Here is a 115,343-nt window from a genome sequence, read left to right on the forward strand (position 1 = left end):
GCGTTTCCACGTGCACATCCTGATCGGGATGCTGCTCTTCGCGATGGTGCCGTTCACCCGGTTGGTTCACATCTTCACCGCGCCCGTGCACTACCTGTTCCGTCCCTACATCGTGTACCGGAGTCGTGACCAGAGGTCGATGCCCGGCAATCAGCCGTACCGCCCCGGATGGGCGCCCGTCGGAGTGAAGGATCGTGATCGATGACCACCGAGACCACCGCCACGCCGCCCTCCGTCGCCGCCGGGCAGACCAAGAACCTGGTCCTGGCGACCGTGGCCTTCGCGATCAGCTTCTGGGCCTGGAACCTCATCGGCCCGCTGGGGGTCGTCTACACCGACCAGCTCGACCTGAGCGCCACCCAGAAGTCGATCCTCGTCGCCATCCCGATCCTGGTGGGCTCGCTGGGCCGGATACTCACCGGCGCACTCACCGACCGGTTCGGCGGACGCCTGATGTTCACCGTGCTGCTCGTCGTCACGATCCCCTTCGTCCTGCTGGTCGCCGCCGCCGGACACTTCGCCAGTTATGCCCTGCTCCTCGTGGCGGGGTTCTTCCTCGGCATCGGCGGGACGACCTTCGCGGTCGGCATCCCGTTCGTGAACGCCTGGTACGACAAGTCACGGCGCGGGTTCGCGACCGGCGTCTTCGGTGCGGGCATGGGCGGAACGGCGTTGTCGGCCTTCTTCACTCCGCGTTTCGTGTCGTGGTTCGGGTACGTCGCGACGCACATCATCATCGCCGTCGCGCTCGCGGTGGTCGCCGTGATCTGCTGGTTGTTCATGCGTGACTCACCCAGGTGGGCCGCGTCCCACGACTCGGTGGTCCCCAAACTGATCGGTGCGGCCAAACTGCCGATCACCTGGCAGCTCGGATTCCTCTACGCAGCCGCATTCGGCGGCTTCGTCGCGTTCAGCACCTATCTGCCGACGTACCTGAAAGATGTGTACGACTTCGACCTGCAGGCAGCGGGTACTCGGACAGCCGGGTTCGCGATCGCCGCGGTCATCGCTCGCCCGGTCGGCGGCATCCTGTCCGATCGCTTCGGACCACGCATCATCACGGTGATCTCGTGCGGCGGCGCAGCGGTACTCGCCGTCTGGATGATCACCAAACCACCCGTCGAGATACCGGCGGGCATCGACTTCGTGCTCATGGCCGTCTGCATGGGGCTCGGTTCGGGCTCGGTCTTCAGCTGGGTCGCCCAGGCCGCTCCCGCCGAACGAGTCGGGTCGGTCACGGGAATCGTGGGCGCACTCGGTGGACTCGGCGGGTTCTTCCCCCCGATGCTCATGGGCGCGACGTACGACGCGGCCACTCACAGCTACACCATCGGACTCGCACTGCTGGTCGTCTTCGCCACGTGCGCCGCACTGTTCACCGTGTTCGGCATCCGGCAGCGCGCCGACACCTGACCGGAGTTCGTCGGAGACCATGGCGCTCGACCCGTAGAAGCCAATGCGTTGGAGGTCGGACGCCAGACCTCACGCGCGCTCGGCCTGCGCGCGCTGAGCCTGCGGGTCGATGGTCATCGGGGCGGGCAGCGTCTCGGTTCGGGTCGTTCGGCCGTGGAGCACAGTGGCGAACAGCAGGACTGCGAGGCCCAGGATGGTCACGCCCGCACCCGCCCAGATCGGTGATGTGTAGCCGAGACCGGCAGCGATGGTGATTCCGCCGATCCAGGCACCGAGGGCGTTGCCGATGTTGAACGCGGCGATGTTCGCACCTGATGCCAGAGTGGGCGCGGTGGCAGCGTGATTCATGATGCGGGTCTGCAGCGCCGGCACTGTCGCAAAGCCGAATGCGCCCATCAGCAGCAGCGACACGACGCTCATGATCTGGCTCGACGCGGTTGCCGCGAAGACGATGAGCACGACCGTCAGGATGGCCAATGTCGCTGTGAGCGAGGTCGTCAACGCACGATCCGCAAGCTTGCCGCCGACATGGTTCCCGATGAACAGGCCCACCCCGAACATCACGAGAAGCCAAGGGACAGTGGATGACGCAAACCCGGATACGTCGGTGAGGGTGTAGGCGATGTAGGTGAATGCGCCGAACATCCCGCCGTAACCCAGGATCGTGATGGCGATGGAGAGCCATACCTGGGTGGATCGGAATGCGCCGAGTTCGGCGCGGAGGCTGGTCGGCGCCGCGTGGCCCTCGGTGGTGTCGGGCACCAGCGTGAGGATTCCCACCAGCGCGACGATGCCGATGGCGGTGATGGCCCAAAAGGTGGAACGCCATCCCAGTTGCTGTCCCAGGAATGTCCCGAAGGGCACACCGAGCACGTTGGCGACGGTCAGTCCGGCGAACATCATGGCGACGGCACCCGCGCGTTTGGCCGGGCCGACCATGCTCGATGCGACGACCGCACCGATTCCGAAGAACGCACCGTGGCACAGGGCCGCCAGGATTCTGCCGGCCAGCATCGCATAGTAGGTGGGCGCGACGGCGGAGAGAAGGTTGCCGCCGATGAACAAGATCATCAGCGCCATCAGCACTCGTTTCCGATCGAACCGGATGACGGCCGCGGTCAGCGCGACGCCGCCGACTGCCACGGCAAGGGCGTAGCCCGAGATGAGGTAGCCGGCAACCGCTTCCGTGACGCCGAACTCCGCGGCGACCCCCGGGAGAAGGCCCATGATCACGAACTCGGTGAGTCCGATCCCGAATCCACCGACCGCGAGCGCGAGAAGTCCGATGGGCATGCTCGCCCCTTCCAGTTTGTTGTGAACACCGATAGCAAGCGTGTGCACTAGTTGCATACGCGCCATAGATAGTTGCACGCGCCGCCTATCGGTGCAAGCTGCTAATCTGGACGAGCGCTCGACGACGGGTGCTGGCGACACAGAGGACACCATGGGGATTGCAGACGACGCAGTGGAGATCCGCTCGCAGGGCTGGCGGACCCTGGCCGCGCTCTACGGCACGTTGGACACCGAACTCGAGCGCGCGCTGCAGCGTGAACATGCGCTGTCGGTGGTGGAGTACACCGTCCTCGACGCCCTCAGTCGACAGGACGGGTGGCACATGCGGATGGCGCAGCTGGCTCGCGCCGCCGCCCTCAGCTCGAGTGCCACCACCCGGTTGGTCAACCGCCTCGAAGATCGAAACCTGTTGCGACGCATCATCTGCGCCGACGACCGGCGCGGAATCTACACCGAGTTGACAGACAGCGGACGCGAATTGTTGCGGGCCGCCCGGCCGGTGCACGACTCCACCCTGCGCACCGCACTGGACGACGCCCGCCGAATCCCGGAGCTGGCACCGTTGGTGGAGGCCCTGCATCGGCTACCCGCAGCGCCGGCGCCCAGCAGAGCAGGCTGAGCCCTGGCGTCGGGGCCCGGGTCGGCGCCGTCCGGGAATTGTCGGGACCCCGTGGTGTCATGATCGCACCCGTCGAACAAAGGAGCGATCCATGTCAGACCACGCTGCCGCGATCCGAGGTCTGCCCAGGTGGCATCCCAACCCCGTCATCCGATCGACCATCGAGACCATTCGGCGCTGCGGTTGGCAGGTGACCTCGGTCGGCGAACCGGAGCCCGAGTTCGACGCACGCATTGCCCCGACCCTCTCCGACCGACTCCAGCCCGAGTGCGGTTACTCCTATACCGCCGGTCTGTCCCTGCATTCGATACCCGAGCTCTCGATCTACGGCGTCGATCCGCTCACCGCGACCCACGTCCTGAACGAACTCGGCAGCCTGCTCCACCGCGAGGACTGGCGCGATCTTGTCGCCGCGCAGACCGACATCCCCCTGCAGACGGTCGCCGTGACCGTACGCCTCATCGAACAACTCGACCACGACGAGCTGCTCCTGGCGAACCTGCTGTTCCCGGATCATCCGAAATTGCAGGTGATCTGGCCCGACGAGCACGGTCACCTCCCCTGGGAAGACGGTTACACCCTGCTGCCCATGCATCAGCCGGTGAAGGGGATGCCGCAGCTCCTCGATCCCCCGCTCGGGGAACCGCGCCTTCTCACAACCGAATACGGGCCCGAGCGGACCCGCCCGCGGAAAGGCAGGCGCATCTCAGGTCACTGACCTGCGGTGCAGAGGTCCGGCGTGGTCCGGGGCAAGGCATGTCCGTGTTGCCCCGGACAAACGGACTGTCGAGGTGCCACCATGGGTACTCGGGGGCTGGAACGGACCACGGGGGCAGGTGGAAAGGCAGGTCGGCGTGGCGCACCTCCCCGTCGTGGTCGCTGTCCTCCTCGCCCTGGTTCCCGCGGCCGCCTTCGTCGCCGTCGTCTACCGGCGTCCGCAGCGCGGCCTGCTGATCCTGGCGGCCCTCACCCCGCTCGACGGCCTTCTCGACATCGCTCCGGTGCCCGGCGTCGCCTCGGCGTGGAAAGAAGGCGTTCTCGCACTCACGCTGATCTGCGCGGCCAATCGTCGCCTCCGCCCCGTGGACCGCACGGGCCCGCCGCTGCACATGCCGTGGTGGCCGGCCGCGGCGGTGTTGGTCGCGTTCGGGGTGGTGTCGGCGCTCTACGTCTACGGCCCCATCGGGCTGTACGGCGTCAAGGTGACCTTCTTCTACCTGTTCGTCGTCCTCGCGCTCTGGCTGACACCGTTCGACGCACTCGACCGCGACCGCCTGGTCTCGATCATCATGGCGCTCGGTGTCCTCACCACCGTCGTGGGGATCGGGCAGCAGATCCTCGGCCCGGCCCGACTGGTCGAACTCGGTTACACCTTCGGCGAGCAGGTCCGGACGAGCGGTCCGCTGTTCCGCACCTTCAGCACGTTCAACCAGCCCTTCGGGTTCGGGCTCTTCGTCATGCTCGCGCTGCTGGTCGGCGGGGCGGTCGCGTTGTCGGACACCGGACGCCGACGCAACCAGTTGTTCCTCGTCTGCTGGCCGGTCATGGCCGTCACCATGGCCACGTCGGTGGTGCGGGCGGCGATCCTCGGCCTCGTCGTCGGCGTGATCTGGCTTGCCGCTCTTCGCTTCCGTCGCCTCATCGCCCCACTCATCGCGCTCGGCGTCGTCGCCGTCGTCGCGTTGCCGTTTCTGCCCTCGAGCATCACCAAGGTGTTCTTCAACTCGAGCAGTCTGAGTCAGCGCGGCTCCGGGTGGGGTGAGATCTTCGCGAGCATCTGGGTACACCCGCTGGGGACCGGACTCGCGTCGAGCGGATCGGCCGCCGACGCGCTGTCGGCAGCCCGGGGCGACACGACGACGACGATCACCGCGGGCGCCGGCGGTACCGTGCAGCAATTGTCCAAGAACTATCAGCCGGACAACTACTACGTGAAGCTGCTCCTCGAACTCGGACCGATCGGATTGTGGTTGTTCCTCGCGCTGATCGTGACCGCGGTGATCTGGTGCGTGCAGTACTCGCGCCGAATGCCCGACCCGGATGGAGCCTTCGTCCTGGGTGTGAGTGCGTCGATGGTCGCGGCGATGGTGGCCTGCCTGGTGGCCACCTACTTCGAGATCTTCCCGCTCGACTTCTTCTTCTGGTTACTGTTGGGAGCTGCTGGATGCGCGACGGCACAACACGAATCACGTACGGTGCGCTTGCACTTCGTCCCGGAGGGAGCGGAGTCCAGACCTACATCCGCGAACTCCTGAGGGCGCTGCCGGCGCACCTGACCGGCACCCCGCTGTCGGCAGTGGTCCAGACCGACGCGGTCGACGAACTGCCGCCGACGATCAGCCCGGTCGGACGCCCGGTCGCCGACGGTGTCCGGCGCGCGGTGTTCGGCGTCCTGCCCGTGCGTTCGGCGGATGTCTTCCACGGCCTCGACGTCGATCTCCCGATCGCCGGGCCGACCACGACGGTCGCGACGGTCCATGACCTGTCCGTGCTCGACATGCCGTCCGCATCGAGCAGGTTCCGCGCCGCTGGCGAATCCGTACTCGTCCGCACGTCGCTTCGACGCGCCGACGTGCTGATCGCCGTGTCCGAGTTCACCGCCGAACGGATCCGCGAGACGTGCGGCCGTGACGCATATGTCACCGAACTCGCGCCCGCGGAGTGGGCCCGTCCACCGTCGGACGCCGACATCGAGCGGGTCCGGGCGAAATACGATTTGCCCGAACGCTTCGTGATGCAGATCGGTACCGTCGAACCCCGCAAGAACGTGGAACTGGTGGCCGCGGTCGCGCGGCGTCTCGACATCCCGTGTGTGCTCGGTGGCGCCGGCTCGACGGGACCCGATGCGCCGTCCTCGGCGGTGGGTCTCGGTTACGTCGACGTCGAGGACCTGCCGTCGCTCTACGCCGCAGCGACCGTGACCGCCTACGCCTCCTTCTACGAGGGTTACGGCCTGCCGCCCGTCGAGGCGATGGCCTGTGGGGGCGCCGTCGTCGCGAGCGCGGTGGGCGCGCTCCCCCAGGTGGTCGGGAACGGCGCCACCCTCGTCGGAGGCCATGACGAGGACGATTGGGTCCGCGCCCTCGAACCGCTCGTGCGCGACGATGCCGCACGAAGCGAGCTCGTCGCCGCCGGTACCGCCGTCGCGTCGGCGCTGAGCTGGGACACCACCGCCCGGCGCACGGTCGAGGCCTACCGCGCATCCGGTGTCGACATACCCGCCCGGGAGCGCCGTGAGCCCTGACGTCACCGGGCCGCTGCCGTCCGACGTACTGGTCGAACAGCAGGCCGACGCCGAGCTGGAGACCCGGGCCGGCGGGCCGAAAACGACCGGCGCCGGGAGCGTAGCGAGCGGGCCGAGAATCACCGACGAACCCGGCCCGCACCCCGCCTCGGACGCGCGGGCCGCCACGCGGGCGACGATCGCGATGCTGGTAAGTCGTCTGGTGATCGCGGCTCTGGGCTGGGCCGGAAGCGTTCTCATCGCGCGGACCCTCTCCCCGGAGGACTGGGGTACCTATTCTTTCGTGTTCGCCCTCCTCGGGTTGACCGCGATCTTCACCGACCTCGGGGTGGGCCGCGCCGTGATGGCCCGGCTCATCTCCGGCGATCCCGACGACGTCGCCAAGACGTCCTCGGCGTTCATCGCGCTGCGGCTGGTACTCGGCCTCCTCGGCTACCTGATCGCCGTCGTCTACGTGATCGTGCTGCAGTATCCCGGCGACGTCGTCCGCGCGACCGCCGTCGCGGGTCTCGTCGTCGTGTTCGCCACGCCCGCACAGGCTCTCACGGTCATCTTCCAGAGTCGGCACCGCCTGCTGCTCACCGCCATCGCCGAGAGCCTGGGACAGGTACTACAGCTGGCCCTGACGATCGCCGCCGTGCTGGTCGCGCCGGCGCTCCTGGTGTTCGTGCTCGCCCCGGTCGCGAACGAGATCTTGTCACTGGTCATCAAGGTCGTCGGGATCATGCGCAGGTCGTCGGGGCTGCGCCCGTCGCGGATCGTCGAGTGGTCGCGCTGGCGACCGATGCTCTCCGATGCCCTTCCGCTCGCACTCGGCCTGGCCCTGACCATCGCGCTGCAGAAGGGCGACGTCCTGCTGCTGAGCCTGCTCGACTCACTCGACGCGGTCGGCATCTACAGCATCGGCTACAAGTTCTCCGACATCATGGACACCCTGATCCTCGCCGCGATCGGCCCCATCAGCACCCTGCTGGTCGCCGCCTGGCCGGACCAGGCGGGGGTTCTGCGTCAGCGATGCCGAAGTGCCGCCGCCGTCTTCGCCGCGAGTGGCGCCGTGGCCGTGGCCGCGTTCTGGCCGAGCGCCGGACCCATCATCGGACTTCTGTACGGGGATCGATTCGTCGTCGGCGCCGACGCCGCCCGACTGCTCGTCCTGGGCGCCGCGATCACCGCCTTCATCGTGCTCGGCATCTTCCTGCTCGCATCGACCGGTCACGCGAAGCGGTACCCGTGGATCGCGATCGGCGGTCTGGCGCTCAACGTCGGACTCAACGTGATCCTCATCCCGCGGTACTCCTATGACGGGGCCGCGATCTCCACCGTCGTCACGTTCGCCGTCGCGGCGGTGGCGCTGTGGGTGGTGATCGGCCGGACCCTGCCGATCACCGGACTCCTCCCACTCGGCACGCTCATCACACTGGTCTCGCTGACCGCCGGCGCGTGCGCGCTCGGGGTCTTGGTCGCGCATTCCGTGCCCTGGCCGGTCGTCTCGGCCGGGGCGGCGCTGATCGTCGCCGCTCCCGCTGTTCTGCTGATCCGGGCGGTGACCGCGCCTCCCGGCCGACACACGAAGGTGGCCCGATGAGCCGTCCCGCGTCCGAGCACACGATCGTCTTCGTCGCCCACACCGGTCAGGTCTCCGGCGCCGAGAAGGTGATGCTCGATCTCATCGACGTCGCGGTCGGCCGAGGCCACCGGGTACGAGTCGTCAGTCCCGACGGCCCGCTTCCCGGGCGACTCCCGGCCGGGGTGGATCACGTGGCCATTCCCCCACTCGGCCTCAGCGGCGAGCGCGGTGTGGCGCGTCTGGCGGGCGCAGGCCGACTGGTCGTCGACTGGATCCGGGCCGGACGCATCCTGCGCCGGGTGTCGCGGACTACCGGCGCCTCGACGATCGTCAACTCGTTGTTCGCGCTCCCCGCGGCACGCATCGCCCGTCCCACGGGCCGCGTCTCGTGGCTCGTCCACGACACCCTGTCGTCGGGCCGGCAGCGCGCGGTCCTGCGCGTCAGCGCACCCGTGATCCGGCGCGCGGTGTCGGTGTCGGAGGCGACAGCGGTCCCCCTCGCCGAACTCGGTCTGCCGGTCGTGGTCGCCCACAACGGGGTGACCTGGCCGGTCGACGCCCTGCCGGCCGATCTGCACGACCCGCCGGTGGTCGGGATGCTGGCCCTGCTGACCCCGTGGAAGGGACATGCCGTGGCGCTCGACGCTGTCGCCGCACTGCCGGACGTCGACCTCGAGTTCGCCGGCGGATCGTTTCCCGGGGACGCCGATCATGTTGCCGCGCTACGGGATCGGGCCGGGGAACCCGACCTCGCCGGACGCGTCCGGTTCCTCGGTCATACCGACCTACGGGCCGCGCTCCAACGGTGGGATGTCGTGCTCTCGGCGAGCGTGACACCGGAGGCCGGGCCGCTGTCGGTCCTCGAGGCGATGGCCTACGGAAAACCCGTCATCGGCACCGATCACGGCGGCACCACCGAGTTCCTGCGTGACGGTGCCGGGGTCCTCGTCCCACCGTCGGATCCCGCCGCGCTGGCCGCCGCGATCAACCGCGTCCTCGGGGACGCCGACCTGCGCCGTTCGCTGACCGCGGAGGCTCGTCGTCGAATCGCCGACGGTCACGACAAGTCGGCGACCTTACCGCGTATGCTCGACGAGTTGTTGTCCGGCCGAGGAGAAGTCCGCGGCCGGGCCCTGTGACGCCCGAGGCGCGTCTCGTCAGATAGGCACCATCCATGACACCGTCCCTGTACGGTCGGGCCACCCGGTCGGCACTCGCGTACGTGTGCATCCTCATCGCAACCCTCGCCGCCATCGTGTGGGTGCGCAGCGATGCCCATTCGGCACCGGCCGCGTGTTCACTCGCAGGAGGGGATCGCCAGGTCGCCGCCTCCCCGGGCGCCTCCTTGCTCGGCGCGTCGGATGCGGACCTCAATCGAGAGCTGTCGGTCGCCAAGGATCTCGGTATGTGGGCGGTGCGCCTCGACGTGGACTGGTCGGTCGTCGAACCGCGGCGCGGACAACGCAACTGGGCCCCGATCGACCGGGTCGTCAACGCCGTCGTCGCGCACGGCATGTGCCCGCTGGGCCTGGTGACCTACACCCCGTTGTGGGCGGCGCGCGCGTCCGACTTCCCCCGCAACAGCCACTACCGTCCCGCCGACCCCGCCGTCTTCGCCTCCTTCGCCGCGGCCGCGGCGCAGCGGTACGCCGACTCGATAGCCGTCTGGGAGATCTGGAACGAGCCGAACCTGGCGAGCTACTGGCTCCCGCGCGCGAACGCCGGGGAGTACGGCCGTCTGCTCACCGCGTCGTACGCCGCCATCAAGAGCGCGGTCCCGGGCGCCGCGGTGATTTCCGGCGGCCTCGCGCCCGGCACCGACAACGGCCGCGACATCGCGCCGCTGACGTTCGTGCGCTCGCTGTATCAGGGCGGGTACAACCAGTCCCTGGACGCGCTGAGCGTGCATCCGTACACGTACCCGGCGCTGCCCAACGACCCGGCTGCCGCGTCGTGGAGCACCGCGGCGCGGATGTGGGACATGCGCGATGTGATGGTCGCGGCGGGTGACGGCGGCAAGAAGATCTGGATGACCGAGTTCGGCGCGCCGACCGGTACCGGCACCAACGCCGTCACCGAAGAGGTTCAGGCGCAGAGCATTGCGATCGCCATCGGCGCCCAGACCGACGCGCCCTGGCTCGGTCCGCTGTTCGCGTATTCGCTTCGGGACGCCGGCACCGATCCGAACAACCTCGAACACAACTTCGGGGTGGTCCGTCGCGACTGGTCCCCGAAGCAGGCGTACACGATGCTCGCGGGCCGGTGACGCGCGAGATCGTCTCTCGCACACGCGCCACGCCCGCCCGCGTCGACCACCGTCGCCGACATCGTTGGTTATGGTGAACTGACAGCTGATCGAGCACTGCATTGTCCGGGGATGGTCGGGGGGCATCCGACACCACAGGAGATACGCGCGTGACCTCCAGCTTCGATGCCGCCGGGCGACGCGATGCGCCGCCCTCGGTAGACCTGTTCGGACACTTCCGTGATCTCGCCCGTGTCGCCCTCCCGGCGATCCTGATCGGCATCATCGTCGGTGCGTCGGTGTTCGCGCTGCGGACCGCGCTGGTCCCGAAGGAGTATTCGGCCACGGTCGTCGCCGAGATCACTCCGGCCGGCACGATCATCCCCGGCGACGCCTTCGTCGAGCAGCTACGCGCGCCGTTCGTGGCGCTGTCCACCGACGAGAACGTCCTTCAGCAGGTGCTGACGCAGGTGGATACGGGTTGGACCACCGGCGAGTTGAGTTCGCACGTCGCCACGACACCGGGAACGGCACCCACGCTGATGGATGTCACCGCCACGGCGCCGACGAGCCGGCAGGCCGAGGACGTGGCCCGCGCGATGGTCACCGCCATCTCCGCGGCGTCCCTGTCCACCCACGCACGCGACATCACCCGGCAGATCGACCAGTTGCGCGCGCAGGTGACCGCCGAGCGGGTCCGCAACCGCGCACTGCCCGACCGCAGTGACGCCAAGGTCGAATCCGACGCCACGCTCGCCGATCTCGACTCGCAGCTCACCCGCCTGCAGAACTCGTCGTCGGACACGCTCACGATCCTCGCGGCGCCATCGGTGAGCGAGGTCCCCGTCAGCCCCAAGCCCGCTCAGGAGGCTGCGGTCGCCGGGATCGCCGCGACGATCGTCGCGGCCGAACTGCTCGTACTGTTCCGCGGGCGGGTCGGTCGCAGGCCGAATCCGATCTGGGCCCGCCGCGCCGCCCATCGGTACGGCGCGCACCTCACCTACGGACGGCGCGGTGAACCGGCGTTGCCGTCGACTCTGCTGCCCGCGTTCGCGCAACGCCATCGCCGTGCACAGACCGCGGTGATCCTCACGGGTGAGCATGTCGACGCCGATCGCCTGATCACCGATCTCGTCCCACCCACGGACGACACGGCGACCGGACATCGTCTGCGCGTCGACCGGCACCCCCTCACCGGGGCCTGGTGGCAGCACGTCGACCCGGGCGATCTCGCGCTCGCGGTCGTCGTCGTGTCGACGTCGGGGCGCGATCGCAAGGCCGCCGAACAGGCCCTGTCGCAGCTCACGACCATCGGGTCGACCCGGCATCTGATCGTGCAGCGCATGGGAAAGCAGCCTCCCTCGCCTGCCCTGTCCACCTCCGCAGACGTGATCCCCGTCGAGAGTGCCGGGGACACGACCGCCACCAGAACCGAGGCCGCCGAACCCATGACACCTGCTGTACCGCACGATGATCGCGACATCAGCCCGCCCGATCCGGACCGGTTCCGGGCCGCGCCGGGAGACGTGGGCAGCAATGCCCGCTGACCGCATCGCCGTCGTTCACGAACGACTCACGGAGATAGCCGGATCCGAGCACGTCGTCGAACAACTGGCCGCCACGTGGCCGCGCGTCGAGGTGCATGCGCCGATCGCCCGGGCCTCCGGAATCCCGGCCGGGCTGGCCGACCCGCCGATCACCTCGTCGCTGAATCATGCGTATCGCCTGCTCGGTGAGCGCAGCTACGCGCCGCTGCTCCCGTTGATGCCGTTGGCATTCCGGCGGATGCCGCTGCGGGATGCCGACGCGGTCGTCACCAGTCATCATGCCTTCGCCACCCAGGCCGTGCACGCGACGAAGGCCCCCGTCATCGCCTATGTGCACAGCCCGGCCCGCTGGGCGTGGGACCCGACGCTGCGCGCCGGAGAAGGAGGTGGCGCCGCCGGAGCCGCGATCCTGTCGGCTCTGTCGGTGGTCGCCCGGCGCTGCGAGGTCGGCGCCGCTCCCCACCTCCACACGGTCGTCGCGAACTCCTCGGCGGTCGCCGAACGCATTCGCGAGCAGTGGGGCCGCGACTCGGTCGTCGTGCACCCGCCGGTCGACCTCGACGGCTTCACCCCCGATCCGGCGGTGCCGCGCGAGGACTTCTATCTCCTGGCCGGTCGGCTGGTCCCGTACAAGCGGCCCGACCTCGCCATCGCGGCCGCCGCCCGCGCCGACGTCCGGCTCGTCGTCGCCGGGGACGGCCGGGCAATGGACCAGTGCCGTGGACTCGCCGGGCCGAAGACGACTTTCCTCGGCCGGGTCCCGCACGACACCCTGCTGAACCTGCATCGCAGCGCACGGGCCGTCCTGATGCCGGGTATCGAGGACTTCGGCATCGTGCCCGTCGAGGCGATGGCCACCGGTACCCCCGTCATCGCACTCGGGGAGGGCGGCGCGCTCGACACCGTCGTACCCGGATCGACCGGCGTGCTCATCGAGCCGGGTACCGACGACGAGATCGTCGAACGACTGGCGGCCTCGTTACGCGACTTCGCCGTCGACGACTTCGACCGCTCCGAGATCCGGTCCTGGGCCGAACGATTCCGGCGCGAACGGTTCCGCGACGAGATGCGTGAGGTCGTTGATGCTGCGCTCTAGGGAATCCCGGCCAGCCGGAGTACAGCGCGCATCCGTCCTGGACCGTGCGCTGGCCACCTCCCGCACGATCTCGGTGACCGGTCCGATGGCACCGCTGGACCTCGAGGTCGTCCGTACGCGACTGACCCGGGCGTGGACGCCTGCGTCGCGACTCACCCTCGTCCCCGACCCGGCGTCGGCGAGCTGGAGGCACGACGTCGAGACCCGTCCCGAGGTCGTCGAGCGTCTCGACCTCGCCGATCTGCCGGTCGGCGACCTCATGACACGCCTGCGCAACCGCCCCGAACCGCTTCCCCGGCTCGAGGTGCTGGTGTGCGGACAGTGGCTGGTCATCGACCACACCCACGGGATGGGTGACGGCCGACTCGGCGTCGAGCAGATCGCCGGCGTCGCCAGCCGTCACGACTTCCCGATGACCGAACGATTTGAACGGTCGTTGCCGTCCGACGCGGCGTGGCGGGCCCTGCGGCGGCATGTGCTGCGGCATCCGCGCCGTCTCCGCGAGATCGCGCGTCTGCGCGCCGACAACGCGGCATCGACCACCGAGGCGCCGAGGCGCACGATCGACGACTGGCACTCCACCCGCTGCGCCGTCACGGCCGCGATGCGTCCGGGTCAGACGGCCGAACTCAAGCGCGCGATCGCCGACACGGGCGTCCGGATGTCGTCGGCGGCCGTGACCGTCGCACTGTGGCGCGCCGCGCTGTCCGCCCAGGGGGTCTCGCTCGACGACCGCACCCAGATCCTGTTCGACTGCCGTCGTTATCTCGACGCCGAGCATGCCGAGGACCACGGGAACTTCGCAGTGGGCATCCCGCTGCGTTTCCCGCCCGACGCGACGCCGACCGAGGTCGGGGATCGGATTCGCGCGGTCGCCGAGTCGGGTTGGCCCGCAGCGATCTTGGCCGCCGGTGAATTGCGGGCGCGGTTACGCCCGTCGACGTCGGGCGCGAAGTCGGCGCCGCCATCCCGCACCGATGTGCCCGACCGGTTACGACTGTCGGTCAGCGATCTGGGTCGGATCGGGATCTTCGGCGACCTGCCGTGGGAACCCGCGTCGGCGTCGCACCACCTCTTCGCCTACGTCGAACCCGACGGTCCTGATGCGGCGAGCATGCTCGTCAGCGAGATCGACGGATCCCGCAGCTTCACCACGACGTTCTGCAGCGACTTCGTCGGGCGTCCGGTGATCGAGGCGGCCCTCGACCATCTCTGTGAGGATCCGGTGTCCCTGCTGGATCAGCTGCTCACGCGGTCATGAGGGTGACGTCGCGGCGCGCCGGGCGCTTGTCCACTCCCGCGCTCGTGGCCCTCCTCCTCGTCACCGTCCTGCTCGCCGCCGCCTGCTCATCGCCCTCCGGGCCCGGGTCCTCCGACGGCACGTCGCCGGACTTCGCGGCTCCCCCCGGGGCGTCGGCAGGCGACCTCGTGGGCGACCCCATGCCGACCGACGCCTACATCGCGCTGCGGCGCATCGTCGATCGCACCGTGCGGTTCCGCTATTTGTCCACCGATCCGGCCGGCAACGAGCTGGTTCCGGTCTCGGCGGCCGTGTTCGTGCCGCGCGGACGGGCACCGGCGGGCGGGTGGCAGATCCTGGCGGTCGGTCACCCGACGACCGGAACCGCGGGCAACTGCGCGCCGTCGCTCTACGGCAACCTGCTGGGCACCGTCGAGCTCGTCGCGTCGTTGCTCGAGCAGGGGTTCGTCGTCGTGCAGACCGATTACCAAGGACTGGGCACGCCAGGACCCCACCGTTATCTCGACCCGGCGCCGGCGGCGAACAACATCATCGATTCGGTCCGGGCGACCCGGGCGGTCGTCGACGGCACCAGCGACCGATGGTGGGGCTTCGGGGTCTCGCAGGGCGGGCACGCGATCTTCCACGCCAACGAGATCGCCGACACCTACGGACGTGGCCTGCGCCTGATGGGGACGGTGACCATGAGTCCCGCGCTCGACGTCGCGCCCCTGGCCGACGCGATGGCCGCCGGGACCCTCACGCCCGAACAGATCGCCTTCCTGCCGCTGGTGCTGACCGGATTGAAGGCGAAGCATCCCGAACTCGTCATCGACGACTATGTGCACGGGCCCCTGCTCGAGGCCTTCGGGGTGTTCCTCGAGTGCAACGACGACGCGATCGTGCAGAAGCAGGCCGTTGTCGAAGAAACTCGACCCGAGGACTATCGGCCCGTCGACGACGCGGCCACCGACCGGTTGCGACGCTGGCTACGGGACGTGAGTCTCCCTACCGGCCGGGCCTCGGCTCCGATGCTGGTGGCCTACAGTGATTCGGACGACGTCATCCCCGCCCCGTGGACAGCGGCGGCCATCGACCGAGGGTGCCGCCTGGGTGATGTGATCACTGCGATCAGGGTCCGCAATCAGCCGCACGGCATACTCGACATCGGCTCGGCGGCGACCGACTGGGTCAAGGCCGTGCGATCAGGACGACGACCGCCGAACACCTGCGCGTGAGTCGTGAGCGTGTGCCCGGCCGGCCCAGGCAGCGAGAGGAGCGAGGATGAGTGTGAGCCCCGAAGACGGTGAGAACACGGTGAGCCCCGTCGACGCCCCCGCTCCCGAGTCCGCGACGGCCCCGGATGCCGAACAACTGGCCGCACTCTTCGACACTTCACCCGAGGCCGGACTGCTCGCCGTACTCGAGGCGGTCCGCGGACGCAATCCCGAGATGGCGAGATCTCTGCGCGCCATCCTGGCCGATCCCGAGCGCATGCGCGCCCTCAAGGACAGCGGGCTCCTCGACGACCCACCCACCCACGATCTCGACGAGACGATCAGGCTCACGATCGACGCCGTGGGGGTTCCGCACGTCGCGGTCAATCTCATCACCCCGGAGGAGCAGGCGACCGCAGCCATCGCGTTCCGCTCAGGAGACCCCGATGGGCCCAGCACCCGAACGCTGGTCAACTCCCTGTGTGTCCTGCCGGTCGTGAGCGGTTCACCGCTGATCATCGACGACATCGCCGACCATGCGCTGCTCGCCGATCATCCGACCGCCGTCAGCGGTGAGGTCACCTCCTACCTGGGCATCCCGCTCGCCGACGAGGACGGACATGTCATCGGCACGTTCTGCGCCTGGGATTCCGAACCGCACCACTGGTCCTCGTCCGAGGTCCAGCTCATGTCCGATCTCTCGATCCTGGTCCAGGAACTCATCTTCGGACGCTGACCCCGGCTGGGCAGCCCCGTGACCTGGTAGTGAGCATTCGGTGCTCGACACGTGCCCGGTAGGCCCACACGAGCCCCTCGGGTGCACCTACAATCTTCGGGAGCGGGGGGCTGTTCTTCGGATGGAGTGGACTTGTCGACCCGTGTATCGCAGGCCGAGATCCCGCAGACGACGACGCGTGCCCCGGTGTCCGCGCCGCCCAGCGGCCGGCGCACCTTCCACGAGCTGATCCGCGACGATCCCCTGAGCACGATTGTGACCGTGTCGATCGACGTGGTCTCCGCGACGATCGCACTGGCCATGGGGATCTGGTGGGTGAACAGCGGCAGCGGCGCGAACCCGCCGCTCTGGACGCTGGCACTCTTCGTGCCGATCCTGGTGGTCATCTTCACGGTGCGCGGGGTGTACCGGCGCGGCCTGAACCGACGCTTCCTCGACGAGGTAGGCCGGGTCATGACCGGATGCACGATCGCCGCGATGATCCTGCTGTGCTCGCTACTTCTCTCCTACTCCGACGACAGACCCGGCGCCGCGGTCACCAAGGTGTGGGTGTCGGCGCTGTTCTGGGTTCCGTTCGGTCGTCTGATCCGCGACATCATCCAGCGGAACCTGCGCAAGAACGGCCACCTGCTGTCCCCGACGCTGATCATCGGCGACGGGCCGATCACCGCACAGGTCGTGGGCCGCATGGTGTCTGCACCGGAGCACGGACTCCGGCCGGTGGGCATCCTGGCCGCCAGCGCGCCACCCCGCGCCGATCGGGACGAGGGTCCCACCAACCAGATCGCGCAACTCGGCGGGGTGGACGAACTCGACGAGGCGATCCGGGCCACGAAGGCCGAGGTCCTGGTGGTGGCGTTCGCGGTCACCAATGTCGAGCGGCTCACGGCCGCCGTCCGCATCGCCCACCGGCACGGCGTCAAGGTGTGGATCGTCCCGCGGATGTTCGACGTCGTCGGCCGCCGCAGCCGGGTCGACCACATCGGCGGACTCCCCCTGATGTCGGTTCCGCACACCAACCCGCGCGGGTGGCAGTTCCGCACCAAACACATCGGGGACCGCGTAGTCGGAGCCCTGATCCTGGCGGCGATCTCGCCGCTGTTCCTCACACTCATGCTGTTGGTCCGGTTGAGCTCCCCCGGGCCGATCTTCTTCGCGCAACCGCGGGTGGGGCGCAACGCGCGGGTGTTCGACTGCCTGAAGTTCAGGTCGATGCGACCCGAGGACCCCGACGCGGAGAAGTTCCGGCCCACCGAGGGCAGTGCGCCCGGCGGCGTCGAGGGCGTCGACCGCCGCACCAAGATCGGCAAGATCATGCGGTCGACGTCGATGGACGAATTGCCCCAGTTGCTCAACGTGATACGCGGGGACATGAGCCTCGTCGGTCCACGACCCGAGCGTCCGGAATACGTCTCGCTGTTCGACGTGCAGATCCGACGGTACGGCGAACGTCACCGCGTGAAAGCCGGTGTCACCGGGTGGGCGCAGGTGCACGGCCTCCGCGGTCAGACCTCCATCGCCGACCGCGCCGAGTGGGACAACTACTACATCGAGAACTGGTCGCTGTGGCTCGACGTCAAGATCCTCCTCCTGACCGTGCTCGCGGTGCTCAAGAAGGCGGAGTGAGTCGAGCCCGCACCCTCAGGGTGACGGGCGCCGCGTGTCATACGCTGCGCGATACGGGACGCGACCCCGGTCGTCCCGGACGGTGACGATGAGTGTGCGGACGACGACGGCGAGCAGGATGATACCGCTGACGATCGCGAGTAGTAGTGCGGTCATGTCGACCTCCTGACGCTGAAATTCGCTGTGTGGGCTGACCTTTAGTCGATCACGTGTGGTGGATGCCGGCTGGGCATCGGTGGACGCGATGGCCCGCTCATGGTGGCGTGAGGGCGCCTCTCGGCGCCACTGATTTTCCGCAACGCGGCTCGCCCATCCCCGGATCGAGCGACAACCGGATGTCCGACCCCGCGGGCCGCGAGCCGGTACGGGCACCGATTCGGTAGGCCCGCATGGACATCCATCGCGCCTGAAACTACTCTTGTTAGGTCCGTTCAGGCAGCGTGGAGAGGTGGGACATGGCACGGCCGTCCAAGCCGTTGATCAGCCGCAAGGCAGCCGTGATGGCGTCCATCGAGATCATCGACTCCGAGGGACTCGAGGCGTTCAGCCTGCCGCGGCTCGCGAAACACCTCGGAGTCCGCGCGCCGTCGCTCTATCACCATTTCGACGACAAGAACGAGATTCTCACCGAGGTCGCCCGCTACATCGCGGGCACCGCCGTCCGGCGACCACGGATGAACCCCGGACCCGACTGGCCCGAGTTCTTCGTGGCACTGGCGCTGAACTTCCGGCAGTCGATCCTACGCCATCGCAACGCCGCCCCGGTCCTGCTGCAGCATCTCCCGCGTGACCTCTTCACGTCGACCTACGAGGACACCGCGCAGTTCCTGCTGGATTCCGGCGTTCCGGTGGATCTGCACGTCCGCATCCTCGACGGGATGGAGACCCTGTCGATCGGCGCGGTCCTGATGGAAGCCATGCGCCCGCCGCGCCCCAAGTCGGCGATCTTCCCGAATGTCTCCGCGGAGTCGCAGCCTCTTCTCGCTCAGGCACTCTCGAGCAACGATCTCACCCAGCGCCAGCTCTTCGAGGGGATCGTGCGCAGCTTTCTGCACGGGATCATCCGTGATCACGATCTGCCTGCACCGGATGCGGAGCCCGCCGCCGCGGGATGACCGGAGTCGAGGGGCGCCGTGACACCCGCCCCTCGCCCAGCACCGATCGACGATCACAGATCGAGTACGAGCCTCGGTGTGCAGCTCCGGGACACGCACACCATCATGCAGTCGTTCGCAGCCTGCTCGTCCTCGGACAGCACCGAGTCGCGATGGTCCGGCACGCCGTCGAGCACAACCTGTTCACAGGTGCCGCAGGTGCCTTCCCGGCAGGAGAAGTCGACATCGATACCGTCGTCGAGCAGCGCGTCGAGCACCGACTTGTCGGCCGGCACCGTGACGCTCCGCCCGCTCTGCTCGAGTACCACCTCGAACGCCTCGGCGGTTGATTCACCATCCTGCGCAACTACTTTGGGGGCGAATCGCTCGACGTGGAGTTCGATGTCCGACCGGCTGCGGCAGACCTCCTCGATTGCGACGAGAAGCGGTTCCGGTCCGCAGCAGTAGACGGCAGTTCCGGCCGGGACCTCGGCGACGGCCCGAGCGAGATCCAGGAGTCCGTATTCGTCCTGGGGTCGTAGCGCGACATGCTCGGGATGTTGTTGCGCCAGCGCCTCGCCGAAAGCCATCCCGGCCGCGGTACGGCCGCCGTAGAGCAACGTCCAGTCCGCACCCCGCGCGTGCACCTCGTCGATCATCGGCTTCAGTGGGGTGATCCCGATCCCACCCGCGACGAAGAGATAGGCCGGCGCATCCACGAGCGGAAAGTTGTTGCGCGGCCCCTTGACCGCGATCAGCTCTCCCACGGTGAGTTCGTCGTGGACCCGCGACGATCCACCGCGGCCGGCAGGCTCACGCAGCACCGCGACGCGCAGCCGGTCCCGATCGGTCACCTCGCCGCACAACGAATACTGACGGATCAGATCGGGTCCCAGGATGAGATCCAGGTGCGCGCCGGGTTCCCATGCGGGAAGCGGATTCCCGTCCGGGTCGACGAGAGTGAGCGACACGACCCCATCGGCCTCCACCTGTTTGTCGGCGATCTGCAACTTGGCATCGTCGAGGAACTCGGTGGCGGTCACAGGCTCACTCATTCGGATTTCCCATTCTCACAACGATTGTCACCAGGCGCGGCCGCGTTCATCGGAACGCCGGCGGCGGGCTCGTACTTGTTCCGACCTGGTAGCAGGAGTGCACGTCCTCCTGCTCGAAGGCGAGCAGGCGGCACATGCGCACCGCACCGGCATCGTCCGGATCGATCCGCAACTGGGAGACCTGGATCCCGGCATCGCGTTGCCGCGCCAGCGCCGCCGTCAGCAGCGTCGCCCCGAGTCCGAGACCGCGTGCCTTCTCGGACAGCACAAGCGCATGGACGAGTGCGGTCCGCAGCTCGAGATGCATCCGGTGTTCGGTGGTGTACCAGACGAATCCGAGGACGACGCCGTTCTCGTCGCGCGCGTCGATGACGGTCCCGCCACCACGGCGGAGGTCCGCGGTCACCCGGTCGTGATGTCGTTCAGGGAGGTCCGCGGCCGCCACAACCTGTGCGATGGCGGGGTCGTCGGCGACGTGGTCGTGCGGGTCACCGAGGGTGACCCCGTCCGCGACCTCGGTCTCGTCGAGAGGCAGTGCGAACGGACCGGCCAGGTGCCGGGCCAGGGTCCACTGCCTGCTCACCGCGGGGATGCCGAATCGTCGCGTCAGTCTGCCCGACGCCGGATGGGTGGCGTACGCCCAGCAGCGAAGTGCGTTGGCTCCGGTGCGTTCCCAGCCGCCCTCACCGACCACGTCGAGGCCGACCTCTTCCACCAGCAGGGTCGTGATCCCGCGCGAACGGTAGTCGGGATGGACGACGTACGACACCGTGCCCACCCCATCGGCGGCGACCGACAGATGAAGGTAGGCCACGATCACCAACGGGACGTCGTCGAGCGGGCTGAGATCGCGCCGGGCCTTGATCGGCAGATGCGCAACGGTCCCGGTGGCGCCACCGACTTCTCGGACGGTGTCGGCGTCGATGGACGAGAATCCGGCCTCTTCGTCGTATTCCGCTGCGTCCTGGACGAGTTGGAGGACTTCGTCGAGTTCGGCACCGGTCAGCTCCGGGCGCCATTCGTAGGTGATCACTGTGCACTCCTGTCAAGCGGGCTGGAGGACCCCGTCGTCGACGAGTCGGCTGTACTCGTCATCGGTGAGTCCCAGGACCCCGACCGCGATCTCGTGGGTGTCGGCACCGGGCAGCGGGGCCGGACGCAACGGCGCGTCGGGTATCGATCCGAAACGGGCGACCCGCACCGCGGTCGGCAGCGACGCCGGCAACATCGGGTGCTCCAACTGGGTGTACGCATCGCGATCGAGAAGGTGTGGGTCGGTGAGCAGTTCGGGGAGGCGGAGCATTGCGCCGGCGGGTACGCCCGCTTCCTGGAGGAGTGTCATCGCCTCGGTCGGCGTACGTTCGGCGAGCCATGCGGCGAGCACCTTGTCCGCCTCGGCGCGGTTCTCGATGCGGTCGGCGCGCCGCCCGAATCGGGGATCGTCGGCGAGGTCGTCGCGTCCGATGACGGCGGCCAGGCCTCGCCACTCGTGGTCGTCGCGGACCGACACCGCCACCCACTCGTCATCGCCCGCACAGGGGTACACGCCCGACGGCGCCGCGAAGGAATCGGTGTTGCCCTCGGCCCGTACGGATCCGGGCGACAGCGATTCGCGTGCCAGCTGACCACCGAGGGCGACCAGCGCGGCATCGGCCTGGGCGATCTCGATGTCGGTGCCGCGCCCGTGCGATCCCCGGGCGATCAGCGCCGCGAGAACGGTCACAGCGCTGACCTGCGCGCCGATGTGGTCGGGATAGACGGTGGACCCGTCACACAGACCGGGATCGTCGTCGGAGTAACGCCAGAGCGACGACACCCCGCACGCCGCGCGGACCAGCGGGCCATACCCGAGCCTGGTGTTCCATGGACCGACGCTGCCGAAAGCGCTTCCCTCGGCGACGATGATCCGCGGATTCACCTCGCGGAGTTCGTCATACCCGATGCCCATCGCACTGAGGGTGCCGGGCTTGAAATTGGCGAGGACCACGTCGGCCTCTGACGCGAGCCGGAGGAAGAGGTCCTTGCCCCCATCGGTCCGCAGGTTCAGTCCCAGCGATCGGCGGTTCCGGTGGCCCCAGGCGACCGACGGCGACAGGGTGTTCGGGCGCTTCGACTGTCGCAGACCGTCGGGGAATTCGCGATTCTCGACCTTGATGACGTCCGCGCCGTGGTCGGCGAACTGCCTGCCGAGCTCGGCCCCGAAGACGACGACGCCGAGATCGAGAACGCGGAGGCCGGCGAACGGGTGGCTACCGGGCGGCTCGCAATCCGTCGACGTCTGCCGCGGCTCCGTACGCGGTGACCAGGCAGGCACCTGCGTGGCGTCGACGCCGGGAACACGATGACGGAATCCGGCTCGCTGCCCGCCGATCCGCGCGTATCCGGAGGGAATCCGCGCACGGACACCCGGGCCGATCTCGGCGTCGACGAGGGTCCCCGCCGCGTCGAAATGGTCGTTGTCGAGGACCTCACCGATGCGAAGGACGCCGCCGATCGGGATGCCCCGGGCCGCCCCTTCGGCGACCAGTTCGTCGCGGGTCCGATCGGCGAACAGCTGCTCGATCAACGGATGCAGCCGGTCTGCCGCGGCGAACCGGGCCGGGATGGTGTCGAAGGCCGGATCGGCGAACTCGTCGGGTTCGCCGAGCCACGCGAACATCGCACGCCACTGACGCTTGGCCAGCAGGCAGATCCGCACCTGCCCGTCCGCGCATCGAAGGACGGGGTAGAAGTTCGCGGCATCGGGGCGCCCACGCGGGAAGTCGTCGCGCCGACCCGCCGCCGCGGACCCCTGGACGCCGAAGCCGGGGTCGAAGCCGTGGACCACCGACTCGAACGCCGAGATCTCGACCAGTTGCCCGGCTCCGGTGCGGATCCGGTCGAAGTAGGCGAGGAGCGCCGACCACGCGGCATGCACCCCGACCGACTGTTCGACGAGTCCGGGCGGCGGGAGCAGCGGCTCGCGGCCGGGCTCGCCGGAGCGCGACAGCACACCACTCATCGCATAGATCACCGACTCGGTGGCAGTCCAGTTCCGGTACGGGCCGGTTCGACCGAATCCGCTCACGGTGAGGACGACGAGTGCCGGGTGCGCGGCGGCGAGATCGGCCGGGTCGAGACCCGCGCTGCCGGTGGACGACTCGACGACGATGTCGGCCCCGGCGACCAGCTCACCGAATCGGTGCCGTCCGGAGTCGGTGTCGAGGTCGAGGACGACGACATTCTTGTTCGCGTTGTTGAGGGCGAACGGAATGCTCAGGCCGGCCTCGATCGGCTCGGAGCGTCGCGACCGCGATCCGCCCGGACGCTCGACGCGCACCACCTCGGCACCCAGGTCCGCGAGGAACCGGCCGCACGACTCGCCGAGTCCGTCGGTTGCGTCGACGACACGGACGCCGGACAGTGGCAGATCGCTCATGTCACTCCTGTCGGGATTCTCTGCTGGTGATCATCTGTGGTCGCATCGGAGACGACGGTCACCGAGTGGCGAAATAGACCGACTTGGCGGAGACGTACGGCGCCATGCCCTCGGGGCCGAGTTCTCGTCCGAGACCCGACGCCTTGACCCCTCCGAACGGTGCTGCGAGATCGAGTGCGTAGTGGTTGACACCCACTGTGCCGGTATGGATTCGGTCGGCGATGGCGAGGCCCCGGGCCTCGTCGGTCGTCCACACCGTGCCGCCGAGCCCGTACTCGGAGTCGTTGGCGATGCGGATCGCGTCGTCCTCATCGAGGTACTCGGTGATGGTGAGGACGGGGCCGAAGATCTCCTCCTGGGCGATCGACGCAGAGTTCTCCACGCCGGCGAACACGGTCGGTTCGACGAACCAACCCTGCGCCTGATCGGCCGGGACGCCGCCGCCGGTCGTGATCCGATGTCCCGCGGCCCGGCCGGCTTCGACATACCCGAGCACCCGGTCGCGTTGCGCGGCGCTGACGAGCGGCCCGATCGCGGTCGCCTTGTCCAGCGGATCGCCGACCCGTAGTGCCCGGACGGTCTCGGTGACCGCTTCCACGACGTCGTCGAATCGAGCTCGCGGGGCGAGGATTCGGGTGCTGGCGTGGCAGGTCTGGCCGTTGTTCACCAGCGAGACGTCGAGCAAGTGCCGCGCGAACTCGTCCAGATCGGCGTCATGCGCCACGATCGCCGCGGATTTGCCGCCGAGTTCGAGGGTCACCGGACGGAGGAGAGCACCGCAGACCTCACCGATGGCTCGGCCCGCGGCGGTCGATCCCGTGAATGCGACCTTGTCGACCCCGGGGTGCCGGACCAGGTAGGCGCCTGCCTCACGTTCGGCAGGAACGATGTTCAGGACGCCCTCGGGAAGTCCGGCCTCCTGCGCGGCGTCGGCGAACACGAACGCATCCAGTGCCGTCTCCGGTGCGGGCTTGAGCACGATCGTGCATCCCGCGGCGAGCGCCGGCGCGATCTTCATCGCGGCCAGCGGCTGAGGGTAGTTCCACGGCGTGATCGCCGCGACGACACCGACCGGCTCACGACGGACGACGGTGCGTCCACCGAACGCGCTCGGACGCACGTCCTCGGTGTCGGAGGCGCGGATCAGGTTCGCGTAGTACGACAGCATCGCCGCCGGGCCGTATCCGTTGACCGACTTCGACAATGCGATCGGCATACCGTTCTCGCGACTGACCAGCTGGGCGGTGTCACGGGCACGTGCGGTCAGTGCGGCGGCCAACCGGTCGAGGACATCGGCCCGCTCGCGCGGCCCCGTCGACCGCCAGGGTCCCGCCAACGCCGACCGCGCGGCGGCGACCGCACGATCGATGTCGGCCGGGCCGCCCAGTGCGCTTCTGCCCAGCGGCTTCTCGGTGGCCGCCTCGATGACGTCGTACCCGGTGCCCGACTCCGCTGGTGTCCACTGTCCACCGATGAACAGATCGTTTCGCTCGAACATGTCTTCTCCCTGCCCTTGTGGTGTCGGGGTCCTGGTGGTCGTGGCTAGACGGTCTCGGCGTGGCCGAACAGCACCGAACTGACGAGCGGCGCCATCGGGCCGCCGATGAACAGCGACGTCCGCACGTCGGCAACCTGATTGGTCGACGTGCCGCGAACCTGACGGACCGCTTCCACGGCCAGATTCAGTCCGTTGATGAACGAATCCGCCAGATTGCCGCCGCTGGTGTTCACCGGCAGCTTCCCGTGGGGTGCGGTCAGATTGTCGACGGTCATCACGGTGCCCGCCGCCTCGCCGGGCGGGCACAACCGGTGATCGATCAGCGCGGCAACCGCCGGACCGCTGAAGTTCTCGTATACCTGGACCACATCGACGTCGTCCGGTCCCAAGCCGGCCGACGCCCAGAGACGCTCGGCTACACCGGGTTTTCCGTTGTTCGCCGGACCGAACCCGGCCGTCGAATACTGTGCGTCGTTGTCGACCCGCTCGCAGAACCCACCCGGCGCTCCCTGTGCGCCGGCGAGCACGAACGCCGGGTCCCGACGGAGATCGCGCGCGCGGTCGGAACCGACGAGCACCAGCGCGACCGCGCCGTCGCTCTCCCGTGAGCAGTCGTAGAGATGGAAGGGCTCGGCGATCATCCGCGAGGACTCGTAGGTCTCCTCGTCCAGCGGCTTGCCGTGGCCCTGCGCCGTCGGATTCTGCTGCGCGTGCTGGTAAGCCGCCAACACCAGTGAACGCATCGCCGAGCGGGGCACGCCGTCGTGTTCGAGCATGCGCTGAGTTCGCATGGCACAGATCTGGGCTGGCGAACCCACGCCATGCGCGAGGAAGTGAGATCCGTAGTGGTACTTGGCATACCCCAGGCGACCGGTGTCGGCCTGGGACATCGCGCGGTACACGACGACGCATTGCGCCTGACCCGACGTGATGGCGACGGCCGCATTGGTGATCGCGGCCGCCACGCTCCCGCCACCGCCGCCCCACATCATGTTCGACCAGCGCAGTTCGTCGATCATCAGTGCGGCCCCGAGGATCGGCCCGTCGTTGGAACCGCCTGCGTAGGAGACGAATCCGTCGACCTCACGAGGCGACACCCCAGCGTCGGAGCACGCGTCGAGGATTGCCCGGATCGTCATCTGCTGCTCGGTGAGCGGTGACTGCCCGCGCTTGTAATGCATCTCGGAGACGCCGACCACGGCAGCGCCACCACGAATCCCGTTGCTCATCTGCGTTCTCCGTCGTTCGTTTCGGCCCGCTGCCAACGGAGAAGCGGCCACGGTTCACCGTCGCGCTCCTCGAAGACGCCGACGACGCGATCGCCGATCTTCGGGGTGCTTTCGGGATCGTCGGTCAGGATGCCCAGCACCCGCCGGCCACCTGCATTCTCCAGTTCCACGAGCACGCTGACATAAGGGAGCCGGTCGGCCAGTTCTTCGATGTACGGATACCAGCTGCGGCTCCAGCTGTAGATCGTGCCGACGGGTTCGACTGTCTCCCAGCCGAGATCGAGCGAGTGGCAGTTCCCGCACACCGACTGGGGGCTCCAGGTCCAGGTCGAGCAACTGCGGCAGCGCTGGAGGCGCAGCTCCCTCTCGGCCAGCCCATCCCAGTACGGCTGGTCCAGCCCGTCGGCGGCGGGCCCCCAGGGGATGTCGGCAGTCGTCATCGCACCGACTCGGGCGCGAAGTTCTCCAGGGCCCCGGCGAGCCACTCGCCGTCCCGGCGCTCCCAGATGGAACGTAGCCCGATCTCGCGACCCTCGGTCGTGTAGACGGTCTCTCCGACCATCCGATCACCGTCGGCCCGGACGCCGACGATCCGGTGCGCGTCCACCGCGCCGCGCGGGACGTCGACGCCGTCGAAGACCGCCGGGATGTTCTCCTGGATCATCTCGGCCACCGCGGCCTTCATGTCTCCCGCAACCACGTGCCCGACATGATGCTCGTAGCGCACCCGGAAGTCATCCAGTTCGCTCATCGTTGCTCCTCCTCACCACCGGGCCGTGCCCGACGTCGTTGCGTAAACCTTACGGCTTTAGTTATAAGGCGTCAATCGAGATGTGCGGAGCCGTCGGTGGCCACACGCACCCGTCGCCCCTGAGCCTCGGTGGTCGCGAGTTCGTCCAGGTCGCTGCTGTCGGTGATCACCGCCAGGGTGCGGCCGCCGCCGTGAACGCGACCGGCGACGAATGCCCGCTCAGGGACTCCCGTGCGGTCGTAGGCCACCGTCCAGGTCTCGAGTTCGGCGACACCCTCGTGGGATTCGACCACCTCGACCGTCGGCTCGGCACCCGTCCATGCCCGGTGCACCGTTTCGGTGACATCGTCCCGGCGAAAGCCCGCCGCGGGCGGCTCGGTCGAGTACACGCCGAAGGCGTGCTTCGTCAGGTACCCACTGTTCGCGGTCACCAGGCCGAAGGTGCCGGGCGACCCGCGCAACCGGGTGGCCACCGTGGCGATCGCATGCGTGCTGTAGTTGTTCCACGGACCGCCCGCGAAGGTGAGCCCGCCGGTGCAGGTCAGCGGACGTTCCGGATCGTCTGCGGGAACGCCGATCTCGCGCGCCGCCACCTGCACGGCCGAGGGAAAGCAGGAGTAGATGTCGAGGTGAGCGACGTCGTCGGTCGCGATCCCCGCGAGTTCGAGCGCACGGGCGGCGCCGATCCGGATCGGTGCCGAACCGTTCAGGGCGGGACGCGCCGCGACGGCGTCGGTGTCCTTGGATTCGGTTCCGCTGTGTGGGAACACCCACGACGAGGTGGGGATTCCCAGGCGTCGTGCGGTCTCGACCGAGCACATCACCAGTGCCGCACCCTGGTCGACCATGTTGTTCGAGTTCAGCAGCTTCGGGTAAGGAGACGAGATGAGGCGATTGCCATCGGTCGGAGTCGTGATCTCCCCCGGGGCATACGTACGCCTGGTCCAGGCGTAGGGATTATCCGCGGCAACCTCGCTGAACGACGACCACAGTTCCCCGAGCAACTTCTCGTGGTCGGCGATACTCCGACCCGCTCCGACGCGGAGAGCCTGCTCGAACAACGGGTAGACGAAGGACGGTCTGTCGAGTCCGATCCGCCGCTCGCTCTCCGCCTCCATCGGAACGTCCGGGACGATGATCGGCGCGGACGGCACAGTTTCGTCCTGTCGGGTCCAGTCGGGCCGTTCCCCCTGTGCGCGGAGTTTCATCCGCGTGCGCCAGGCTTCTGCACCCCCGATGAGAACGACGTCGGCGCGGCCCGTGGCAATGTCTTCGGCGGCACCGTTGACCAGCACCTGCGGCGTGCTGCCGCCGTTCCCGGTGTAGCCGGTGTGTCGCGGATCTGCCCCGATCCGTTCGGCCACCAACGCACCGGGGTCGCGGTAGCGCCATGACAACAGGCCGACCACGCGGATGGAGTCGATCAGTTCGAGGAGGCGCGACGTCCCGGCTTCGGCAGCCGCATCGTGTGCCGCGCGCGCGATGAGATCGACCGGCTCGACGCCACCGTCGTGAGCGGTGATCTGTCCGCCGCCGACGAGGACGGGCGTGCGGGGATCGATGGTCATGGTGGCCTGCCTTCAGTTCGACGAGACGGCGGTGACCGTCCCCTCAAATCTAATCTCGATAGGTAATAGGCCGCAATCCGCCCCTCGTGGATTGCGGCCTGGCCCCGCGTCAGACGCGCGGGAGTACCTCCGTGGGAGCGTCCTGCCAGATCCGGTCGTCGCGTCGGCGATCCGCGATGTCGGCGGCATGCGCGCGGTTCTCGCCGCGGATCTGGTCTTCCTGCTCCTGGCTGCGGCGGATCGCCTCCTGGGCGTTCTGCGGCAGGTCGGGAAGCATCTGATGGACGCGCTCGCGGTGACGGGCGATCGCCTTGCGCTCGGGCATACCGGGATTGGGCTGCACCTGCGGGATGATCTCGGTGAAGTCCTCCTTGGTACCACCACCGGAGATACCCGCAGCCGCCATCGCCGCCTCCTGGGCGACGAGGGCCTCGTCCTTCTCCTCCGACATGCCGATCGGACCGAACCGGTCACCGGAGAGGAACTGCTTGACCACCGGCTGCTCCGAGGTCAGCAACTGCTCACGCGGACCGAACATCACCAACTCCTTGCGGAACAACATGCCGATGTTGTCCGGGATCGTCCGCGCGATGTTGATGTTGTGCGTCACGATCAGGATCGTCGCATCGATCTGGGCGTTGATGTCGATCAACAACTGGCTGATGTAGGCCGTACGCACCGGATCCAGACCAGAGTCCGGCTCGTCACACAGAATGATCTGCGGATCCAGCACCAGCGCCCGCGCCAGACCGGCACGCTTGCGCATACCACCGGAGATCTCACCCGGGAGTTTGTCCTCGGCACCGGTCAGACCGACGAGGTCGATCTTCTCCATCACGATGTCGCGGACCTCGTTCTCCTTCTTCTTCGTGTGCTCACGAAGCGGGAACGCGATGTTGTCGAACAAACTCATCGACCCGAACAACGCACCGTCCTGGAACAGCACACCGAACAGCTTGCGGATCTCATACAGTTCCTTGGCCGAACACTGCGTGATGTCGGTGCCATCGATGATCACCGACCCCTGCTCGGGATGCAGCAGACCGATCAAGGTCTTCAGGAACACCGACTTACCGGTACCCGACGGACCCAGAAGCGCGGAGACCTCCCCCTCCGGCAGAGTCAGCGAGACATCACGCCAAATGTTCTGCGAACCAAACGACTTCGTCAGGTTCTCCACACTGACCTCAACACCCATCTCGTCCTCCAGCTCTCGTGGTCGTCGTCAGTTGCCCGGAACGGGCGGATCGGCGGGGGCGGGTTGCTCGGCGGGCGGATTGCCGGGAATCGGTTGTTCGCCGGCCGGTGCACCGTTGCCGGGACTGTCGGCATCGAGATTCGATCCCGTGCTGCTGATCGCTGTGATCAGCCAGTTCTGGCTCTTGTCGAGGGTCACCCGGTAGGTTGCCGTCGACTCGATCCCCGAGGGCGCCTGCACGTTCTTCGTCTGCACGTTGACGAAAGCGACGACCTGGTAGGTGTTGCCGTCGACCGATTCGACCTTGGCCGCGATCGGCTGCGCGGTCGACGACCACTGCAGCGGCCGGAGCAGTTGTTCCATCTGGGTCGACGCCCGTCGGAGCCGTTCGGAGAGCTCCGGTGATGTGCCCTTGGTGAGCAGGGTCCGCCACTCATCGGGGTTCTCGAAGCTCATGTCGGCGGCACCGGTGGCGTAGTCGAGCGCCACCTTCTCGGCCGCAGCATCGTCGGCGGCGGCCGCGTTCAACCGGTCGACCTCGCTGGAGGCGCTGGACCACTGCCACCCCAGCAATGCCATCGCTCCGACGACGAGCACAGCGACGGCGCCGATCAGGATTGATCGCAACGACACCGAGGCGGTGCTCAGTCGCCCGCGCTTCGTGGGTTCAGCGCGGTCCGCCGCCGAGTCGCCCGATGCTGCCGTTGCCGTTTCGGTATCCGCCGAGGCCGAGTTCTCGTCGGCGTCGGTCTCGGTGTCCGTGGTGATGGTCTTCGTCATCGCCGGTCTCCTGTCTGTGTCTGCTGGTCGATCTGTGCCGGAGCGCTCGGTGCGCTCGCTGCGGAATCCCGCGTCGTGCGGGTGTCGGTCACCGTCACCCCCCGGCCGGGATGCGGATCTCCACAGCCCCGGAATCGGTTGCGTTGATCAAGTTGTCCAAAACCCGGCCGACATCGACGGTCCGCAGCGACGCCGCACCCGAGCGGGTGGCCGGCAGCAGGTTCTCACCGATGATCTTGAGGTCCGCGCCGCTGTCGTCGAGGAATTTCTGCAGAGCCGCGACCAGCGGCGTCGCCCCCTGAGTGATACCGGTGTACATCGGCCCACTCCAGTCGATGGCGTCCTTGACGCCCGACTCGAGTTCGGCGAATCCCACTCCGAAACCGGCTATGTGCGGAGTCGTCGCCCGCAGCAGCCCGGGTATCGGCTGCGACCGCATGAGCAGCGGTTGCATGGTCACCAGCAGAGTGGTGAGTTCGTCTGCGCGCGCGGTGAACTCCGCAGCCAGCAACCGTCCGGCTTTGTTGAGGTCCTCGATGACCTCGATGCCGTCGGGCAGCCCCATGTCGAGTTCGGCGAACACACGCTGGACCTTGTCGGGGTCGGTCTGTCCGAGCACCTCGGTCACCTGTTCGGACAGATCCTTGAACGTGGCGGCGTTGGAGACGTTCTCGCCGTCGATGTAGGCGTTGTCGGACAGGTACGGGCCCCCTGCGGTGGTGGGCATCACCGCGACATAGGCCTCGCCGAGCGCCGACAGGTTGTCGACGCGGAAGTTGCTCTCGACCGGAATGTTCTCCGTGTCGTCGTAGTTCCAGGTGATCTCGGCGCCGCGTGAGGATTGCGAGATCTCGGTCACGTGACCGATCTCGATGCCGCGGAGCAGAACTCGGGAACCGACGAGGATGCCGTTCGTGTCCGCCACCGTGATGGTCGCGTGCCTGGCCGACGGCGAGTTCACGTGTAGTCCGACGCTCAGGATGTAGGCGATGGACAACCCGGCGATGGCGAGCATCGCCACCACCGAAACTCGTGTCTTGGTGATCACTTGATCGCTCCCAACATCCGCAGCAGCATCTTCGTGTCGCCGAGCAACTCCGTCTTGCCTGCCGCCTGAACCGACGGGGCAGCAACCGAGGCGATGTTCACCGATGGCCTCTTCGCGAACGGAATCAGCGTGTCCTCCAAGAACTCGGCCATGGCGGCGCCGGTCGCAGGAGCCTGGTCCCACATCCCACGCCCGGCCTCGGCGGCGTCAGCCGCCGAGTTCAGCAGGGGCACGAGGAACAGACCGCCGGTGAACACCGACCCGACGGAGGGCAGCAGCGTGCTGATGTGGGCCACCAACGATTTCGACACGGTCTTCCAGTAGTGCTCGCCCTGCTCGGAGAACACGTGCTCGATCTGCTGCCGGCTGTCGGAGAACGACCCCGACACCGCGTTCAGGCTGTTGAGCATGCGGTCGAGTTGCGCGGTGTTGCGGGACAGGTCGTCGAGATCCTTCGAGACCGTGGTCGCGATCGACCGCACATTCTTGATCGGCGGCATGGTGCGATTCAGTGTCGCCATCGTGTCCTGGACCTTCTGAATGCTGCCGCCGTTGATGAAATAGGCGAGAACGGCGATGGTGTCCTCGAGGGGCGGCGGAGACGTCGTACGGTCAAGCGGGATCACGCTGCCGTCCCGCAGCAACTCACCACCGCCTTCGGTCGGCGGCTCGAGCGCCAGGTAGGTGTCGCCGAGTGGCGTGTTCTGCCGGATGATCGCCGAGGAGTCCGCGGGGACCGGGCGATCGTCGGTCAGTCCGACCACCACGTCGACACCTTCGTCGGTGGTCTCGGTGTGGTTCACGCGGCCGACCTGGAGCCCGTTCATCATCACATCGGCGCCGTCCGGCAGGTTGAGCACGCTCGCGAACTGCAGTGTGACCTCATAGTCGAGCGGGACACTGCTCTTCACCGACGGCAGCCGGTTCGGACTCAACGCCGAGCACCCGGTGAGTCCGATCACCGCTACGAGCACCGCGGCCACGCCCAGTGCGGTTCGTCTTCCGATCATTTCTGGAGACCCGCCTTCTGCAACAGGATGGACAGTGCATTGACCGGCGCCGACTGTCCGCCGCCCACATCGATCTTCGGCGCGACATACGGAATCGAGAGCGCACCGGAGGACGATTCCTGCTGGCGCATGGCAGCGGCGACGGACGGCGTCATGGACACGAGTTGGCCGAGTTCGGGTGCACGCTGGGCGCCGTAGGCGATGATGTCTTCGACCGGACCGTGTAGCAGCGGCCACAGGATGTCCTCCCCGTAGTTCCGCTGGATGTCGTACATCAGCGCGATCGTCCAGCCGATTCCCCGGCAGAACCTCGCGACGTCGTAGAACAGGGTCGTCCCGAGCTGCGTGACCGAGGGCATCTGGTTCATGATCGACATGATCCGATCCCAGTTCTTCACCGCGTCGTCGGTCAGCGGCGCCATGTCGCGGATCGACGAACCGATGTCGGCGACGAACGCGTCCGGATTCTGCGCCGCGCGGGCGGCGTTCTCGAACATCCGCGACGCCTGCGGACCGGTCCCGGCGAACGCCCGGTCCGCACCGTCGAGGGCGGTCTCCAGGTCGTCGCCGCCGTTGTCGGACAATGACTTCAAGAAGTCCGCCGCAGAAGCGGCGACCTCCGAGATGCTCTTCGGGGTGAAGGAGTTCTCCACGCCGATGCATCGCCCTTCCGCCAGGGCAGGGCCGCCTGCATAGTTGCCCACCAACTCCAGACTGCGGTCGGCCAGTAGCGACTTGGATCTGGTCACAGCCTTGACGTCGGCGGGATAGCTGCGCCCAGGGTCCAGCGAGAAAGTGACCCGTACGTGGTCACCTCGACTCTCGATCCGGTCGATCGCTCCGACGCGAATACCCATCTGGGTGACCGGGTTTCCCTCATACAGGCCGATCGTGTCGGTGACATCGACGCAGAATCCGTCGCCGCCGGGCGCGCCGTCGTCGACGCCGGTGGCGCCTGCCGACGTCAATCCGATCGTGGTGATCACGCCGAGCAACACCACCACGGTCCCCAACGCGATGGCCAGGCGCCGTTTCGAGGAGCCAACGATCTCTCGCATCAGCAGTTCCTTCCGGGAATGGGGATGCACACGTCCTCGGTCCACAGGGTGCCGCCGCCGACCTGACGCATCCCTTCGGGAGTGATCCACTGCGCCAGCTTCTTCCGAGTGGCGACCAGCCCGTCGATGGCCGGGCCGAGCTGCTGCTGCAGCCGGATGATGGTGTTTTTCATCTGGTTCACGTGACTGGAGACCAGTTCGCTGTGGTTGAGGTAGAACCGCATGAACGGAGCCAACTTCATGAGGACGTTCGCGAACAGCTTGTAGGCGTAGTTGAAGCCCGCGGAGTTGACGTGGTAGGTGCTCACCACGATGTCGATCTTGCGGATCAGCTCGAAGACGAACTCACGGTTCCCGTTGAACGTCTGCAGGTACTCCGCGGCGAGCGAGGCGATGTCGTGAACCTGGCCGCGTTGCCTGTCGAACACAGCGGTGACCGACTCGAGACCGTTCACGATGGAGCGCAGCGAGGTGTCGTTCCCATCGAGTGCGCCGGCGACCTGGTCGAGGTTGGCATTGACCTCTCGGGTGTCGACCGTGTCGGTGGTACTCGGCACGGCCTGGATCACATCGCCGATCGAGTAGGGAACGGTCACCCGGCCGGCCGGGATCGGGCCGCTGAGCTCCTCACGCCCGAGCGGGATCATCGTGATCGCGTATCCGCCCACCGGCGTGAGCATCCGGACTTCCATCTTCGTCTGGTCACCGACGAACGTCTCGGCATCGATGCGCGCGGTCACCTTCACCCGATCGGGTTGGAGTGCGACGTCGGACACCTTGCCGATGCTGATGCCCGCGACGCGCACGTCCTGTCCGGACTCGATCGCCGAGGCGTCGGTGACCTCGAAGGTGATCGTCTTCTGGCCCGGCGGACGCAGATAGATGATCGCGAGAGTGCCGAGGAGGGCCGCCACCACGACCAGGACGATCACGCCGAGCACGCCGTCGTGGGAGGTGAATCTGCGTATCCCCTTCTGGTTCATCGATTGCACAGGACCACCTCGCTACCGGTCATCAGGATTCGCACGTCGGAGGGAATGTGCGCGCGACCTTTCGCGCACTGCTTGCTGAACGAGGCATGCGTGTCGATGCCTCGCAGACCTGCAAGCGCATTGGGCATCAGCTGGAAGGACTTCAGCGCTTCCTGCATGGACGAGAACGTGGTCTTGAGGAATACGTCGACATCGAATTCCTCGTTCACACCGAGCGCCACCAGAAGCCTCTCGATCGGTTCGAAGAGTGCGGGTCCGGCGCTGGCGGTGACCGCGAACTCATCCAGAACCGTCATGGCGTTGCTGATCGGCAGATCGACCGCTTCCAGAAAACCCATGACCTGTGGCGACCGACCGCCCATCGTGTCGGCGATACGAGCCAGATTCGACGTCAGGGTGGAGATGAGCTGCTGCCGATTCTCGGCAAACCTCGCCAGCTTCTGGGTGCTGTCCAGCATCGGGCCGAGGCCGCTGCCGTCACCCTGGAGCAGGGCGATGGCGTTCTCGCTGAACTGATTGACCTCGTCGGCGTTCATCGTCGTCAGAACCGGTTGGAGTCCGTTGAACAGTGACGTGATGTCGAAGGACGGAACCGTCTGTGCGGTCGTCGCGTGACTCACCATGGTCCCGGGCGTCTTGCCGGGTTGCAGGTCGAGATACCGCACTCCGGTCAGATTCTGGTACTTGATCGCCAGGGTCGACGTCGACGTCAGCTTCTGGCTGTCGTCCATGGTGAACTCGACCCGCGCATAGGGGGATCCGTCGTCGTTGCGTTCGAGGTCGACCGACACGATCTTGCCGATCCGCTTCCCACGGAATCGGACGTCGCCGTTGTCGTGGAGACCCGACGCATCGGTGAAGTCGGCGCGGTAGGTCACCACGCTGGCGTCGACCGGGTTCCGCATGGCGTTCACGACGAGCACGAACAACATGACGGTCACCGCCGCGACCACCGCGACCTTGGCCCCGGCGACAACTGTGCTGCGAGATGCCATCTCAGTTCCCTCCCGCGCGTCGACCGTCGATGGACTTCATACGTTCCAGCGGACCCGAGACGGCCGGCACGCTGTCGAGGAGGAGGCGCAGCTGCAGCGTCTTGCTTGCATCGTCGCCCGTGAAACTGTTGCGCAACTGCTCGATTGCCTTTCGTGTCTTCGCCATCGACGCACCCCCGCCGATCATCTGCGGTACCGGGTCGATCAGATATTTGAACGAGGTGACCAGGGGCGTCAGGTCGGCCGAGTGGGAAGCCAGCAGCGTTCCCGCCGCACCGAACAATCCGCCGGAGGCGACTTCCAGCGATCGGTTCATGAGATCGTGGTACGCCTCGTCCACTCCTCGCGAACCGTCGGGCATCTTGTTGAAGACGCTGCCGGTGATCGCGTCGAGAGCCTTCATCGCCTCACGGTTGAATCCCGGGAATGCCTCGGCAAGGTCGTTCATCTCGCGCAGCAGCGTGCTGGGCAGGTGGCGTTGGGTGCGCGCCACCTTGTCGGTGAAGATGATCGCGGTCTCGATCAACGGGGAGAGTCCGTCGGCGTAGCGCATCACCTCGTCGAGGCTCTCGATCATGTCCCGCGTCAGGGTGCCGTCCACGACGATCGAACTCCGCTCGATCATCGTCGACATGGTGAAGTCGGGGGCCGCGGAACGCCGGAGCGTCTGTCCGTCGGACAGTTCCGACCCACCCGGCATCGCGATCAGGTTGACCGCGGTGACGCCGAAGTAGTTCTGCGGCCGGTAGTCGACCTCGAACGAATCGGTGAGACTGTCGGCGGCCTGCGGATCGAGCACCACGTCGACGTGCACGACTTCGGGGTCGGTGGAGTCGATGGCGGTTACCTCGCCGACCTCCGCGCCGCGCAACAGGATTCGGCTCCCGGTGTCCACCCCCGGGCCGAGAGCCGGCAGCACCAGATGGAGATCGGTGCCCTTGGGCGCGGTGGCCCGCGGATAGACCACGGCGAAGACCGTGACCACGACGGCGAGTACCGCCACCGCGATGACGCCGGCGCGGACCAGTGTCCGCGTCTGGCCGCGGGCATCCCCGCGGAGGAAGTCCTGACTGCTGTATGACGACACGTCAACCCCTGAACGGAAGGACCGGATTGAGGCCCCAGATGGCCACGGTCATGAGGAAATTGAGGACAACGATGGCCACCAGGCTCGCACGGATCGCCCGCCCGGATGCGGCACCGACACCGGCCGGCCCGCCGGACGCGAAATACCCGTAGTAGCAGTGGATGATGGTGATCACCGCACAGAAGATGAGTGCCTTCGCCACCGACGCCAGCAAGTCCGGTATCGAGACGAACTGGGCGAAATAGTGATCGTAGGTCCCCTCGGGTTGGTCGTGGAACAGCTTCACGATCAGCCCGCCTGTCAGGAAGCTGACGACCAGGGCCATGAGGTAGCTCGGCAGGACCACGAGCATGCCGCCGATCAAGCGTGTCCCGACCACGAACGGGATCGCGCGAAGACCCATGGTCTCGGTGGCGTCGATCTCCTCGGAGATCCGCATGGCACCGATCTCGGCGGTCATCCGGCAGCCTGCTTGAGCCGCGAATCCGATCCCGGTGATGATCGGCGCGACGACACGGATGTTGCCGAACGAGTTGATGATCCCGGTCAGCGCGCCGAAACCGAGGAGGTCGAACGCCATGAAGGCCATGATCGCCACCACCGATCCCACGGCGATCCCGAGGAAGAACATCAGGCTCACCACACCGCCGTCGACGATGATCGAGCCGCTGCCCCAGGCCATGTCGTTCATGGTCTTCATCGTCTGCTTGCGGTAATGCCGGATTGTCGTGGGCAGCAGAACGAATGTCTTGCCCACGAACACGACGATCTGACCGAAGGTGGCGAACGCGTTGGTGAAGCTCTCGCCCACCGAACGTCCCAGCCGGCCCAGTGCGCCGGTACGAGGAGCTGCGTGTGTTGTCATGTCGTCACGCCAATCGGGCCGGGAAGAACATGGCCTGCAGCTGGCTGACCGCCATGTTCGTCATGAAGATGCAGAGGACGCTCAGGACCACCGACGCGTTGACCGCGTTGGCGACACCCTTGGGCCCGCCCTTGGCCTCCAGCCCTCGCAGGCTCGCGATCACCACGACGATGAACGCGAACAGGACCGCCTTGAGGACCGAGAACATCAAGTCCGTCGGTGTCGCGAAGGTGCCGAAGGACTGCCAGAAGCTGGCCGGTACCACGTCGTTGACGTTCGCCGAGATCGCAAGTCCGGCTGCGACTCCCGAAGCGATGATCATGACGCAGAGCGCCGGCGCGATCGCCAGCATGGCCAGGAACCGGGGCACGATGAGCCGCTGAACCGGATTCACGCCGATGACCCGCATCGCCTCGATCTCCTCGCGGATCGATCGTGCGCCGAGATCCGAGGCGATGGCCGACGCCGCGGCGCCGCTCATCAGCAGGCCGGCCGCCATCGGGGCTCCCTGGTTGACCACGCCCAGGCCGCTCGCGGCGCCGGCGAGTGAGTTCGCACCGACCTGATCCATGACACCGCCGACCTGAACCGACACCTCGGCGCCGATGGGCACCGCCATGAGAAGCGCCGGGAGCGCGGTGACCTTGAACAGCTTCCACATCTGATCGATCACCTCGGCACCGGCCAGGCGCAACGAGAGCGCGTCGGTGATCGCGAAGCGGATCATCTCCATCGCCAGACGCGCCGAGCGGCCGATGGTCGCCAGACTGCGTGTGATCCGGTCGATCACGCCGCCACCCACCCTGCGGAGCGCGTCAACCGACCTCACTCCTGGACTGCGCTCTCCCAGAGCACTGACGGTCATTGGTGATCCTCTCGAATTGTCGCGGAGCCATCCGCGTCGGTCGTACTCCGGGTGACGTTCCACCCCTGGCTGTCTGGGACGTTTGACCACCCGGTGGCGCACGCTTGCGGCCACTTCCACCAGACGTGCCTGTGGCCTAAAACCTTTAGTTGAACTACTGTGACCCCCGACACTTTGACCGCTCCTGAGCCTAGCAGTCATGAGACGTAATCTGTCAAGTGTCAGCAGCTCGGGATCGAAGGAATCGCCACCGAACCGGGCCAACCGGACACCGAGAGACGCCGCCGGCGACCTTTCGGACACGTCCGGCCGCCGGACGCGCTCTCGGCGCAGTCCGGTCAACCGACATCGGCGGCATCCCCCGGGCGGCTCAGCCCATCAGCCGCCGCAGCACCTTCTCCATCGCACGGCTGTATGGCGGGTAGGTCGCCGCCAGGTCCGGGCGAGCAGGTTTGCTCAAGACCGCCTTGCGATGACTGAACGTGTCGAATCCGTTCCGCCCGTGGTAATTCCCCATTCCGGAAGCTCCGACGCCGCCGAACGGCAGCTCGGGGACCAGAAGCTGGTACAGCAGATGATTCACCGTCACCGAACCCGATGACGTCCGCTCCACGACCACATCCTCGACCGCCCGGGAACCGGTGAACAGATACAGGGCAAGCGGTTTCGGCCGGGAGTTGACGAAGTCGATCGCGGCGTCGAGGTCGGGCACCGAGATCAGCGGCAACACCGGGCCGAAGATCTCCTCCTGCATCAGCTCGGAGTCGGGATCGGGGTCGGTGACCAGCGCAGGCTTGATCGTCCGCTTGGCATCGTCGATCTCGCCGCCGTACTGTTCGCCGCCATGGGTCTGGAGAACGCGTCGCAGGCGGTCCACATGGCGCTGATTCACGATGCGGGTGGTGTCGTGCGCGGCCCGCAGCGGTAGCTCCTCGAGCAACCGTTCGACCAGCGCGGGCCGTACGGACTCCTCGACGAGGACATAGTCCGGAGCGGTACACGTCTGGCCCGCGTTCACCGACTTGGCCCACGCGATGCGTCTGGCCGCGACGTCGAGATCGGCGTCGGCAGCGACGATCACAGGACTCTTGCCCCCGAGTTCGAGTGTGACCGGGGTCAGATTCTGGGCGCTCGCGGCCATGACCGCGCGGCCGATCGACGTCGACCCGGTGAAGAAGGTGTGGTCGAACGGCTGGGCTGCCAGTGCGGCGCTGACCTCCGCGTCCCCCAGTACGACGCACACAGCCTCGGCGTCGAGGTAGCGCGGGAGCTGTTCGGACAGCAGCCGCGCAGTGGCGGCCGCCAGCTCCGACGGTTTCACCACGGCGGCGTTGCCGGCCGCGAGGCAACTGACCAGCGGATGCAGCGTCAAGAGGATCGGGAAGTTCCACGCGCCGAGGATGAGCGCGACCCCCTTCGGCTCGGACACGACCCATGCCTTTCCGGGCGCGGTCGCGGCGCTCATCCGCACCTTGTCCGGCTTCATCCACCGCGCCACGTTGGCGAGTGAATGCCGGATCTCGTGCCGGACAGGAGCGACGTCGGCCATGAAGGTTGCCATGGACCCGCGTCCGAGATCGGCTTCGATCGCGGCTGCGATCGCCGGCTCGCACTCATCGATGAACCGCAGCAATCCCTCGAGCTGTGCGACTCGCCACGACAGTGGTCGCGTGCGACCACTGTCGAACGCGGATCGCGCGCCGGCCAACGCCGACCCGGATTCGGTGCCGGCCGTGCTCGTCGACATCTCGGTAACACTCATGGTGGCTTCGCTTTCTGCTGCGTCGGGGACTCACCCCCGGGCTGAAGTATGCGGCGAGCGTACACAGTGTTCAGACGTGATGTCAATCACTCGTGGCGGCTTGTGGGGCGCTCGTCCCACCGACCATACATCTTGTATGGAGTGGGCGTCTGCCCTATCGTGAGCTCATGATCGACTGGACCGTCACCGCACACACCGAGACGCTCGAAACCGCGGACGGCGACGGGGTCCGCCGCCTGATGCTGTCGCGCCCCGCCGCGCTCAACGCTTTCGACGAGGCGCTCCAGAGCGACCTCCTGGACGCGGTCGCCGCCGCCGCGACCGACGACACCGTGCGGTGCGTTCTTCTCGCCGGTCGAGGCCGGGCCTTCTGTGCCGGAGCGGATCTCGCGCTCGACGGGGTCGGCCCGGATGTGCGGCTGGCACCGCGGACCGAGCGCGAACTCACGCAGTTCTACAACCCGATCGTGCGCGGGCTGCGCGAGATGCGAAAGCCGGTCGTGGCCGCGGTGAACGGGGCTGCGGTGGGCGTCGGTTGCGCCGTCGCCCTCGCGGGCGACCACGTCGTCGGAGCGAGGTCGGCGTCGTTCGCACTCGCGTTCTCACGAGTGGGGCTCACACTCGACGGCGGCGCCTCGCTTCTCGTCGGGGCGCGCGTGGGATTCGGTCGTGCGTCGCGGATGGCCCTGCTGGCCGAACGGGTCGATGCCGACACCGCGTTCTCCTGGGGGCTGATCGACGCGGTGGTCGACGATGCGGATCTCACCGACCACGTGGAGTCCCTCGCCGGAAAGCTCGCCGCCGGACCCACCGAGGCCTATGCCGCGACCAAACGCAGCCTGAATGCCGCACTGCTCCATCGCCTCGAGGATGCCTTCGACGTCGAGGTCGCGGGTCAGACCGCCCTCGTCGACAGCCCCGGCTTCCGAACCGCGATCACCCGCTTCAGCGGCTCGAAGGGCTGAAAACCGCTGCCTCTCACCGACTTCCGTAGATCGCGGCGTACATGAATCTCGCCACCATGTCGGTGACCGCGTCGATGTCGTCCAGGTGCGTCTCACCGGCGAGCGATCCTGCGATCGTACGCTCGATGGTCCACAGCAGCGTGGCCGTGTATTCGCTGGCCGGTGGCCCGGCCGGTGCCAGACCTCGTGCCCGATCGGCGACGATGATCGATTCCAGAGTCGTCTCCATGGCGTTCATGGCGGCGAGGTACTCGGCTCGCAGTTCCGGCAGGCGTGGCCACTCGTGCACGGCGTTCTTGATCACGGCGCCGGCATGTCCGTCGAGATGAAGCCACTGTCCGACCTGCGCGAGCAAGACCGATGGGTCCTGCCGGTCGACGTCGGCGACCGCGGTCAGCGCGGCGACGATGTCGGCTGCCGCCTGCCGGAACAGAACGACGAAAGCGTCTTCTTTGCTCCGGAAGTAGAAGTAGAAGGACGCGCGGGACGTGTTCGACTGCTTCAGGATCTTCGCCACGGACAACTCGGCCAGCGTCTCGGTGAGCAGTAGTTCGCGCATGGCCTGGAGGATGTTCTGCGCCGTCTCCGTCTCCACCGCGGGATTGTCGATCGCGGGGAGCAACTCCCGCTTTGCGTCGGCGGCATCGCCCGACTTCTTGCGTCGGCCCTTCGGCACCGTCCGGCCGCCGTAGATGGCCGCTTCGTTGATGGCACTCAGCGACGTGGTGACACTCGCCGCCGCGGGAAGCCGATCGTCGAGCCCCCGCGTGCTGACGTAGAAGGCCCGTTCGGAACCACCGACCAGCATCGCGGCCAGCATCTTCGCGGGAGCGCCGTCCGGAGCGCGGCCCTCGGCACGCTCGAACGTGATCTGCTCGGCGACGGCCGCGACGAACTGCTCGAACATCCGCTGCCAGGCCGCGGCGACCGCGGGCTTGCTGTGCATGTGCTCGATGACCGCGCAGATGACCGCCCCATGTCGCGACCACATGTCGAGCGTGTGCTCGAGACTCGAGCCCATGCGCCGTGCCCGATCACGTCCCGGATCGGTGGACCACGGCGCATCAGCGGCGTAGGACTCGTCGAACACTCGTCCCAGAAGCGCCACCAGGACGTCGTACTTGTTGGCAAAGTAGTGGTAAAAGTTGGCCCGGGAAAGGCCGGCCGTCTCCAGGATCTGAGCAACGGTCAGATCCTGGAGAGATGTCGACGTGAGCAGTTCCTCGGTCGCCCGGAACACCGCGAGTTCAGCAGGGGAACTCCCGTCGTAGTCACGGGGGCGCCGCCGCACGAAAGAACTCGAAGCCATAGCGGCATCATACTTCATGTCCGGACACAACGTCTGCCCGGTTCGAGGTCACGCACCGCGCGAGCGCGCCGCACTCACCCCGCGAAGCAGCGCCGCGTCGAAGTCGTCCGGACACTCCAGCATCGGGTAGTGGCCGACGTCGAACTCGACGAGCGTGCTGTTCAGGCGCTCGCGCACCCACCGGGCACCGCGAACCGACAGCGCCGGGTCCGCGGTACCGATGATCTGGGTCACGGGGACGGCGAGACCCTCGAGCAAGTGCGTCTGTTCGGTGCACATCAATGTGCGCAGTGCGGCGCGGCCGGCCCAACTCGGCGTCTGCAGCGAGATACGGTGCAGCCAGTCCAGGATGTGCGGGTCGGGCGCGCCACCCTTGAACGGATCACCGACGGCACGCCGTCGCAGGGATACCCGGTCCGCGTGCTCGGCGGCGAGGAGATTGTCCAGAGGCCCCTCGGGGGGCACCCCGAACGGAAAATCCTCGAACCGCGCCGCCGCAACGCCGTTGGTGGCGACCAACACGAGAGCCCCTGCGAGATCGGGCCGTTCGCGTGCCAGGCGGAGGGCGACCATCCCGCCCAGCGACCAGCCCACGATGGCGGCCGAGCCCAGGCCACGCTGCTCGATGACCTCGAGCGCATCATGCTGCAGGGAGTCGATGTCGTAACCGTCCAGCGGCGCATCCGAGTGCCCGTGTCCTCGGAGATCCATGGCGATGACCCGATGACCGCTCTCGGCCAGCACCCGTATCTGCCGATCCCACACCTCTCCGCTGAGACTCCAGCCATGGATCAGCAAGACGCCCGGACCGTCTCCGACGTCCCGGACCGAGAGCCGGACACCGTCCCGCGTGTGCACGAGGTGCCGGGTCATGACACCGCTTCCGCTTGGCGACGAGAGTCGGCGAGTGACCGGCCGTCGGCGGCGAGCCGGGTCAGTGACGCCGGTGGAAGGAAACGCGTTCCGTAGCGCGCGGCAAGCTCGTTCGCGCGCGCCACGAACCCAGCGACCCCGCCCTCGTAGCCGTCGATGAACTGCAGGACTCCACCCGTCCAGCCCGGATACCCGATCCCCAGCAGCGATCCGATGTTCGCGTCGGCCACCGACTCCAGAACGCCTTCGTCCAGACACCTCGCGGATTCCACGGCTTCGACGAACAGCAGGCGTTCCTTGAGATCGGTCAGGGTCGGTACCTGCTCTGCGGCGGGGAAAGCCGCACCGAGGCCACTCCACAACCCGCTTCGGCGTCCCTCGCTGTACTCGTAGAAGCCGGCGCCGGCCAACCGGCCTGCCCGGTCGAACTCGGTCAGCATCCGGTCGAGCACCGCCTCGGCGGGATGGGCCACCCAGTCGCGCCCCTCCGCCTCGGCCGCATCGCGCGATGCGTCCCGAACTCGCCGCAGGAGTTCGAGATTGAGTTCATCGGCGAGCTGCAACGCGGGTGCCGGATAACCCGCCTGGGTCGTGGCCTGCTCGATCATCGGTGCCGGCACCCCCTCGCCGAGCATGGCGAGCGCTTCGTTGACGAAGGTGCCGATCACCCGGCTGGTGAAGAAGCCACGACTGTCGTTGACCACGATGGGTGTCTTGGCAATCTGACGGGCGACATCCAGTGCCCTGGAGACCGATTCGGCCGACGTCGAGCCGCCCTTGATGATCTCCAGCAGCGGCATCTTGTCCACGGGGCTGAAGAAGTGCAGGCCGATGAAGTCTGCGGGATTCTGCACAGCGCCGGCCAAACCGGTGATCGGCAGGGTCGACGTGTTCGACCCGATGAGCGCACCCGGTGCGAGAACGGGTTCGACCTCTTTCAGAACTCGGGCCTTGAGATCCGGATCTTCGAAGACGGCCTCGATCACCAGGTCCGCGCCCGCGGCGTCGGCAACGTCGGCGGTCGCGGTGATCCGGTCGAGGATGACCCCTCGCTGCGCTTCGGAGAGGGCTCCCGAGCCCACCTTCTTGTCGAGAACCTTTCGCGAGTAATCCTTGCCGCGCTCGGCGGCTTCCGCACTGACATCTTTGAGGACGACGTCGATTCCGGCTGCGGCGCACTGATAAGCGATACCCGCACCCATCATCCCGGCACCCAGGACCACCGCCTTAGTCGCCTTCCACGGGGTCCGTGATGCGTCGCGGCCGCGGAGTCCGTTCACCGTCTGGGTGTCGAAGAACCGGGCCTGGATCATGTTCTTCGCGATCTGCCCGACTGCCAGGTCGACGAAGTACCGGGTCTCGATCCGCAAGGCGTTGTCGAAGTCGACCTGGGCGCCCTCGACAGCGGCCTTCAGGATGTTTCTCGGCGCCGGGTAATTCGCGCCTTTGAGGTCGGCGCGCAGTGTCGCGGTCAGGAGGGGCAAGGAGGCGTGCAGCGGCTGCGCCGGGTCACCCGGGGCCCCGCCTGGTATCGCGTACCCAGGCATGTCCCATGGCTGCCGCGCATCCGGGTTGGCCAGGATCCAGGCCTTCGCCGCCGACGCCAGATCCGCAGGCGAATCGACGAGTTCATCTACGATGCCCAGTTCGAGTGCGGCCGTCGCATCGACCTGGCGACCGGTCAGCAGCAGCGACGCCAGCGCCTTCTGGACGCCCAGCAGGCGCACGCTGCGGACGACGCCCCCGGCACCTGGCAGGAGACCCAGGGTCACTTCCGGAAGCCCCAGACGAACGCCGCCGGACTTCACCGCGATGCGATGGTGGGTCGCGAGCGTGAGCTCGAGTCCACCACCCAGCGCCGTACCGTTGATCGTCGCCACAACCGGCACCCCGAGACGCTCCAGGCGTCGGAGCAGATCCCGGTTTCGTTCGACGAACGCGGTGAAGTCGTCGATGTGGGACCGATCGGCGTGCACGAGGTCGTTGAGGTCGCCACCGGCGAAAAACGTCGACTTCCCGGAGGCGATGATGACGCCGGCGATGTCCTGGGCGTCACCGATCTCGTCGAGTGCGCCCGAGAGCGAGCTGACGAAACGCTCGTTCATCGTGTTCACCCGCTGTTCCGGGTCGTCGATGGTGAGGGTGACGATCGCGTCGTCGTCGATGGTGCGTCGGATCGTGCTCTGGGTCATAGCCGTTGAACTCTCTCTGGTCGTCTGTGGGATTGTCTGGCGTTGGGAGTGGCGATCAGAGCGCCTCCACCACGGTTGCGATCCCCATACCACCGCCGACGCACAGCGTCACGAGTCCGTATCGACCACCGGTCCGGTGCAATTCGTCGAGGACCGTGGAGACGAGCATCGCGCCGGTGGCACCGAGCGGGTGCCCCATCGCGATTGCTCCGCCGTTCACGTTCACCTTCGCCATGTCGAGGCCGAGGTCGTCGACGAAATGCAGCACCACCGAGGCGAACGCCTCGTTGATCTCCACGAGGTCGATATCGTCGACGGTGAGACCGGCTTTCGCCAGCGCCTTGCGTGACGCGGGAGCCGGTGCGGTCAGCATGATGGTCGGATTGTCTCCGGACACCGCGGTGGAGACAATCCGACCGCGCGGCGTCAGACCCAGTTCCTTCCCGATCTGTTCGCTGCCGATCGCGACCAGCGAGGCGCCGTCGACGATCCCTGAGCTGTTGCCCGCGTGATGGACGTGGTCGATCTTCTCGACAGTCGGGAACTCCTGCAGTGCAACAGCATCGAAGCCGGCTGCACCGAGCTTGGCGAACGACGGCCGGAGTGGGGCGAGGGTGGCAGTGGTGGTCCCCTCGCGAATGGTCTCGTGCCGGTCCAGCACCACTGCCCCGTTGATGTCACGTACCGCTATGACCGAGGCGTCGAACCGCCCGTCCGCCTCGGCCTTGGCGGCCAGTTCGTGCGAACGCACTGCGTACGCGTCCACGTCCTCGCGGGTGTAACCGTCGAGTGTCGCGATCAGATCGGCGCCGATGCCCTGCGGCACAAAGCTCGTCGCCAGATTCGTTGCGGGGTCGTCCATCCACGCGGCACCATCGGAGCTCATCGGAACACGGGACATCGATTCGACGCCGCCCGCCAATACCAGGTCCTCGAATCCCGAACGCACCTTCTGCGCAGCAAGATTCACCGCTTCGAGCCCGGATGCGCAGAACCGGTTGACCTGCACGCCCGCCACCGTGCGGGGGAGCCCCGCCGCGAGTGCCGCCGTGCGCGCGATGTCTCCGCCCTGCTCGCCGACCGGGGTCACGACCCCGAGGACCAGGTCGTCGACGCGGGCGGGATCGAGAGAGGGATTCCGGTCGAGGACTGCCGACAGCAAGCCGGTGGTGAGGTCGATCGGCTTGATCGTGTGCAACGATCCCGAGCTCTTGCCCTTACCGCGCGGCGTTCGGATCGCATCAAAGATCAGTGCCTGGGTGTCCGACATTCACAGTCTCCTAGTCATTCTGCGGGCGCTCGGCGCCATCGTCGAGTGCAACATACATTACGTTCATACACTGTGTATAGCCCGTCGCGGCGCCATCCGCGACCATCATCGGTGGAAGGTCGCGACCTCCGCGATCGACTGCCTGCTGGTGCGATACGCGTTGACCGGCGCGTCCCCGTCGGGGTAGCCGAACGAGATACCCACGACCACTCGCCGTTCGGACTTCAACCCGAGATACTCCCGGATCACCGGCGACTGCGTCGCCAGTGCCGCCTGCGGGACGGTCGCGATCCCGATCTCGTGGGCAGCCAGGATGAAGTTGCTGACGAACAAGCCACAGTCGACCGCTCCGTAGGGGCCCAGCGCAGCCTCGGTCGTCACGATCGCCACGTGCGGCGCTCCGAAGAAGTCGAAGTTGCGCAGCATCTGTCGGGCCGAACCGGCCCGATCGGACTTCTCGATGCCGAGGCTTGCATAGAGCTGCAGACCACTCTCGCGACGACGCTCCTGGTAGACGCCGTCATACGCGGCCGGGAACTCGATGTCGGGATTCTGCGCCGGCCCGTCCGCGATCGCGGCCCGCAAGGCGTCGCGCAGACCCTCGGCGGCACCCCCACTCAGCACGTCGACGTGCCACGACTGCGTGTTGCACCACGAGGGAGTCAACCGGGCCACATCGAGCACTCGCTCGATCTCGGCCGGCGGCACCTCACGAGGGAGGAACTCGCGGCAACTCCACCGGGATTCCAGCAGCTCCCGCAAGGTCCGGGGCGGCAGCGATTCCGGAAGCGACGCCGCCGATGGTTTCGTCGATTCCTGGGACAGCGGTGACATCGATACTCCTCGGTCATTGGGGACGGGCCGACGCGTGGAACGCGGCTGGCCGCGAGCGCCTGGCGTCGGCATACAGGCGGCCAGACAATCAGTGTAGACATAGTGTTCAGTTGGGTCTACCCTGCGTTGTAACGACGATCACATGCGGTCGGCGTACCGATCACTCACCTAGGAGGCGCGATGACCATCACCGAGCCACACACGCAGCCGACGAGTTTCCGCGGCGATCTCGACGTTCCGCCGGGACTCCCGCGCGGAATCGATCTGGGACGGATTGCGAACAAGGACAAAGCGATCGCGATGTACGGTCGCGACCTGGTCGAGAAGCTGACCGACCACGCCCTGCTCGCCGACGACTACGCCTACGCGGCGATGCTCGACTTCAAGGACAAATCCAACAATTCGACGTGGCGCACCTTCGACCAGGCCCTCGATCACGGAATCGACGCGATCGACGACCCCAGCCCCGGACTGATCGCGCTGTTCGACCAGCTCGACCACATCCCCGACTGGGTCGATTTCGACCAGCTCTACCGCGGTGCGGTCGCTTTCTGGCGGGCCGGCCCGATCGTCCCGCCCGTCCTCGCCTGGGGCGCGATCGCCGGGGGCTTCTCCATGTACAGCGCGACCCGCCCGGTCCTGTTCAGCGGTCGGCTCCGCGAGCAGGACAAGGTGGGGACCCGGCTCATCGAGAGCTTCCGGTATGTGGTCGCCGCGTACACCCCCGGCGGGATGGCGCGTTTCGAGGAGGGCTTCCGTCTCACCGCGAAGGTCCGCATGATCCACGCCGCGGTTCGCCACAGCCTCGGGCGATCCGATCACTGGGACTGGGCCGGCTGGGGCATCCCCATCAACAACTTCGACAGCATGGTCACCCAGGCCGGCCAGTTCGGGGTGAAGTTCACCGATGCGGTCCAGTCCTCGGGAATTCGTTTCAGCGACCGTGAACTCGAGGACATCTTCGCCCTGAGCCGTTACGTGGGATACGTGATCGGCGTTCCCGAGGACATCCTGCACACGGATTACGAGGACGCTCGTCGCAAGACCGATCTGCACACGCTGGTCGAACTACCGCCGGACGAGCTCTGCCACGACGTCGTCCACTCGATCATCGAGTACAGCGTCGAGAATCCACCCGGCGACGTCGAGGTGCTACCGGGACCGGTGGCCAAGTTCATGACCAACGAACGTCGACTCAAGCTCGCCTATGGGTTGCTGCACTCGTGGATCCCACCGCACGTCATGGATGCTCTGGGCGTCGAGAAGACCGGATGGCGGCACATCCTGCCGACGATCAGCCCGCTCGTCACCCTTGCCGATCGAGTCGGACGGGTGTTGCCACACGACGACGAGAAGGCCGCGTTCACCATGCTTCGCCAATTCAACGACGCGATCAAACTCCCCGACGGCGCGAACAAGGAGATGGCCGTGGCCAACCCCGACGAGGTCCACGCGGACATCGCCGCGAACAAGGGCGGCATGCCGGTGGTCGCGAAGAAGTGAGCGTCGAGTCGACAACCCCTCCCCTGGCGGGCACCCGGATCATCGAACTCGCCGGCATCGGGCCCGGCCCCTTCGCCGCGATGATGCTGGCGGACATGGGTGCCGAGGTCATCACCGTCGACCGGCCCGGGGGCAACCCCTGGGCGGTCGGCGGTCACGGCATCCTGTTCCGCAGCCGGCGGCATGTGGCCGTGAATCTCAAGTCCGAGGCTGGTGCAGCAGTGGTTCGACGTCTGTGCGCCGATGCCGACGGTTTGATCGAGACGTTTCGCCCCGGTGTGGCCGAACGCCTGGGGGTCGGGCCGGCGGACTGCCGGCACCACAACCCGAATCTCGTCTACGGCCGCATGACCGGCTGGGGCCAGACCGGTCCGATGGCGTCGCTGCCCGGCCATGACATCAACTACATCGCACTCACCGGCGCCCTTCATCAGATCGGACGGAAGGGTGGGCCACCGGTTCCGCCCCTGAACCTCGTCGGCGACTTCGGGGGCGGCGGCACCTTTCTCGCGTTCGGGATGCTGGCGGGCATCCTGTCCGCCCGCGCCGGCCACGGCGGCCGGGTCGTCGACGCGGCGATGATCGACGGCGCCTCGGCCCTGATGGCGATGTTCCATTCGTACCGGGCCGAGGGCGACTTCGTCGAGGAACGTGGCGCCAACCTGCTCGACACCGGCGCCTTCTTCTACGACGTCTACGAGACCCGCGACGGACAGTGGGTGAGCATCGGCGCCATCGAGAATCAGTTCTGGACGGAGCTCTGCGATGTCTTGGAACTGCCCGATGCGATGCGGCACGACCATCTCGATTCGAAGCGATGGGACGAGTACCGCATCATTCTCGAGAAGCGGGTCGCCGAATACAACCGGGCCGAACTCGACGCGCTGTTCGACGGCCGAAACACTTGCTACGCACCGGTTCTGAGGATGTCGGAGGCAGTGGAGCACCCGCACAATCGAGCCCGGAACACGTTCGTGACGGTCGACGACGTGGTGCAACCGGCTCCGGCCCCTCGCTTCGACGGCCATCCGCCCACGGTTCCCCGTCCGCGTCGCGCGCCGGGCGCCGACACTGTCGAGGTGCTCGGCGAGACCGGCTTCTCCCCGACCGAGATCGAGGCCCTGCTCGCCGATGGCGTGATCGACTCGACCCCATGACCTCGGTGGTTGCCCGGTCGAGAGTTCTTCCCGGGCAACCACCGATTCACCATCACCTCAGCAAGACCCCCGGTTCACAGACCGAGTGAGCGGCCCACGATCTCGCGCATGATCTCGTTGGTGCCGCCATAGATCCGCTGTACCCGCGCGTCCCGCCATCTCCGCGCGACGTCGTACTCCTCCATGTAGCCGTACCCGCCGTGCATCTGGAGGCAGGTGTCCAGTGCATTGAACTCCAGCTCGGTGGTCCAGAACTTCGCGCCGGCCGCCTCGGCTGCGGTGAGTTCCCCCGCGTTCTGCGCCTCGATGCACCGGTCCACGAACACCCGGGCGATTCCCACCTGCGTGGACAACTCGGCCAGGGTGAAGCGGTTCGCCTGGAAGCTCCCGATGGGTTGACCGAAGGCCTTGCGCTCCTTGCCGTAGGCGATGGCGGTCTCGACCGCGTACTCGGCCTGGGCGACCGCCACGACCGCCATCGACAACCGTTCCTGGGCAAGGTTGCCCATCATGTACCGAAGCCCCTTACCCGGTTCGCCGAGCACGTCGGATTCGGCGACGAGGACGTCTTCGAAGAACAACTCCGCGGTGTCCTGTGCCTTGCGCCCGATCTTCTGCAACTTGCGACCGCGCTGAAATCCGTCGTGGCCGGCGGACACGACGAACAGACCGAACCCGCCGCCGTCGTCCTCGGGGATCCGGGCCGCGACGATGATCAGGTCGGCCTGGATACCGCGAGTGATGAAGGTCTTGGAACCGTTGAGACACCAGCCACCGTCGACCCGGGTCGCAGTGGACTTGATCGCGCGCAGGTCCGAACCGGTACCCGGCTCGGACATGGCGATGGCGATCGCGGTCTCTCCGCTGACGATGCCGGGCAGCCAGCGGCCCTGCTGTTCCGGCGTCGCGATGTCCAGAAAGTACGGGAGCACGATGTCGTTCGTCAGCGAGAAGCCGTCGCCGACCGTTCCGGTGCGGACGACTTCCTCATTGATCACCGCGTTGAAGCGGAAGTCACGAAGTCCCCCGCCGCCGTACTGTTCCGGAGCCGCGAAGCCCACCAGCCCCTGAGCGGCGGCCGCGGTCCAGAAGTCTCGACCGACCTCGCCGGCCTCCTCCCACTCAGCGGTATGTGGAACTGCCTCTTTCATCAGAAAGGACCGGACGGTGTCTCGGAACTGGTCGTGCTCGGAGTCGAAAAGTGTTCTCTTCATGGTGTTGTGTTCTCGGCAACCCCTCAGCGGAAGAGGGACTTGCCGATGATCTCCTTCATGATCTCGTTGGCACCGCCGTAGATTCGCTGGACGCGGGCATCGACATAGGCCCTGGCGATCGGGTATTCGGCCATGAAGCCGTAGCCACCGAACATCTGCAGGCACTGGTCCACGACGCGGCCCTGGACCTCACTGGCGGCCAACTTGGCCATCGCGGCCCGGTCGGCCGTCAGTTCGCCACTGGTGTGCTGCCGCAGACAGTCGTCGACGAAGGCGCGGACCACCTCGGTCTGCACGTGCGCGTCTGCCAGGGTGAATCGGGTGTTCTGGTTCGCCGACAACGGTTTTCCGAACGCGGTTCTGGTGGTGACGTAGTCCCGCGCCAACTCGACCGCGCGGGCCGCTGCCGCCGTGCTCGCCACCGCGATTGTCAGCCGCTCTTGCGGGAGGTTGGTGACGAGTGCACGGAAACCCCCACCTCGCTCGCCCAGCAGATTCTCCTTCGGGACGTGCGCGTCCTCGAAGAACAACTCGGCAGTGTCCTGCGCGTGCATGCCGATCTTCTCCAGATTGCGCCCCCGCGTGAAGCCCGGGGTGTCCCGTTCGACGACCAGCAGCGACAGGCCTCCGTGACGGTCACCGTCGCTCTCCGTCCGCGCGGCGACGATCACCAGATCGGCATTGATCCCATTGGATATGAACGTCTTCGAGCCGTTCAGCACAAAGTGTTCGCCCTCTTCTCTTGCCGTCGTGGTGATGCCCGCGAGATCGGAGCCCGTCCCCGGCTCGGTCATCGCGATGGCCGCGATGAGCTCACCCGACGCCAAGCCCGGCAGCCAGCGCCGCTTCTGCTCGTCGTCGGCATAACGCTCGAAATACGGGACACAGATGTCGTTGTGGAGGTTGACCCCGAACGACATCACCCCCGCGTCGGCGACCTCTTCGGCGATGACCGCATTGAACCGGAAATCAGCGGTGCCACCGCCGCCGAACTCCTCGTCGACCGACATCCCGAGGAATCCGTGCGAGCCGGCCTTCCGGAAGAGTTCGCGGGGTATCCGCCCCTCCCGTTCCCAAGTCTCATACCCCGGCACGACGTCGGTGTCGAGGAAACGGCGAAAGCTCTCCCGGAAGGCCTCGTGCTCGGGTTCGTACACGCCACGCGCCTGTGCACGTGGACGATTCGCGGTGACTGTCATCTGTCTGTCCTGTCTGTCGATCGATGTGAAAGCGGAGGCCGTGCACGCAGCCGTCGGCCCGAATGTGATTGACGCCACGTCTGAACACATTGTATGGTCTCGTGTATGCCAGAGTCCAGTTCCCCCCGTCTCGCCCCAGAGTGGAGCGGCGCTCCCGACGGCGCATTTCGGCCCGACGCCGACTTCACCGACGAGCAACTCGCGCTCGCACTCGAACACGCCAACCTCCCGATCCTGCTGGGCTCGTTGGCTCTACTGACCGGCGATGACCGCTGGATCGAGGAGCCGTACCTGCCCACCGCTCCTCCCGATCTCGGCGACCACGACACCGGAGGATTCGAACCCGAACTCGCCGAACGAATTCGGCGGGAGGCCGGGGCCACGCTCCGCGCGTGGCGCGACGGCGACCTCGACGTGGCGGACGCTCCGGCCCCCGAGCGACTGTCACGGATCCTCTCGGTGATGCTGGCCGAGCCGCTTCCCGACGGCTACGGGCAGCTCCTGGGCGAGGAGATGGGCCTGTACCGTCGCCATTCGGTACCGTGGTCCGCACCGACGGATGGCTTCCGGGTCGCGATCATCGGTGCGGGGATCTCCGGACTGGCGATGGCGATCCGGCTGGAACAGGCCGGCATCGACTACGTCCTGATCGACAAGAACGACGACGTGGGCGGTACGTGGCACGAGAACGTCTATCCGGGTTGCGGTGTCGACACCCCGAGCTACCTGTACGCCCTGTCGTTCGACCCGAAACCGGACTGGTCGAGCTACTTCGCACCGCAGCATGAACTCGCCGAGTACTGGCGGACCCTGGCCGAGCGGCACGGCGTCCTCGCGAAGACCCGCTTCGCCACCGCGGTCGACCTCGCGCAATTCGACGCGCAGCGCTCGAGCTGGCAGCTCACCCTACGATCGGTACACAGCGGGCAGATCGAGAGCCTGGACGCGAGCGTCGTCATCAGCGCCGTCGGACTACTGAACCAGCCGAGCATTCCCGACCTACCGGGACTGGCCGACTTCGACGGGCCGACACTCCATACGGCGCAGTGGGATCCCACCCTCGACCTCCGCGGCAAACGCGTCGCCGTGATCGGCACCGGCGCCAGCGCGATGCAGTTCGTCCCGGCCGCCGCCGAGATCGCCGACGAGGTACGCGTCTTCCAGCGAACGCCGCAGTGGGCCATGCCCCATCCGCTGAAGGGTGCGGAGGTCGACGACTCAGCACATTGGCTCAACGAGCACATACCGTTCTATCTCGCCTGGTACCGCGCGCGGTTGTTCTGGCGGATGGGTGACAAGGTCTGGCGCCTCCTTCAGGTCGATCGCGACTACCCCCACCTCGGTCGCGCCATCAACAAGGGCAATGACCGGCTCCGGGCCATGCTCACCGCGTACATCGAGAGCGAACTGGCCGACCACCCAGAGCTTCTCGCCAAGAGCCTGCCCGACTATCCGCCGTACGGAAAGCGCCTGCTGATCGACGCGGGCTGGTTCCGCACGCTGCGTCGCGAGAACGTCGATCTGATCACCGACGGTGTCGCGAAGATCACCCCGTCCGGTGTCAGTACCACGGCTGGAACAGATTTCGACGCCGACGTCCTCGTCCTGGCCACGGGATTCCGTTCGGTGGACGTCCTCGGTTCGATCGAGGTCCGCGGTCGCGACGGCAAGACGCTCCGCGAGGTGTGGGGTGAGGACGACGGCCGAGCACATCTGGGTATCACCGTGCCCGGATTCCCCAACTTCTTCTGCCTGTACGGCCCCAACACCAACACCGGCCATGGCGGAACGGTCATCGCCGGTACCGAGATGCAGATCCAGCATGTAACGGCGTTGCTGGCCACCATGATCGACGACGACCTCGACACGGTCGAGGTCCGTCCCGAGGCGTTCGAGGCCTACAACCGCGAGCTCGACGAAGCGTTGGAGGACACGGTCTGGCATTTCGGCGGTACCACCACGTACTACCGCAACGATCGAGGCCGGGTCGTCACCAACAGCCCGTGGCGATACGTCGACTACTGGCGCCGGGTCCATCAACCCGATCCCGACGACTTCATCACCACCCGAGCGCCCGAGACGGCGGCGGAGGATTCGACACCCGCCGGCGCCGAACAGCTCACTCACTGAGACCTCTCGACCTCCCGTCCCTCCGCACCGCAATCGAGGCAGAAACGATGACACAGGCTTCCCAGGCACCGTCCGCACCCGTTGCCGCACCCGGCATTTCGGCATCCACACTCGTCGGAGCGTTCCAGGCGACCGCCGCCGACCGACTCGACTCGAAAGCCCTGATCGCTTTCGGCGAAGACCGCTCGTACACATGGGGCGACTACCGCGACGCGGTCGAGGAGGTCGCGGCCGGACTGGCCGATCTCGGCGTCGAGCGCGGGGACACCGTCGCGATCATGCTGGCGAACAGTCCCGAGTTCCACATCGTCGACATGGCGGTGCTGCACCTCGGCGCCACCCCGTTCTCCATCTACCTCACCTCGGCGCCGGAGCAGATCAGCTTCCTGTTCGAGAACGCGGGCAACGCTGTCGTCGTCGCCGAACCGGCCTTCCTCGATGTCCTGAACCGCACCGCGGCTCCGGCACTCAAGCACATCGTGGTGAACGGTCCCCTCGATGATTCGCGAACACACGGCAACGGGCCGGCGACGATCAGCACCCTCACCGAACTACGTGGGCGACGCCCGGCGGACTTCGACTTCGACAAGAGCTGGCGTTCGGTGGAGGCCTCGGACCTCGCGACGCTGATCTACACCTCGGGTACCACCGGCGACCCCAAGGGCGTCGAGTTGACCCACGCGAACCTCATGTTCGTGATGTACACCTGCAATCTTCGTTTCCCGTTCGACGTCGACGGCGCCGCGATCAGCTACCTGCCGACGGCGCATGCCGCCGACCGGGTCTTCTCGCACTATCTCGCAACTGTCACGGGGTGGCCCATCACGACGGTCCGCGACGCAACCACGGTCTTCGGCGCGGTGGCACACGCACACCCGACCTGGTTCCTGGGCGTTCCGCGAATCTGGGAGAAACTTCGCGCCGCTCTGCTCGCCCGGTTCTCGGCACTGCCGGACGAGCAACGGGTCCCCACGCTCGCAGCGCTCGACGCGGCCACCACGAAGGTGCAGACCGAGCAGCGTCGAGAAGATGTACCGGCCGATCTCACGGCGAAGGTCGCGACCGCCGAAGAGAACATCTTCGCCGGCCTTCGGGCCCAATTGGGCCTCGATCGGGTGGCCCTGCTCATGACGGGCGCCGCGCCCATCGCCCCCGCCGTGCATGAGTTCTTCCTCGCAATCGGCACGCCGCTGCAGGAAGGCTTCGGGATGTCGGAGACCGGGGCGCTCGGTTTCACCAACATTCCCACCGACATCCGCGTGGGCAAAGTCGGTCTCGCACAACCCGGCACCGAGGCCAAGCTCGCCGACGACGGCGAACTCTTGCTGCGCGGACCCCACGTCATGAAGGGCTACCGGAAGGCGCCGGAGAAGACCGCCGAAGCAATCGACGAATTCGGCTGGCTGCACACGGGCGACATCGCTCAGATCGATGACGAGGGGTGGGTGACCATCGTCGACCGCAAGAAGGAGCTCATCATCAATGCCGCCGGCAAGAACATGTCGCCGGTCAACATCGAAGGCAAGCTGAAGAGCTCGTCACCGCTGATCGGCCAGGCGTGTGTCGTCGGCGACCGTCGTCCCTACAACGTCGCGCTGATCGTGCTCGATCCCGATGCCGCACGCACCTTCGCCGCCGAGCACGGACTCGCCGAGAGCACCCCGTCGTCGCTGATCCAGGAGACTTCGCTACAGGCCGAGATCGCTGAGGCGGTAGAACGCGCCAATTCCCAGCTGTCCCGGGTCGAGCAGATCAAACGGTATCGACTCCTGGCCGACGAATGGCTCCCGGATTCCGAAGAGCTCACCCCGACGATGAAGCTCAAGCGGCGCGGGGTGGCCACCAAGTACGCAGAGGTCATCGAGGACATCTACTCGTCACCAGCCCGCTGATCACAGCGGATCAACTCCGGAGCAACCCATGGAAATCCGCGTGGAAGCGCACACGGTCCGCGTCCGTGAACGATCGGATCTGCGAGACCTCGAAGTCCGCAGCGCGGTGAACGAGATCGAGACCTCCGAACGTTTGCGACAGCGGGGCATCGGCTATGTCGACGGCGATGCTGCCTACATCAACACATTGTGGTTGCAATCGTTGAACGACGACCGACGATGGCGCGACGAAGTCCGTGAGTTGCTGGCGTTCGCAGAGTGCCATGGGTGGTTCGACGGTGTCTATCTGCGAGCCCGATTCACCGTGTCCGGTGCACCGCGGGTCCGGCCGGGATCCCCCGTCAGGGCGGCACGGTGACCGGTTCACCACCGCCGTTCGCGTCACGTCCTCGTTCGTCATGAGCACCGATCGCGTTGAATCCGACATCGACGAGAAAACGTTGCTCGTCACCCCTCCGAAGTCGCAGGCCGCAGGAGTGGAGGCCGTCCTGGTCTCCCTGCGGCGCGGCATCGAGCAGATGGGGCTTGCGCGCACAGCCCGTACCCTGGTGAAACTCAACCAGCGCAACGGATTCGATTGTCCCGGCTGCGCATGGCCGGAGACTCCCGGGCACCGCAAGCATGCCGAGTTCTGCGAGAACGGGGCCAAAGCAGTCGCCGAGGAAGCAACTCGGCGGGTCGTCGATCCCGACTTCTTCGACGCTCACCCGGCCTCCGAGCTGCGTGAGCGCACGGACTACTGGCTCGGACAGCAGGGCCGTATCACCGAACCGATGGTGCTGCTGCCCGGCGCCACCCACTACGCCCCGATCACTGGCGGCTCGCGTACTCGATCATCGCACACGAACTCCGCGCCTTGGACACCCCATCCGGGCCATGCGCGATGGGCGGGCCTCGCTGTTCATGGCGATGGGCGGCAACTTCGTCGCGGCCGCGTGACGAACGCCGTTTCGACACCACCTCCGGCAAAGCAACATTCGTCGTCAACGACCTGAGACCAACCCCCTCATCCCCCTCGACCATGTCGCCGACAAATCCAATGCGCCGGTGTCCAAGGCGGTCACCATTCGCCTGGAGCCCGCCAGGTCGTAGACCGGGCGGGCTCCAGGCGACTGCGGGTCAGACTTCCATGAGCAGAGCCCGCATCGGACATTCGTTCACTGCTTCCGTTATCGCAACCCGGTACCGCGCAAGGTCCGTCGGATCGGCAACCAGGTGCGCTTTTCCGTCGTCGCCGACTTCGAAGACCTCGGGAGCCGCAGATTCGCACGCCCCCAGCCCGTAACAGGCCGTTCGATCGATGGTGATCTTCATGATCCGTCCTCCGGTCATTCCGTGCGGCCGGGGTGCGCGGGCGGCACGGCCCGCGCATCCCGTGCCACTAACTCGCCACGCGCGCAGACGCCTTCGGCACCTTGCCCTTGTTCGCGGCAATGTCCTTGGTCAGCGTGTCCGGGTTCGCGACCTCTTCGGACTTGCCACCCTCCGGCGTTGCGATCGCGGAATTGAACTGCCGCAACGTCTTGAAAGCCTTGGCCTCGTCGTCGTGCGGCAGTTTACGTGCCACGCGATCAAAGGCGCTGACCAGTGGCCGAATGGTCGGCAGCGCGAAACGCCACGGGGTGCGTTCGACGTCGAGCATCTCGCTCACGTAGTCCGGCTGCCAGTTTCGGATCAGTGCCCACGCGAGATGGCGTCGCCGCTCGGTGGTCATGAAGGCGGCAACCGGTCCCGGAAGCAGTTCGACATCACCCGGCGGCTTCTCGGTGCTGTACTCGATGATCGTCTTGACCACATCGCGACAGAGGTCGTCGGCCGGCAATTCGATGAGCTTGTGGAAGTTGACCTTCATCCGGGCGTCGTCGGGGTTCGTGTGGAGCACCTCTTCCGGAACGCCGATCACCCAGCCCACGTACCGGCAGAGCGCGAAGATGTCCTCTTCCTCGCGGTCGCTGATGCTGATCCCCGACGCACGGACGCCGTCGACGAACTGCGTACCGAACTGTCCCGCTTGGGTGTTCATCGAATCGAGGTTGCTGATGGGCAGACCCCAGCTCGGCCAGTCCCAGTGCGGGGAATGACTGAGCGTGTGTCGCACCGCGGCATGGATCATGCGGACCTTCGCAGTGAGACGGAAGCCGTCCTGATCGCGGCGCATGCCGCCGGGGGTGTGCGCCGCAACGACGTATCGGAAGCTCTCGGTGAGCCGCCCGCCCACGGCCGACTCGTCCTTGAGGCGACCACTGAACAACACCGGCCGTGTCGAGCTGTACATCGAGAAGCCCGCTCCGATGGACGAATACGTCAGCACCATGCCGGCAACCGAGCCCACTCGCCAGTATGCGACGGCACCCCGGTACAGCTGGTCGAAGTCCACCCAGTCCGGAATGTGGTCGAGCTGTTCGAACAGTCCGACGAGTCCGTCGGAGGGATCGTCGAGCGAATCGATCCCGTGATCGAGGGCCTGCTCGAACATCTTCCAGGACGCGTTCTTCGACTTGTCCTTGAAGTCCAGGAACGCTCGGTAGGCATGATCGTCGCCGAGGAGAGCGTGGTCGGTCATGCGCTCCACGTAGTCGCGTCCGTACCTCATGATTGCTTCGCGCCGATTGTTGATCCGGCCGAGATCGATACCACGAGGCAACCCCTCGGGAACGTCGAGCGAACCTTCCCTCGTCTGCGGAATCAGTTGAGCGGTCACGAGTCTTCTCCTGTCGTCGGTGAATCGGGCTGCCGACTCCTCCGGGCTGCCGCGTCGGTTGTGATGGTCGGCTGCCAGCGACGGTATTTGTGCTCCACAACACAGTCAACGTGTCCGAACATACTGTATGGTCGGTTGTACAGAATCGATGAGGAGTTCCATGACGCAGAATTCGCCCTACCAGTTGTTCGACGTCGCCGGTGCCCGGATCTTGATCACCGGTGGGACCAGCGGGATCGGAGTGATGATCGCCGAAGGTTTCGCCGCAGCCGGTGCCGACGTCGTCGTGTCGTCACGCAAACAGGCCGGAGTCGACGCCGCGGTGGAGCGGTTGTCGACCTCCGGGCGCGTCACCGGAATCGTCGGCGATGTCTCGACCCCGGAGTCGGCACGAACCCTGGCTGCCGAGGTCCTCGCACGCGGCGAGCGACTCGACGTGGTGGTGAACAATGCCGGTGTGACGTGGGGTGCCCCCCTTGAAGAATTCCCGGATGCCGGGTGGGACAAGGTGATGCACACCAACCTCGAAGGCGTTTTCCACCTCACCGTCGCCTTGCTACCCGGACTGCGTGCTGCCGCACGTGAGGCCGGACGCGCCTCGGTCATCAACATCGGTTCGACCGACGGCATCAACGTGCCGGAGATGGACAGTTTCAGCTATGGGGCGAGCAAGGCCGGACTCCACCATTTGACAAGGCATCTCGCGAAGAAGCTCGCATCTGAATCGATCACCGTGAACGCCATCGCGCCGGGTCCGTTCGAGAGCCGGATGATGCGGTTCGTGACAGAGAATCCCGACGCACTCGAGCGGGTCGTCGGCGGGATCCCACTGGGGCGTCTCGGAGAGCCTGACGACATTGCCGCGCTGAGCATCTTCCTCGCCAGTGCTGCCGGAAAGTACATGACCGGGAACGTGATCCCCCTCGACGGGGGCATAGTCGGTTGTGGCGGTTCGGCGAAGCTGGGCTGAGCGGTGCGGGTCGCTCGCGGGTCGGCGCACCGTCGTCGAGAGCCGCGGCCCTCCGACGCCACCGTTGCCGCCTTCTTCGCTGCAACGGAGGAGCTGTTGGTGCACAAGTCGTTCGAAGAAGTCACCATCGCCGACATCATCTCGGGCACGCGGCATTCCCGATCCGCCTTCTATCATCACTTCGCCGGGAAGTTCGACGTCCTGGTCGCCCTCGCCGATGTGGTGCTGGCCGAGTCCTACGGGGGGCCGCAACTCTGGGATACGACACCGGGGCGCGACCGGTCGTACGGAATGCAGGCGAGCATCACACCAACCCTCGAGATGTGGTCGTCACACGGCGGAGTGATCGGCGCGGTCGTCGAGCACATGCACTCGAACCCCGACATCGAGGCCGTGTGGCGTCCGACATTCGACCGATTCGTCGCAGGAGTCGCCGAACAGATCCGTCACGAGCGCGACTCCGGTCGTGCTCCGGACGGCGCGCGCCCGGAGATGATCGCGACCGTACTCGTATGCGGCATCGAACGCGTGATGTATGTCTGCACACGGGAACTCGATCCGCATCTCCCTGCCCTGGCGTCCGCGGTCGGCGCGGTGGACTGGCTCACTCGGTCCGTCCTGCGGCCGGTACCGAATTCGGTACCGGCACCGTCCGCCGGAACACTGTCGTCAGCGACACAAGCCCGTCCGCACGGCGACGGGCCCGGCGGCGCACACACACAGATCGAGCACTCCGGGGTCGATCCGAGATCCGATACGACGTCGACGGCCATCCTGGACTCGCTCCGCGACCTACTACTCGATCTCCCACTGGACAAGGTGAGCGTCGCCCGAATCGTTCGGCGCGCCGGTGTGTCTCGGTCGACGTTCTACTTCTACTTCGACAACAAGAACGCGGTGTTCGCCGAGCTCTACCGTGAGGTCGCAGCGTCGACCGTCCACCGACTCCAGTCGCTCGACACCATCGACCGGGCCGACCGGGCCGCCGTCGGCACAGTGTTGCGGGAGTGGCTCCGGATCGACGCGCGGACCACCTCGGTGATGAGGAGCGCCCTACTCGAATGGCCCCGACGGCCCGAGCTCCGCGAAGTCTACCGGGCCGGCATCGCTCAGATGGCGGACTACCTCGGGCGCGTCATCACCGCCGATCGGCGCTCGGGGATCGCCATCCCCGGTCCGCCGCCGGGAGAACTCTCCGCCGTGGTCCTGTGGACAATCGAGAGATCGATCGCCGGCGCGCTGGCCGGAGACGACAATCTGACCGACTTGCACGAGGTCACCCACTTCCTCACGGAGTTGTTGACCACCGCCATATACGGAAGTCCCTGAAAGCCAGAAAGGCTCATCATGCGCGCAGTTGTCATTCCCCGTTTCGGTACGCCGGACGTGTTGGAGGTCCGCAACGTCGAGGTACGTCCAGCCGGCGAGGGCGAGGTGCGGATCGCGGTTGCGGCCACCGCGGTCAACCCGACCGACATCGCCACGCGCAGTGGGCTCGTGGCCGCCGCCTACCGGGATTTCGACCCGCCCTACATCGCGGGCATGGACGCGGCAGGTGTGATCGAGTCGGTGGGCCCCGGCTCGGCATCGGACCGCTTCGCGGTGGGCGACGAGGTCATGTCGATCGTGATGCCTCGCCGACCCGAAGGAGGCGCGCACGCCGAGCTCATCGTCGTGCCCACTGCTGCGGTCGTACCCAAACCGTCCACACTGTCGATCGAGCAGGCAGCGATGCTGCCCATGAACGGGTTGACCGCTCTGGAAGCCCTGAGCGTCCTGGACCTGAGACCTGGTGCCACGCTGGCGATCACCGGTGGATCGGGGTTTCTCGCCGCGTTCGTGATGACCCTCGCCCGGCGCAGGGGGATCCACGTCATCGCCGATGGTCGGCCCGACGAGTGGGGCACGATCCGGACACACGGTGCCGCGGAGGTCGTGGCGCGTGGACCGGGTGTCGAGGAACGTATCCGTTCGGCCGCGGGTGGCGGCGTCGATGCCGTTCTCGACACCGCACTGATCGGTTCCTCGCTGTACCCCTGCATCGTCGACGGTGGAGTACTCGCCTGCGTGCGGACATTCGACGGCGTCCCACCGGAGCGCGGAATCCGCGTCCGCGAGGTATGGGTGCGCGAACGCCTGCTGGACACCGACGGTCTCACCGAACTGGCCACCCTTGCCGATGAGGGGTTGTTCGACTTCCTGATCGCCGCAGGTAGATTCGCGCCGGAGCAGGCCGCCGACGCGCACCGGATGATCGAGGCGGGCGGAGTACGGGGGCGTCCGCTCATCATCTTCTGACGAGCGGACGCCTCCGCGCCGATGACCGCTCCCTGCGCTACATCGGGGACGAGGTGAATCCTCCGTCGAGGACGTAGGTGTGACCGGTGACCCAGTCGCCCGCGTCCTCGGCCAGGTGGGTCACCGCACGGGCCACATCATCGGGCCGGCCCAGTCGACCCTGGTGCTGGGTGAAGAACTCGTGCGCATCGACGCCACCCGACGCGGCCTGGAACGCCTCCATCAGGTTGTCCGACAGCGCTGTCTCGACAAAGGCCGGTGCTACACAGTTGACCCGGATGTTCGCGGGTCGCAGTTCAACTGCCGCGGTCCGGGTGAGATTGATGACAGCCGCCTTTGTGGCGGCGTAACCGCCGATCATCGGCATCCCGTTGGTGCCTGCCGACGATGCGGTGTTGACGATGGCGCCACCGCCCCGGGCGGTCAAATGCGCTACAGCCGCCTTGATTCCGTGGAAGACGCCCTTCAGGTTGACCGCGATCATGCGATCGAAGTCGTCCGCGGACAATTCGGTCACCGGAGCCAGGATCGCGATCCCGGCGTTGTTCACCAGCACGTCCAGGCCGCCGAACTCGTCGACGGCCCTACCCACGGCCGATTCGACCTGGTCCTGGTCGGTGACGTCGACCGCGACCCCGATCGCCGACCCACCGATATCCGCCGCCACCCGATCGGCGGCTCCGCCATCGAGGTCGGCCACCACCACATGCGCGCCTTGTGCGGCGAAGCGGCGGGCAACGGCAGCCCCGATCCCGCCGCCGGCTCCGGTCACGACCACCGATTTGTTCTCGAACGTTGACATATCCACCTTCTCCTAGTCCGACCATCTCGACCGTACACACTGTCCGAACGACATGTACAGGTTCTGGGCTGAAGAAGGCCACCGCCCCGTGTCGACCGCTGGGTCTTCGAATTCGTTTGAGCGGCAGCGTCATTCGACCTCCGGCAAACACCCGGTGACACCTGTTCGCGTCAGACCGCCTCGGTGGATCGAGCGCTTGGGGTCAGAACCCTGAACGCCGTCCACGGCCGCGGGCTGAACCCCAGGAAGTCGAACTTCGTCTTATCGCCGTGTGGTCTGGCGGGCGGATCCGCAACACCGACAGGGGCGGGGCCCCGGTCGACATGCCAGCATCCCGGACAACCGACAGATCAGGGTTGCCCAGGGCGCAGTACGACGAACAACCCGGTGGCCTCGGCGACCACGGTTCCGTCAGCGCGGAGACTCCCGGTGACGTAGATCTTGCGGCCCTCCGCCCGGTCGACGCATGCGGTGAACTCGAGCTCCGTGTCGACCGGCGTGATGTGGCGGTAGTCGACGTGCAGATTCGCGGTGCGACACCGCGGGCGTTCGGCTCCGGCGAGCCGGCCGAAGATCTCGTCGAAGACGAGCGGAATCACCCCGCCGTGCGCCGCGCCGTTTCGACCGAGATGGAAGCGACCGAGGCGAAGCGTGCCCTCGACGCGATCGGTCGTCTGCTTCCGGTAGCTCAGAACCGGCACCAAGGCCTGCGATCTGCCGGGAGAGTCCATCTGCGTACCCGCCAGCTGATGCGCCTCGTCGACGGCGAAGTCATCGAGCCGACCCGCGACGGAGCGCAGTTCGGCGGCCATCGCCAACGAGACCGCCTCCGTCGGCCGGGCAGCTGCCACCGAATTCTGCAACCGACGAACGCTGTCGATCAAGCGATCGAAGGCCTCCGCAGTGGCGGGATCCGATGTCGTCAGCGGCTCCCAGTCCCCGGCCTCCTCGCCATACCCGGGTTCAATCACCTGGCCGTCCAACGGCATCCGCGCTCATGCCAGGAGCATACCGATCGGGTCGTGGTCTTCGAGGGCGGCGCCGTAGCGGTGGGCCATCGCCTCGACCACCTCCGACGGCTGCATCACGGTCGGAACACACATCCACGCGAACCCGTGCAGGGTGTGCAGCCGGTATTCGTACCAGGCGTCTTCGTCGTCGAGATGCGGACCGCCATGACCGGCGAGCGCGTCGATGTAGTGTCGCAGCAACTCTCGCTCTCGACTCCGTCGGTCTTCGATGGTCAGCGCCGACCCGAGGAAGTACGACACGTCATGAGCCCACGGCGCGAGGCATGCCGTCTGCCAGTCGAGGAAGGCCGGCGCACTTCCCGGTACGCGATACAACTGAGCGAAGTGCGCATCACCGTGATTGATCGTGTGGGTGGCGGCGTCGTCGTGTTCCCACAGCTTCGCGAAACCCGCGCGCACCCGGGCATCGTCCCGAAGCCCAGCCGACAGATCCGGAACCTCGGAACGCTCGATCAGCGGATGGAACACCTCGGGACTCAGCATCACCGTGAACGCATCACGAGCGGCCTTGGCACCCACCGGGAGCCAGGTGCGCTCGCCCCTGCCACTCCCCCACAGCGCCGCGTGCCACTTCGCCTGGACTTCCAGCGTCGTCGCGATGTCATCGACCGACCACAGATCGGTCGCCTGGCCGAACTCGGCGCCTCGTGCCGTCAGGTCCTCCATGATGATGACGCCTTGATCGCGCTCGGTGGCCGAGTAGTAACTCGCCGGCACCTCCGCAGCGAACCCCGGTGCCAGATCACGGTAGAAGTGGCCCTCGAGCTCGTAGGCCGGCCCCAAGCCGAACGCACGACTCCGTTCGTCGAAACCTCCCTTGATGCACAGCTGGGCAGGGATGTCCCGGTCATTCACTGAATAGGTCAACGTGGCGAATACTTTGGTCGCCGATCCCCAGATGATTCGAGTGGTGTCGACCGCTTCGACGACGACCTGTCCATCCTTGGTCGTCAATGCGGCGCCGACCCACTCCGGGGTCAACTCGTCGACCGAGAACGGAAGTGTGGTCGTACGGGGTTCTGCCTGAGTCATGCAGGAACCATACATAGTGTATGGATGTGGTGTCAATCACAGATTGACAGGTAATCTCCGCTGGTCACTGCGACGATACGGACACCCGATCCGGGAACTCTGGTGCACGCTTGTCGAGAAAGGCCTGCACGCCTTCCTGTACATCCGCCGAGAGGCCGCGCCGGTAGAGGACCTCCGATTCGGCGCGGTGGGCCTCTTCGGGGCCCGATGCGCCGAGCGCTCCCCAGAGCAGCGATCGGGTGAGGGCCACCGAGACCGGCGCCGTCCCCGCGACCATCTCGTTCGCGACACTCAGCGCCCGTTCCAGGACCTGTTCCGCCGGAACCACTTCGCGCACCAGGCCGCGATCGAGCGCCTCGGTCACCGGGACCATCCGCCCGCCCAGCGTCCACTCCGCGGCCGTCGAGATGCCCACCACCCGCGGGAGAAACCAGGTCGAACACGCTTCGGGGACCAATCCGCGCCGGGTGAAGACGAACCCGAACTTCGCGGTGTCCGAGGCGATCCGGACGTCTGCGGGAAGTGTCATGGTCACACCCAAGCCCGCGGCGGGTCCGTTGATCGCGGCGATGACCGGTTTCTTCGACCGGTAGATACGGAGAGCCACCTGACCGCCCGCGTCCGGCGGTGCCGAGCCATCGGCCCCCGGGTCGTCCGGGAGGAAGGTGTCTCCCCCGCTCTCGAGGTCGGCCCCCGCGCAGAAGGCCCGACCGGTACCGGTCAACACGACCGCACGGACGTCGTCGTCGGCGTCGCAGGCATCGAACGCCTCGATGATGCCCACCCGGATGTCCTCGGTGAACGCATTGAGTCGCTCCGGACGGTTCAACCGCACGATCGCGACAGCGCCGACCCGCTCGAGTACGACCTCCTGTGACACAACAGCTCCCGCGCTCATCGACCCGTCCATTCCGGTGCACGCTTCTCGGCGAAAGCCCGCGGCCCTTCCTTCGCATCGTCACTGGTGAACACGGTGCGGATCGCCGAGGCGTTGATCTTCCACGACTCGTCGTCCCATCCGCGCTGCGCTTTCGCCGTCTCATGCATGACCCGCTTGCTCTCGGACACCGCGAGCGGCGCGTTGGCGGCGATCTCGGCAGCGAGCTCCAGCGCGACGGCGAGGGCGGTTCCCGCCGGCGCCACCGTGTTCACCAGACCCAGCTCGTATGCGCGGGCGGCCGACACGGGTCGACCGGTCAGCGCGATCTCGGCGGCCACCTTCTGCGGGACCTGCCGATGAATACGCAGAAGCCCCCCGGCGCCGGCGATGAGTCCCCGCCTGACCTCGGGTAGACCCACCGACGCCTCCTCGTCGATCACCGCGAGATCGGCGGACAGCATGATCTCGGTCCCACCGCCCAGCGCGAAGCCGTTCACAGCCGCGATGACCGGCTTGGGAACGTAGTGCCGCACGATCCCGGCGAAGTCCCATTCCCGATGGGCCGGGTCATCGATCCGGCGCCCCGCCGCGATCTCCTTCAGATCGGCACCGGCACAGAAGGCGCGACCGGCCCCGGTGATCACGATGACACGGACCGACGGGTCCTGCGCCGCCTCCTCGAGCGCCGCGCCCGCGGCCGTCGACAGAGCGGAGTTCACGGCGTTCAGAGCGTCGGGACGGTTGAGCGTGATGATCGCGATGTGATCGCGCACCTCGTAGCGGACGACGGACTCTGTCGCCGAGTCGCTGTCGGAAGTCATGGGTTCTCCTGTGGTCGTGATCCGGACGGGTCGAGATGGATACATCCCGGGCCTACCGCCGGCTTCCGCACTAAATCTTATGTGATTAGATAAAATCTGACAATCGCGGTGTCCCCGTTCTCGGGTTCCGCAGCGGACGAGAGGAGAAGACGTGGGCGCACGCGCAGCCGACGGGGCCACCACCGGCCTTCTGGACCTGTTCCGAGTGGACGGTCGGGTCGCTATCGTGACGGGGGCGGGATCGGGACTCGGAGCGGGGTTCGCACGTGCGCTGGCCGAGTCGGGTGCAGACATCGTACTGTCCGGCCGACGCCCGGATCCGCTGCGACGAACCGCGGACACCGTACGCGCGCTCGGTCGACGCGCACTTGAGATCCCGTCGGACGTCACCGATCCCGAACAGTGTGACGCGGTCGTCGGCGCTGCGATCGACGAGTTCGGTCGTGTCGACATCCTGATCAACAACGCCGGGCTCACCCACACGGCCCCGGCCACCCGGGAGCTTCCGGAGGACTTTCGCGCGGTTCTCGACGTCAACCTCCTCGGGAGCTACTGGATGGCACGGTCCTGTGCACGGGTGATGCGACCCGGTTCCAGCATCGTCAACGTGGGGAGCATGCTCGGACTCGTCAAATCTGCGCTGCCGCAAGCCGCTTATGCCTCGAGCAAGGCCGGCGTCCTCGGCCTGACACGCGACCTGTCCCACCAGTGGTCGGGGCGCAAGGGAATTCGGGTGAATGCGATCGCACCGGGCTTCGTCGAGACCGACATGATCGCGGAGATGTCCGACGAGGCCCGCACCGATTTCCTGCAGGGCTGTTCGCTCGGACGCATGGGCACGCAACGTGAGATCGACGCCGCCGTGCTGTTTCTCGCCAGCCCGGCGGCGTCCTACATCACCGGGTCGACCCTCGCCGTCGACGGCGGGACGTCCGGACACTGACGCCCCCCACATCACCACCCCGGCAACGCCGAGCACTCCCCCCTATCAGCCCCAGCACCACAGGAGAACCAATGCAGACAGATCTCTTCGACGCCGACCACGAGTTGTTCCGGGACTCGGTCCGGGCCTTCGTCAACAAACACGTCGTCCCCAAGATGGAGAAGTGGGACGCTGATCGCCTCATCGACCGCGAGACCTGGCGTGCGGCAGGCGCACAGGGCATCCTCGGCCTGTCGGTGCCGCTGGAGTACGGCGGCCCCGGTGAGACCGACTACTGCTTCCGCGTCGCCATCCAGACCGAGATCGCGAGGGTCGGCGCCTCCGCACTGCAGTCCGGCTTCTCCACCAACGACGACATCGTGCTGAACTACCTACTCCGTCACGCCGACGACGAACAGAAGAAGCGCTGGGTGCCGGGTTTCGTCACCGGCGACACCATCGGCGCGATCGCGATGACCGAACCGGCGGCCGGCAGCGATCTCCGCGCGATCACCACCACCGCGCGGCGCGAGGGCACCGACTGGGTGGTCAACGGCTCGAAGACCTTCATCACCAGCGGCATCCTCGCCGATCTCGTGATCGTCTTCGCCAAGACCGACGCGGATGCCGGATCGCGCGGCTTCAGTCTCTTCGTCGTCGAGGACGGGACCCCGGGATTCACGCGTGGCCGCAAGCTGGACAAGGTCGGGCTCCATGCACAGGACACCGCCGAGTTGTCCTTCGACGAGGTGCGGGTGCCCGCCACCAGCCTCCTCGGCGAGGAAGGCGCCGGTTTCGCCTACCTGATGCAGAGCCTGCCCCTGGAGCGGCTCGGGATCGGCATCGCCGCGCAGGTGTCGGCGGAGGCGGTCTTCGACTGGACCCTCACCTATGTCAAGGAGCGCAAGGCATTCGGCAAACCCGTCGGCGAGTTCCAGGGACTCGGGTTCACTCTCGCCGAACTGCGTACCGCGATCGAGGTCTCCCGGGCGTACATCGACCGATGCGTCCGTGAGTACAACAAGGGGACGCTGACCGCGGTCGATGCCGCGAAGGCCAAACTGTGGGCCACCGATCTGCAGGACAAGGTCATCGATGCGGGTGTGCAGCTCCACGGCGGGTACGGCTACATGATGGAGTACCCGGTGGCCAAGGCCTTCATCGACGCGCGTATCCAGCGGATCTACGGCGGCACCAACGAGATCATGAAGGAGATCATCCACCGCGATCTGATCCGCGACTAGGCGCTTGTCGCCGGACCGGTCACCATCCGTGTCCGGCGACAAGCCCACGCGTTCAGCGTTGTTGTTGAGCCGCCGCGGGCACGACGGTCGGCATGAACGCCGGAAGCACGAAGTTGTGCAACATCTCCCGGTGTTGCGGATCGTCGGGTCGATCGAAATCCAGCCGGCCGACCAGGATGAATTGGACCAGTGCGATCCACTCGGCGATCTTCTCCTTGTCGAGATCCCGCCGGATCTCGCCTCGGTCCATCGCGCGTTCGATGATCGGGTCCCACATCTCCGCGGTCAACCGCGCCGCGAGACCCGAACTGCCGACCAGTGATTCGGCCAGCTGCATGTGCTCCGGACTCACCAGGATCCGGATCAGCGGATCACGGCGACCTCGCTCGACCAGAAAGATCAACCCCTCCACGAGCTGATCGGCGAACGTCTCGTGCTCGAGAAGGTACTTCCGGGCCTTGTCGAACAGCAGGCGGGATCGCCGCTCGATCAAGGCCGACATGAGGGCGTCGCGGTCCTTGAAGTACCGGTAGACCGTCGGGCGCGAGACCCCCGCTTCCTTACCGATGTCGTCCATCGTCGTCTTCGCGACGCCGTACCGTTGGAACACGCGCTCCGCGGCGACCATGATCTGCTTGCGGGCCTCGTCCACATCCTCGCTGAGGACGTTGCCCGTCTTCCTGCGCGCCATGTCCACCTCCTGAGGGCAATGATACAAGATACAGATCTCGTTCTGTGTCCAGCCATCTGCAAAAGCAGGACGGACGCGAATCCTACGGACTGCGATCCGCGATGAACAGACAGCAGACGAGGCCACGCCCGGGAGGGCGATGGCCTCGTCTGCTGGAGCCTGGTCAGCGGATGCGATCGAACCTGGTGTCGACGTCCTTGTACTCGTCGCGGATGACGGTCTTGGCGATCTTGCCACTGGGCAGCCGAGGCAGCGGGTCCTGGCGGATGACGACGTAGCGCGGAACCTTGAAATCGGCAAGCACCTGCTTGCAGTGCTCGACGATGGTCGTCGCGTCCATGTCCTGCGACACGGTCACGATCGCGGCCGGCGTCTCACCGAACCTGTCGTCGTGCGCGGCGATCACCGCGACCTCCTCGACCCCGTCGATGGCACCGATCGCGATCTCCAGCTCCACCGGCGAGATGTTGATTCCGCCGGAGATGATCAGATCCTTGAGCCGGTCCACGAACTTGACCCGGCCCTCCTCGTCGGCGACGCCCAGATCGCCGCTGTGCAACCATCCGCCACGGATGGCCTGCGCGGTGGTCTCGGCATCGTTCCAATAGCCCGGGGTCACGCCCGGCCCGCGGACCACGAGCTCGCCCTCTTCCCCAGGCGCGGCTGGCTCGTCATCGGAATTGAAGACCTTGACCTCGGTGAAGATGGATCCGGTGCCACAGCGGTCCGGGAACTCCAAGGCCTCCTCGCGGATGGTCGCAGTGGCCACGCCGCCGGCTTCGGTCATGCCGTAGATCTGGCGCAGCAGGACACCCTTGTCCCCCCACCGCTTGAGGAGCTGCGCCGGCACGGCCGCCCCACCGACGATGGCGGTCTTCACAGACGACAGGTCGGCCTCGGCGAACTCCGGCGCCCGAGAAATGGCCTCGAAGATGAGTGGGACACCGAAAATGGCCTGGACCGAGTGCTTTTCGAGAAGCGTGACGGCATTCGAGGGATTGAGCTCGGGTTCCACCACCAAGGTCCCGCCCAGAACCGTGGTGATGAGCAGCCCGTACACCAGGCCGGGAGTGAAGGCGAGCGGCAGCACGAGCAGTGTGGTCGTCCCCGGCCGGAAGCCCTCCTCGGTGAGGGTGTTCTCCAAGACGATCGACATCAGCGTCCGGTTGGTCAGGACGACCCCCTTGGACAGACCCGTCGACCCGCTGGTGAACAGGATCGTCGTCGGCTCATCGGGTTCGAGATCCACGCGGTAGTCGTCGATTCCACCATCCCGCAGGTCCACGAGCTCCGTGTACGAGACGATTGCGAACGGCCGCCCCACCGCTGCGGTGTCCTCGGCGAGTTGCTCGAAGCCGGGAGCGACGATGACGACGTCGATTCCCGCTTCGTCGGCGATCTTGCGCAGTTCCGCGGGACGATAGCGACTGTTCAACGGCACCAGCACACCACCGGCCTTGAGCACCCCGAGAGCGGCCGCAGGCCACTCGAGTGAGTTGGGGCCGAGGAGCCCGACCCGGTTCCCGGGCGCGACACCCCTGGTCTCGACGAGAAGCCGGGCGATACGGCTGCTCCAGTCACGCAACGCGCGGTATGAGATCTGCGAACCGGAGAACACCACGGCGGTGGTGTCACCCTTGGTCCGGGCCCACCAGTCGAGTGCTTTGCCGATGGTTGCGGTCATGTTCGTACTTTCTTCTCTGTGGCAACTGACTTCGATGCGGCACGGCGGATCCCGAACCCGCCCAACACATATAGGATAAATCGGACAGTGGCGGCCGGGGCCGGCTTTCGCCGATCCCGACCCCCTCGTCAGGCGTTCAGTTCGGCACGCCCTTGCGCGACGAGCTTCTTGGTCTCCCGGCGGAAGACCTGATTCGCGATCTCGTTGCGGCCGAGCAGCATGTCACCGGCATCGGCGCTGCCCATACCGCGCTGCGAGTCGCGCAGCAGGGGGAAATCCTCCTGGTGCAACACGGCCAGCAGGATCTCCCAGTTCTTGTTCCAGATCCGGTCCCACTTCTCCGGCGTCATGCCGCTGTCCTCGACCTTGGGCACCAGGAGACGCTGCTCCATCCGCGACTTCGTGGGGTCGGTGGGATGCGGCCGGAAGGTCAGCAGCTGGAAATGGTCCGGCTGACGCAGCAACGTGCTGTTGGGCAGCAGGAAGTGCGTCTCGGTCACGAACTTGTCGAGTGGGATGTCGCCGGGATCTTCTTCGAGGAAACGGTCGATCGATTTGCGCGGGGCGATGAACCGGCAGTGTCGGCCGAAGTCCTCGAAGGCCATCACGTTGGTGTGGATGATCTTCCCGGCGGTGTTCGGGTGTGCGTACTGGATGTGGTAGCCGTCCAGGAACGCGTCCTGCATGATCTTCCAGTTGGTGGGTTCGTCGAATCCGCCGGCCCGAAAGCACACGAGCTTGTCCATCTCGTACTCGGCGAGCATCGGATCGATGTCGGGACCCAGCCACGACGCCACGTCGATCTCCGCATGCGCGTTGTCCACGACCCAGATGAATCCGTGGCGCTCTTCGGTGGGGATCTCGATGAGGCCGTGCTCTTTACGGTCCACCTCGCCGAAGGTCGAGTCGCGGGTGATCGTCCGGAGCGAACCGTCCGGATCGTATGACCACCGGTGGTAGCCACACGAGAAGATGCGGCAGCGCCCCTTCTCGCTCTGCTCCAACATCGCCCCGCGGTGACGGCACAGGTTCACGAAAGACCGGACGCTGCCGTCCTTCTGCCGCACGACGATGATGTTGTTGCGCGGCATCTGCACCGTGACGAAGTCGTTCGGCCGCGAGATCTCACTTCCGTGCGCGACGATCGACGGCACGCGGCCGAAGATGTGGTCGCGCTCGTCCTTGGCGAGCACCGGGTCGGTGAACTCGTCGGGTTCGAACTGCACGATGTCGTCGAACTCGTCGGTCGTCTCGTTGCGCAGATGCTCGAGCGCGCGACGGATTCGATCCTGACGGGGAAGCGAAGTGGTCATGATTCCCTCCGTGATGGAGCGGTTGTTGCGAGTGGGACAGTGCTCGCCCGGGCCGGGGCGACACTCCTTAAACCTACAGCAATAAGTTTTAACCGGCAATCAGCGGAGGCGATCCGATGGTGAGCCGGTGCGGCGGGGAGGTGAGAGGCAACCCGCCGCACCGGCCGATTCGGTGGCCGGCACACCACCGGCCGGTCAGGACTCGGGCGTGAACCGGATCGGCATCCGCACGCACCCGCGGACCTGGCTGGCATGGAACACCGGCGGATCGGACTCGACGAGTTCGTAGTCCGGGATGCGCCGATGCAGTTCTTCGAGAGCGATCGTCAGCTCGATCCGCGCCAGGTGCGAACCCAGACAGCGGTGCGCGCCTCCGCCGAAGGCCAGGTGACGGTTCGGCTTGCGGGTCAGGTCCAGCGCCTCCGGATCGTCGAACTCGTCCCCGTCACGATTGGCCGAGCACAGCATCAGGATGAGCTGTTCACCCTCGGCAATCGTCACCCCGCCCAGTTCGACGTCGCGGGTCGCGCGGCGTCCGGGAACGACGGCGGCCTCGATGCGCAGGATCTCCTCGACAGCGGTCGGGATCATGTCCGGGTCGTCGATGATGCCCTGACGCTGATCCGGATTGTTCACCAGGTGGACGATCGCCCAGGCGAGCGAGCCCTGCACCGTGTGCAGTCCCGCGATGAGCAGGAGGAAGAACATGCGATTGAGCTCTTCGTCGGTGAGCAGACGCAGCCCGTCCTGCATCTCCACCTCGGTGTGGATGAGCTGCGAGGTGACGTCGTCACCCGGGTTGGCGCGCCGCTCGTCGACCATCTTCTGGAAGTAGCCGAGCATCTGCATGCCGGCGATGCCGCGCGCCTCGAGGGATTCCTCCTCGGTGCCGCCGGGCTTGCCGAACAGGACGACGTCGGTCGCCTCGGTGAACAGCGGCGCGTCCTCGATGGGCCAATCCATGAGCGCCAGGAAGATCCGGGCCGGTAGCTCGTGGGCGAACGCGGAGATGTACTCGGCCTCGCCTTTCGCGGCGAAACCGTCGAGCAGGTCGTTGACCACGCCCCGGATCTCATCCGTCAGCTTCTTCATCCGCGCCGGACCGAACAGGGGCTGCAACGCTTTGCGATAACCCGTGTGCTCCGGGGGATCGAGCTCGATCGGGATGAACTTCCCGAAGGCCTCGTTGGTCACGAGGTTGTTGGGGTAGCTGGAGAAGGTCTCCGCGTCACGCAAGACCTCATGGATCTCGTTGTAGCGCGTGACGATCCAGTGCCCGCCGTACAGAGGCGAGTACACGACAGGACCCTTCGCGGCGAGTTCTGCCGCACGTTCTTGGAATCGATCGATCGGGGCTGCGATGGACTGGTCGTACACGTCGAAGTCGACGGTGACATCCTCGCGGGACCGTTCCGTAGTTGTCATCACTAGTCCTTGGGTGTGGTGGGTTCGATGGTCTGCAGCGCCAGTGCGCGTTCTGGACACATGGCGACGGCATCTCTGGCCAGGGCTGCTTCGTCCTGCTCGAGAGGGCGGTCGGGCACCACGGGGTCGCCCTGATCGTCGGCATCGATCAGATCGGGGGCGACCCCGTAGCAGAGGCCATGCCCGGCGCACGCCACGCGATCCACGGTGAGGGTGCTGGGCTGGGGGGACATGACTAGGCGTTCGGGTTCTTCTGGTCGAGGTCCTCCGGGAACCACATGCCCACGCGCGAGAGCGTTCCGCCGTCGCCCGAGCCGATCACCTGACCGGACATGTAGGCCGAGTCATCCGACGCGAGGAACAGGGCGATCTTCGCGTTGTCGACCAGTGACGGGGGACGATTGCGCTTCAGCGGGATCGGCGACACGTACGGATCCCACGGGCCGGCAACCTCTTCGTACGATTGCCCGACGACCGGAGAGCCGGCAGGCATCAGGAAGTTCGGCGACATGCCATGAACCGGCGCGATGCCATTGACGCGAATCCCGTAGGGACCCAGATCGAGACTGAGGCCACGGACCAGACCGTTGACCCCGGCCTTGGTCGCCGAGTACAGCGCGATCTGATGGTAGGCGACGAACGAGGCCGCCGACGAGGTGGCGATGATGGTACCGCCACCGTTGCGCTTGAGCGCGGGAACCGCAGCCTGCGCGGTGAAGATCACGCCGCTCAGGTTCACGCCGAGGACGTTGTTCCAGTCCTCCTCGGTCAGGTCTTCGAAGTCGACCTGCTCGCCGCCGGCGACGCTGGGAACACCGCCGCGGGAGACGACTCCGGCGTTCGCCCAGGCGATGTCGAGCTTGCCGTAGTGCTCGACGGTCTGATCGACCGCGGCGGTGATCGCGGACTTGTCCGCGACGTCGGCCGTGATGGCGATGGCGTCGCCACCCTGCTGCTCGACCAGTTTCACGGTCTGCTCGGCACGATCGGCGTCGATGTCGACCACCGCGATCTTCGCACCCTCGCCGGCGAAGAGCTGCGACGACTGCCTACCGAGTCCGGAACCCGCGCCGGTGATCAGCGCTACCTTGCCTTCAAGCTTCATGAGTTTCGATTCCTTGCTCTCGTTGAACGGACCGGCATCTTCGAAAGGCATTCGCGGACAACGCGGTGCCGCCGGATCCGGGGATGAGGTGCCCGAGAAGAACATCTCGCTGATGTGACGCCCGCCACCCTCGGTCCCCACCGTAAGCCGAAAGACATGAGACGTCAAGCGATATTTGTCAGCAGCTCGGAGATTCGAGAGTTGCTTTGCGACAGAGCTTTACGGAAACCGAGCAAGTCTCGCGAAGACATGACAGATAGCAGGCATGCCGAAACGGCGTGGCAGGCGCCACGCCGTCTCGGCATGCGGGAGGGGTTTGCTCTAGGCCCCCGGTTGCGGCGCCGGGAGATGGACCGTCTTGAGCTCGAAGAATTCGTCGAGCCCTTCAGGGCCCCCTTCACGTCCGACGCCGGACTGCTTATAGCCGCCGAACGGCAGCGTGAAGTCGATGACGGACGCGTTCACGTTCACCGTCCCGGTCCGGATACGTTGCGCCACTTCGAATCCATGCTCGACGTCGGAAGTGAACACCGCACCCGAGAGGCCGTACTCGGAGTCGTTGGCGATGGCCACGGCGTCGTCCTCGTCTTCATAGGTGATGATCGAGATCACCGGACCGAAGACTTCTTCCTGCGCGATGGTCATGTCGTTGCGTACGTTGTCGACAAGGGTCGGTTGCACGAAGAAGCCCTGGTCGCCGACGCGGCCACCCCCATGGACGATCTCGGCGCCCTCCTTGCGCGCCGCCTCGATGTAACCCTCCACGCGGTCTCGCTGACGCGCCGAGGTCAACGGGCCGAGGAAATTCGTTTCTTCCCAGGGGTTTCCGATGGGGATCATGCCGAGTGCCGCTTTGTAGGCCTCGACGACCTCGTCGTGTCGCGCAGCCGAGACCAGGACGCGGGTCAGGGCGATGCAGGCCTGGCCGGACTGCAGACACCCGGCCATCGGCAGGTTCTGCATGACCGTGTTCAGGTCGGCGTCGTCGAGGATGATGGCCGCCGACTTACCACCGAGTTCCAGGGAGACCTTCGCGACCCGGTCGCCGGCGAGGTTCATGATCCGGCGACCGGTCGCGGTGCTCCCGGTGAAGGTGATGTGATCGACCCGCGGGTCGGTGACGAGCAATTCGGAGACCTCGCGGTCGGCGACGAGGACGCTGAGTACGCCCTCGGGGATCACGCCCTCGTCGACGAGTTCACCGACCACGTCGGCGAACACCGACGGGGACAGCGGAGCTTCCGGCGAGGTCTTGAGCACGACCGAACAACCCGCCGCCAGTGCCGGGATCACCTTGAACGCAATCGTGCCGATGGGACCGTTCCACGGGATGATCGCGGCGACCACTCCGCTCGGCTCCTTGAGGATGCGCGAGATCCCGCCGTCGGCGCGCGTCCGATCCTCGCGCAGGTTCACCTTGCGGGCCTCTTCGGCGACCGCGCGGAACAACCCCACCGTCATCTGCTGCGTCATCGCGCTCACCGGAACCGGAACGCCGACCTCGACGATGCCCAGCGTCGTCAGCTCGGCAACCCGCGCCTCCAGCCGGTCGGCGATGGTGTCGATGACCGCGGCCCGCTCGGCGATCGGCGTGCGCACCCACGTCCCCTCATCGAACGAGGTCCGCGCCGCCTCGACCGCGCGTGCCATGTCGTCGGCGGTCGCGGCCCGTGCGCGTGCGGCGGTGCGCTCGAAGTACGAGTCGACGACCTCGATCCACTCGTCACCCGACGAGTCGACCCACCGGCCGCCGATGAACACCTGGTCGCGATCGGCCACGGTGGCGAGTGGATCGGTGGCTTGTTCTGTGATTGTCATGAAAAGCAGTTCTCCTCGAGAAAATCGCGGCGGACCAGCGCGGACCACACCACTGCGCCGCCTGTGAAGCGGATCACAGTACACCTTAATAACCGAACGCCATTAGGTCAACAGCTGACATCTTCTGTCCGATGTATCGCAGCGGTGGCCGCGGTCTCGGCACCCTGCCGTCCTGGACGAGACATCAGACCGACGACGCCTGCGGCTCCGGCGGCGGCGCCACCGAGTGCGAAGACCAGGCCGTACGCCGTCTCCGACGGGTGGGCTCCGCCCGTGACCGTGAGGGTCGCGAAGAGGGAGGCCACCGTCGCACTCGCGATCGAGCTGCCGACGATCCGCGCGATCGCGTTCACACCGTTGGCAACCGCCGTGTCCGCCGCCGGTACCGCGTCGGTCAACAAGGACGGCAGTGCCGCGTAGGAGCCACTGACGAAGACGTTGACCACGACGGCCGCGACGATCAGCTGCCACGGCCGGTCGCGGGCGAGGACGAGGAGCACGAACGCGATCACACCGATGACGCACATCGCCGCGAGGACCCGGTCTCCGCGAAACCGGTGGATGAGTCGCCCACTCACCGCGGCGGCGACGAACCCGGCGCCGGCGCCGGGGAGCAGGAACACCACACTCGCCGCCAGCACACTCGCCCCGAAACCGTAACCGGCGACATCCGGTTCTGCCTGGACGAACTGCGCGATACCGAGGAACTGAAAGTACATCGCCGCTCCCACGAGCGCCGCGGCGATGTGCGCGGGAGTCACCCGCCGTCCGGCCAGCGCCCTGGGCGGCACCAGGGGCGCACCCGCCCGGCGCTCGTGGAGACACCAGAGCCCGAGGCACGCCACGCCTCCGAGACCCACTCCGACGGCGAGCCCGGCCGATCGGCGCGGGCCTTCGGCGAGTGCCAGCAACACCGCACAGAGGCCGATCGCGAGCAGGAGCACACCGGCCACGTCGGCCCCCGGGCCCGGCACTGCCGCGCCCGGCGTCGCGGGGACCGCAACGGACACCCAGCCGAGCGAGAGGACGCTCAGCGTCAGCAACATCCAGAAGACCCGCTGGTAGGGTCCGTCGCCCGCGACCAGCACGCCGGCGGCCACCATCCCCAGCCCCGCGCCGCCCGCCATCATCCCCGACATCAGCCCGATGGCGTGCGCGAGCCTGCGGTGGTCGGAGGTCTCGCGGAGCACCGCGACGCCGATCGGGAAGATGGCGAACGCGGAGCCCTGCAGTACACGCCCGATCACGAGCAGCGGCAGGTTCGCGGCCACTACGCACAGGACGGAACCGAGGACGACCACGACGAGGATGGCGATCAGGACGCGTCGTCCCCCGCGGCGGTCCGCGAGCTTGCTGAGCACCGGCGTACAGATCGCCGCCGAGAGCAGGTTGGCGGTCAGGACCCATCCGATCTCGGCGGGTCCGACCCCCAGTTGCGTCGACATCGTCGGGATCACCGGAACGACCGCGGCTTGCAGGACGGACATCGTCGTCACGGCGAAGCAGAGGGCCGCGACCGCCCAGCGGTTCGACGCCGCGGTGCCTTCGGGACGGTTCACCCCTGGAGCCCCTTCCGTTGTCGTTTGTCAATAAAACTTATACCGTTAGTTTGATGCGTGCATCATCGACGGAGGGAACGTCCATGTCCGACACCACAAGCGCCATCCGCCTGCGGGGGGACGGTGTCACCCTGGCGGCTGATCGCTGGGATCCACGCGAGCTGCCTGCGGCGGGGACCGCGCTCCTCATGCACGGTGGCGGCCAGACGCGGCATTCGTGGCAGCGCACCGGACAACGGCTCGCCGAACACGGCTGGACCGCGATGACGATCGACGCCCGGGGCCACGGGGACAGCGACTGGGCGGCGGACGGTGACTACTCGATCGCCGCGCACGCCCGGGACCTGGCAGCGGTGGTCGCGGCCATGGAGACCCGCCCGGTCCTCATCGGCGCCTCCCTCGGGGGGATGGCCTCGCTGATCGCGCAGGGAGCCGACCCGACGCTCGCCCGCGGCCTCGTCCTGGTCGACATCACACCCAGCGCCGAACCGGCGGGACTGGAGAAGATCTCGACCTTCATGCGGGACGGCCTGGCGGGCTTCGACTCGCTCGACGACGCCGCCGCGGCGGTGGCGGCCTACAACCCGCACCGCCGCCGGCCCCCGCGACCGGACGGGCTGCGCAAGAATCTGCGACGACGCGACGGGCGGTGGTACTGGCACTGGGACCCGCGGATGATGGCGGACCGGTCCAACAGCCCCGAGCAGGCCGGCGTTCGCGAGGAGCAGGCGCGGACAGCAGCGCGGGCGATCACCGTACCCACGCTGCTGATCCGGGGTGCGCAGTCCGACGTGGTCAGCCCGGAGAACGCACGCGACCTCCTCCGGTTGATCCCGACCGCCCGTCAGATCGATGTCGGCGGCGCCGGACACATGGTCAGCGGCGACGACAACGACGTCCTCAGCGAGGGACTCATCGAGTTCCTCGACCAGGATCTCCGGATGTGAGGGCCGCGTCGGCGCCCACCTCCGGACCCACCCGCGACAACCAGGCCGCCGCCAGGCCGAGAAGGGCTATGGCGCAGAGCAACACACTGAGCCACACGGTCGTGTCGTCGAAGGCGAGCGGCACCGCGACGAGCGGCACGATCGCGGCGCCGAGCGCGTTTCCGGCTTCCCGGCCGAGCCCCAGTCCGCTGAACACATGCCGGGACCGGAACAACTCGGTCACATAGGCACCCATCGGCCCGAAGACCATGCCCACGCCCAGCCCGTTGCCCAGGGCGAGAACGAGCCAGAACATCGCCGAGGACCCGTATTCGGAGAGCAACCAGAATGCGGGCCAGGCGAACACCGCGCTGTAGACGAACCCGCCCATGATGATGACCCGCCGTCCCACGCGATCGGACAGTCCGCCGAACACCGGGATCAACAGCGCGTTCGCCACCTGGGCGGCGATCAGACCGATCAGGATGTCGCTACTGCCCAGCCCGAGCTGATTGGCACCGAAGGTGCCCATGAACACGAGGTAGAAGTAGCCGATACCGGTCATCCCGATGGCCATCACCATCACCACGAGCAACGCCATCGGCTGCTGGTTGATGACGTCACGGACCGGGGTCCGCGCCGGGCCGCCGGTGTCCTCGATCCGATGGAACTCCGGCGTCTCGGGCAGCGATCGGCGCAACCACAACCCGTACGCGAGGATGAAACCGCTGCACAGGAACGGAATACGCCAACCCCAGCTCATGAACACGTCCTCGGACATGACCGTCGAGCAGAGCAGGAGCGCACTCGTTCCCAGCACACCGCCGAGCGCCGCGCCCATACCGGGCAGCGACCCGAGCAGGCCGCGCTTGCGCTGCGGCGCGAATTCGACGGCGACAAGGGTCGCGCCGCCGTACTCGGCGCTGGCCCCGATACCTTGGACGACCCGCAGCATCACCAGCATCAACGGAGCGAGCCAGCCGATCTGGCCGTGACTGGGCAGCACACCGACCAGCATGGTCGCCGCGCCCATCAGGACGAGTGTGAGGACCAGGATGCGCTTGCGGCCGTACCGATCTCCGAGGCTGCCCAGGATGACACCACCGACGGGGCGCACGACGAAACCGATGGCGAACGTCCCCACCGCCTGCAAGGTGCCGAGGAGCGGACTCGATCCGGAGAAGAACACACTCGCGAACACCACGGAGGCCGCGGACGCGTAGAGGCTGAAATCGTAGTACTCCAAGAGTGTCCCGACGAACGCAGCCCGGCCGGCCTTCTTCGACATCTCGGGCGTGGTGGGTGGCGCCGCCGGGGAGTTGTCCCGGCTCGCCGATGATGTGGTCTGACTCATGAGATCCTTCGCCTTCGGTACCGGGCATTGCACCCGAAAAGGACAGTGACCCTGCGAACATTAACCTAAAGGCATTTGTTTTGTGCCAGACCGGGAAAATCGCGGCCGTCGCTCCCCGATCCGAAAGCAGCGACCCCAATGCTCCCTGAGGAGCGAGCTTGCGAGCGTCACGAAGGGTCCTGGTGGAAGACCCTTCGTGACGCGCCCTCCGCAAGCTCCGGGCGCTCCTCAGGGAGCAATGGGGGCGCTTCTTTCGGATGAGGCAGCAGCTGGTTCGTGGTTTTTCGTCATCGCACCTCACGAAGCAGTTGCATTGTTATGCAACCGGATCAGGGGCAGCGACTGGACCGGCCTCAGGCCCGGACGGCCTCGAGAATCCGGTTCCTCGATTCTTCGCGCCGCGGCCAACCGCCCAGGATCAACGTCGTCAGACACGTCGGTTTCCACCTGGTCACGATGTCCTCGCAGATCTTGTCGACCGGCCCCACCAGTGCGACGTCCTCGACCATGGCGGTGGGCACCGCCTGGGCGGCGAGATCGGAGCGGCCGGCCAGATAGAGCGATTGGATCTCGGCACACACCTCTCCCCATCCCATGCGGACGAAGACGTCGTTGTGGAAGTTCGCCCCTTTGGCGCCCATCCCGCCGACATAGAGAGCGACCACGGGCTTCAACCGCGCGGCCGCCCGTTCGACATCGTCGTCCTCCACGAGCCAGCACACGTTGGCGATCTCGAAGTCGTCGGCCGTCCGGCGCGCGGTCTCGCGGGCGAACCCGTCCGCCAGCGCGGCACGGTAGAACCCGTCGGTCTTCGGCGAGAACCACAGCGGTGTCCAGCCGTCGGCGATCTCCGCGGCGAGGGCCACGTTCTTCGGTCCCTCGGCACCCATGTACACCGGGATGTCGGCGCGAAGCGGGTGCACGATCGACTTCAACGGTTTCCCCAACCCGGTGCCCCCGTCCAACGGCAGTTGAAAGTGCCTGCCGTCGAACGTGACCGGTTCATCCCGCGCCCACACCGCACGCATGATCGACACGTACTCACGAGTGCGCTCCAGCGGGCGTGGATAGGGGGTGCCGTACCAACCTTCGACGACCTGGGGGCCCGACGCCCCGATGCCGAGGATGAGGCGACCCCCGCTGAGATGATCGATCGTCTGCGCGGCCATCGCCAGCGCGGTGGGAGTGCGTGCGGCCATCTGGCACACCGAGGTGCCGAGCGCGATGGTCGACGTCCGCGAGCCCCACCACGCGAGTGGCGTCAAGGCGTCGGACCCATACGATTCCGCGGTCCAGAAGCTGTCCACGCCGAGCGCCTCGGCCTCGGCGAGCGTCTGCTCGATCCGCCGCGGCGGTCCCGCTCCCCAGTACCCGGCCATCACACCGACCTTCATGCCACCACTGCCTCTCTGCTACTTCTCGCCGATACCGTTGTCGCCCAGTGATTCCGGCAGGGATGACTGCTCAGTGATTCCGGTAGACCGCAGGCCGCTTCTCGAGAAATGACAGGACCGCCTCGCGATGGTCTCTGGTCATCGCCGCCAGGATCTGCGTCCGGTTCTCCAGGTCCATCGCCGCGCGGAGACTCGGGACCTCGAGATTCGACCACATCACTTCCTTGGTCATCCACACCCCGAATGGACTGTTCCGCGCGACGTTCTCCGCGATGCCGATGGCTTCGTCCACGATCTGTTCGGACGGAACCGATCTCGAGACGATGCCCACACGCTCGCATTCGGCGGCGTCCACCGGTCGCCCGGTGAGCATGATCTCGGCGGCCCGGGCGAACCCGATCATCCTGGGGAGCAACCAGCTCACCCCGATGTCGCAACTCGACTGCCCGCGGTTGATGAACGAGGCATGCATGGATGCCGTGTCGGACATGATCCGGACGTCGGCCATCAGCGCCAGGGCCATCCCTCCGCCGGCGGCGGCCCCGTTGACAGCGGCGATCACCGGTGGCCGAGCCCCACGGAACGCCTCCATCAGTGAGGCGATGTGTTGTTGCACCCGCATGCCGGCCTGCGCCCGTCCCTCGCCTTCTCGCGCGCCGGGTGGTTCGCCATAACCGCGCAGATCGATCCCGGCGCAAAAGGCCCGGCCGTTTCCGGTGAGCACGATCGCGCGCGTCTCGGAGTCGTGGCGCACCTCCGCAAGCACCTCGTGCAAGGACTCGACCAACCGAGCATTCATCGCGTTCAACGCGTCCGGCCGGTCGAGCCGAATCAGCAGAACGCCCGGGCGGGGCCTCTCGGTCACGATCGCATCCGGCATGCGGCATTCTCCTCGCGTTCGCGGCGCGCCCGATTCCGTGGTGCACGTCTCGAATTCAGGCTAATGTCTTTAGATTAATTCCTCAAGATCGAAGACCACGGAGCACTCGCGGAAAGGGCCAACGCCATGAACGGACTCGACGAAAAGGTCGCCGTGGTGACCGGCGGCGCCAGCGGGATCGGCGCAGCCACCTGCGGCCTGCTGGCAGCCCGGGGCGTGCGAGTGGTGGTGGCCGACATCGATGACGAGCGCGCCGTGGCCGTCGCGGCCGCTCTCGGCGACCGCGCGGTCCACATCCACGCCGACGTGACCGACGAAGACGATGTCGCTGCAGCGGTTCAGGAGGCCACCACCCGCTTCGGCCGTCTGGACGCGATGATCAACAACGCCGGCCGGGTCGGCAACTGGACCTACATCGCCGACACGTCCGCCGAGGACTGGGATTCGGCGTTCGCCGTGCTCGCACGCAGCGCGTTCTTCGGCACCAAACATGCCTCGCGTGTCATGCGCGACCAAGGATTCGGCACCATCGTCAACGTCTCGTCGGTGGCCGGGTTGCGTACGGGGTTCGGCCCCCACCCGTACGGCGCCGCGAAGGCCGCGGTTCTCGCGCTGACCCGCAGCGCGGCGCGCGAACTGGCCGAGTTCGGTATCCGCGTCAACGCGGTGACCCCCGGTGGCGTCGCCACCCGGATCGTCGGCAGCGGTGCGGGATTGGACGGTGACGACCTGGACGCCAGCATCGAGACCGTACGCCGGGGGCTCGCATCGTTCCAACCCGTCCCCCGGGCGGGTGAGGGAGACGACATCGCCGGTGCCATCGGCTATCTCGTCTCCGACGACGCCTCCTTCATCACCGGACAGAACATGATCGTCGACGGCGGCCTCACCCTGGGCAAGGCGTGGCCGCGAAACTACCGCGCGGAAGCCGACGCCGCGGCCGCGCAGCACCGGCGGTAGCCGACTGCGGTCAGACCCCCACGGGCCCACCGAGCCAGACTCCGACCTCCTCGCCGGAGACGTGCCGGCCGTCCTCTCCGACCAGGAAGGAGATTGTCGCAGCGATGGACTCGGCGGGTACACGTGGCCAGTGCGCGGCCAGGTTCGCCGCCGCGTTCTCGCCACCCGAGGCGATGATGTCGGTCTCGACGAACCCCGGCATGACGGCATTCACGGTGATGCCGCGGCGGGCGACCTCCTGCGCCAGCGAACGGGTCATCCCCACGAGGCCGGCCTTGGCGGCCGAGTAGGCGCTCATCCCCGGCGACGGTCGCCGCCCGCCGGACGGACTGCTCAGGAAGACGACCCGACCCCACCCGGCGTCGTACATGGCAGGTAGAGCCGCGTGCGCACAGTAGAACGCACCGCTGAGATTGACGCCGATGACCCGGTCCCACTCGTGTGGAGACTGCTTGCGCGCCGACGCTGCGAGATTCATCCCCGCGTTGTTGATGAGCACGGTCGGCGGGCCGAGCACCCGTGCCGCCTCGGCGATCAGCTTCTCCGCCTGAGCGGCATCCGAGACGTCGGCACGGATGGCGACCGCGCGTCCGCCGGCCGCGACGATCTCACCCGCCACCTCTTGGGCCGCCGCCGCGCCGGAGGCGTAGTTGACCGCAACCGCATGCCCTTCCGCAGCCAGTCGTCGCGAGATCGCGGCGCCGATGCCCCGCCCGCCCCCGGTGACGACCGCGACCCGTTCCGCGCGATCCACGACCTCACCTGACCTTCGGATAGGTCTGCGGGACATCGGAGTACGTATCCCGGAGCTGCCGCTTGGAGATCTTTCCGCTGGGCATTCGCGGGAGACCCTCGTCGACGAAGACCACGTACCGTGGGACCTTGTAGTCCGCGAGGTTGCGGTTGCAGAATTCGACGATGTCGACCTCGGTGAGGCCCTCGACCTTTTTGACCACCGCCGCGGGTGTCTCGCCGAACTTGTCGTCGGGAACGCTGATCACCGCCACCTCCTCGACTCCGGGGATCCGGTTGATCACCTGTTCGATCTCCACCGGGGAGATGTTCAGACCGCCGGAGATGATCATGTCCTTCAGACGATCCACGAAAGTCAGATAGCCGTTCTCGTCGAGTGTGCCGAGGTCGCCGGTGTGCAGCCAACCGTCGATCAGTGCCGCGCGGGTCGCCTCCTCATTACGCCAATACCCCGGCATCATGCCCGGACCCCGCAACAGGATCTGCCCGACGGAGTTCGGGGCGCAGTCGTTCCCGTCGGCGTCGACGACACGGATCTTGGTGAAGATGCCGCCGAATCCGCATTTGTCGGGATGCTCGGCCGCCTCCGCACGGGGCATCGCCGAGGCCGATCCACCGATCTCCGTCTGCCCGTAGATCTGCCGCAATTGGACACCGCGGTCCAGCCAGACACCCACCAGCGCGGACGGCACACGCGCGCCGCCCACGTGCGCGGTGGTCAGGTGGGCCAGATCGGCATCGGCGAAGCCCGCCACCCGGGAGATCTGCTCGAAGAGGATCGGTGGGCCGGTGAGAGTCGTTGCCCGGCTCCCGATCAGGACCCGCAGCGCGGACTCCGGATCGAATCCGGGTTGCAGGAGCAACGTCCCGCCGTGCAGGACGGTGCGTGAGATCCCCCAGATGATGCCCGCGGCCGTGAACAGCGGGAGGACGAGCAAGGGGCGCAGGCCGTTCTGCTGGATCGGTTCCATCAGTGACCATTCGTGCATCTCACCGGCGATCGTCGCGTGCGTGAACACGACCCCCTTCGGCTTACCCGTTGTCCCGCTGGTGAACACGATCGCCGTGGGGTCCGACAACTCGACCACCGGGCTGCGATACGCCGGGTGCGCGACGCCGCGCAGCGGTCGCACATCGGCCTCGAACTCCGCGATGACGAACGTGTCGCGGGTGCTGCGCACCTCCTCCACACGAGAGCGCAGGTCCGCGTCGCAGAACACGACCGCGGGGTCGCAGTCGTCGACGAGGACCGTCAGTTCCCCGGCGAGCATGCGTTGGTTGAACGGCGCCGAGATCGCACCCACCTTCATGGCGCCCAGGGCGGCGACACACCACTCCAGCGAGTTCACGCCGACATAGCTCACCCGGTCGCCTACTCCGACGCCGCGAGACCGCAGGTCGTGGGCGACCCCGTCTGCCCAGGTGTCGAGTTCGCGGTAGGTGACCACATCGCCGGCGAAGTCGATCGCGGCCTGGTCCGGCACCGTGCGGGCCCAGTATCCGAGTGCGTCGACGACGGTTCCGCTCATGTACAGCCTCCTGTTTGGGTGTGGACGTCGCCGACTCGGTCAGGCGCGCGGGGCGGCCCGGGCCGCACCGATCGAAGGTGTCCCGGATCACACCGACTAATCTAAAAGCATTCGGTTATGTTGGCAACCCCGCACCGCGATCAGCGGCGGATCACCTCGACGTTGATCCCGGTGAGATGCGATTGGTTGCTGAGGGGGTCGTACCCCTTCGCCCCGGACGGCGCGAGTTGGTTGACGTTCACCCCCGGATGGCGTCGGGCCACGTCGAGACCGCGCGCCCGGTCCTGGCCCCAGCCATGGGTCATCGCCACCACGCCTTCGCGCAGGGTGTCGTCCCCGACGACCACGGCCGGCAGAGCGCCATGGAGATTGCGCACGGTGACGTCGTCGCCGTCCACGAGATCGCGCCGGCGCATGTCGACGGGGTTCATCCACAGCGGATTGTCCTGATGGACACCCTGTTTCAGAACCGGGAGATTGTGCAGCCAGCTGTTCACCATGAAGTGGTTGCGCCGGGTGATCAGCTTGAGCTGGTCGTCCGGCTCCGCCACGAGACCCTCGAGGATCCGTTCGGCATCGTCGAAAGACCGACGGAACAGATCGGGACAGCAGTCGATCAGGCCGTCGTCGTGCTGCACCGCGATGTCGAAGACATCGCTGGGCACCGCTTCCGGAAGCACCTCGGTCTGACATGGTTTGTCCTTGAGCGTCTCGACGGACAGGTCCGCTTCCCGCAGAACGGCGTCGATCGCCGCGAGAGGGCCGGCCTCCGGGTCGTCGAGAAGGCTCGGTACACCCATCTCCTGCTGGATGCGCGAGAGAATCCACCAGTCGTCACGCCGTTGCCCCACCGGCGCGACGACAGCGGGGGTGTATTGGACGTAGGGCTCCATCGCCACCCCCATCGTGTTCAGGAAGTTGACGTCTTCGCGCTCGAGCCAGTCCGTCGCAGGCAGGATGTAGTCCCCGATCTCGCCCGTCACGGTGCGATACAGGTCCACGGTGACGATCAACTCCAGCGATTCCAGGGCACGCCGCAACCGGTCTCCACCGCCGACCGACAGGAGTGGGTTGCCCGACACCACGATCAGGGCACGGATCGGGTCGTCGGAGCGCTCGATGAAGTCCGGCAGCATGGCGGCGGGGAGATCCCCTCCGACGGTGCGGATCTCCCCGAGCGGACCGGAGAAGAACGGGTCCGCGCGCCGGCGCCGGGAGTTCTGGACGACGTCGGCGACGCCTCGCGAGTAGATGTTGCCGCCGCGGCGTCCGAGGTTCCCGGAGAACAGACTGGCCATGGTGAGCATCCAGTAGGCGAGCGTGCCCAGCCTGCCCTGGTTGACGCCGGTGGCCATGTAGATGCTCGCACTCGGTGCGGCGCAGAACTCGTCGGCGACCCGGGCGATGGTCTCGGCGGGGATTCCCGTGACCCCGGCGACCCGCTCCACCGGGTAGCGCGAGACGAAGTCGAGCAGATCGTCGATCCCCCGCGCATGCTGTTCGACTGCGCCACGGTCGAATCCGATCCGGAACACGATCTCGTGCAGGAGCCCGGCCAGAAAGTAGAAGTCGGTGTCCGGGGTGATCAGCAGCACGTCGCCGGTCTCCGGCGTCGACGACTCGATGCGGCGCGGATTGACGAACAGCACTGTCCCGCCGCGCTTGGCGATCGCGCGCAGTTTGGCCATCGGATCCGAGATGTGGATCAACGTCATGTGGGAGACCTGCGGATTGCTCCCGAGACACAGGAAGTAGTGGGTGTGCAGCAGGTCCGGAATCGGGTGTGCCATCGACGCGCCGTAGACGGCCTCGCTCGCCGCGTACTTGGCCGATGTGTCCTGGGTCCCGGCGCTGAACCTCATCCGCGTGTCGAACCCCCGCGCGATCCGCGCCGCGTTCGCATAGTAGAGACCGTTGAACGCCGATGGGTTGCCCTGGTACACCGCCAATGCATTGCGGCCGTACCTGTCTCGGATGGCGCCGAGCCGGTCGGCGATGTCGCGAACCGCCTCGCCCCAGGACACACGCTCGAAGTCGCCGTCCCGGCGGTCGCCGGTCCCGACTCGTCGCAGCGGGTGATCGACCCGATCCGGATCGGAATGGACATCCAGGTAGTGCGGTCCCTTGTGGCAGGAGAAGCCGCGGTGTACAGGATGATCCGGGTCCGGTTGCAATCCCACGATGCGATCGGCGTCGACCGTGGCCAGCAGCCCGCACCCGGGCTCGCAGATGCGGCAGAAGGTGTGGACCTGCCGGGCCGGCGCGCTCATCCCGGAACACCGGACAGACGGGCAGTCCGGGCGATGTTCACCGCCGCCTCGGCATCGACGACTTTCACACGTGGCCTCCCGGCCGCGCGTCCCTCCTGGCGTTCCCACCTGTCGATGGCCCGCCAGTCGGCCCCGTCCATCACCTTCGGACATCGCTCGCGCACGAGTGCGGTCAGATCGTCACCGCTGCCGACGGGTTCGGGCAGCAGTCCACCGCGGAGATCATCGAGCAAGGAACCCACGGTCTCGACCGCACACCACCGGTTGGTTCCGATCACCCCGGTCGCGCCGCGCTTGATCCAGCCCGCGACGTACTGCCCCGGCGCCGGCGAACCGGTCGCCGGATCAACCACACGACCTCCGACGTTCACGACCGTCGACGACACCGGATCGAAGGGGAGGCCGTCGATGGGGAGCCCGCGGTAGCCGACCGCGCGCAGCACCAGGCCGCAGTCGATCTGGGTGCGCTCCCCGGACGCGGTGTGGCTCGTGGCCAGACCGCGCACGCGGTCGGATCCGATGACCTCCAGCGGCGTCGCCTCGAACCGCAGCACGATCCGCTTGTTCCCGGGCACCGGTACACGTCGCGAATACTCCTCCAGGAGACGCAGTTTCGCCGATGCCTCCGAACCCGCCGACACCGGCGGGTCGACGATCACGTCGACCCCGGGCAACGAACCGAGTGCCATCAATTCCGGGGTGGTGCAGGCTGCGTACTCGGGCCCGCGCCGACCGAGGACCACCACTTCCCTGATCTCACTGCCGGCCAGAGCGGTCAGCGCGTGTCCGGCGATGTCGGTGCGCCGCAGTGCCTCCACATCGGACACGAGTATCCGCGCGACGTCCAGCGCGACGTTGCCGTTGCCGACGACGACGGCACGCTCACCCGACAGGTCGAAGGATCGATCGACGTGGTCGGGATGCCCGTTGTACCAGGCGACGAACTCGCGGGCGGAGTGGCTGCCCGGGAGGTCCTCGCCGGCGATCCCCAGCCGCCGGTCCCCCGAGGCGCCCGAGGCGTGGATGACCGCGTGGTGATGGGCCGCCACCTCGTCGAGTGTCACGTCGCGGCCGACCTCGACACCCAGATGCAAGGTGAACCCGTCGCGCCTCGCGGTGCGCCCGAAGACGCGATCCACGGTTTTCGTGTGCCAGTGATCGGGCGCGACCCCGAACCGGACCAGCCCGCCGGCCACCGGAAGCCGCTCGAACATCGTGACCTCGGCGTCGATGTCCCGGCGCGCCAGCAGTTCCTCGGCGGCGTAGAACGCCGACGGACCCGACCCCACGATCGCGACCCGCACCCGCGGCGGATCCGTCACCCCGGCGGTCGCGATCGCCACCGGGACCGGTTGCACGTGCGCACCTGCCGGGGCGTCTCGTGGATTCCGCCGGAAGTAGTCGGCGTTGAGTTCGAGATAGCGATCCACATCGGGCCCCGTGGAGTCGCCGGGCACGATCGCGTCGACCGGACAGACGTCGGCACAGGCGCCGCAGTCGATGCACGTCCCCGGGTCGATGTAGAGCATCTCGGTCCGCGTGTACTCGCGTTCGGCGGGCGTCGGGTGGATGCAATCGACCGGGCAGACGGCGACACATGTCGCGTCGTTGCAGCAGTTCTGCGTGACCACATAGGGCATCAGCGCTTCTCCTCGCTCATCAGGGTGACCGTCACCGGTATGCCGTTGAAGACCGGCGACGAGGTGGGGACGTCGAGATGCCCGGTCTCGGTCACCAATGCGTTGTAGTTCGCGCCGGGGGCAGCCACCGCGCGCGAGGTCCGCAGGCCCGGACCGTGGTGACCCCAGCCATGTGGCATGCTCACCACGCCCGGGCGCATCGCGTCGTCGACGCGGATCTCCGCCACCACGGTGCTCGTCGACGAGGTCACCGCGACGAGGTCTCCATCGACGACCCCGAGCTCGACGGCGTCGCGCGGGCTCGTCAGCAACGCGCACTGTCCGTCGTCGTTCTGCGGGAGCGCATTGTGCAACCACGAGTTCATCCCGCGCCGCTGCCGGCGGTTGATGAGCACCAGTCCCCGGGAGGCCATCGACGCCGCCCGCAGGCGCGGCAGGTCGGCGGTGATCAACTCGGGCATCAGGTCGATCCGACCATTCGGGGTGCGCAGCACACCGGGCAGCCGCGGCTGCAGCGGACCGAAGTCGATCCCGTCCGGATTCGATTCCAGGAGAGCCAGACTCAGCCCTCCCCCATCGTCGTCGAACCGGTCACCGTACGGCCCGCTACGCAGGCGCAGGTCGAGAAGACGCTGGGGCCCCGTCCGTCCGGCGACCGCCGACTCGACGACGCCGGGGTCGCGTCCGGACAGTTTCGCCGCCCGGCGAACCGCCACCGCCGCGACGGCGTCGTCCGTCTCCGCCACGGTCCGGTTCGGGGTCCCCTGGGCGATGGCGGCCAGCCGGAGCATGATCTGCCATTCGGCGAGTTCGTCGTCACCGAGGGCGAGCAGCGGCGGGGTGTAGCGGGCGACGTTGCGGATCTGGAAGTGCGACAACGTCACATCGTGGTGTCCGCGGGTCATCAGCGGCGGCGGTGGCAGGATGACGTCGGCGTGCCGGGTGGTCTCGTTGAGGTAGCAGTCCACCGACACCATGAACTCCAGCGATGCGAGGGCGGCCTCGACCGCACCGCTGTTCGGCAGCGAACGCGCGGGGTTCCCCGCGATGGTGACCAGCGCCCGTGTCCGCCCCGGCCCCGGGGTGAGGATCTCCTCGGCGAAACACACCGCGGGCAACTCGCCCAACGCTTCTGGGAGGCCACGGACACGCGATCGCCACCGATCGAACATGAGCTTCGGTGGACGGGTCACCGGCCACGTGTTCGGTCCGCCCGCGGCAGGAAGCGAGAACATCGCGCCGCCCGCACGATCCAGGTTGCCGGTGACGATCGTCAGGAGTTCCACGAGCCAGTTCGCCAGTGTGCCGAACTCCTGCATGCAGGTGCCGATCCGGGAATGCGCCACGGCGGACGGGGCCGTCGCGAACCCCCGGGCCACCGCCCGGATGGTCTCGGCATCGATTCCGCAGGCGTCCGCCACCGATTCGGGTGAGAACTCCCGGGCCATGGTCAGTGCCTCGTCCACGCCGTCGACGACCTCGGGAATCCGCTCCGGTCTGGCCAACCCCTCCTCGGCGATCACCGCCAGGACCGCCAGCAGGAAGAGTGCATCGGTGCCCGGGAGAATCGGGACGTGTATGTCGGCCATCTCGGCCGTCCGGGTACGTACCGGGTCGACGACCACGAGGGTGCCACCCCGCTCCCGCAACGCGCGCAATCTCTCGTGCATGCCCGGCGCGGTGACCGTACTCCCGTTGGACACCATGGGATTCGAGCCCAGGATCAACAGGTGGTCGGTACGGTCGAGGTCGGGCAGACTCAGTCCGAGGCCGGTTCCGTAGAGCAGCATGTGGGCGAGATTCTTCGGCCAGGTGTCGACGCTGGCCGGCGAGTAGACATTGCGGGTCCCGACGGCGGCGATCAGTTCGCCGAGGTAGAAGGTGGCGTCGAGGTGATGGGCCGCGGGGTTGCCGTGGTAGATCGCACAGCTGCCCGGGTCGTCGGCGACGAATTCCGGCAGCCTGCGGCCGATCTCGGCGAACGCCTCCTCCCAGCCCACTGCTCGGAAGTCCCCGGACGGCGTCCGCAGGAGCGGGGTGCGGATGCGGTCCGGGTCGTTCTCGATACGGCCCAGCCCGAGCCCTTTCGCGCAGCTGTGTCCGGCACTGAGCGCATCGTCGGGGTTGGGCGCCACCCCCGTCACACTCCGACCGGCGAGTTCGACGACGAGCCCACAGGTCGACTCGCACAACGGGCAGATCCGTCGCCCGACGGTCACCGTCGAGTGTGCTCCGCCGGTCATGAACCCTCCTCCTCGGTGGCCGGGACGATCGCGACGGGAACGGCGGACAGCGTCGGCATGGCGTTGATCGTCTGCACCCCATCGAGCGTCCCGGTCAGGTTGTTGACATTGACCCCGGCAGCGTCACCGTCGACCCCGCCGAAGCAGTGGGTCATCGAGACGGCACCCCGCGCGAGGGTGTGATCGGCGCGCGCGGTGGCGCGCAGGGAACCGGAAGCCGACCGCAGGACGACCTGTGCGCCGTCGGCCACCCCCAGCCGTTCGAGGTCATCGGGATGCACGCGAGCCGGATTCCCTCCGCCCGGGACGAGTCCGGGAACCCGGATTCCGGTGGAGTTGACGGCTTCCCGGATTCGCCGCACCACCAGCCGGAACGGGAAGTCGCCCGCGACCGGCGACGGTTGCAGCGCGTCCTCGAGCTCGGCGCGGACATCGTCGGGCATCAACTCGAGGCGCCGACCGGCCGCCTCCGGGGTCGGCGGCGCGACGACGGTGCCGCTGTCCCCGACGAGCCGACCGTGCTCGGCCGAGACCAGCTCGTCGAACGGCAGACGCCCCCGCTCGGTCATCATCGCCAACAGCTCTGTGGACGTGGGCGGGGACGAGGGATCCAGTATCCGTCCGGCGAACTTGAAGGGCTGCCCGGAGGCGGCCGCGAGGTCGAAGAAGAACCGCCAGTCGTCGACGACCCCGGCCGGCGGTGTGACGACCGGGGACGTGAATTGTGCGAAGCGACGCGGGAAAAAGGGCTCCATGACCGCGGTGTGATCGGCGCGTTCGTACATCGTGGTGGGGGCGATGACGTGGTCCGCGAGGCGGGCGGTGTCCGACATGAAGGGATCGATGCACACGAGCAGGTCGAGGGAACGCAACGCGCGCAACGTCTTCGCACGGTCCGGCAGGGCGGCCGCGGGGTTCCCGCCCGAGACGACCAGTGCGCGAACACGATCCGGGCCCGGTTCGAGGATCTCGTCGGCGAGGATGCCGGAAGGCAACTCGCCGCGGATCGCACGCACACCGCCGACCCTGCTGCGAAAACCTCGTTCGTACGCCCTGGCCGGTGCGGCGACCTCCTCTCGAGCGGGCAGATGCCGGGTCAGCACGGCACGATCATCTGCGCGTTCTCCTTCGCGGAGGTACCGTCCGCACACCACGTTCAGGGTGGCTACGAGATGCTCGGCGACGTTCGAGTGCGGACCCATACACAGTCCGGTCCCGCTGGTGGCCATCCCCCGGCTTCCCCGTCCGAAAGCACGTGCGGCGGCGCGCACGTTCTGCGCCGGGACATCGCAGATCCGCTCCACGACAGCGGGAGTGATTCCACCGACCGCCGCTCGGAGGGCGGGCAGACCTGCGGCGTGACGGCCGCAGAAGGCCGGATCGTGGAGGCCCTCGGCCAGGATCACGTGGAGGAGTCCGGCGAGCATCACCGCGTCCGTGCCGGGTCGGGGCGCGAGGTGGATGTCGGCGAGGGCGGCGGTCTCCGTGCGTCGCGGATCCACGACGATGAGGGTGAGTCCGCGCTCACGTGCTCGCCGCAGGGTGGTCGCCGGGTTCTGCACGACCGCGCCGTCCCCGTCACCACCGTTGCCGGACACGACGGGGTTGGTGCCGATCAGCAGCCACACATCGGCCTCGGCGAACCGCTGACGCCCACCGAGGTAGGTGCCCATCCGTTCGGCCACAACCCATTTGGCGGACTGGTCGATGGTCATGGTGGAGAAGAGCTTGTGCGAGCCGGTCCCGCGGAACCATGCGCGCGCCGACGGCGGGGTGAGGGCGGCGAAGTTCTGTTGCGTCCCACAGAACAGCGCGACCGCGTCGGGCCCGTGCTCGTCGACGATCCGCCGGAGGCGCGCGGCGATGTCGGCGACCGCGAGGGTTACCGCGATCGGCTCGTGCCGCCCGTCGGCGGTGCGCCGCATCGACGTGGTCAGTCGGCCGGACCCATGGGTGAGGTCTGCCCCGCGGCGGCCTTTCGGACAGGTGTACCCGCCGGAGATCGGATGCTGTGCATCGCCCAGCACGTCCCGGATGCGTCCGTCCTCGATGTCGAGCAGCACGCCGCACGACGACGCGCACAGCCGGCAGTACGACGTTCGGCGCACCGTGTCGGATCGCACGGTCAATGGACGTCCGCCGCTGTCGGGGCGGGTCGGGCTCCGTCCTGCGCGCGCCGCAGACGCCGACCCTCCCGTGCGTTCAACACTCCGAGGGTGACCACCGCGAGCACGGTCGGCATCGCCATGGCCAGGAAGATCGTGCGAGCGTCCAACCCGGCGGCGATGAGTGCCGCACCGACCGTCGGTCCGATGATCGATCCCACCCGGCCGACCCCCATGGCCCAGCCGATGCCCGTCGAGCGCGCGGCCACCGGATAGATCGACGCCGCGATCGCGATGATCCCGGCCGAACTGCCCGAGATCCCGAACCCGACGACGCAGATGGCGATCAGCAGCAGCGCGGCGTTCCCGAGCACCATCGCGACGACGCCGATGAACACCGCCCCCAGCGTGTAACCCGCCATGACCACGACATACGCGGCGCGTGTGCCGCCCGACCGCCAGGCCGCTGCCACCCGGTCGGTGATCCACCCGGCGGACAGCGCACCCGCCATACCGCCCAGGTTGAACAACGCGGCGGCGGTGATCGCCGTACTCGAACTCTGGCCCGCCTCGCTGAACAGCGATGGCATCCAGCCGAACAGGAAGTAGATGACGAGGAAGTTGACGACGAACACCACCCACAGGAGCACGGTGTCGAGACCTCTACCAGCGGTGAACAGTTCGCGAACCGGTGAGCTGGTGACGACCTGGGTGTCCTGGGTGAAGCGCACCGGACCGGTCAGGTCCGTCCGCGGGTCGATCGCGGAGACGATGCGGGCGACCTCACCGTGGTCGCCCCGCGCCGCCAGGAACTTGCCGGACTCCGGTAGCCAGGCCCAGGCACCGAGGACGGCGACCAGCGGGAGGATCCCGCCCGCGACGAAGATCGATTGCCATCCGAAGGCGGGGATCAGCTGAGCGGCAGCGAGACCGCCGACGAAGCCCCCCAGGGACATCCCGGCGACGACGATCGTCACCATCGTGGCGCGAACGCGGGCCGGGCTGTACTCGCTCGTCAAGGCGATGAGGTTCGGCGTGACGCCCCCGAGCCCGATCCCGGCGAGGATGCGCAGGACGATCAGGACGCCCATCGAGGTGGCGAGGGCCGAGGCCAGGGTGAACACGGAGAAGATCACCGTGCAGACGATGATCACCCGCCGCCGGCCCCACCGGTCGGCCACGGGACCGAACACCAGGCTGCCCAGGACCATCGCGCCGCTGCTCAGTGCGAGCAGCAGTCCGAACGACGCCTTGGACAACTCCCAGTCGTCGGAGAGCGCGGGGATCGCGAACCCGATCAGCTGGGCATCCATCCCGTCGAGCACTGCCAGGACGAGGCACATCGCGAAGGCCCGCTTCTGCAGACCGGACACCGGGGCGGTGTCGATGAGGTGGGAGATGTTGACATCACGCGGAGAACCCATCACGGGGTGTCCTCTCGGGAGAAGGGGTTGCCTGGTCAGGCGGGAGTCGCGGAGCCCTCGACGGCGAGGGCATCGGCGGGAGGCTCCGGGAAACGTGCTCGCAGCGACGGTTTCGCGAGCTTTCCGGAGAAGGTCCGCGGCAGCGGTTCATCCAGTGCGACCGCATGTTTCGGCCGCTTGAACTTCGCCAGGGCCTCGTCGGCCACATCGGCGATGTCGGCCACGATCTCGGATGCCGGTCGCTCGGAGTGGAACACCACCATCGGGACCTCGCCCCACCTGTCGTCCTTGACACCGATCACGGCCAGGTCCACCAGGCCCTCGATGCCGTGCAGGGCGTTCTCGATCTCGGCGGGATACACGTTCAGGCCGCCCGAGATCAACATGTCCTTGCTGCGGTCGACGATCCGGAGAAAGCCTGCGTCGTCCTTGATCCCGAGGTCCCCGGTGCGCAACCAGCCGTCGGTCAGGGTCGCCGCGGTCGCCTCGGGTTTGTTCCAGTACTCGCGCAGCACATGCTCACCGCGCACGAGGATCTCCCCCACCTCACCCACCGCGGCCTCGTCGTGGGGTTCGCCGATGCGCACGGAGGTTCCGACCAGCGGCAGGCCGGCGAAACCGGGCCGCGTGACCGCGTCTCGGTACTCCAGCGTGGACACCATCCCGGACGCCTCGGTCAATCCGTAGCACTGCGTCAGCGGGATTCCGTGCGTGCGATAGAAATCGAGGAGATCGAGGCTGACCGGCGCACCGCCCGTCCCGGCGAAGGTGAATGTTGCGAGCGACCGAGAACCGAAGTCCGGCAACGTCGTCATCCGCTCCCAGATGACCGGCACGGTGGTGGTCGCGGTGATCTGCTCCCGTTCGAGGACGTCCAGAGCGATCTCGGGATCGTATTCCCGGAGCAGGACCATCGTCGCCCCGGGAACGACCACCAGCTGCATGAAGATGGACAGCACCGAGCCGGTGTACACCAGCGGCGCCGAGCAGAGCACCCGGTCGCGGGCGGAGAAACCGAAGGTGATCGTCTGCGAGATACCCGGCGTCATCGCGTTGCGATGGGTGATGAGCGCGCCCTTCTGCACTCCGGTGGTCCCGGAGGTGTAGCAGATGAACGCCGCATCGTCGGGGTCGATGGCGACGACGGGTGCCGGGCCGGCATCCAGGAGCGTGTCGTATGCCGGGAAGGCGCCGCCCTCGATCGAATACGTCTCGAAGTCGAGTTGCCCGCGGGCGACATCGAGCAGGGGAGCGAACGCGTCCTCGACGACGATCACCCGGGGCGCCGCGTCGATGACCATCGGCGCGAGTTCTCGACCCGTGAGACGGAAGTTCAGCGGTGCACACACGGCCCCGAGCTTGAGGGTCGCGAGGATCAGGTGGGCGAGCTCGGGCCGGTTGAGCATCATGACCGACACCCGGTCGCCCTTGCCGACGCCGCGGGCGGCGAGACCCCGGGCGAGTGCGTCGGTGATCGCGTCGACCTCAGCCCAGGTCTGCCGGGTGTCCCCGAACACGATCGCTTCCTGCTCGGGCCGCGTTCGTCCCCAGAAGCGGGTCAGGTCCGAGAGATTCATTCATACTCCTTCGTCGACGTCGATCCCCCGACCGGCGCAGGGGGTGTGATCCCCCTCACTCAAAGTGAGATTAAACTAACACCTTTAGATGCTTCGCGCAATGCGGTGCGCCGATCGGCGCAGGCATCACGGCTCGGTGTTACGGACACGACAATGACACCCGCACAACGTATTTCGTACGGGTGTCAAAGGCGATACGAGTCAGCCGGAGTGCACCCGTACACCGGCCGCGGGGACGCGCGGATCCGCCGCGACGGCGATCTGGGCGTCGTCGTATCCGGCCACCGTCCGCAACACCTCAGGGGTGTCGGCGCCGACGTCCGGCGGAAGTGGCGGAGCGAACTCCTCCCCCGCGACACGCACCGGACTGACGACGAATTCCAGGTCGCCGACCCCGTCGTGATCCACCCGGTAGGTGTTCTTCCTGGCGCGGAAGTGCGGGTCCACCAACATGTCCCCGACACTGTTGACCGGTCCGCCGGCGATCTCGTGCTCGAGGAACAACTCCACCCACTCGGCTCGCGTCCGCTGCGCGAAGATCTCGGTGAGCGCACGCCAGATCAGGTCGGCACGCGCGGGAGCGCCGTCGTCGGTGGAGGACAGGTCGACGTCGATCAGATCGTCACGGCCGACGGCGCGCAGGAAGTTGTGCCAGAACTTCTCGACATGGGACCCGAACAGGACGGCCTCGCCGTCCCTGGTGCGGTATGCCTCCAGCCGCGGCCAGTCGGGCAGTCGCCCATCGGGCAGCCAGGTCGGCCGCGCGATCGACCGGTCCTTGTTCAGCTCGGCATCGGCAAGGTCCGGCATCCACGCAGCCGCCACATCGATGCCGGCCACCTCCACGTGGCAGCCGACGCCGGCGGCGCGAGCCTTCAGCAACGCGGCGAGCAGGCCCATCGCACCGTAGGCACCGAGGGCGTACATCGCGATGGGCGGCGCCGTCGAACCGGCCATGCCGGACACCGGCGGTTCGGTCGGGGTGCGGACCTCCCGCAGCCCGGCGTACGCGTCGAAGACGGGACCCCCGGTGCCGAGTGTCCGGTAGGGGCCGTCGCCGCCCATCCCGGAGACCGTGCACAGCACGATCGCCGGATTCACCTCTCGCAGCGAGTCGTAGCCGACCCCCAGCCAGTCGAGATAACCGCCGCGCATCCCCTCGACGACCGCGTCGCACTCGCGCGCGAGGTCCAGGAAGGCCTGTCTCCCCGCAGGGCTGCGCAAGTCGAGCGCCACGGACTTCTTGCCACGGTTCCAGCGCAGATGCATGAAGGCGGGCCCGTCCGGGGACCCGACCGCCCGGGCGCCGCCGACGCGCACCGGATCGCCGAGCGGACCGGCCTCGACCTTGATCACCTCGGCACCCAGGTCGGCGAGATGGCCACCCACCGACGAAGGCGCCAGCTGGGCCACCTCGAGTACCCGAATCCCATCGAGAAGGGAATACCCACTCATCGTCAGCCTCTCATGTCTGTGAAATATCCAGTGTCTGTTCAGGTTTGAGTTCGACCCACAGCCCGTGCACCTCGGCCAGCAGAGTCTCACCCGCAAACATCGCGCCGCGCATGGTGCGTTTGCGCCCGCACTGTTCCACCAGCTCGGCGGTGAGCGTCAGTTCCGTGTGCAGCGGTGCAGGTGATCGGTAGTCGACGTGGAGGTACGCCGTCCGGCCCCACGGCCGGCCCGCGCTGTTGGCCAAGCGTGCCAGCAGTTCGTCGAAGATCAGTGGGGTGACGCCGCCGTTCATCGCATATCGTCCGGAATGGAATCTGCCGATGGTGACCCGTGCGACAGCGGTGGTCTCGGTGACATGGTCGATGTGCAGTGCCGGCGCCAGTGCGTGCCCTTTTCCCGGGGTCGACCAACGCTTACCCGCGATCTGCCCGTCCTCGTCCACCTCGTGTGGCCACATGAGACGTGCGACCGCGCGGAGTGCCGCAGTGGCTTCGGCGGCCGCTGTCGGCGTGGGGCGACTACGGGTCACCGCCTCCTGAACCTCCCGAAGCGCCTGCACCATCGACTCGTACTCGTCGTCCCCGCTCGTCGTCGGCCGGAACGGATCCGACCAATCCGGTCGCCACGGATCGGCGTCCGACATCGCTTCGGAGATGGCGTCGGTCATGCCGTGTCTCCGCTCATTGCTCGGCCGCCGTCCGCCGAAGCCGGGCGTCGCGGTCGGCGAGACCGGCGACCAGTCCGGCGATCTGGTCCGGGTGCGAGTGCGTTCGCGCAGCAGCGATCTCGCGGTCGTAGCGCGTCCGCAGATCCAGTCCCGGGCCGTGCTGGAGCAGCGACTTGATCTCCCGAATGCCCTCCGGCGGGAGTTCGGCCACGCCGGCCGCCGTGTCGACAGCAGCCGACGACACGCCACCCTCCTCGACGAACCGGCTCAGGAGTCCGATCCGGTACGCCTCCGCCCCGTCGACGGCCCGCGACGTCATCAACAGGTCTCGGGCGTGTCCGGCGCCGACGACGGAGTCGAGCAACCAGGTGAGGTTGGCGCCGCCGTACCGCGCGGCCGTCACGGCGAACCGGGTGCGCGGGTCTCCGACGCGGATGTCCGCACACACCGCGAGGATGGTTCCCGCGCCGTGTGCCGTTCCGTCCACGGCGGCGACCACCGGCTTCGGGAACGACCAGAACCGCCACACGAGTTCCTCTCGCTCGGCCGCGGCGTCTGCCGCTTCGCTCGGCGTCCACCTCGCCAACTCGGTGATGTCGTATCCCGCGGAGAAGGCAACCGGACCCGCGCCGGCGATGATGACCGACCGGACCGCGTCGTCGGCCGCGATCCGGGTGAGCGCTCGGTCGAGTTCGCGCTGGACCGAGAGCGAGATCGCGTTGCGAACCCCCGGACGGTTGATGGTCAGGCGGCGCACACCCGGTGCCGGCTCATCCACCTCCAGTTCGGACACGGATTCAGTGCGCGGCAGCCGTGGCGGGACGGGATCCACGTTCGCGCTCCAGCGCCTCGACATCACCGGCCACCATCTTGTGAAACAGCTGTCCCGGCAATTCGTTTCGTCCGTAGATGAGTTCGTCGACCTGACCGAACGCCGCATTGTCGGTGATCGTCTTGGTGACGAACCAATCCTCGTCGTGCAAGGTCTCCATCAGCAGTTCCCAGTTCTTGTCCAGGATCCGCTCTTCACGAGGGGTCTGCGGCTTCGTCGGCGACAGCAGCCTGATGGTGCAGTGACTGACGTTCGGGTCGTCCTTGTCCGGGACGATGGTCCAGATCTCGAAGTGCTTGGGCTCGGTGACGAGCATGGTGCCCGGATACACCGTGTAATTCGCCAGCGAGTAGTCACGGACGTCGAAACTGTCCGGGTCGGCGTCCCTGACCTCGGTGATGGCCTTGCGCGCCACCACGAGTCGCCACGACCGGTCCACCACGTCGAGAGCGGTGATGTTGCCCTCGAGGTAGTTGCACACCGTCTTCGTGTGCAACTGGCACAGGTGATAGGAGTCCTGGACGCCGTCGACCGCGATCTTCCAGTTCATGTCCAGCCGCCAGGTCTCCTTGCGCACCTGGAACGACTCCGCCATCCCGGTGTCGGTGACCTCGTCGTCGTGCTTGTCCCCGAGCACCGATCGGATGTCGAGATCGGCGCCGACCGTCGGCACCACCCAGACGAGTCCATGCCGGACCTCACACGGAAACTCCACGAGTCCGTAGTCGGCGCGGTCCATTCCGTCGAAACCCTCGGCATGCGGCATACCCCGCAGCGCACCGTCTTTGCCGTAGGACCAGTTGTGGTACGGACAGGCGAAGACGCGCTTGCACCCGGACTCACCGAACTCCACGCGCGACCCGCGGTGTCGGCACACGTTCGAGAAGGCCTTCACCGACCCGTCACTCTGCCGGATGACCAGCAACGGCGTACCTATCAACTCCGTGGTGACGAACGAGCCCGTCTTCGGCAACTCGTCGACGTGGGCGACGATGTGCGGGAATCGCCGCACCACGTCGCGTTCCTTCGCCGCCAGTTCGGCGTCGTTGAACACCGAGAACGGAACTCTCAGCAGATCGTCCGCGTAATCGGTGCTGTCGTTGTCCACGTGGTCGATCAGTCGCCGGGTCAGCCTGATCTTCTCGTCGCGCTCCATGTATCGAGACTGACACACGAGACAATCACTGTCTAGTGTCTTATCTATCTTCTTTCGATTAGGGCGCCCTTGCTACCGTCGTGTCGTGGCCGCAAGCACCGACTCCGACAAGCGCACTGACGTCCAGGAAGCGATCCTCCGGGCAGCCGAGGAGTGCTTCGCGCGTTTCGGCATGGCCAAGACCACGATGGAGGACGTCGCACGGGCGGCCTCACTGTCGCGTGCGACCGTCTATCGCTACTTCCGTGATCGCGAAGCACTCATCACCGAACTGGTGGTGCGCCGCGCCCACACCAACATGGACAAGGCCCGGGCACACATCAACAAGTGGCCGACCGTCTCCGAGCGCATCGTCGAGGGGATCTGCCGGGACATCCGCAAGGGCCATTCCGATCCGATGGTCAACCGACTGGTCGCCCCCGAATCCATGGCGCTGTCGATGCAGTTGCTCAGCGTGTCGGGACGTGCGATCGAACTGACCCGAGAACTGTGGGAGCCGGTCCTTCTCGCCGAGCAGTCGGCGGGCAACCTCCGCCCCGAGGTCGACATCGAGCTGTTGTGCGAGTGGATCTCCGAGCTCGAGATCATGTACATCAGTCAGTTCGACTCCACCGATCACTACCTCGATCGGGTCCGGACGAAGTTGCGCGCCTTCTTGATTCCCGCGATCGTCGCCGACTGAGGAGACGGCCTCGCGATCCCCGGCCGGCCAGACTCACGCGTTCCGTTCCGTGATCAATCTAACTATGTTAGTTTCGGCGGCAGCGGGACCATACTCCGCCCCGAGACGCCAGGCGCGCCGACGAGAACGTCGTGTGCTCGAACAGTGCTGCGCCACAAACCGCTCCGTCTTCGTGACCCGGTTGCTCTCGGTCCGACCAGAGAAAGACGACCATCGTGCAGAGACTCAGTGGAAAAGTTGCGTTCATCAGCGGCGTGGCACGCGGGCAGGGACGTTCCCACGCCGTTCGCCTCGCCGAGGAGGGCGCGTCGATCATCGGGCTGGACATCTGTGACCAGATCCCGACCGTGTTCTACCCGATGGCCACGCGCGAGGATCTCGCCGAGACCGAGCGACTCGTCAAGGAGGCGGGTGGCCAGATCGTGACCGCGGTGGGCGACGTGCGCGATCGGGACGACATCCGCTCGGTGCTCGACGCGGGCATCGAACGCTTCGGCCGCCTGGACACCGTGATCGCCAACGCGGGGATCATGCCGGTGATCGGTCCGGGCGAACAGACCCAGGCCTGGCATGACGCCGTGGACGTCATGCTGACCGGCGTGTGGAACGTCCTCGATCTCACCGTCCCGCGGTTGATCGAGCAGAACGAGGGCGGATCCATCGTGATCACGAGTTCCGCCGCCGGGCTGACGAGTATCGGACTCAACACGTTCGCGGGCCAGGCGGGGTACTCGGCGGCCAAGCACGGTGTCGTCGGTCTGATGCGCCTGTACTCCAAGCAGCTCGCCAAGAACCTCATCCGCGTCAACACGATCCACCCGACGGGGGTCAACACCCCGATGGTCGCCAACGTCGAATACGGGGAATTCGTCAACTCCCACCCCGAGGTGGCGAACGACGAGTCGTACAAGAACCCGATGCCGGTCGAGCTGATCGAGTCGGTCGACATCAGCAACGCGATCGTGTTCCTTGCCTCCGACGAGGCCCGCTACATCACCGGGGTGACCCTGCCGGTGGACGCCGGCTACAACGTTCGCTGACACCCGCCACCTGACACCGACCACCCTCGGGCACAGCCCGAGGGTGGTCATCGTCGTGGCACAGAGGGTGTCGCGCCGGCGAATGACGACCGAACCGGGCACCTGTCGGATTCGGGCGATATGGTCGGCAACGATGAACATCCGTCCGTCCACGCTCGACGCGGCCGTGCGTCCCGGACACGTGCTACGGGTCCACGACGTGGACGGCCTCGCCCTGGCCGACCTCGTCGACTCGGTCTCGGCCGAGCTGCCCGTGTTCCTGGACCACCGCGGGCCGACGGATCGCACTGCTCGGGAGGTCGTCGGTGAGGTCCTCGACGCCCTCGAAGACATCGTCGTCGCACTCTTCCCCACCTGGCTCCCGGGCGGCGAGTCCGGCTCGCTGGTCGATGCCGACGACGCCGAATCACGGGCGCGTGCGCTGTGCCGCGACGCCGGCTTTCCCTCGCCCGCTGTCGCCCATCTGGCCCGTGCAGCTGCCGGTGCGCGTCGACCGGTTTCGAGTCCCGCCGACGATGCCCGGGCGGGAGCGCTGACGTTCCTCCTCAGACGGTCGTACGGTCGGGACGCCGTCGTCCTGGCAGTACGCGCCCACACGGCACTGCCCGAGCGCGCCCAGCACGCCGCGGCCGCCGCATACGACTGGCTGGCGGACCACGCGGATCTCACCGTGTGGCTCACCGCCGACGCGCTACCGGCCGTCGCGCGGGTGCCGGTGGTGCGAATCGGGGTCGCCGACGGGCGGCGCCCCGACCAGACCGGCCTCGCGGAGGTGCCGGTCGAACCGTCACCGGCCCTGGGTCCCGTTCTCGTCGTCTCCCGACCGGCGGGTGGACCGGCACCGCACAGCCCCGCCGAGCAGGCTCTCGAGCGCGCCCTTGTGAACGCGCCGTGGGCGCGCGAGCGCCAGTGGAACCGGAGCCCGCGTGACCTCGATCCGCTGACGCCCGCGGTCATCGTCGACCTCCTGTGGTCGAGTGAACGGGTCGTCGTGGAGGTCGACGGCGCCGATCATCGCGGACCGGTAAAGTACGCGCGAGATCGACGTCGCGACAACATGCTTCAGCGTGCCGGGTACCTCGTTCTGCGCTACACGAACGACCACGTTCTCGATGACCCCGCGCTTGTCGTCGCAGAATTGGCCGCCGTGATCGCCGAACGCTCCCTGTCGCGACCGACGCCCGCCCGACCCCCTATGAACCGCGAGGAGCATCCGTGGACCACGCCCAGCTGACGCCGACCCAGAGTGCGGCACTGTTCGTCCTGCTGGCCGAGTCACGCGAGCTCTCCAACCCCGAACTGAAGGAGCTCGGTCCCGCGCTCGACAAGCCGGCCCGGGACCATCTCAACGCACTCGGCCTCGTCGACTCACGGATCGGCGCCCGTCGCGCCTGGTTCCACACGCTGACCGACCGCGGCTGGGCCTGGTGTGCATCCGAACTGACCTCCGAGCCACCCAAGAGATCGACCGCACCGTCGAAGGCCATGTACGCGGTCCTCGCCGGACTCGCCCGGTACCTCGACGACGAAGACCTCCGTCTGCACGAGGTGTTCGGCCGCCCACGGCGCCCGGATCACACGGAGTCCGACACCCGAGCCCGGGCGACGCCTGCGCCCGACCCCGCGTCGCGCGATCCCCGTGCGCAGATCGCGGCGGCCTACCGAGCCCGGGCCGCCGCTGCGGGCGACTTCGTCCTCGTCGCCGATCTCCGCACCGACGTGCCCGGTATGAGCGCCGAGGTCTTCGACGCCACAATGGTGGAGTTCCAGCGCGAATCCGGCGTCAGCCTCATCCCCCAGGAAGACCAGGCACTGCTGACCCCGGAAGACCGCGCCGCCGCGGTCACGGTGGGCACCCAGGCCTGTCATCTGTTCGCGATCGAGGAGATCTGATCCGATGGACGCCGACGCCCGTCAGGCACTCGAGTCCATCCGACTCAACTGGGCCGACACCCCTGACGACGTGTGGGGCACCGCCGACCCCTTTCACGTCGGCGGCCTGCACGAGGACACCATCGTCGACATCGTCCGATCCTTCGACGACGCCCGGCGCTCACCGTCGGGAAGCCCGATCGGGGTCACCGTGCGCGGACCGGCCGGATCGGGTAAGACGCACCTGCTCGGTCGGGTCCGGCATCGCGTCCAGGAGGAGGGCGGCTACTTCTTTCTCGTCAAGTTGCTCGACGCCACCGACTTCTGGCGTTCGGTTCTCGTCGCGATCATCGATGATCTCGGACGACCGGCTCCGCGACATCGCTCGCAACTGAACCAGCTCCTCCACCGACTCGCGATCGACGCCGAGGTGTCGGACGACACGCGTGCCGCGGTGACCGGTGGCGCACCGCTGCAACCCGCGGCGCTCGACGACTTCATCCACGGCGTATACACACGCCATTCCCGGCACCGGCGCCGTTCGCAGCACATCCTGCGTGCACTCGTACTGCTCGAGTCCGACGACTTCGCGGCCAAGGACCTCGGCGAGGCGTTCCTGCATCTCGACATCGACGACGCCGACGAACTCGCCGCGTGGGGGATCCGCAACGCCCGACTCGGTTACCAGGAGATCGTGGAGAACATCTCGCGCATCATCGCCTTCGATGATGCCGCGGTGCTCGCCATCGACCAGATCGACACCCTGATCGAGGCCGGGAAGACCGCCGAACCCGGCGAGGAATCCCAAGTGGAGAAGTTGGCGCACGGTCTCATGTCGGTGCGCGAGACCATGAGCCGAACGACCTGTGTGGTCTCCTCGATCTCCGCGGCGTGGGACTACCTGTCCGGGCACGTCATGCGATCGGCGGTCGACCGCTTCCGGTTACCACCCACGCTGCAGCGGCCGGCCAGCGCCGATTTCGGCCGGTTGCTCCTCGCCCGGCGGTTCGCCCCGGGTTTCGCCGGGGTGGGATTCACACCGCCGCACCCCACGTGGCCGGTGTCCGATACCGCGCTGAGGACGGCAACCGACTACACACCGCGCGAACTGATGGTGACCGTGGACCGCCAGATCGCCGCACTGCTCCGCAGCGACACCTTTGCCGAGATCACCGACCTCACCGGAGCCGCGCCGACGAGTCCCGCGACGACCACCACCACCTCCATCTCGGGGGCGGGCCAGACCACGATTCCGGGAATCGACGAATCCGGTCGCGACACAGCAACTCCCGCGACCGACCACACTCCCTCTCGAACACCGTCGTCGACATCCGTCTCGTCGGACGATGCGTCGTTCACGAAGATCGATCAGCGTTACGCGGACCTGATCTCGCGCGCCGACCCCCTACCCGCGTTGGTACCCGACACCGAGGACAGGATCGTCCCGTCACTCCTGCACGCGGGACTGTCGACCTGGATCCAGGCCCTCACGCGCGACGCCGACCGCTGGCAGCTCGACGCTCGGCCGGGCCCGAAAAGCCCGCTGCACGGGCGCATCCGGCAGCTCGTCGACCCCAACCGGGACATCGAACAGTCCTGGAGCTTCCGCGCGATCGCCGCATCGAACGCGCGGGCCGTCCAGACCCGACTGTCGAGCGCGACCACGACTTCCGGGTTCACGCTCGGCGACATCGAACGCACCCTGGTGATCCTCCGGCGGGACCCCTGGCCCACCGGCCCCAAGACCCAGCAGATGGTCACCGAACTCCACGATCGTGGGGGCCGGGTCGTGGCCTGGACCGAACACGACATCAAACGGCTCAGTGCGTTGGCCACGCTGCGCGCCGAACGGCCATCGCATCTCCGCGAGTGGATCTCCGCCCGCAACCCGGCCGCCGAGATCGGATTCATCGCCGACATCCTGGGCCCCGCACTCGAGGCGCCTGCGGCCCGTGTGGACCCACCGGTGGCACCGGCGTCACACACGGACACGACGTCCGGACGACGCGAGCCGGGCACCGCGGGCCACACCTCGACCCCGCCGACACCCCGCGAACCAGAGGCCGGGAACCCCCGGTCCACCGACCCGCAGTCCTCCGACCGCCAATCCCCCGACCTACCGTCGCGGTCGGAGTCGCCGGGTTCGTTCGTCGGCGGATCACGCTCGCGGACAACCGCATCCGTCGTCGACCAGTCGATCACACTCGGGCGAGGTGTCGCCACCGGCGAGGAGGTGACGGTCTCACTGCTCGCCCTGCGCAAGCACGTGGCGCTGTTCGCCGGATCCGGTTCGGGTAAGACGGTGCTCATCCGACGCATCGTCGAAGAGGCTGCGTTGCAGGGAGTGTCATCGATCATCCTGGATGTGAACAACGACCTCGCCCGCCTGGGGACACCGTGGCCGGACGACGACCCGCGCCCGTGGACACCCGCCGACCGCGAACTCGCCAAGCGCTACCTCCACGACACCGAGGTCGCCGTTTTCACCCCGGGCCGGGCATCGGGACGTCCACTGAGTTTCCAACCGCTACCGGACTTCAGCACGGTCGCCGGCAACCCCGACGAGTTCCGCGCCGCGGTCGACTCCGCCGTCGGCGCGCTGATCCCGCATGCCCGGGCGATCGGCACCAGCGCGAAGGCCTACCGGCAGCAAGCAGTCCTGCAGCAGTCCATGGAGGCCTTCGGACGCCGCGGCGGCGGAACCCTGCAGGCCTACGTCGGATTGCTGACCGAGTTGCCGGACGACGCGAGCACCCTCGCCGACGCTCCCAAGCTCGCCGCCGAACTCGCCGAGAACCTCAAGGCCTCCATGGCGATCGATCCCGTCTTCGGGGGTGACGCCGCCCCGGCCGACCCCGGGTTCCTCCTCACCCCGGGTCCCGGCTTCCGGGCCCGGGTGTCGGTCATCAATCTCGCCGGCCTGGGCACCGACGACCGGCGGGCGAGTTTCGTGAACCAGCTCCAGATGGCACTGTTCGCCTGGATCAAGAAGAACCCCGCCGCGGATCGACCACTCGGCGGCCTGCTCGTGATGGACGAGGCGCAGAACTTCGCCCCGTCCGTCCGGATGACCGCGGCGTCGAAGAGCACCAGTGCACTGGCGTCGCAGGCTCGCAAGTACGGGCTCGGCCTGATCTTCGCGACCCAGTCACCAACCGGTATCGACAACAAGATCTCGGCCAACTCCTCGACCCAGATCTTCGGGCTTCTCAATCATCCGACACAGATCGACCGCGCCAAGGAACTCGCCGCCAACAAGGGCAGCAGGGTGCCCGACATCGGCAAGCTACCGGCGGGAACGTTCTACATCGCGAGCGAGGGCGGGCGGTTCGCGAAAGCGGCGACCCCGCTGTGCCTGACATATCACCCGTCGAGTCCCCCGACCGAGGACGAGGTGGTCGAACTCGCCCGCTCGACGGCACCGCGCGGACAGTGATGGGGATACCCGACTCCGCCGACGGTCGGCCGCGACGATTGGCACAATGGACTCCGTGCTCACGCTGACCGCCGGAGAGAACCGACCACTGCCCTCGTCGGCCGTGACCGTCTCGGTGCGCTCGGCGTCGCCGGTGAACACCTCGGCGATCCTGCTCACCGACGCGGGCCGTGTCCGCTCCGATGCCGATCTCATCTTCTACAACCAGCCCGCCGGCCCCGGCGTCGGCTTCCGCTCCGACGGATCCGCCGACATCATCTCCATCGACACCGCCGCCCTACCCCGCGACATCGTGACGGTGGTGGTCGCGGCGAGTCTCGACGGGACCGGACCCGCGAGCTTCGCCACCGCGGGTGCGCTCACCGCCACGGTGACCGGCGGCGGCGCCGAGCTCACCTTCAGCCCCGCGGGCCTCACCAGCGAAGCCGCCGTCGTGTGCCTGGAGATCTACCGGCGCAACGACATGTGGAAGGTCCGTGCCGTCGGACAGGGATACGACGCGGGTCTCGCGGGCCTGGCGACCGCCTTCGGTATCGAGGTCGACGAGGAGCCCGCACCGCCGTCACCACCCGGACACCCTCCGCGGGTGACCGATCCGCAGCCCTGGCCACCGGCGGCCACACGACCGCCGGCAGCACCACCAGCGTCGTCGCCCGGAGCTCAAGCGTCGCAATCGAATACACCGCCACCGAGGCCTCCGGTCACCGCCCAACCACAGGGAGTTCCCATGCACAGCGATCTGTTCGCGCCGTCCCACGCCGAGGTCACCGGGCAGGGCATACAGAAGCAGGGCAGCAAGATGTGCCGCGTGGGGCTCGCCGGCGAGGTGATGGCCCGCAGCGGCTCGATGGTCGCGTACCAGGGCAATCTGAAATTCGAGGCGCTCGGCTCCGGAGGGCTCGGCCGGATGATGCGTCAGGCGATGACCGGCGAGGGCGTCCCGCTGATGAAGGTCACCGGGCAGGGCGACCTGTTCCTCGCCGATGCCGCGTCGGACGTGCACCTCATCGATCTCGACGGGTCCGACGGCCTCACCATCAACGGCGCCAACGTACTCGCCTTCGACTCGTCACTCTCCTACGACATCGCCCGCGTGCAGGGTGCCGGCGCGATGAGCAACGCCGGCATGTTCAACTGCGTCTTCACCGGCCGCGGGCGGATCGCCATCACCACCGACGGCACGCCGGTCGTCCTCAACGTCGACGCCGCGACCTACGCCGACCCCCAGGCCGCGGTCGCGTGGTCGTCGAGCCTGCGCACCTCGGTGAAGTCGAACGACTCGTTCAACCTCGGCACCCTCATGGGACGCAGCACCGGCGAGCGGTTCACCCTCGAGTTCTCCGGTCGGGGTTTCGTCGTCGTCCAGCCGTCGGAACTCCCGCCCGGCGGGTTCGTCGGCGGCACCGGCGGCGGGAGCGCGGCCGGCTCCGGCGCCGGCGGCATGCTGGGCGGCATCCTCGGCCGCTGACGAAGCGGAACTCGGCATGTCTCCCGAGTTTGCCGGTGCCGCCTGCTCTACTACGGTCCACCGTCGAACACCAGGAGCGAGCATGGCCCACCCCTTCTCCGATCTGCGGGGTCTGCCCCGCCGGCACCCCGATCCGCTGGTACGCGAGACGCACGAACGCGTCCGGCGCTGCGGTTGGGCGGGTGACGGCAGTCAGTGACGAGTGCACGTTCCACTCTCACGAATGCGAAGCACCGGACTGCTCCTTCGCGTACACCACCGGCCTGCGCCTGCACGACCTCCCAGAGTTGGCGGTATACGGGCTGGATGCCCGAACGAGTGCATTGGTTCTCAACGAGTTGGGCAGCGTGTTTCACACCTATGACTGGCACTCGATCGTATCGAATTCGATTCCCGTGCAACTGGAATCACTTGATGTCCCGGTCACCGTGATCGAAGTGATGGACAGATCCGACCTGACCGTCACCAATCGTCCTCTATCCGGACGCTCCGGTCTTGCAGGCGGTGTGGCCTGACGATCCGGGCAGCTACCCGTGGGAAGAGGGTTACACCCCTTGCACCGGAACACCAGTTCGTGAAGGGCGTACACGACCCGCGATCGACCAGAGTCGATAGTCCGCGCGTAATCCACCCGCACCCCTGAATGAACCGGGCGCAGCGGCGCAATGCGGCCCGAAACCGACGTCTACGCTGAGCAGGCGCGCGGACTGCATTGAGGGGGCCATCAGCCGTTCGGTTCTTGTCAGTGCTCCCGCATACAGTGATTCCTATAGGCCCCGCAGATGAAAGACGCATATCGGCGTTACGCCGGTGTCGAACCAACGATGACGAGAAGCCCTGCCTCCAGTTCCGTCCTGTGATGTGGAAGGTCCGTCATGACAACAACACTCGCCACCATGCTGTGCCCAGAGACCGAGAGTGTCGAACACTCCGGCGGTGAGGGTTATCTCGCCGTGTTGGCTGCGATTCGCGAGGCGCTGTGGGATCTGCCCCCTGGCGGCGCGGAGCCGACCGGCCGTCGAGCGAGCACCGCGATGTCTCTGCTGATCGAACTGCGCTCCATCCTGGACCACCACGCCGCCGTCGGAGCTGCCACCCTGGACCGTCTCGGTGTGGCCCGACAGTCGACCGGCAGGACGTCCACCCTGCTGATCACGATGGGTGCAGCACCCGCAATCGCGCACCGCTGGTTGCGGATCGGCAACGCACACGCGTGGCTTTGTCGGTTACCGAGTCACACCGCCGACGGCGCGATCTCTGGCGAACACGCTGATGCCGTCGTGAGCGGCATTGCACATGTCGGGCGTCGAGCACCCGAGGGTGTCTGCGTCGAGGAACGAGCAGAGGTCGAGCAGACCCTCATCGCGCAGGCGATGTCCGGCGCCACCCCTGCCGAAATCGCCCAGAAGGCACGCGAACTGGGCAACGAGTACGCGGTCGGGGACCGGCGGCCTGCCTGCCGGCGGGGACCGCACCATCAACGAGTTCACCGTCATCCCGACCGGGGAAGGCCGGGTCAGCGTGCGCGGCGATCTCGACACGGTGATCGGCGAAAAGCTCACCGCGGCAATCGAATCTCTGAACACTCCAAGGTCTGAACCCGACGGTTCCGATGACTCTCGGACCACCGGGGCCCGCAACGCAGATGCTCTGGAACTCATCACCGATGCCGCGGCGCTGGCCGACACCACCCTTGCAACCCCACCGAAGACGCACGTCAGCGTGCTCCTGCCGGCGGCTGCTCCGGACAAGGCCAGCCTGTTGTGGCTGGGTTCGATCAGCCCCACCACCGCATCCTTGCTGGCGTGCGACTCCTCTGTCACCGATGTGGTAGTCGACGGCGACGCCGTCCCCCTGCAGATGGGCACTTCCAGACGGCTGTTCCCGGCGCATCTGCGTAGAGCGATCATCATCCGCGACCGGTGCTGCATCAAATGCGGCGCGCCGGCGGGCCGCACCCACGTCCGCCACATCCAGTTCTGGAGCCACGGCGGTTCCACTGACATCGACAACGGGTGCTTGCTCTGCCCGTCCTGCCACGCCCACATCCATGCCGGCCAGTGGGAGATCATCATGGGGCGCGACCGTCACCCGTGGCTGGTCCCACCCGCATCGATCGATCCGATCCGAACGCCGTTGCCGGCATACAACCGCCGCACCATGACTCTCGATGATCGGGCTTCAGCCTGATCCACCTCGGTGGTCGATGACCGACTCGTATCGGCGAACGGCCGGAGAGCCCGAGCGCCTGATACTTCTGAAGGCGAATCCGTCGAGGGACGACGCCCCGCGTAGCACCTTTTCGCACCGATCCGTCGGAGCGCGCATGCCCTTTGAGAACTTCATAGTGTTCACGCCCGACCTGTGGTGCGGGTGAACTGCGTAAGGCCCCACCTCCCCGGTGGGGGGTGGGGCCTTACAGCGCGACTGTCAGGCCAGTGCGAAGTCACCAGCTCGACTTCTGGCACACCCGGCAAGTCGACGTCGCGACTGGGTGGCATCCGTGGGTGCTGAGCCCCAACGGGATTCCGTAGCGAGAAATGCTGCCATAGTTCGCTTTTCGCCATGCAGTCCGGCGGGCGGGTAACGTCGACGTCATGCCCGAAGCCAGTGCGACAGTCCTCGTCCGACAACCCCTCACCACGGTGTGGGAGTACTGCCTCATCCCGGAGCACGTCGCGGCGCTGACGCCCGGCGTGATCGGCGTCGAGACCGTCACCGACGGGCCGGTCTCGGTCGGGACCGTCTGGCGCGGCCAGATGAAGGGGCTCGGCCGCGCTGTCGACTGGACCGGCGAGTTCACACGGGTGGATGCGCACACGGCCACCGAGTTCTCCTCCACGGAGTCACCGCTCGAGTTCGCCATCTCGGCCACGTTCGCGGAGGTTGGCCGCGGCGTCGAACTCACCTACCGCATCCGCAACGCCGGGGCCGGCGGGGCGGTCGGGAAGCTCGCCGACGCGCTGGCGATCCGCGCGTATCAGCGGTCGCTCTCCGCGAACGCGAAGAAGCTGCCGCGCCTCGTCGACGAATGGGCCGCCACCCACTGACGACGAGGCGGCCCGAGGAGTGCGGTGTCGGGCATCAGCCCACGAGCGACGATCTCCGACGGACATAACCTCGAGAACGACGTAGACGAAAGTCTTTGTTAGACATACGAATCGGTGACAAATCGGACGTAGCCTTCGCGGTCGACGGGGAGTACTCTGACCAGCGGATGCATCTCGTCCGGACCGTGATCACCACCCGCCCCGAGACGGTGTGCGGCGTGGGCCCCGGCCCTGCCGTCTTACAATCGTTCGCACACAAGGGATTTCATCATGCCCGAATCCAGCGCATCCGTCACCGTCAAGCAACCACTCGAAACCGTCTGGGAGTACATGTCCACTCCCGAACACACCACCGCATACCTACCGGGAACCGTGGAGGTCACCCCGCTGTCCGATGGGCCACTAGCCGTCGGTACGCAGTGGAAGGGCAAGACGGCCGGCCTCGGTCGGACGGTGGACTGGCGGGGAGAGTTCACCCGTGTCGACACCTGTAAGGAGACGGAGTTCCAGACCGTCGAAGCGCCGTTCCCGTTCACCACGCACATCTCGCTGGAGGAGACCTCCGACGGCGTCCGGGTGACGTGTCGAATCACGTCCTCCACCGGCTTCGGCGGAGTGTTCGGCAAGATGGCCGACCCCATCGTCAACCGCATCTATCAGCGTTCGCTCACCGCGTCGATCGAGAGCGTCCCCGACCTCATCGAGGAGTGGCTCGCTCAGCAGTGACACGACAACGGCCCCATCTCGCGGAAGCAAGATGAGGCCGTCGGCGAATCGGTGGTGCAGATGCGCGCTGTGAGCGCGATCTGCTACGAAATCCGAGGGGTGAAAGTCACCAGCTGGACTTCTGCACACCCGGCAGCTCGCCGGCGTGTGCCATGTCGCGCAGGCAGATTCGGCACAGGCCGAACTTGCGGAACACCGAGTGCGGGCGACCGCACTTGTTGCACCGGGTGTAGGCCCGCACGGCGAACTTGGGCTTCTTGTTGGCCTTGTTGACCAGAGCCTTCTTTGCCATGTCAGTTGTCCTTAACGTTGTTGTCCTTGAACGGGAAGCCCAGGGCACGCAGCAGCGCCCGGCCTTCGTCGTCCGTGGTGGCCGACGTCACGACGGTGATGTCCATACCGCGGGGCCGGTCGATGTTGTCGATGTTGATCTCGTGGAACATCGACTGCTCGTTCAGGCCGAACGTGTAGTTGCCGTTGCCGTCGAACTGACGGTCCGACAGGCCGCGGAAGTCGCGGATACGCGGGAGGGCGATGGACACGAGGCGGTCCAGGAACTCCCACATGCGGTCGCCACGGAGGGTGACGCGCGCACCGATCGGCATGCCCTCGCGCAGCTTGAACTGCGCGATGGACTTGCGAGCGCGACGGATCTCCGGCTTCTGGCCGGTGATCTTGGCCAGATCCTCGACGGCGCCGTTGATCAGCTTCGCGTCACGGGCGGCGTCGCCGACACCCATGTTCACGACGACCTTCACGACGCCCGGGATCAGCATCACGTTGGGGTATTCGAACTCTTTGTTCAGCGTGTCCTTGATCTCCTCGCGGTAGCGAGTCTTCAGGCGCGGCTGGATCTTGGGTTCAGTAGAGGTCATGTCAGATGTCCTTCCCGCTCTTGCGCGAGATCCGGACCTTCTTGCCCGATTCCTCGTCGACGCGGTAGCCGACGCGGGT

Annotated in this window: 101 protein-coding genes and 1 pseudogene (2 of these 102 cut by a window edge); 41 read left to right on the forward strand and 61 right to left on the reverse strand. The window is 67.1% G+C overall.

From position 1 onward, the window contains the following. Both narI and MHN80_RS02935 read left to right on the forward strand, forming a co-directional pair. On the forward strand, positions 1–205 hold the final stretch of the coding sequence (gene narI, locus MHN80_RS02930) for a respiratory nitrate reductase subunit gamma (protein ID WP_239399427.1). The gene continues 545 nt to the left of window position 1, outside the view; 205 of the gene's 750 nt are visible here — the last part of the coding sequence; its start codon lies off the left edge, out of view; it ends in the stop codon at positions 203–205. After that, the gene (locus MHN80_RS02935; RefSeq protein WP_101822610.1) at positions 202–1,413 is read left to right on the forward strand and encodes a NarK/NasA family nitrate transporter; all 1,212 of its coding nucleotides are present in this window, start codon (positions 202–204) and stop codon (positions 1,411–1,413) included. Before narI ends, MHN80_RS02935 begins: the two co-directional genes overlap by 4 nt. Positions 1,414–1,482: 69 nt before the next feature. On the opposite strand, the gene MHN80_RS02940 is transcribed toward MHN80_RS02935, so the two are convergent. Then, on the reverse strand, positions 1,483–2,706 hold the full coding sequence (locus MHN80_RS02940; RefSeq protein ID WP_239399429.1) for an MFS transporter: 1,224 nt from the start codon (positions 2,704–2,706) through the stop codon (positions 1,483–1,485). A gap of 151 nt (positions 2,707–2,857) precedes the next feature. On the opposite strand from MHN80_RS02940, the gene MHN80_RS02945 reads away from it, so the two are divergent. From MHN80_RS02945 to MHN80_RS03005, 13 genes are all read left to right on the forward strand, one after another. Next, positions 2,858–3,325 (forward strand): MarR family winged helix-turn-helix transcriptional regulator, encoded by a 468-nt coding sequence (locus MHN80_RS02945; RefSeq protein ID WP_004023580.1) that lies wholly within the window; start codon positions 2,858–2,860, stop codon positions 3,323–3,325. A gap of 91 nt (positions 3,326–3,416) precedes the next feature. Then, positions 3,417–4,043, forward strand: a complete 627-nt coding sequence (locus tag MHN80_RS02950; protein ID WP_239399431.1) for a DUF4262 domain-containing protein — start codon at positions 3,417–3,419, stop codon at positions 4,041–4,043. A gap of 136 nt (positions 4,044–4,179) precedes the next feature. Next, positions 4,180–5,580 (forward strand): O-antigen ligase family protein, encoded by a 1,401-nt coding sequence (locus tag MHN80_RS02955; protein ID WP_239399433.1) that lies wholly within the window; start codon positions 4,180–4,182, stop codon positions 5,578–5,580. A 32-nt stretch (positions 5,581–5,612) separates the two neighbouring features. Then, positions 5,613–6,569: a glycosyltransferase family 1 protein gene (locus MHN80_RS02960; protein WP_239399770.1), complete on the forward strand. Its 957-nt coding sequence runs from the start codon at positions 5,613–5,615 to the stop codon at positions 6,567–6,569. Continuing rightward, the gene (locus tag MHN80_RS02965; RefSeq protein ID WP_239399435.1) at positions 6,559–8,154 is read left to right on the forward strand and encodes an oligosaccharide flippase family protein; all 1,596 of its coding nucleotides are present in this window, start codon (positions 6,559–6,561) and stop codon (positions 8,152–8,154) included. The genes MHN80_RS02960 and MHN80_RS02965 overlap by 11 nt, the downstream gene beginning before the upstream one ends. Beyond that, a complete protein-coding gene (locus MHN80_RS02970; RefSeq protein WP_239399437.1) occupies positions 8,151–9,275 on the forward strand; it encodes a glycosyltransferase family 4 protein in 1,125 nt (374 codons plus the stop codon). Before MHN80_RS02965 ends, MHN80_RS02970 begins: the two co-directional genes overlap by 4 nt. Before the next feature lie 35 nt (positions 9,276–9,310). Next, positions 9,311–10,402: a cellulase family glycosylhydrolase gene (locus tag MHN80_RS02975; RefSeq protein WP_239399439.1), complete on the forward strand. Its 1,092-nt coding sequence runs from the start codon at positions 9,311–9,313 to the stop codon at positions 10,400–10,402. Positions 10,403–10,551: 149 nt separating this feature from the next. Further along, the gene (locus MHN80_RS02980; RefSeq protein ID WP_239399441.1) at positions 10,552–11,928 is read left to right on the forward strand and encodes a hypothetical protein; all 1,377 of its coding nucleotides are present in this window, start codon (positions 10,552–10,554) and stop codon (positions 11,926–11,928) included. Next, positions 11,918–13,024: a glycosyltransferase gene (locus MHN80_RS02985; protein ID WP_239399443.1), complete on the forward strand. Its 1,107-nt coding sequence runs from the start codon at positions 11,918–11,920 to the stop codon at positions 13,022–13,024. Before MHN80_RS02980 ends, MHN80_RS02985 begins: the two co-directional genes overlap by 11 nt. Then, on the forward strand, positions 13,011–14,285 hold the full coding sequence (locus MHN80_RS02990; protein WP_239399445.1) for a hypothetical protein: 1,275 nt from the start codon (positions 13,011–13,013) through the stop codon (positions 14,283–14,285). Before MHN80_RS02985 ends, MHN80_RS02990 begins: the two co-directional genes overlap by 14 nt. Further along, a complete protein-coding gene (locus tag MHN80_RS02995; protein ID WP_239399447.1) occupies positions 14,282–15,502 on the forward strand; it encodes a lipase family protein in 1,221 nt (406 codons plus the stop codon). The genes MHN80_RS02990 and MHN80_RS02995 overlap by 4 nt, the downstream gene beginning before the upstream one ends. Before the next feature lie 46 nt (positions 15,503–15,548). After that, positions 15,549–16,217 (forward strand): GAF domain-containing protein, encoded by a 669-nt coding sequence (locus tag MHN80_RS03000; RefSeq protein WP_239399449.1) that lies wholly within the window; start codon positions 15,549–15,551, stop codon positions 16,215–16,217. 132 nt (positions 16,218–16,349) lie between these two features. Continuing rightward, a complete protein-coding gene (locus MHN80_RS03005; protein ID WP_239399451.1) occupies positions 16,350–17,843 on the forward strand; it encodes a sugar transferase in 1,494 nt (497 codons plus the stop codon). 15 nt (positions 17,844–17,858) lie between these two features. On the opposite strand, the gene MHN80_RS03010 is transcribed toward MHN80_RS03005, so the two are convergent. Continuing rightward, positions 17,859–17,999: a hypothetical protein gene (locus MHN80_RS03010; protein WP_167550901.1), complete on the reverse strand. Its 141-nt coding sequence runs from the start codon at positions 17,997–17,999 to the stop codon at positions 17,859–17,861. A gap of 299 nt (positions 18,000–18,298) precedes the next feature. Here MHN80_RS03010 and MHN80_RS03015 point away from each other — a divergent pair, with 299 nt between their 5' ends. Next, complete coding sequence (locus MHN80_RS03015; protein ID WP_004023593.1) at positions 18,299–18,958, forward strand: TetR family transcriptional regulator; 660 nt, start codon at positions 18,299–18,301, stop codon at positions 18,956–18,958. A gap of 53 nt (positions 18,959–19,011) precedes the next feature. On the opposite strand, the gene MHN80_RS03020 is transcribed toward MHN80_RS03015, so the two are convergent. From MHN80_RS03020 to MHN80_RS03110, 19 genes are all read right to left on the reverse strand, one after another. Then, positions 19,012–19,992 (reverse strand): PDR/VanB family oxidoreductase, encoded by a 981-nt coding sequence (locus MHN80_RS03020; protein WP_239399453.1) that lies wholly within the window; start codon positions 19,990–19,992, stop codon positions 19,012–19,014. A 46-nt stretch (positions 19,993–20,038) separates the two neighbouring features. After that, a complete protein-coding gene (locus MHN80_RS03025) occupies positions 20,039–21,025 on the reverse strand; it encodes a GNAT family N-acetyltransferase (RefSeq protein ID WP_239399455.1) in 987 nt (328 codons plus the stop codon). A 12-nt stretch (positions 21,026–21,037) separates the two neighbouring features. After that, on the reverse strand, positions 21,038–23,410 hold the full coding sequence (locus tag MHN80_RS03030) for a CaiB/BaiF CoA-transferase family protein (RefSeq protein WP_239399457.1): 2,373 nt from the start codon (positions 23,408–23,410) through the stop codon (positions 21,038–21,040). Positions 23,411–23,468: 58 nt separating this feature from the next. Next, on the reverse strand, positions 23,469–24,908 hold the full coding sequence (locus MHN80_RS03035) for an aldehyde dehydrogenase (RefSeq protein ID WP_239399459.1): 1,440 nt from the start codon (positions 24,906–24,908) through the stop codon (positions 23,469–23,471). Between the two features lie 44 nt (positions 24,909–24,952). Next, positions 24,953–26,137 (reverse strand): hypothetical protein, encoded by a 1,185-nt coding sequence (locus tag MHN80_RS03040; protein ID WP_064570028.1) that lies wholly within the window; start codon positions 26,135–26,137, stop codon positions 24,953–24,955. Continuing rightward, positions 26,134–26,577: a Zn-ribbon domain-containing OB-fold protein gene (locus tag MHN80_RS03045; RefSeq protein WP_239399461.1), complete on the reverse strand. Its 444-nt coding sequence runs from the start codon at positions 26,575–26,577 to the stop codon at positions 26,134–26,136. Before MHN80_RS03045 ends, MHN80_RS03040 begins: the two co-directional genes overlap by 4 nt. Then, the gene (locus tag MHN80_RS03050) at positions 26,574–26,888 is read right to left on the reverse strand and encodes a hypothetical protein (protein ID WP_239399463.1); all 315 of its coding nucleotides are present in this window, start codon (positions 26,886–26,888) and stop codon (positions 26,574–26,576) included. The genes MHN80_RS03045 and MHN80_RS03050 overlap by 4 nt, the downstream gene beginning before the upstream one ends. Before the next feature lie 71 nt (positions 26,889–26,959). Further along, complete coding sequence (locus tag MHN80_RS03055; RefSeq protein WP_239399465.1) at positions 26,960–28,456, reverse strand: acetyl-CoA acetyltransferase; 1,497 nt, start codon at positions 28,454–28,456, stop codon at positions 26,960–26,962. 109 nt (positions 28,457–28,565) lie between these two features. Further along, the gene (locus MHN80_RS03060) at positions 28,566–29,654 is read right to left on the reverse strand and encodes an ABC transporter ATP-binding protein (protein WP_068884409.1); all 1,089 of its coding nucleotides are present in this window, start codon (positions 29,652–29,654) and stop codon (positions 28,566–28,568) included. Between the two features lie 27 nt (positions 29,655–29,681). Further along, positions 29,682–30,434 (reverse strand): hypothetical protein, encoded by a 753-nt coding sequence (locus MHN80_RS03065; RefSeq protein ID WP_004019421.1) that lies wholly within the window; start codon positions 30,432–30,434, stop codon positions 29,682–29,684. Positions 30,435–30,528: 94 nt separating this feature from the next. Further along, positions 30,529–31,482 carry an MlaD family protein gene (locus MHN80_RS03070; RefSeq protein WP_239399467.1) on the reverse strand — a complete coding sequence of 318 codons (954 nt, stop codon included), beginning with the start codon at positions 31,480–31,482 and terminating at the stop codon, positions 30,529–30,531. Next, the gene (locus MHN80_RS03075) at positions 31,479–32,492 is read right to left on the reverse strand and encodes an MlaD family protein (protein ID WP_239399469.1); all 1,014 of its coding nucleotides are present in this window, start codon (positions 32,490–32,492) and stop codon (positions 31,479–31,481) included. The genes MHN80_RS03070 and MHN80_RS03075 overlap by 4 nt, the downstream gene beginning before the upstream one ends. Beyond that, complete coding sequence (locus MHN80_RS03080; RefSeq protein ID WP_239399471.1) at positions 32,489–33,550, reverse strand: MlaD family protein; 1,062 nt, start codon at positions 33,548–33,550, stop codon at positions 32,489–32,491. Before MHN80_RS03080 ends, MHN80_RS03075 begins: the two co-directional genes overlap by 4 nt. Then, positions 33,550–34,533 (reverse strand): MlaD family protein, encoded by a 984-nt coding sequence (locus MHN80_RS03085; RefSeq protein WP_239399772.1) that lies wholly within the window; start codon positions 34,531–34,533, stop codon positions 33,550–33,552. The genes MHN80_RS03080 and MHN80_RS03085 overlap by 1 nt, the downstream gene beginning before the upstream one ends. Next, positions 34,530–35,537, reverse strand: a complete 1,008-nt coding sequence (locus MHN80_RS03090) for an MlaD family protein (RefSeq protein ID WP_004019426.1) — start codon at positions 35,535–35,537, stop codon at positions 34,530–34,532. The genes MHN80_RS03085 and MHN80_RS03090 overlap by 4 nt, the downstream gene beginning before the upstream one ends. A 1-nt stretch (position 35,538) precedes the next feature. After that, positions 35,539–36,624: an MlaD family protein gene (locus MHN80_RS03095; RefSeq protein WP_004019427.1), complete on the reverse strand. Its 1,086-nt coding sequence runs from the start codon at positions 36,622–36,624 to the stop codon at positions 35,539–35,541. 1 nt (position 36,625) lies between these two features. After that, positions 36,626–37,489: an ABC transporter permease gene (locus tag MHN80_RS03100; protein WP_004019428.1), complete on the reverse strand. Its 864-nt coding sequence runs from the start codon at positions 37,487–37,489 to the stop codon at positions 36,626–36,628. Positions 37,490–37,493: 4 nt separating this feature from the next. Continuing rightward, a complete protein-coding gene (locus MHN80_RS03105) occupies positions 37,494–38,354 on the reverse strand; it encodes an ABC transporter permease (RefSeq protein ID WP_004019429.1) in 861 nt (286 codons plus the stop codon). Between the two features lie 370 nt (positions 38,355–38,724). Further along, positions 38,725–40,116, reverse strand: coding sequence for an aldehyde dehydrogenase family protein (locus tag MHN80_RS03110; RefSeq protein WP_239399473.1), 1,392 nt, complete (start codon positions 40,114–40,116; stop codon positions 38,725–38,727). A 167-nt stretch (positions 40,117–40,283) separates the two neighbouring features. Here MHN80_RS03110 and MHN80_RS03115 point away from each other — a divergent pair, with 167 nt between their 5' ends. Further along, positions 40,284–41,081 (forward strand): enoyl-CoA hydratase-related protein, encoded by a 798-nt coding sequence (locus MHN80_RS03115; RefSeq protein WP_004019431.1) that lies wholly within the window; start codon positions 40,284–40,286, stop codon positions 41,079–41,081. A gap of 13 nt (positions 41,082–41,094) precedes the next feature. On the opposite strand, the gene MHN80_RS03120 is transcribed toward MHN80_RS03115, so the two are convergent. The 5 genes from MHN80_RS03120 to MHN80_RS03140 all read right to left on the reverse strand — a co-directional run bounded on the left by MHN80_RS03120 (position 41,095) and on the right by MHN80_RS03140 (position 47,559). Beyond that, on the reverse strand, positions 41,095–42,390 hold the full coding sequence (locus MHN80_RS03120; RefSeq protein ID WP_004019432.1) for a TetR/AcrR family transcriptional regulator: 1,296 nt from the start codon (positions 42,388–42,390) through the stop codon (positions 41,095–41,097). A gap of 48 nt (positions 42,391–42,438) precedes the next feature. After that, positions 42,439–43,263 carry an alpha/beta fold hydrolase gene (locus MHN80_RS03125; RefSeq protein WP_239399475.1) on the reverse strand — a complete coding sequence of 275 codons (825 nt, stop codon included), beginning with the start codon at positions 43,261–43,263 and terminating at the stop codon, positions 42,439–42,441. After that, complete coding sequence (locus tag MHN80_RS03130) at positions 43,260–45,455, reverse strand: 3-hydroxyacyl-CoA dehydrogenase NAD-binding domain-containing protein (protein WP_239399477.1); 2,196 nt, start codon at positions 45,453–45,455, stop codon at positions 43,260–43,262. The genes MHN80_RS03125 and MHN80_RS03130 overlap by 4 nt, the downstream gene beginning before the upstream one ends. Positions 45,456–45,510: 55 nt before the next feature. After that, a complete protein-coding gene (locus tag MHN80_RS03135; RefSeq protein WP_239399479.1) occupies positions 45,511–46,725 on the reverse strand; it encodes an acetyl-CoA C-acetyltransferase in 1,215 nt (404 codons plus the stop codon). Between the two features lie 105 nt (positions 46,726–46,830). After that, on the reverse strand, positions 46,831–47,559 hold the full coding sequence (locus MHN80_RS03140; RefSeq protein ID WP_239399481.1) for a nitroreductase: 729 nt from the start codon (positions 47,557–47,559) through the stop codon (positions 46,831–46,833). Positions 47,560–47,739: 180 nt separating this feature from the next. Between MHN80_RS03140 and MHN80_RS03145 the strand changes: the two genes are divergently transcribed. Next, positions 47,740–49,062 carry an oxygenase MpaB family protein gene (locus MHN80_RS03145; protein ID WP_004019435.1) on the forward strand — a complete coding sequence of 441 codons (1,323 nt, stop codon included), beginning with the start codon at positions 47,740–47,742 and terminating at the stop codon, positions 49,060–49,062. After that, a complete protein-coding gene (locus tag MHN80_RS03150) occupies positions 49,059–50,219 on the forward strand; it encodes a CaiB/BaiF CoA-transferase family protein (RefSeq protein ID WP_239399483.1) in 1,161 nt (386 codons plus the stop codon). Before MHN80_RS03145 ends, MHN80_RS03150 begins: the two co-directional genes overlap by 4 nt. A gap of 74 nt (positions 50,220–50,293) precedes the next feature. Here MHN80_RS03150 and MHN80_RS03155 read toward each other — a convergent pair whose 3' ends face one another. Next, positions 50,294–51,433, reverse strand: coding sequence for an acyl-CoA dehydrogenase family protein (locus MHN80_RS03155; RefSeq protein ID WP_239399485.1), 1,140 nt, complete (start codon positions 51,431–51,433; stop codon positions 50,294–50,296). A gap of 23 nt (positions 51,434–51,456) precedes the next feature. Then, the gene (locus MHN80_RS03160) at positions 51,457–52,632 is read right to left on the reverse strand and encodes an acyl-CoA dehydrogenase family protein (RefSeq protein ID WP_004019438.1); all 1,176 of its coding nucleotides are present in this window, start codon (positions 52,630–52,632) and stop codon (positions 51,457–51,459) included. A 105-nt stretch (positions 52,633–52,737) separates the two neighbouring features. Between MHN80_RS03160 and MHN80_RS03165 the strand changes: the two genes are divergently transcribed. The 4 genes and pseudogenes from MHN80_RS03165 to MHN80_RS03180 form a co-directional block, all read left to right on the forward strand. Continuing rightward, complete coding sequence (locus tag MHN80_RS03165; RefSeq protein ID WP_239399487.1) at positions 52,738–54,762, forward strand: NAD(P)/FAD-dependent oxidoreductase; 2,025 nt, start codon at positions 52,738–52,740, stop codon at positions 54,760–54,762. A gap of 47 nt (positions 54,763–54,809) precedes the next feature. Further along, positions 54,810–56,654 (forward strand): long-chain fatty acid--CoA ligase, encoded by a 1,845-nt coding sequence (locus tag MHN80_RS03170; protein WP_004019440.1) that lies wholly within the window; start codon positions 54,810–54,812, stop codon positions 56,652–56,654. Positions 56,655–56,682: 28 nt separating this feature from the next. Then, positions 56,683–57,012 (forward strand): hypothetical protein, encoded by a 330-nt coding sequence (locus tag MHN80_RS03175; protein ID WP_239399489.1) that lies wholly within the window; start codon positions 56,683–56,685, stop codon positions 57,010–57,012. Between the two features lie 40 nt (positions 57,013–57,052). Next, a pseudogene (locus MHN80_RS03180) lies at positions 57,053–57,522 on the forward strand (hypothetical protein); the annotation flags it as partial. 251 nt (positions 57,523–57,773) lie between these two features. On the opposite strand, the gene MHN80_RS03185 reads toward MHN80_RS03180, so the two are convergent. Then, positions 57,774–57,968 (reverse strand): ferredoxin, encoded by a 195-nt coding sequence (locus MHN80_RS03185; RefSeq protein WP_239399491.1) that lies wholly within the window; start codon positions 57,966–57,968, stop codon positions 57,774–57,776. Between the two features lie 67 nt (positions 57,969–58,035). Further along, complete coding sequence (locus MHN80_RS03190) at positions 58,036–59,355, reverse strand: oxygenase MpaB family protein (RefSeq protein WP_004019447.1); 1,320 nt, start codon at positions 59,353–59,355, stop codon at positions 58,036–58,038. A 160-nt stretch (positions 59,356–59,515) separates the two neighbouring features. Between MHN80_RS03190 and MHN80_RS03195 the strand changes: the two genes are divergently transcribed. The 3 genes from MHN80_RS03195 (at position 59,516) to MHN80_RS03205 (ending at position 62,623) form a co-directional block, all read left to right on the forward strand. Then, a complete protein-coding gene (locus tag MHN80_RS03195; protein ID WP_239399493.1) occupies positions 59,516–60,325 on the forward strand; it encodes an SDR family oxidoreductase in 810 nt (269 codons plus the stop codon). Between the two features lie 99 nt (positions 60,326–60,424). Continuing rightward, entirely contained in the window at positions 60,425–61,654 is a 1,230-nt protein-coding gene (locus MHN80_RS25790; RefSeq protein ID WP_239399495.1) for a TetR/AcrR family transcriptional regulator, read from the forward strand. Between the two features lie 18 nt (positions 61,655–61,672). After that, positions 61,673–62,623, forward strand: coding sequence for an NADP-dependent oxidoreductase (locus MHN80_RS03205; RefSeq protein WP_239399497.1), 951 nt, complete (start codon positions 61,673–61,675; stop codon positions 62,621–62,623). A gap of 37 nt (positions 62,624–62,660) precedes the next feature. Here the strand turns inward: MHN80_RS03205 and MHN80_RS03210 are convergent, their stop codons facing one another. The 5 genes from MHN80_RS03210 to MHN80_RS03230 all read right to left on the reverse strand — a co-directional run bounded on the left by MHN80_RS03210 (position 62,661) and on the right by MHN80_RS03230 (position 67,189). Next, positions 62,661–63,425, reverse strand: a complete 765-nt coding sequence (locus tag MHN80_RS03210; protein WP_239399499.1) for an SDR family NAD(P)-dependent oxidoreductase — start codon at positions 63,423–63,425, stop codon at positions 62,661–62,663. A gap of 350 nt (positions 63,426–63,775) precedes the next feature. After that, on the reverse strand, positions 63,776–64,414 hold the full coding sequence (locus tag MHN80_RS03215; RefSeq protein WP_004019452.1) for a PaaI family thioesterase: 639 nt from the start codon (positions 64,412–64,414) through the stop codon (positions 63,776–63,778). Between the two features lie 6 nt (positions 64,415–64,420). Further along, positions 64,421–65,488, reverse strand: a complete 1,068-nt coding sequence (locus tag MHN80_RS03220; protein ID WP_239399501.1) for an ecdysteroid 22-kinase family protein — start codon at positions 65,486–65,488, stop codon at positions 64,421–64,423. Positions 65,489–65,552: 64 nt separating this feature from the next. After that, entirely contained in the window at positions 65,553–66,386 is an 834-nt protein-coding gene (locus MHN80_RS03225; protein ID WP_239399503.1) for an enoyl-CoA hydratase-related protein, read from the reverse strand. Then, entirely contained in the window at positions 66,383–67,189 is an 807-nt protein-coding gene (locus MHN80_RS03230; protein WP_239399505.1) for a crotonase/enoyl-CoA hydratase family protein, read from the reverse strand. The genes MHN80_RS03225 and MHN80_RS03230 overlap by 4 nt, the downstream gene beginning before the upstream one ends. Before the next feature lie 151 nt (positions 67,190–67,340). On the opposite strand from MHN80_RS03230, the gene MHN80_RS03235 reads away from it, so the two are divergent. After that, the gene (locus tag MHN80_RS03235) at positions 67,341–68,132 is read left to right on the forward strand and encodes an SDR family NAD(P)-dependent oxidoreductase (protein WP_239399507.1); all 792 of its coding nucleotides are present in this window, start codon (positions 67,341–67,343) and stop codon (positions 68,130–68,132) included. Between the two features lie 71 nt (positions 68,133–68,203). After that, a complete protein-coding gene (locus tag MHN80_RS03240) occupies positions 68,204–69,355 on the forward strand; it encodes an acyl-CoA dehydrogenase family protein (protein WP_239399509.1) in 1,152 nt (383 codons plus the stop codon). Between the two features lie 52 nt (positions 69,356–69,407). Here the strand turns inward: MHN80_RS03240 and MHN80_RS03245 are convergent, their stop codons facing one another. The 8 genes from MHN80_RS03245 to MHN80_RS03280 all read right to left on the reverse strand — a co-directional run bounded on the left by MHN80_RS03245 (position 69,408) and on the right by MHN80_RS03280 (position 78,950). After that, on the reverse strand, positions 69,408–70,046 hold the full coding sequence (locus MHN80_RS03245) for a TetR/AcrR family transcriptional regulator (RefSeq protein WP_004019458.1): 639 nt from the start codon (positions 70,044–70,046) through the stop codon (positions 69,408–69,410). Between the two features lie 163 nt (positions 70,047–70,209). Beyond that, positions 70,210–71,730, reverse strand: coding sequence for a class I adenylate-forming enzyme family protein (locus MHN80_RS03250; protein ID WP_239399511.1), 1,521 nt, complete (start codon positions 71,728–71,730; stop codon positions 70,210–70,212). A gap of 128 nt (positions 71,731–71,858) precedes the next feature. After that, on the reverse strand, positions 71,859–73,043 hold the full coding sequence (locus tag MHN80_RS03255; RefSeq protein WP_064570004.1) for an aromatic ring-hydroxylating dioxygenase subunit alpha: 1,185 nt from the start codon (positions 73,041–73,043) through the stop codon (positions 71,859–71,861). Positions 73,044–73,238: 195 nt separating this feature from the next. Further along, positions 73,239–74,468: a cytochrome P450 gene (locus MHN80_RS03260; protein ID WP_004019461.1), complete on the reverse strand. Its 1,230-nt coding sequence runs from the start codon at positions 74,466–74,468 to the stop codon at positions 73,239–73,241. Between the two features lie 2 nt (positions 74,469–74,470). Then, on the reverse strand, positions 74,471–74,701 hold the full coding sequence (locus tag MHN80_RS03265) for a ferredoxin (RefSeq protein ID WP_004019462.1): 231 nt from the start codon (positions 74,699–74,701) through the stop codon (positions 74,471–74,473). 2 nt (positions 74,702–74,703) lie between these two features. Continuing rightward, positions 74,704–75,573, reverse strand: coding sequence for an SDR family NAD(P)-dependent oxidoreductase (locus MHN80_RS03270; protein WP_033204111.1), 870 nt, complete (start codon positions 75,571–75,573; stop codon positions 74,704–74,706). Between the two features lie 321 nt (positions 75,574–75,894). Next, the gene (locus MHN80_RS03275) at positions 75,895–77,391 is read right to left on the reverse strand and encodes an aldehyde dehydrogenase (protein WP_239399513.1); all 1,497 of its coding nucleotides are present in this window, start codon (positions 77,389–77,391) and stop codon (positions 75,895–75,897) included. Between the two features lie 107 nt (positions 77,392–77,498). After that, positions 77,499–78,950 carry an MFS transporter gene (locus MHN80_RS03280; RefSeq protein WP_239399515.1) on the reverse strand — a complete coding sequence of 484 codons (1,452 nt, stop codon included), beginning with the start codon at positions 78,948–78,950 and terminating at the stop codon, positions 77,499–77,501. 83 nt (positions 78,951–79,033) lie between these two features. Here MHN80_RS03280 and MHN80_RS03285 point away from each other — a divergent pair, with 83 nt between their 5' ends. Beyond that, on the forward strand, positions 79,034–79,897 hold the full coding sequence (locus MHN80_RS03285; RefSeq protein WP_239399517.1) for an alpha/beta fold hydrolase: 864 nt from the start codon (positions 79,034–79,036) through the stop codon (positions 79,895–79,897). Here the strand turns inward: MHN80_RS03285 and MHN80_RS03290 are convergent. The 3 genes from MHN80_RS03290 to MHN80_RS03300 all read right to left on the reverse strand — a co-directional run bounded on the left by MHN80_RS03290 (position 79,863) and on the right by MHN80_RS03300 (position 83,504). Continuing rightward, positions 79,863–81,230, reverse strand: a complete 1,368-nt coding sequence (locus MHN80_RS03290) for an MFS transporter (protein WP_064570001.1) — start codon at positions 81,228–81,230, stop codon at positions 79,863–79,865. The two genes, MHN80_RS03285 and MHN80_RS03290, sit on opposite strands and share 35 nt — an antisense overlap. 353 nt (positions 81,231–81,583) lie before the next feature. Then, positions 81,584–82,624, reverse strand: a complete 1,041-nt coding sequence (locus MHN80_RS03295; protein WP_239399519.1) for an LLM class F420-dependent oxidoreductase — start codon at positions 82,622–82,624, stop codon at positions 81,584–81,586. Positions 82,625–82,694: 70 nt separating this feature from the next. Beyond that, positions 82,695–83,504: an enoyl-CoA hydratase-related protein gene (locus MHN80_RS03300; RefSeq protein ID WP_064569420.1), complete on the reverse strand. Its 810-nt coding sequence runs from the start codon at positions 83,502–83,504 to the stop codon at positions 82,695–82,697. Positions 83,505–83,630: 126 nt separating this feature from the next. On the opposite strand from MHN80_RS03300, the gene MHN80_RS03305 reads away from it, so the two are divergent. Continuing rightward, complete coding sequence (locus MHN80_RS03305) at positions 83,631–84,464, forward strand: glucose 1-dehydrogenase (protein ID WP_239399521.1); 834 nt, start codon at positions 83,631–83,633, stop codon at positions 84,462–84,464. A gap of 10 nt (positions 84,465–84,474) precedes the next feature. Here MHN80_RS03305 and MHN80_RS03310 read toward each other — a convergent pair whose 3' ends face one another. From MHN80_RS03310 to MHN80_RS03365, 12 genes are all read right to left on the reverse strand, one after another. Continuing rightward, on the reverse strand, positions 84,475–85,218 hold the full coding sequence (locus MHN80_RS03310) for an SDR family NAD(P)-dependent oxidoreductase (protein ID WP_239399523.1): 744 nt from the start codon (positions 85,216–85,218) through the stop codon (positions 84,475–84,477). A gap of 4 nt (positions 85,219–85,222) precedes the next feature. Next, the gene (locus MHN80_RS03315; protein ID WP_239399525.1) at positions 85,223–86,746 is read right to left on the reverse strand and encodes a class I adenylate-forming enzyme family protein; all 1,524 of its coding nucleotides are present in this window, start codon (positions 86,744–86,746) and stop codon (positions 85,223–85,225) included. A 140-nt stretch (positions 86,747–86,886) separates the two neighbouring features. Continuing rightward, positions 86,887–89,016, reverse strand: a complete 2,130-nt coding sequence (locus MHN80_RS03320) for a molybdopterin-dependent oxidoreductase (protein ID WP_239399527.1) — start codon at positions 89,014–89,016, stop codon at positions 86,887–86,889. After that, positions 89,013–90,656 (reverse strand): FAD-dependent oxidoreductase, encoded by a 1,644-nt coding sequence (locus tag MHN80_RS03325; RefSeq protein ID WP_239399529.1) that lies wholly within the window; start codon positions 90,654–90,656, stop codon positions 89,013–89,015. The genes MHN80_RS03320 and MHN80_RS03325 overlap by 4 nt, the downstream gene beginning before the upstream one ends. Next, entirely contained in the window at positions 90,656–92,899 is a 2,244-nt protein-coding gene (locus MHN80_RS03330; protein ID WP_239399531.1) for a molybdopterin-dependent oxidoreductase, read from the reverse strand. Before MHN80_RS03330 ends, MHN80_RS03325 begins: the two co-directional genes overlap by 1 nt. Next, on the reverse strand, positions 92,896–95,022 hold the full coding sequence (locus MHN80_RS03335; RefSeq protein WP_239399774.1) for a molybdopterin-dependent oxidoreductase: 2,127 nt from the start codon (positions 95,020–95,022) through the stop codon (positions 92,896–92,898). Before MHN80_RS03335 ends, MHN80_RS03330 begins: the two co-directional genes overlap by 4 nt. Before the next feature lie 2 nt (positions 95,023–95,024). Continuing rightward, a complete protein-coding gene (locus MHN80_RS03340) occupies positions 95,025–96,428 on the reverse strand; it encodes an MFS transporter (RefSeq protein ID WP_239399533.1) in 1,404 nt (467 codons plus the stop codon). Between the two features lie 35 nt (positions 96,429–96,463). Then, positions 96,464–98,005, reverse strand: a complete 1,542-nt coding sequence (locus MHN80_RS03345; RefSeq protein WP_239399535.1) for a class I adenylate-forming enzyme family protein — start codon at positions 98,003–98,005, stop codon at positions 96,464–96,466. A gap of 201 nt (positions 98,006–98,206) precedes the next feature. Further along, complete coding sequence (locus tag MHN80_RS03350) at positions 98,207–99,460, reverse strand: CaiB/BaiF CoA-transferase family protein (protein WP_239399537.1); 1,254 nt, start codon at positions 99,458–99,460, stop codon at positions 98,207–98,209. 10 nt (positions 99,461–99,470) lie between these two features. Then, complete coding sequence (locus MHN80_RS03355; RefSeq protein WP_239399539.1) at positions 99,471–100,127, reverse strand: PaaI family thioesterase; 657 nt, start codon at positions 100,125–100,127, stop codon at positions 99,471–99,473. A gap of 13 nt (positions 100,128–100,140) precedes the next feature. After that, the gene (locus MHN80_RS03360; RefSeq protein ID WP_239399541.1) at positions 100,141–100,920 is read right to left on the reverse strand and encodes an enoyl-CoA hydratase/isomerase family protein; all 780 of its coding nucleotides are present in this window, start codon (positions 100,918–100,920) and stop codon (positions 100,141–100,143) included. 4 nt (positions 100,921–100,924) lie between these two features. Beyond that, entirely contained in the window at positions 100,925–102,115 is a 1,191-nt protein-coding gene (locus MHN80_RS03365) for a Rieske 2Fe-2S domain-containing protein (protein ID WP_004019482.1), read from the reverse strand. An 85-nt stretch (positions 102,116–102,200) separates the two neighbouring features. Between MHN80_RS03365 and MHN80_RS03370 the strand changes: the two genes are divergently transcribed. The 11 genes from MHN80_RS03370 (at position 102,201) to MHN80_RS03420 (ending at position 114,389) form a co-directional block, all read left to right on the forward strand. Then, positions 102,201–102,797 carry a TetR/AcrR family transcriptional regulator gene (locus MHN80_RS03370; RefSeq protein ID WP_004019483.1) on the forward strand — a complete coding sequence of 199 codons (597 nt, stop codon included), beginning with the start codon at positions 102,201–102,203 and terminating at the stop codon, positions 102,795–102,797. A gap of 215 nt (positions 102,798–103,012) precedes the next feature. Continuing rightward, complete coding sequence (locus MHN80_RS03375) at positions 103,013–103,837, forward strand: mycofactocin-coupled SDR family oxidoreductase (RefSeq protein ID WP_239399543.1); 825 nt, start codon at positions 103,013–103,015, stop codon at positions 103,835–103,837. Between the two features lie 133 nt (positions 103,838–103,970). Beyond that, positions 103,971–105,071 carry a DUF559 domain-containing protein gene (locus MHN80_RS03380; protein WP_239399545.1) on the forward strand — a complete coding sequence of 367 codons (1,101 nt, stop codon included), beginning with the start codon at positions 103,971–103,973 and terminating at the stop codon, positions 105,069–105,071. Then, positions 105,053–105,730: a MarR family transcriptional regulator gene (locus MHN80_RS03385; protein ID WP_239399547.1), complete on the forward strand. Its 678-nt coding sequence runs from the start codon at positions 105,053–105,055 to the stop codon at positions 105,728–105,730. The genes MHN80_RS03380 and MHN80_RS03385 overlap by 19 nt, the downstream gene beginning before the upstream one ends. Before the next feature lie 4 nt (positions 105,731–105,734). Then, positions 105,735–109,145 carry a helicase HerA domain-containing protein gene (locus MHN80_RS03390; protein WP_239399549.1) on the forward strand — a complete coding sequence of 1,137 codons (3,411 nt, stop codon included), beginning with the start codon at positions 105,735–105,737 and terminating at the stop codon, positions 109,143–109,145. Between the two features lie 46 nt (positions 109,146–109,191). Then, positions 109,192–110,613 carry an AIM24 family protein gene (locus MHN80_RS03395; RefSeq protein ID WP_239399551.1) on the forward strand — a complete coding sequence of 474 codons (1,422 nt, stop codon included), beginning with the start codon at positions 109,192–109,194 and terminating at the stop codon, positions 110,611–110,613. A 182-nt stretch (positions 110,614–110,795) separates the two neighbouring features. Beyond that, positions 110,796–111,128, forward strand: a complete 333-nt coding sequence (locus MHN80_RS25665; RefSeq protein WP_308219753.1) for a DUF4262 domain-containing protein — start codon at positions 110,796–110,798, stop codon at positions 111,126–111,128. A 360-nt stretch (positions 111,129–111,488) separates the two neighbouring features. Next, positions 111,489–112,211, forward strand: coding sequence for a hypothetical protein (locus tag MHN80_RS25795; protein ID WP_239399553.1), 723 nt, complete (start codon positions 111,489–111,491; stop codon positions 112,209–112,211). Further along, positions 112,135–112,803 (forward strand): HNH endonuclease, encoded by a 669-nt coding sequence (locus MHN80_RS03410; RefSeq protein ID WP_239399555.1) that lies wholly within the window; start codon positions 112,135–112,137, stop codon positions 112,801–112,803. Before MHN80_RS25795 ends, MHN80_RS03410 begins: the two co-directional genes overlap by 77 nt. A 407-nt stretch (positions 112,804–113,210) precedes the next feature. Then, positions 113,211–113,663 carry an SRPBCC family protein gene (locus MHN80_RS03415; protein WP_239399557.1) on the forward strand — a complete coding sequence of 151 codons (453 nt, stop codon included), beginning with the start codon at positions 113,211–113,213 and terminating at the stop codon, positions 113,661–113,663. Between the two features lie 270 nt (positions 113,664–113,933). Next, a complete protein-coding gene (locus MHN80_RS03420) occupies positions 113,934–114,389 on the forward strand; it encodes an SRPBCC family protein (RefSeq protein WP_239399559.1) in 456 nt (151 codons plus the stop codon). A gap of 106 nt (positions 114,390–114,495) precedes the next feature. On the opposite strand, the gene MHN80_RS03425 is transcribed toward MHN80_RS03420, so the two are convergent. The 3 genes in view from MHN80_RS03425 to rplX are tightly spaced (at most 1 nt apart) and all read right to left on the reverse strand, a layout consistent with a single transcriptional unit that may run on beyond the window. Beyond that, positions 114,496–114,681, reverse strand: coding sequence for a type Z 30S ribosomal protein S14 (locus MHN80_RS03425; protein ID WP_004019490.1), 186 nt, complete (start codon positions 114,679–114,681; stop codon positions 114,496–114,498). Position 114,682: 1 nt separating this feature from the next. Continuing rightward, entirely contained in the window at positions 114,683–115,264 is a 582-nt protein-coding gene (gene rplE, locus MHN80_RS03430; protein WP_055475154.1) for a 50S ribosomal protein L5, read from the reverse strand. A 1-nt stretch (position 115,265) separates the two neighbouring features. Further along, positions 115,266–115,343: the 3' end of a 50S ribosomal protein L24 gene (gene rplX, locus MHN80_RS03435; protein ID WP_004019492.1), read on the reverse strand. The gene runs 240 nt beyond the window's last position; the window shows 78 of its 318 coding nt (coding positions 241–318); the start codon falls outside the window, past its right edge; its stop codon occupies positions 115,266–115,268.

The sequence above is a fragment of the Gordonia sp. McavH-238-E genome (assembly GCF_022348225.1).
Classification (GTDB): domain Bacteria; phylum Actinomycetota; class Actinomycetes; order Mycobacteriales; family Mycobacteriaceae; genus Gordonia; species Gordonia terrae.

Coding starts and splice junctions, on each gene's coding strand:
- MHN80_RS02935 (WP_101822610.1), top strand. CDS start 202: ATGACCACCGAGACCACCGCCACGCCGCCCTCCGTCGCCGCCGGGCAG.
- MHN80_RS02940 (WP_239399429.1), bottom strand. CDS start 2,706: ATGCCCATCGGACTTCTCGCGCTCGCGGTCGGTGGATTCGGGATCGGA.
- MHN80_RS02945 (WP_004023580.1), top strand. CDS start 2,858: ATGGGGATTGCAGACGACGCAGTGGAGATCCGCTCGCAGGGCTGGCGG.
- MHN80_RS02950 (WP_239399431.1), top strand. CDS start 3,417: ATGTCAGACCACGCTGCCGCGATCCGAGGTCTGCCCAGGTGGCATCCC.
- MHN80_RS02970 (WP_239399437.1), top strand. CDS start 8,151: ATGAGCCGTCCCGCGTCCGAGCACACGATCGTCTTCGTCGCCCACACC.
- MHN80_RS02975 (WP_239399439.1), top strand. CDS start 9,311: ATGACACCGTCCCTGTACGGTCGGGCCACCCGGTCGGCACTCGCGTAC.
- MHN80_RS02985 (WP_239399443.1), top strand. CDS start 11,918: ATGCCCGCTGACCGCATCGCCGTCGTTCACGAACGACTCACGGAGATA.
- MHN80_RS02990 (WP_239399445.1), top strand. CDS start 13,011: ATGCTGCGCTCTAGGGAATCCCGGCCAGCCGGAGTACAGCGCGCATCC.
- MHN80_RS02995 (WP_239399447.1), top strand. CDS start 14,282: ATGAGGGTGACGTCGCGGCGCGCCGGGCGCTTGTCCACTCCCGCGCTC.
- MHN80_RS03000 (WP_239399449.1), top strand. CDS start 15,549: ATGAGTGTGAGCCCCGAAGACGGTGAGAACACGGTGAGCCCCGTCGAC.
- MHN80_RS03010 (WP_167550901.1), bottom strand. CDS start 17,999: ATGACCGCACTACTACTCGCGATCGTCAGCGGTATCATCCTGCTCGCC.
- MHN80_RS03015 (WP_004023593.1), top strand. CDS start 18,299: ATGGCACGGCCGTCCAAGCCGTTGATCAGCCGCAAGGCAGCCGTGATG.
- MHN80_RS03020 (WP_239399453.1), bottom strand. CDS start 19,992: ATGAGTGAGCCTGTGACCGCCACCGAGTTCCTCGACGATGCCAAGTTG.
- MHN80_RS03030 (WP_239399457.1), bottom strand. CDS start 23,410: ATGAGCGATCTGCCACTGTCCGGCGTCCGTGTCGTCGACGCAACCGAC.
- MHN80_RS03035 (WP_239399459.1), bottom strand. CDS start 24,908: ATGTTCGAGCGAAACGATCTGTTCATCGGTGGACAGTGGACACCAGCG.
- MHN80_RS03040 (WP_064570028.1), bottom strand. CDS start 26,137: ATGAGCAACGGGATTCGTGGTGGCGCTGCCGTGGTCGGCGTCTCCGAG.
- MHN80_RS03045 (WP_239399461.1), bottom strand. CDS start 26,577: ATGACGACTGCCGACATCCCCTGGGGGCCCGCCGCCGACGGGCTGGAC.
- MHN80_RS03050 (WP_239399463.1), bottom strand. CDS start 26,888: ATGAGCGAACTGGATGACTTCCGGGTGCGCTACGAGCATCATGTCGGG.
- MHN80_RS03055 (WP_239399465.1), bottom strand. CDS start 28,456: ATGACCATCGATCCCCGCACGCCCGTCCTCGTCGGCGGCGGACAGATC.
- MHN80_RS03060 (WP_068884409.1), bottom strand. CDS start 29,654: ATGGGTGTTGAGGTCAGTGTGGAGAACCTGACGAAGTCGTTTGGTTCG.
- MHN80_RS03065 (WP_004019421.1), bottom strand. CDS start 30,434: ATGACGAAGACCATCACCACGGACACCGAGACCGACGCCGACGAGAAC.
- MHN80_RS03075 (WP_239399469.1), bottom strand. CDS start 32,492: ATGATCGGAAGACGAACCGCACTGGGCGTGGCCGCGGTGCTCGTAGCG.
- MHN80_RS03080 (WP_239399471.1), bottom strand. CDS start 33,550: ATGCGAGAGATCGTTGGCTCCTCGAAACGGCGCCTGGCCATCGCGTTG.
- MHN80_RS03085 (WP_239399772.1), bottom strand. CDS start 34,533: ATGAACCAGAAGGGGATACGCAGATTCACCTCCCACGACGGCGTGCTC.
- MHN80_RS03090 (WP_004019426.1), bottom strand. CDS start 35,537: ATGGCATCTCGCAGCACAGTTGTCGCCGGGGCCAAGGTCGCGGTGGTC.
- MHN80_RS03100 (WP_004019428.1), bottom strand. CDS start 37,489: ATGACAACACACGCAGCTCCTCGTACCGGCGCACTGGGCCGGCTGGGA.
- MHN80_RS03105 (WP_004019429.1), bottom strand. CDS start 38,354: ATGACCGTCAGTGCTCTGGGAGAGCGCAGTCCAGGAGTGAGGTCGGTT.
- MHN80_RS03110 (WP_239399473.1), bottom strand. CDS start 40,116: ATGAGTGTTACCGAGATGTCGACGAGCACGGCCGGCACCGAATCCGGG.
- MHN80_RS03115 (WP_004019431.1), top strand. CDS start 40,284: ATGATCGACTGGACCGTCACCGCACACACCGAGACGCTCGAAACCGCG.
- MHN80_RS03120 (WP_004019432.1), bottom strand. CDS start 42,390: ATGGCTTCGAGTTCTTTCGTGCGGCGGCGCCCCCGTGACTACGACGGG.
- MHN80_RS03125 (WP_239399475.1), bottom strand. CDS start 43,263: ATGACCCGGCACCTCGTGCACACGCGGGACGGTGTCCGGCTCTCGGTC.
- MHN80_RS03130 (WP_239399477.1), bottom strand. CDS start 45,455: ATGACCCAGAGCACGATCCGACGCACCATCGACGACGACGCGATCGTC.
- MHN80_RS03135 (WP_239399479.1), bottom strand. CDS start 46,725: ATGTCGGACACCCAGGCACTGATCTTTGATGCGATCCGAACGCCGCGC.
- MHN80_RS03140 (WP_239399481.1), bottom strand. CDS start 47,559: ATGTCACCGCTGTCCCAGGAATCGACGAAACCATCGGCGGCGTCGCTT.
- MHN80_RS03145 (WP_004019435.1), top strand. CDS start 47,740: ATGACCATCACCGAGCCACACACGCAGCCGACGAGTTTCCGCGGCGAT.
- MHN80_RS03155 (WP_239399485.1), bottom strand. CDS start 51,433: ATGAAGAGAACACTTTTCGACTCCGAGCACGACCAGTTCCGAGACACC.
- MHN80_RS03160 (WP_004019438.1), bottom strand. CDS start 52,632: ATGACAGTCACCGCGAATCGTCCACGTGCACAGGCGCGTGGCGTGTAC.
- MHN80_RS03165 (WP_239399487.1), top strand. CDS start 52,738: ATGCCAGAGTCCAGTTCCCCCCGTCTCGCCCCAGAGTGGAGCGGCGCT.
- MHN80_RS03170 (WP_004019440.1), top strand. CDS start 54,810: ATGACACAGGCTTCCCAGGCACCGTCCGCACCCGTTGCCGCACCCGGC.
- MHN80_RS03175 (WP_239399489.1), top strand. CDS start 56,683: ATGGAAATCCGCGTGGAAGCGCACACGGTCCGCGTCCGTGAACGATCG.
- MHN80_RS03185 (WP_239399491.1), bottom strand. CDS start 57,968: ATGAAGATCACCATCGATCGAACGGCCTGTTACGGGCTGGGGGCGTGC.
- MHN80_RS03195 (WP_239399493.1), top strand. CDS start 59,516: ATGACGCAGAATTCGCCCTACCAGTTGTTCGACGTCGCCGGTGCCCGG.
- MHN80_RS03205 (WP_239399497.1), top strand. CDS start 61,673: ATGCGCGCAGTTGTCATTCCCCGTTTCGGTACGCCGGACGTGTTGGAG.
- MHN80_RS03210 (WP_239399499.1), bottom strand. CDS start 63,425: ATGTCAACGTTCGAGAACAAATCGGTGGTCGTGACCGGAGCCGGCGGC.
- MHN80_RS03215 (WP_004019452.1), bottom strand. CDS start 64,414: ATGCCGTTGGACGGCCAGGTGATTGAACCCGGGTATGGCGAGGAGGCC.
- MHN80_RS03220 (WP_239399501.1), bottom strand. CDS start 65,488: ATGACTCAGGCAGAACCCCGTACGACCACACTTCCGTTCTCGGTCGAC.
- MHN80_RS03225 (WP_239399503.1), bottom strand. CDS start 66,386: ATGAGCGCGGGAGCTGTTGTGTCACAGGAGGTCGTACTCGAGCGGGTC.
- MHN80_RS03230 (WP_239399505.1), bottom strand. CDS start 67,189: ATGACTTCCGACAGCGACTCGGCGACAGAGTCCGTCGTCCGCTACGAG.
- MHN80_RS03240 (WP_239399509.1), top strand. CDS start 68,204: ATGCAGACAGATCTCTTCGACGCCGACCACGAGTTGTTCCGGGACTCG.
- MHN80_RS03245 (WP_004019458.1), bottom strand. CDS start 70,046: ATGGCGCGCAGGAAGACGGGCAACGTCCTCAGCGAGGATGTGGACGAG.
- MHN80_RS03250 (WP_239399511.1), bottom strand. CDS start 71,730: ATGACCGCAACCATCGGCAAAGCACTCGACTGGTGGGCCCGGACCAAG.
- MHN80_RS03255 (WP_064570004.1), bottom strand. CDS start 73,043: ATGACCACTTCGCTTCCCCGTCAGGATCGAATCCGTCGCGCGCTCGAG.
- MHN80_RS03260 (WP_004019461.1), bottom strand. CDS start 74,468: ATGACAACTACGGAACGGTCCCGCGAGGATGTCACCGTCGACTTCGAC.
- MHN80_RS03265 (WP_004019462.1), bottom strand. CDS start 74,701: ATGTCCCCCCAGCCCAGCACCCTCACCGTGGATCGCGTGGCGTGCGCC.
- MHN80_RS03270 (WP_033204111.1), bottom strand. CDS start 75,573: ATGAAGCTTGAAGGCAAGGTAGCGCTGATCACCGGCGCGGGTTCCGGA.
- MHN80_RS03275 (WP_239399513.1), bottom strand. CDS start 77,391: ATGACAATCACAGAACAAGCCACCGATCCACTCGCCACCGTGGCCGAT.
- MHN80_RS03285 (WP_239399517.1), top strand. CDS start 79,034: ATGTCCGACACCACAAGCGCCATCCGCCTGCGGGGGGACGGTGTCACC.
- MHN80_RS03290 (WP_064570001.1), bottom strand. CDS start 81,230: ATGAGTCAGACCACATCATCGGCGAGCCGGGACAACTCCCCGGCGGCG.
- MHN80_RS03295 (WP_239399519.1), bottom strand. CDS start 82,624: ATGAAGGTCGGTGTGATGGCCGGGTACTGGGGAGCGGGACCGCCGCGG.
- MHN80_RS03300 (WP_064569420.1), bottom strand. CDS start 83,504: ATGCCGGATGCGATCGTGACCGAGAGGCCCCGCCCGGGCGTTCTGCTG.
- MHN80_RS03305 (WP_239399521.1), top strand. CDS start 83,631: ATGAACGGACTCGACGAAAAGGTCGCCGTGGTGACCGGCGGCGCCAGC.
- MHN80_RS03315 (WP_239399525.1), bottom strand. CDS start 86,746: ATGAGCGGAACCGTCGTCGACGCACTCGGATACTGGGCCCGCACGGTG.
- MHN80_RS03320 (WP_239399527.1), bottom strand. CDS start 89,016: ATGAGCGCGCCGGCCCGGCAGGTCCACACCTTCTGCCGCATCTGCGAG.
- MHN80_RS03325 (WP_239399529.1), bottom strand. CDS start 90,656: ATGCCCTATGTGGTCACGCAGAACTGCTGCAACGACGCGACATGTGTC.
- MHN80_RS03330 (WP_239399531.1), bottom strand. CDS start 92,899: ATGACCGGCGGAGCACACTCGACGGTGACCGTCGGGCGACGGATCTGC.
- MHN80_RS03340 (WP_239399533.1), bottom strand. CDS start 96,428: ATGGGTTCTCCGCGTGATGTCAACATCTCCCACCTCATCGACACCGCC.
- MHN80_RS03345 (WP_239399535.1), bottom strand. CDS start 98,005: ATGAATCTCTCGGACCTGACCCGCTTCTGGGGACGAACGCGGCCCGAG.
- MHN80_RS03350 (WP_239399537.1), bottom strand. CDS start 99,460: ATGAGTGGGTATTCCCTTCTCGATGGGATTCGGGTACTCGAGGTGGCC.
- MHN80_RS03355 (WP_239399539.1), bottom strand. CDS start 100,127: ATGACCGACGCCATCTCCGAAGCGATGTCGGACGCCGATCCGTGGCGA.
- MHN80_RS03365 (WP_004019482.1), bottom strand. CDS start 102,115: ATGGAGCGCGACGAGAAGATCAGGCTGACCCGGCGACTGATCGACCAC.
- MHN80_RS03380 (WP_239399545.1), top strand. CDS start 103,971: ATGAACATCCGTCCGTCCACGCTCGACGCGGCCGTGCGTCCCGGACAC.
- MHN80_RS03390 (WP_239399549.1), top strand. CDS start 105,735: ATGGACGCCGACGCCCGTCAGGCACTCGAGTCCATCCGACTCAACTGG.
- MHN80_RS03395 (WP_239399551.1), top strand. CDS start 109,192: ATGGACTCCGTGCTCACGCTGACCGCCGGAGAGAACCGACCACTGCCC.
- MHN80_RS25795 (WP_239399553.1), top strand. CDS start 111,489: ATGACAACAACACTCGCCACCATGCTGTGCCCAGAGACCGAGAGTGTC.
- MHN80_RS03415 (WP_239399557.1), top strand. CDS start 113,211: ATGCCCGAAGCCAGTGCGACAGTCCTCGTCCGACAACCCCTCACCACG.
- MHN80_RS03420 (WP_239399559.1), top strand. CDS start 113,934: ATGCCCGAATCCAGCGCATCCGTCACCGTCAAGCAACCACTCGAAACC.
- MHN80_RS03425 (WP_004019490.1), bottom strand. CDS start 114,681: ATGGCAAAGAAGGCTCTGGTCAACAAGGCCAACAAGAAGCCCAAGTTC.
- rplE (WP_055475154.1), bottom strand. CDS start 115,264: ATGACCTCTACTGAACCCAAGATCCAGCCGCGCCTGAAGACTCGCTAC.